Source organism: Pseudomonas sp. MF7453 (assembly GCF_016405455.1).
Classification (GTDB): domain Bacteria; phylum Pseudomonadota; class Gammaproteobacteria; order Pseudomonadales; family Pseudomonadaceae; genus Aquipseudomonas; species Aquipseudomonas paralactis.
This window is the reverse complement of sequence record NZ_JAEKCN010000005.1, coordinates 169,430-284,772: the sequence shown is the minus strand read 5'-3', so window position 1 is coordinate 284,772 and position 115,343 is coordinate 169,430. Positions and strand designations below refer to the sequence as shown.

Below are 115,343 nucleotides of genomic sequence, written 5' to 3'. Positions count from 1 at the left end.
AAAGTGTTGATCGAGCAAATGCGCGAACAAGTACAGAATATTGAGTAAGGCAACCTTCATGACCCACAGCACCGGCACCCTTTACATCATTTCCGCCCCTTCGGGCGCGGGCAAGAGCAGCCTGGTCAAGGCCTTGACCGACGCTGACGAACAGATCCGCATTTCGGTGTCCCACACCACCCGCGCCATGCGCCCGGGCGAAGTCAACGGCGTGCACTATCACTTTGTCGAGCGTACCGAATTCGTCAAGATGATCGAACACGGCGACTTCCTGGAGCGCGCCGAAGTCTTCGGCAACCTCTACGGCACCTCCCAAAGCCATCTGCAGCAGACCCTGGACGAAGGCCACGACCTGATCCTGGAAATCGATTGGCAGGGCGCCGAGCAAGTGCGCCAATTGATGCCCAAGGCACGCTCGATCTTTATCCTGCCGCCGTCGCTTGAAGCGTTGCACCAGCGCCTGACCAACCGTGGCCAGGACAGCGACGAGATCATCGAAGGTCGTATGCGTGAAGCCGTCAGCGAAATGAGCCACTACGTCGACTACGACTACCTGATCATCAATGACGATTTCGCCCACGCGCTGGATGATTTGAAGGCGATTTTCCGCGCCAACCAGCTCCAGCAAAAGCGTCAACAGCAGCGTTTCGGCAAATTACTCGCTGAACTGCTCGGTTGATTAGCTCTTCCCAAAACCGCTGCAAGGGCCTTACATTGGCACTTGTAGCGGTTTTGCGAGGGCCTGCGAAAAATCAGCGCTTCCCTAAACGCTGGTGATTTTTTAAACTGCTCAGTCCGCTCGCCCAACCGGGCAGCGCGCATCTTGCATTCGCTCCGAGGAATACCATGGCCCGCGTAACCGTTGAAGACTGCCTAGAACACGTGGATAACCGCTTTGAGCTGGTCATGCTCTCTACCAAGCGTGCCCGTCAACTGGCCACTGGCGGCAAAGAGCCCCTGGTCCAGTGGGAAAACGACAAGCCTACCGTTGTAGCCCTGCGTGAAATCGCTGAAGGCCTGATGAGCTACGAGTTCATCGCCAACGCCGAAATCGTTGAAGACGAACCGCTGTTTGCAGCGTTCGAAAGCGAGTCCAACGAGGACGTCTAAGCCTATGCCTGGTCGACGTAGCACGGCGCGGGGTCACAGCCATCGGCAGGAGTTCACGCTTTGCCGAGCATAGACGCCCTCGCCGATCGCTTATCGGCCTACCTCGGCCCCGACCAGGTCAACCTGGTCCGCCGAGCGTATTTCTACGCCGAACAAGCCCACGACGGCCAGCGCCGGCGTAGCGGTGAGGCGTATGTCACCCATCCCCTTGCGGTGGCAAATATTCTGGCCGACATGCACATGGACCATCAGAGCCTGATGGCCGCGATGCTGCATGACGTGATCGAAGACACCGGCATTGCCAAGGAAGCGCTCAGCGCGCAATTTGGCGAAACCGTGGCCGAACTGGTCGACGGGGTCAGCAAACTGACCCAGATGAACTTCGAGACCAAGGCCGAAGCCCAGGCGGAAAACTTCCAGAAGATGGCCATGGCCATGGCCCGAGACATTCGGGTGATCCTGGTCAAGCTGGCCGACCGGCTGCACAACATGCGCACGCTGGAAGTGCTCTCCGGCGAAAAGCGCCGGCGCATCGCCAAGGAAACCCTGGAAATCTACGCGCCCATCGCCAACCGGCTGGGCATGCACGCCATTCGTATCGAATTCGAAGACCTTGGCTTCAAAGCCATGCACCCGATGCGTTCGGCGCGCATCTACCAGGCGGTCAAACGCGCCCGGGGCAATCGCAAGGAAATCGTCAACAAGATTGAAGAATCCCTGAGCCATTGCCTGGCGATAGACGAGATCGAAGGCGAAGTCAGTGGCCGCCAGAAGCACATCTACGGCATCTACAAGAAGATGCGCGGCAAGCGCCGGGCCTTTAACGAGATCATGGACGTGTACGCGTTCCGGATCATCGTCGACAAGGTCGACACCTGTTACCGCGTGCTGGGCGCTGTACATAATTTGTACAAACCCCTGCCGGGCCGTTTCAAGGACTACATCGCGATCCCCAAGGCCAACGGCTATCAGTCGCTGCATACCACGCTGTTCGGTATGCATGGCGTGCCAATCGAGATCCAGATCCGTACCCGCGAAATGGAAGAGATGGCCAACAACGGCATCGCTGCCCACTGGCTGTACAAATCCAGCGGCGACGAACAGCCCAAAGGCACCCATGCCCGTGCCCGCCAATGGGTCAAGGGCGTGCTGGAAATGCAGCAACGAGCCGGCAACTCCCTGGAATTCATCGAAAGCGTGAAGATTGACCTGTTTCCGGACGAGGTCTATGTGTTCACGCCCAAGGGCCGGATCATGGAGCTGCCCAAGGGCTCCACGGCGGTCGACTTTGCCTACGCAGTGCACACCGACGTCGGCAACAGCTGCATTGCCTGTCGGATCAATCGTCGCCTCGCACCGCTGTCCGAGCCGCTGCAAAGTGGCTCCACGGTCGAGATCGTCAGTGCTCCAGGCGCGCGCCCTAACCCGGCCTGGCTCAACTTTGTCGTCACCGGCAAGGCCCGAACGCATATTCGCCACGCGCTGAAACTGCAGCGCCGCTCCGAGTCCATCAGCCTGGGCGAGCGCCTGCTGAACAAGGTGCTCAACGGCTTCGACAGCGCCCTGGACAAGATTGCGCAAGAACGCGTGCAGGCGATGCTTCATGAGTATCGCCAGGAAACCATCGAAGACCTGCTCGAAGATATCGGCCTGGGCAACCGCATGGCTTATGTGGTCGCCCGTCGCCTGCTGGGCGAAGGCGAACAGCTGCCGAGCCCGGAAGGCCCGCTGGCGATTCGCGGCACCGAGGGCCTGGTGCTCAGCTATGCAAAATGCTGCACGCCGATCCCGGGCGACCCGATCGTCGGCCACCTGTCTGCGGGCAAGGGCATGGTGGTGCACCTGGACAACTGCCGCAACATCACCGAAATCCGCCACAACCCGGAAAAATGCATCCAGCTCTCGTGGGCCAAGGATGTCACCGGCGAATTCAACGTCGAGCTGCGAGTGGAACTGGAACATCAGCGCGGCCTGATCGCCCTGCTGGCCAGCAGCGTCAATGCGGCCGACGGCAATATCGAGAAAATCAGCATGGACGAACGTGATGGTCGCATCAGCGTGGTCCAACTGGTGGTCAGTGTGCACGACCGTGTGCACCTGGCCCGCGTGATCAAGAAACTGCGCGCCTTGACCGGTGTGATCCGCATCACCCGTATGCGTGCATAACCGATCCATTACAAGGAGTCATTCATGACCAAGACAGTTATCACCAGCGATAAAGCCCCAGCCGCCATCGGCACCTACTCCCAGGCGATCAAGGCGGGCAACACCGTCTACATGTCCGGCCAGATTCCGCTGGACCCAAAGACCATGGAACTGGTTGAAGGCTTCGAAGCCCAGACCGTACAAGTCTTCGAAAACCTTAAATCCGTGGCTGAGGCTGCCGGTGGTTCGTTCAAGGACATCGTCAAGCTGAACATCTTCCTCACCGACCTGAGCCATTTCGCCAAGGTCAACGAGATCATGGGCAAGTACTTCGAACAACCCTACCCAGCCCGCGCCGCCATTGGCGTTGCCGCCCTGCCAAAGGGTGCACAGGTTGAGATGGACGCCATTCTGGTCATCGAGTAAAACACCCGGCGCAGCCCCAACAGGCTGCGCCGGCTTCGTTTCATAAGGATTTCGTAATGCGCAAAGCGCTTGTAGCCTCTTCGTTGCTCGCACTGTTGCTGAGCGGCTGTGCCAGCAACCCCGCCGACCTCGACGTAAGCGGTACCTGGATCAACCAGGCCGCCATCGACGCGGCGGCCAAGGGCGGCCCTTTGCGTGAAGCCCTGCAATCCTATGGCCCCAACCTTGAGTGGGAGGTCAACACCAAGGCGCTGCAGGCGCGCTACTACAACGGTTTTGAAGTAGCGGAAGGCAAGTTGTCGGGTGAAAAACCCGGCGCATGGAACGTGGATTTCTATGGCAGCTCTGCCACCGAACTCAAGCGCAAAGGCAAACAATTGCTGCAAGTGGCCAACGACAATGAGCCAGAACAACTGTTCGCCCGCGCCAAAGACCCTGCGCCGGAAGGCGCGCCACTGGGTGCCAACTTCGAGCGGGCACTGTATGCGGCCTACATGGGTGGCGACTGGAAGATCACCGACGGTACCGGCAACGGCGCTACGGTGCAGTTCCAGGCTGACGGCAAGGTCGCCGGCCTGCCAGGGGTTGATCGCTATTCACTCTGCCTGGCAGGCGATTGCGCCTCCATGAGCGGCGGCTATGACAGCATCTGGCTGCAACTGAACGGCCAGGGCAACCCTTGGATCTTCGCGCGCAAGGGTGAGCAACTGGAGATCTTCCAGGCGATCAACACCGCACAGGCCGATGAAGTGCCTTCGTTTACGCCAGGCCCTCGCCAATGGTTGCTTGAAAAGTAATAAAAGCCTCACCCAAATCCAAATGTGGGAGCTGGCTTGCCTGCGAGAATCGTAGTCTCCACACAACTCGATCAACGGTAACCACGATGCGAAGCGAGCCGCTCTTGCTCTTGCTCTTGATCTGCTTTTGATCTTGATCTTAGGCGCCCCGTCAAACCACGCTGGCCGGAATTCGACAGGGATTTGGGGGGTAAACCGGCAGGGATGCCGGTTTAGCCGCCCCGCGCCATGGATGGCGCGTGGCGGCGGCCCCCCAAATCCCTGGCGGATTACGGGCACACCGAGCCCAAGCGAGGTGCCGAGTGGTGGGGCGAGGACCTTTTGGTTACTTTTGGCTGGGCCGGCATTCCGGTCCTTCCAAAAGTGACCCGCTGTAAGAGCGGAACCATAAGTAGCCGTTACCGCAGGAATGGATATGTACTCGGTCCAACTATAATGACTGTTAGGCCGCCTTCGCAGGCAAGCCAGCTCCCACATTTTTGCCCGCGCTTCAGCCTTTCAGAATTGCCGCATAGCCTTCCCGGTAAGTCGGGTATGTCGGCATCCAGCCAAGCGCCTTGATACGCGCATTACTGCATTGCTTGCTCCCCGCCCGCCGTACACTGGCATCCTCGGCCCACTCGGTCACACCCAGGTATTCACGCAACCAGGCCACCACCTCGGCCAGTGGTGCCGGCGCATCGTCAACGCCGATGTAGACCTTGTCCAGCGAACCACCCTTTTCCACATGCCGCAGCAAAAAGGCGAGCAGGCCCGCGGCGTCATCGGCGTGGATACGGTTGCCATACAACGGCGGGTCAATCGCTACACGATAGCCTTGGCGAACCTGAGTCAGCAGCCATTCACGACCCGGGCCGTAAATCCCGGTCAGCCGCACAACGGTGGCCGGGATACCGCTATTGAGCGCCACTTGCTCAGCCTCCAGCATCACCTGCCCGGAATAACCCTTCGCTTGCGTTTCTGACGTTTCGTCGACCCACTCGCCGTTCTGCTGCCCGTAAACACTGCTGCTGGAGACGAACACCAGATGTTTCGGCTCCTGGCCGTAATCGCCCAGCCACTCCAACACATGCTGCAACCCTTGCACGTAAGCGGCGCGATAGCCGGCCTCGTCATGCTCGGTGGCAGCGGCGCAATACACCAGATAATCCACCCCGCCGATGGGCCAGGTGTCAGGGCAGTCCTTTTTGAACAGGTCGCCGGCGATGCCGATCACCCCGTCGGGCAGGCGCGAAATATCGCGGCGCAGGCCGTGAACCTCCCATTCCGAGGCCAGCAATTGGCTAGCCAGCCGACTACCCACATCGCCGCAACCGGCAATCACAACAGAAGGCGCAGACATCATAAAACTCCATTCTCAAAGGCGCAGATTAGCCGCGCGAGTGGATCAACGGCCAGTAAAAAGCGAAATAAAGTAACAGTGCCACTTTAGTTAACAAGAATTACTTGCAATAATAACCGCCCATTTGTCCTCGACCCCACGGGTCTGGAAGGACGATCACCCATTTTTTCTCTCAGGTCCGGCCAGCATGACACGTAATACAACCCCCGCTTCGCCAACCAAGCCTCACAGCCCATCCCGCGCCTGGCGTGCGATTGCTGCGATGCTGTTCAGCGTTCTGCTGGCACCGACCGCCGCATTCGCTGATGCCACCGCCCCTGCCACTCCAGCGGCCGCCGAGCAAAATGCTGCGACCCCGGCGGCGCCTGCCGTAGCACCAGTGGCTACCGACCCGGCCCAGGCCGCTGGTGACGCCGCACCTGCCGACGAAACCGGCGTCGTGCTGGAAGAAGACAACACCCTGGGCATGGCCCATGACCTGTCACCCTGGGGCATGTACCAGAATGCCGACGTGGTGGTGAAGGCTGTGATGATCGGCCTGGCCATCGCCTCGATCATCACCTGGACTATCTGGATTGCCAAAGGCTTCGAGCTGCTGGGCGCCAAGCGTCGTCTGCGCGCTGAAATCGTCCACCTGAAAAAAGCCACAACCCTTAAGGAAGCGAGCGAAACCGCGACCAAAAAGGGCACCCTGGCCAACCTGCTGGTGCACGACGCGCTGGAAGAAATGCGCCTTTCGGCCAACACCCGCGAAAAAGAAGGCATCAAGGAACGCGTCAGCTTCCGCCTGGAGCGTCTGGTCGCCGCCTGCGGCCGCAACATGAGCAGCGGCACCGGCGTACTCGCCACCATCGGCTCCACAGCCCCGTTCGTCGGCCTGTTCGGCACCGTGTGGGGCATCATGAACAGCTTCATCGGCATCGCCAAAACCCAGACCACCAACCTCGCCGTCGTTGCCCCCGGCATCGCCGAAGCCCTGCTGGCTACAGCCCTGGGCCTGGTTGCCGCGATTCCAGCGGTGGTGATCTACAACGTCTTCGCCCGTTCGATCGCCGGTTACAAGGCTCAGGTATCGGATGCGTCGGCAGAAGTCCTGCTGCTGGTCAGCCGTGACCTCGATCACCTGCCTACCGAGCGCAGCTCGCAACCGCACATGGTGAAAGTGGGGTAATCGGCCATGGGCCTGCATTTGAATCAAGGCGACGATGAACTCGTCGAGAACCACGAAATCAACGTCACGCCGTTTATCGACGTGATGCTGGTGCTGCTGATCATCTTCATGGTGGCGGCACCGTTGGCCACCGTGGACATCAAGGTAGACCTGCCCGCCTCCAGCGCCAAGCCGGCGCCGCGGCCGGAGAAGCCGATTTTCCTCAGCGTCAAGGCGGACCAACGCCTGTTCCTGGGCGAAGAAGAAGTCAAGGCTGAAACCCTGGGGCCGGTGCTCGACGCCAAGACCCAGGGCAAGAAAGACACGACGATCTTCTTCCAGGCCGACAAGGGCGTGGACTATGGCGACCTGATGAGCGTGATGGATGCCCTGCGGGCAGCCGGTTACCTCAAGGTAGGCCTGGTCGGACTTGAGACGGCAGCCAAGAAATGATCACGACGCGCCACAAACTGACGCGTTACGGCACCAGCCTCGCCGTCGTGCTGGGCGTGCATGCCGTCGCGATCATCATCGCGCTCCAATGGTCCGCGCCGCAGGCGATCCAGCTGCCGCCGGCCGCGATGGTCATCGACCTGGCGCCGCTGCCAGCGCCACCGCCGCCGCCGGCACCGCCCAAGGTCGTGGCCCCACCGCCGCCGCCGGTTGAAGAGCTGCCCTTGCCGAAATTGGCCGAGGCGCCCAAGCCGACGATCCAGGTGCCCAAGCCGGTCAAGCCCAAACCCAAGCCGCAACCGCCCAAGCCCGTGGAGAAGAAGCCCGATCCGCCCAAGGAGAAACCTTCCGAGGAGCCACCGAGCGAAACGCCACCGAGCAACGCACCTGCGCAAAAATCTGCCCAGCCTGCGCCCGGCCCATCGGCACAACAGCTTGCTGCCCAGGCATCCTGGCAAAGCACCCTGCTGGCGCACCTGCAGAAGTACAAGAAGTACCCGCCGGGCGCCCAGCAACGTGGCAAGGAAGGCATGAACCGCCTGCGTTTCGTGGTCGATGGCGAAGGCAATGTACTGTCCTACGAACTGGAAGGCCGCTCCGGCAATGCCGACCTGGACCGTGCAACCCTGGAGATGATCCGCAAGGCTCAGCCCTTGCCGAAGCCTCCAGCCGACCTGTTGAAAAACGGCAGTGTCGAACTGGTTGCGCCCTTCGTTTACAACATCGATAAACGTCGCCGCTAGCAGAGCAGTGTGGGAGGGGCTTGCCACCTCCCGCACTGGCTTTCATCGCGACAACAATTTCCGACATTCCCCACTCAATCCCCAGCAAAGTTCTGATAACGTGCGTCTATCGATTGCAGCCGGTATGCTTGGCCCGCAACTTCATGGACGCCCGCTATGACTCTTACAGAATTACGCTACATCGTGACCCTCGCCCAAGAACAGCACTTCGGCCATGCTGCCGAGCGTTGCCACGTCAGCCAGCCGACGCTGTCGGTGGGCGTGAAAAAGCTTGAAGACGAACTCGGTGTGCTGATTTTCGAGCGCAGCAAGAGCGCCGTGCGCCTCACCCCAGTGGGCGAAGGTATCGTTGCCCAGGCCCAGAAGGTCCTGGAACAAGCGCAAAGCATTCGCGAGCTGGCCCAGGCCGGCAAGAACCAGCTGACCGCACCGCTCAAAGTCGGCGCGATCTACACCGTCGGCCCTTACCTGTTCCCGCACCTGATCCCGCAACTGCACCGCGTCGCGCCGCAGATGCCGCTGTATATCGAAGAAAACTTTACCCACGTGCTGCGCGACAAACTGCGCAACGGCGAGCTGGACGCGATCATCATCGCCCTGCCGTTCAACGAGGCAGACGTGCTGACCCTGCCGCTCTACGACGAGCCGTTCTACGTGCTGATGCCGGCCTCGCACCCGTGGACCAAAAAGGACACCATCGACGCCGGCCTGCTCAACGACAAGAGCCTGCTGCTGCTCGGTGAAGGCCACTGCTTCCGCGATCAGGTGCTGGAAGCCTGCCCGACCCTGACCAAGGGCAACGACGGCGCCAAGCACACTACGGTGGAATCCAGCTCCCTGGAAACCATCCGCCATATGGTCGCGTCCGGCCTGGGTATCTCGATCCTGCCGCTGTCAGCGGTGGACAGCCATCACTATGCCCAGGGCGTGATCGAAGTGCGCCCACTCACACCGCCGGTGCCGTTCCGTACCGTGGCCATTGCCTGGCGCGCCAGCTTCCCACGCCCAAAGGCGATTGAGATCCTCGCCGATTCGATCCGCCTGTGCTCGGTGGCCAAGCCGCCCGCTGCGAGCTAAGCAAGCGTATGACTGAGCTGTCGCAGGTGTCGGTGACGGCACTCAAGGGTGTCGGTGAAGCCATGGCCGAGAAGTTGGCCAAGGTCGGCCTGGAAAACCTCCAGGACGTGCTGTTCCACTTGCCCCTGCGTTATCAGGACCGTACCCGTGTCGTGCCCATCGGCCATTTGCGCCCAGGCCAGGACGCGGTGGTCGAAGGCACTGTCAGCGGCGCTGACGTGGTGATGGGCAAGCGCCGCAGCCTGGTGGTGCGCCTGCAGGATGGCACCGGCGGCTTGAGCCTGCGCTTCTACCATTTCAGCAATGCACAGAAGGAGGGCCTCAAACGAGGCACCCGCGTGCGCTGCTACGGTGAGGCACGTCCCGGCGCATCGGGCCTGGAGATCTACCACCCGGAATACCGCGCCATCACCGGCGACGAACCGCCACCGGTGGACACCACCCTCACACCGATCTACCCGCTGACCGAGGGCCTGACCCAGCAACGCCTGCGCCAACTGTGCATGCAGACCCTGACCCTGCTCGGCCCGCAAAGCCTGCCCGACTGGCTACCGCTGGAGCTGGCGCGGGATTATCAACTGGCGCCCCTGGCCGATGCGATACGCTATTTGCATAACCCGCCAGCGGATGCCGATGTGGACGAACTCGCCCTCGGCCATCATTGGGCACAACATCGCCTGGCCTTCGAAGAACTGCTGACCCACCAACTGTCCCAGCAACGCCTGCGTGAAAGCATGCGTTCCCTGCGTGCGCCGGCAATGCCCAAGGCCACGCGACTGCCCTCGCAATACCTGGCCAACCTGGGTTTTGCGCCGACGGGTGCCCAGCAGCGCGTGGGCAATGAAATTGCCTACGACCTCAGCCAGCAAGAGCCGATGCTGCGCCTGATCCAGGGCGACGTGGGCGCAGGCAAGACCGTGGTCGCCGCCCTCGCTGCCCTGCAAGCACTGGAAGCCGGTTACCAGGTTGCGCTGATGGCGCCGACAGAAATTCTCGCTGAACAACACTTCATCACCTTCAAACGCTGGCTCGAACCCCTGGGCCTGGAAGTGGCGTGGCTGGCGGGCAAACTCAAGGGCAAAAACCGCGCGAGCGCCCTGGAACAAATCGCTGCCGGCGCGCCGATGGTGGTGGGTACTCATGCGCTGTTCCAGGACGAAGTGCAGTTCAAGAACCTTGCCCTGGTGATCATCGACGAACAGCACCGCTTCGGCGTGCAACAGCGCCTGGCCCTGCGCCAGAAAGGCGTGGGTGGGCGCATGAATCCGCACCAGTTGATCATGACCGCCACACCGATCCCGCGCACCCTGGCCATGAGCGCCTACGCCGACCTCGACACCTCGATTCTCGACGAACTGCCGCCAGGGCGCACGCCGGTCAACACCGTGCTGGTCACCGACACCCGGCGCGTCGAAGTGATCGAGCGCGTGCGCGGCGCCTGCGCCGAAGGCCGCCAGGCATACTGGGTCTGTACCTTGATTGAAGAGTCTGAAGAGCTGACCTGCCAGGCCGCCGAAACCACTTACGAAGACCTCACCAGCGCTTTGGGCGAACTCAAGGTCGGGCTGATCCATGGCCGCATGAAACCTGCCGAAAAAGCCGCGGTAATGGCCGAGTTCAAGGCCGGTAATCTGCAACTGCTGGTGGCCACCACCGTAATCGAGGTGGGCGTGGATGTGCCCAACGCCAGCCTGATGATCATCGAAAACCCCGAACGCCTGGGCCTGGCGCAACTGCACCAGCTGCGCGGGCGGGTTGGCCGGGGCAGTGCAGCCAGCCACTGCGTGCTGCTCTATCACCCGCCACTGTCGCAGATCGGTCGACAGCGCTTGGGCATCATGCGCGAAACCAACGACGGTTTTGTCATCGCTGAAAAAGACCTCGAACTGCGCGGCCCCGGTGAAATGCTCGGCACGCGCCAGACCGGCCTGCTGCAATTCAAGGTCGCCGACCTGATGCGCGATGCCGACCTGCTGCCCGCCGTGCGCGATGCTGCGCAAGCATTGCTTGAGCGTTGGCCCGATCACGTCAGCCCCTTGCTCAACCGCTGGCTGCGCCACGGCCAGCAATACGGCCAAGTCTGACCCCACCCTGTAGGAGCGAGCTTGCTCGCGAAGAACGCCAACGATAACGCGGACATTCTGGGTGATCGCGCCGTCAGGAAGGTCTTCGCGAGCAAGCTCGCTCCTACAGGGTAATCAGCACACCGCCAACCTCATCACAAACGCCACTTATCCGACCAACACCCGTATCAAGCTGGTTATACTCCAATGACTGTAAGAAATTGGATCAGGCCATGTCAGAAGTTGCCCTCGCTACAGCCCCACTGACCGCCCCGCCGGTCATTCGGGCGCTGCTCGCAAAGCTCGCCATCCCCTACACGGAAGTCGCCGAACACGCGGGCCTGAACCCTGCGCGAAAGGTCCAGGCGGTGCTGCTTGAGGACGCGGTCGGCGCACTCATGGTGCTGTTCCCTCAAAGCCAGTTGCTTGACCTCAACCGCCTCACCGAACTCACCGGTCGCCGCCTCACGGCCGTAGCTCCGGAGCGCGTCGAGCGTATGCTCGGCAAGCATGATCTGAGCCTGCTGCCGGGCCTGCCGCCCCTCACCAGCTCACCGTGTCTGTATGAAGGCAGCTTGCTCAACGAGCCGAGCCTGCTGGTGCATTCGGGCGAAGCCGGGCTGTTGCTGGAGATCCCCAGCGACGCCTTCAAGATCATGCTTACCAAGGCCAGCGCCGCCCAGTTCGGCGAGCCGCTGAGCAACATTCGCCCGAACCTGGACCGCCCCAATGATGACCGCGAGGAAATCACCCAGGCGATGCAGGCGTTCACCGCCCGCCGCATCCAGCAACGCCTGGAAGCGACCATCGAGATTCCACCATTGGCCGACACGGCGCAGAAGATCATCAAGCTGCGCGTCGATCCCAACGCCACCATTGATGACATCACCGGAGTGGTCGAAACCGACCCGGCGCTGGCCGCCCAAGTGGTGAGCTGGGCCGCGTCGCCCTACTACGCCTCGCCGGGCAAGATCCGTTCGGTCGAAGACGCCATCGTGCGCGTGCTCGGCTTCGACCTGGTGATCAACCTGGCGCTGGGCCTGGCATTGGGCAAAACCCTCAGCCTGCCCAAGGACCGCCCGCACCTGTCGACGCCGTACTGGCACCAGTCGATCTACACCGCCGCCGTGATCGAGGGCCTGACCCGCGCCATGCCCCGTGCCCAGCGCCCTGAAGCCGGCCTGACCTACCTGGCCGGGCTGTTGCACAACTTCGGCTACCTGCTGCTGGCCCATGTGTTCCCACCGCATTTCTCGCTGATCTGCCGACACCTGGAGGTTAACCCGCACCTGTGCCACAGCTATGTCGAGCAGCACTTGCTGGGCATCAGCCGCGAGCAGATCGGTGCCTGGCTGATGCGCTATTGGGACATGCCGGATGAGTTGTCAACGGCCCTGCGCTTCCAGCACGACCCGACCTATGACGGGCAATATGCCGAGTATCCGAACCTGGTGTGCCTGGCGGTGCGCCTGTTGCGTAGCCGCGGAATTGGCTCCGGGCCGGATGAATCCATTCCGGATGCGTTGCTCGAGCGTCTGGGTCTGAGCCGCGAGAAGGCTGAGGATGTGGTCGGTAAAGTGCTGGATGCCGAAGTGCTATTGCGCGAATTGGCTTCGCAGTTCAGCCAGGGGTAAGCCCACCGCCTGTTAAACCGCTATCGCAGGCAAGCCAGCTCCCACAGTTGACCGTATTTCCAAGTTGGAACGCGGTCACTGTGGGAGCTGGCTTGCCTGCGATGAATTCAACGCGGTGTACCTGAACGCTCTACGTCGTTGACGCTCGTTCCCACGCGGGGCGAACCAGTTGGGAACAGAACGCAGATCAGTCGTGGTTCTTATCAATCAATGTAAACACCAACGCTTTTACCTGAAAAGTGGAGGTGTACTTGCAAACCAGCTTGGTATTCGGATATGTGCTTGGATCAAGAGGATAGGCATCCCACCCTCCAGTCATACCCCCGGGCTGTGGCATTTTTACAGGAGCACCTGATTCTACAGGGACGCCGAAATGCGACCGAATGTCGGACTTCGTCATCGTAGATGCGAGCGGTTTGGGCAGCTCGCCCCTATATTCCAACGTCGAGGGAGTGCTTTTAATCAGAGTGATGAACAGCGCTTCCAATCGCTTGGTTTCTGCCCAAAAACTCAGGGAAAGTCCCCATGCAGGTTCTAAGTGCAGGCGATCCCGCCCGTCATAGAGCTCTTGTAATGGCTGGTTCGGTATCAGCCCTTCAGTAATCAAATCTTCGTAGCGTTTGCCCAGATTTCTGATCCAGCCGTTAATAGTTTGCGCACTCATCAATACCACCCCTGTTCTTTACTGAGCCTATGCAGTTGCTCTCGAGCCACTTCAACGTCCGCTTCGGTGCAGCCTTCCTCCAGAAGTCCACGTTTAATCGCATTGAAGTTGCTGTCCACTGCGGCGCTCAGGTCGGAGGCATCCTTGATGCTGCGACTGCTTAAGTCGTCATACGGCCCAACTTCCAGTGGGCGGACCATTGGCTTGGCAAGCACCAAATACAGCGGCGGCACACCCGAATGAGCCGGAAACGAAATGATCGTATCCTGCCAGGTAACTTCCTCAGCCTCCCCGGCCAGGGTATGAGAGAGAGGTTAACTGCGGCGATTGACGCCTGGATTTACGTGTCAGTGTTCTGCATGTTTTGTCCTTTTTTAGCGCGCAGGGGTGCTCAAACGCGGTCATGGCGTTGATGTGTGCAAGGGAATAGCGCCGAACTGGCACTAGAAAGATGTTGCAGGCTCGCGCAAAGCCAAACAACTGTCCGTTCGGCTAGGTATTGGGAAAAACAGAAACGTCTTACAAGGCTTTGAGGTTGCCCCTAGGACACTCGATCTCTAGTCTCCGTACACCGCTGCACACGTAGCGTGTCGGGCGTCGCGGCCCGGTTTAATCAGACGCAAAGTGCCATTTCCGCTTTCAGGTGACGCCTTTTTATCGTCTACTGTGCGGCGTTATGGTGGCTGTGCGCGGGATACCTTTGGGTATGCCGGTTTCCTGATTCCGGTCCGCGAACCTGCGTACAGCTACCACCCGATCGCGTCGCGGCGATCTGTGGCAGCTCCACTTAATCAGGAAGTTCACAATGATCAAACCTACCCCCAATCCCCCCATTCGCTTGTTCACTGTAGCCGCAGGCATGAACACCGAAGACCTGTTGGTCAACCTCAGCGAAACACTGGCCTCGGCCAACGCGCTGAGTTGCGATCTGGCCTTTGACCTTGAAGGGCCAAAACGAGAGGAACTGCTGGGCGTTGCGCAGTTAATCGAACTGGCACAGTTACTAGCTGATCGAGTACTCACTGTCTCGGGGCAAGTAACCCGGTGAGATGACGGGTAATACGCCGAATATCCAAACCTGGTCTGAGCCGCGAGAAGGCTGAGGAAGTGGTCGGCAAGGTGCTGGATGCCGAAGTGCTGTTGCGCGAATTGGCTTCGTAGTTCAGCCAGAGGTAAGCCCACCGCCTGTTAAACCGCTATCGCAGGCAAGCCAGCTCCCACAGTTGACCGTATTTCCAAGTTGGAACGCGGTCACTGTGGGAGCTGGCTTGCCTGCGATGAAGTCAACTCGGTCTACCTGACCACCTACTTCTTTTTCTTCGGCTTCAAATACTTGGTCAAGCCCTGAAACCAGATCACCAGCGCCGGGTTGCCCTTGATCTGAATCGACTTGTCCTGAATCCCCGTCATAAACGCCAGTTGCTTGTTCTTCGCCTGCATCGTGGCGAAGCCATAGGCGGCATCTTTGAAAGCAATCGCAAAGGCAGGCGCAGGATGAACGCCTGAACGACTGGTGATGCGCTGGTCTTTGACGATGAAGTGACGGGCAACCTTGCCGTCGAGGGTCTGCAGCTGGAAGGCCAGGTCTTTGTCACCCAACTGCTGCTGGAACGCGGGGTTCGTGCGGCTGGCTTTGCCCATCATCAGGCCCAGCACCCACAAAAGAAGACGAAATTTCATGCACACGGCCTCGGTGTAATTATTGAGTGGCCGCAGCAGTTTAACGATTTGTCAAAAGAACGCCACCGATCTTGCGCATTAGCAGAAGATCGGCTGGCGTTTGCCGCTTATAGCAGCACGTTACTTAAACGTTTGGGCAAGGTACCGGTGCCCAGTCGGCCAGGTTCGGATCGCGGCAGGTGCCTTCGATCTGAGATTTGCCGGCGCTGGCGACTTGCTTGCTTTCAGCCTGCTTGGCCTGAACGGCCTGGATGCTCTTCTCGGTGGTCACGGCCTCTTTCGGCACAACCGGCAGTGGCGGACGCTTGGTCACGACTTTGCCAGTGGATTTGCCTTTCTTGGCCGGGACTACGGCTGGAGCAGCATCGGCAGTTGCAACCGTGACCACGTCGTTACGCTGCACGCCCACCTGTTGCAGGTCTTTCTCGTAAGCCTGGGTGTAGTTGTTCAGGTCTTCGCTGGCCTTGCCGTTGACCGCAACGATCAGGTCATTGGACTCTTTCAAGCCCGCAACGATTTCCGCCAGGCGCTTACGGCCTTCGGTGTCGTTGACGGTCTTGGCTTTACGGTCAGCCACCAGCTTGGTGAAGGCGCTCTGGTAGCACTGTTGCGATGCCTTGGCGTAGGCGGTGCTGCGATCAATGTCGGAAGCGCTTTTGTTGAAGTCGGTGGAGTAGGACGCGATGCGCTGGTTGTCGTCGCTGATCTGCTTCTGACGCTCGGTGTAGTAACCCGCTGCGCCGCCGGCCAGGGCACCGCCCGCAGCACCAATGGCCGCGTTACGGCCACGCTTTTCGGAGTCGCCGGTCAGGGCGCCCAGCAGAGCACCGCCGGCCGCGCCGATTGCGGCGCCGGTCACTACCGACTTGGTCATGTTCGAATCGGTGGCACGCAGGTGCTGGACCGGCTCGTAGCAGTTGGGGTAGTACTCGACCTTGGTGCTCGACGCGACCTTGGACGCAGGCGACGTAGCGCAACCGGTCAACACGGTGCTGAAACCGGCCGCGATCAGCAGCAGGTGACGCTTGGAAACCGACTTACGGGAAAAAAGCATAGATGTGATCTCTGTTAAGTTTGACTTGCCCAGCACGGCCCACCGCCGCCTGAGTCCCTTCCAAGCTCGCTAGACAGCCAACGATCAAGACCGCTGACCGCTCGCTGCGAGCAATTCCTTCAAGATCGTTGCCGGGTCGGCCCGCTGTTGCTTGCGGTAGTTGCCGACATGGCGAACGAACAGTGTCGCGCGCGTCACCAGGCTCTTGCCGAGCACTGGCTTGCGATCCAACTCTTCCTTGATCCGTTGAAACTGCGCCTGGATCACCGCATCGGTGTAGCGCGTGCCGGTGGCCAGGTTGTCGATATAAATCGCCACCGCGCCGTCCAGAGCGCTGCGCCCATTGGCAATGGCGGTGGCGAACAGCTGCGCGCTGGCCTCGTCCTTGTTGTCCACAGCCTGCTGACGGCTCTTCTGCAGGTTGGTCAAACGGATGTTGTAGTTGCTGATGGTCTCGGCCACCAACGCCGCCGACTGGATCAGGTTGCCCGCGGCCTCTTCACGCTGCTGGGCGATCAGCGACACGTTGCGCTTGAGCTCTTCGTTGACCAGGCCCAACTCTGCCTGCAGCTTGGGATCGACACTGGCGGCGATGATGCTGTCCAGGCGTTTGGTCGGGTCCTGGGCGTCGTCGATGGCGTCGGTCAGCGCAGCGAGGCGGCCCTCCTTCTGCCATTGGGCAAACAATTCCTTGTAGCGCGAGCGCGGCGCCGACAACGCGCCGATCGCCACGCGAAAGCCGGTGGTCTCGTTGCTCTGCTCGGTGCCATCAGCCCCAAACAACGGGTATTCGCGGCGCATACCGGTGAACAATGTGCCCTCGCCTTCCAGGTAATTGCCGCCCTTGACCACAAAGCCGCCATAGGTGCCCTGGCGTCGGCCGGCGTGCACCAGTTGGAACGACTCCTGAACCATTTCCGCCGCGTTGCCGATCACGTCGAACATGCCGATGGGGTTGGGCAATTTGGTGCCGATGGGCATCAGCCGCGCCGCCTGGCCAGTGCCGCCGGCTACCTGGTTGAAGACCGCCCAATCCGCTAAAGGCCCGTCGCTTTCGCTGCCCTCAAGACGGCGCGGGAACAGGCGCCCTTCCAGGTCCTGACGGCTCACCGCCTGGCCGCCGCGTGCGGCGTATTCCCACTCCACCTCGGTGGGCAGGCGCACAAAGCCCAGGCCGCCGTCTTCGGCCGACGCGCCGCGCCCGCTCACCGGCAGCAACTCGCGGTGATATTTCATCAGCCAGGCGCTGTACACCGCCGAAAACCGCTCGGCTTCAAAGCGCGACAGCTTCACCTTGGGCAACCGCCCGGCCATGCCGGTGGGCGCGTCACACGCCGGTGCCGGTTCACCACTGGCCAGGGACTGCGCCTGGGCCATCACCTGGGCGTATTGGCGGGCGGTCACTTCGTATTTGCCGATGAAGTACAGCATGGGCTTGAGTGGGGTCTTGGCGTCGGTCTTGGGCATCAGCGGCGCGATCACACTATTCCAGGCCTTGGGCAAGTCCTTGAGGGTGAACTGGCCGTTGATGAAGTCGCGCCGGTAACCGGAAATAAACGACTGCTGGTAACCGGCCTCACCTTCGGCAAAGGGGTAGCCAAGGCTGACTTCGCGGTCATCCAGGGTGCCCTGGGCCAGCACGTAGGCGTAGCGGAACACCATGTTGCCCTCGCATGGCAACGGCAGGCTGACGTCGTCCGGCAACGGTTTGGGATTGTCCAGCTTGTCGCTTGCATCGTCTGCCCAAGCCAGCGAGGCCAGGCTCAGCGCCACGCAGGCGCCCAGTAACTTATACATCTCTGATTCCTTCAGAAGCCTGGATACGCGCTACCCGCCAACCCCCACAGGCCGCCGCCACGGCGCTGACGCCGAGCACGGCAGCCAGGGCCAGGCCGTAGTGACGCGCCAAAAGGTGGCTGGCGTAATCGCCCGGCACCTGCACGAAGAGTTGATTCAAACCTGCTTCTGCCAGGCCATAGAGCCCGACACTGAGCAGGCCCGCAAAGCTGGCGCTGTATAACGCCTGCAACAGCACAAACAGCAACAGCGCGCCGGTGGAAAACCCCAGCAGGCGCAACACTGACAATTCCCGCCGCTTGCGCGCCACGGCCGCCAACGCGCCGGCAAAGATCGCCGCAAAGGCCCCCGCCAGAGCCAGCCCGGCGATGATCCAGAACACAATCGACAGGTTGCGGCTCAACGACTGCACTTGTGCGATGGTGTGCGCCTGGGTCGACACCAGCAGGTTCTGCGCAGCGAAATACACCCGCAAAGGTTCCACATCACCGAGACTGCGCGCATACAGGCGAAACGCCGGATAGATGCGCTGCTCGCACACGCCCGCCACCTCACCGTCCCAATGCAACGCCGGCACCGCACGGCCATCGCGATAATCTTCCGCCGCTTCCAGCAACGCCAAATCAGTAAACAGTCCATCGCGAGCAAAGGCGTCCAACGGCAACACCGCCAGCACTTGCAACCGCGTGCGCTGGGCCTCGACACGCCCTGCCACCTGCCGCGCAAAGCTGGTTTCCAGCCAGTCACCAGGCCTTGCCGCCAGCTTTTCAGCAGCGGTATGGCTCAGCACGATCTGCTCCAAACCGTGGGGCATCGGCAAGCCTGCCAACAACGGGTCCCCGGCGGCGGTTGGCAACATTTCCAGGGTCAGCGCGCCCACCTGGGCCGTTGCCGCAATCTGGCGTGTGCGCGGCACAGCAAACGCCACATCGCTGCGCTGCCCCAACTGCTCGATAAACGCTGCGCTGAACCGGCCACCGCCCAACGGGATAATTTCACGGGTGGCCGGATCGGTCTCCAAGCGTTCGGTCAAACTGCTGACCAGTCCAAATTTCAGGCCGAATAACACCAGTAACGGCGCGATAACCGCCACCAGCGCCAGCACCGAACAGGCCGACAGCCACCCGTCGTTGCGATAGTCCTGCCAGGCGAGTGAGGCAAGCAGACCGATGCGCATCAGCACGCCTCCCCGAGGGTTGCGGTGATGCCGCCGTCTGCATCGCGACGGCAACCGATACGCCGCACCTGCAAGCCACTGGCGCGGGCCAGGGGTTCGTCATGGGTGGCGATCACACAGGCCGCACGCTGTTCACGGGCCTGGGCCAGCAGCGCTTGCATCACTCGCTCGGCGTTGAGCGGGTCGAGGGAAGCGGTCGGCTCGTCGGCCAGCACCAGTTGCGGGGCATGGGCCAAGGCTCGCGCGCAACTCACGCGCTGGCGCTGGCCCACCGACAACGCCGCCGGGCGCTTGGCCAACTGATCGCTGACCTGCAACTGCTCGGCCAGACGCGCCACGCTGCCGTCGTCCTTCAAGCCCAGCAATTGCCGGGACAAAGCGATATTGCCGCGCACATCCAAAAACCCCAGCAGCCCACCGGTTTGCGGCACATAGCCCAGGTGCCGGCTGCGCAACGTGGCCAGGGCGGATTGCCGGTCGGCACGCCACAGCGCGCCAATGTCCTGCTGGTTGAACGCAAACTGGCCGATCTGATCCGGCGCCAATACCAGCGCCAGCAGATCCAGCAAGGTGCTTTTGCCGCAACCACTGGGGCCGACAATCGCCAGTTGTTCACCCGCTTGCAGGTGCAACGCCGGGATCACCAGGCTGTAGCGCTGGCTACCGACGCCCCGGCTCTTGTGCACCGCGCTCAGGCTCAACATTACGGCAGCGTCGACAGCGGCACGCGGTACAACGCATCGCCCGGTTCGGCATCGCCGAAACGGACCCAGTTGGCCACGTCGTTATGGAAGGTTTCATACAGACGGATTTTCGAATCCAGCTCGTCGATAAAGTCTTCCTGCTCGGCCACGCTTAACGACAACCACAAATCCTGGGTCATGTTCAGCGACTTGCTGCGGTACGGCAGGCCCTCCAGGTATTCGCCAAGCAAACCGCCGTCGGCCAGGTTGCCGCCCTTGCGCAGAGCTTGCGGGTCTCGGCTCATGTAGGCCGAGGCGCTGGCGATTTCCTGGAAGAAATCCCTGGGCGAGCTTTGGGTCTTGCGCGCCGCATCCACGATCAGCTTCAGCGACTGTTGCAGGTCATTGAGTTGCAGCTTGGTCAGCATCACGCACACCTGAAACGCTGGCAGCGCCGGGTTGGTCAGGTCGCGGTCGGCGGTCCAGGCGCTGACCAGTTGCGGCGCCTGGCTCGCGGTTTTGCGCCCCAGGAAATCCATGTGCATGGCATAGCCGACTGCGGCGGATTTGTCCGCCAGGCTTGGCGCCGAACCGAGCAACGGCACCGGTTGCGGCGTGTTGCTGCGCACCTGATGCACCAGGTTGGCGAATACCGTACCGATCTCATCCACGCGCTCACCCAGTTTGCGCACATCGCCTTCCGGCACTGGCGTATACAGATCGCCGATCTGCGGGTTGGCGTCGGCGGTGAGGATGCGGTACTGGCTCTCGGCCCCGGCGTGGGTTTTCTTGCCGGCGTCGGTGCGCAGGTGCAGCGCGTAGATCTTGATCTGCTTGCCGAGTGCGGCCTGGCGCACTTCGGCTTCGTTCATCTGAGTAGCGGCGAACGGGTCGTTCTTGCGCAGCGCACCCGCGTCGGTGACCAGCAGGATAATGCGCCCGCCATATCCCGACCAGTCCATACCATCCACCGCCTGCATTACCCCGGCAAACGCGTCTTCGTTGAAAGAGTGGCTGGAGACGGTTGAGGCTTTGACCTGGCGCGCCATGTCGAGGAAGCGCTGCGGGTCGCGCCCCTGATCGAGGCTGATCAGGGTCTTGGCGACATACTCAAGGCCCGGGGTTTTCTTGATGCTGCTACGAAAACCGACCAGGCCGAAGCTGACGCTGTCCAATTCGCCGCGCTCGGCGATGCGGGTTTGCAGTTCATGCACGACATCGCGAATCTGGTCGATGTACGGCTGCATCGACACCGTGGTATCCACCACCAGCACCACGGCGGTGCGGAATGCATCGGCATTGGCACTGAGCATCGGGGTTGCCGGTTTGGCAGCCGCGCTGCGGCCTGGGTCGATGGAGGCCACGTTGAGCAACTGCACCGGCTGGCCGTTTTCGTCGAAACTCTCTTTGGAGTCGAAGATCGGCAGCAGGTAGAACTGGTTTTGCGGCACCGCGCTGGCGGTCGGCTCAAGGGCCAGGACTTGCTGGTTGTCCTCGCGATTGCTCTGCGCCTTGGCCAACGCGCTTTTCGCAGCAGCAGGATCGGCCAACAGTTTTTCTACCTCGCCGAACTGGCGCAGGAACATCACGGGCGCACGCCCCGAGCGTTCGGTGAACTTGAGCACCAGGCTTTGTTTCCAGTCGCTGACCTGGGAGGCCGGCAACCAACCGTCGCTGCGCCCATCGGTGGCAGCGCCGACGCGTACCCAGGGGCTGCCATCAACCTCCTTGCGCTGGTACACGTAAAGCACGGAGAACGCCGGCAACGCTTTGCCTGGCGCACTGCCCGCGTCGGTTGAAAGCTTGGCGCCGGGCTTGCTGAGTACGCGCTGGAACAGGGTCTTCTTGCCTGCCATCAGCAAGGGGCGTTGACCGTCACCCACGTCCGCGACAGCCAACGGTGGCGTCACCTTGGGCACCACGGCGGCTGGCGGCTGGTCCGGTTCATCGCTGCTGCTCAACCACCAGTAGCTGGCGCCACCAATGGCCAACGCAACCGCGACCGCCACGGCGGCCAAGGCCAATACCGGCCCACGGCGCTGCTCGGACGGGGCGCTGTGCTGCGTCGGCGTGACCACCGGTTGGCGCACTATTGGCTGCGGCTGCGGTTTATCCGTCGGAATGTCGAGGGTGACGGGAGTCATGCCCGCCAGATCAAAGCTCAGTGGAATCGGCAAAGGCCGTACCAGCGTGGCGTCCGATTCATCCGCCGGCAGTTGATCCAGCGCCAACAACAGCGCTGCCGCATCCGGATAACGCTGCGCCGGGTCCTTGGCCAACAACTTGCGCAGCACGCCCTGGTAGCGCCCGTGATGCACAGGCAATTCCGGCAAGGGTTCAGTCAAGTGCGCCAGCGCGGTGGAGAGCGCATCGGTGCCGCTGTACGGCAGCTTGCCGACGAGTATTTCGTACAGCACCACGCCGAGTGCGTAGAGGTCGGCGCGACCATCGATCTCCTGGCCCCGGGCCTGCTCCGGGCTCATGTAGCTCGGCGTACCCACGGCGAACCCGGCCTGGGTGAACTGGGTGCGGTCGTCCAGAGACTTGGCGATACCAAAGTCCGACAGTACTGCGGTGCCATCGGCGCGGAACAGAATGTTCGCCGGCTTGACGTCGCGGTGCACCAACCCCTGGGCATGGGCATAACCCAGCGCCGAGGCGATCTGGCGGATCAACGTCACGCCCTGCTCCGGCGTCAGGCCAGCGGCAATGCGCTCCTTGAGCGTGCCGTTGGGCAGGTATTCCATGGCCATGTAATACAGCTCACCGACGTTGCCGATGTCATGGATGGTCACCGTGTGCGGGTGCGACAGGCGCGCCAGGGTCTTGCCCTCGCGCAGGAAGCGCTCGCAGAAACTCGGATCGGCTGCCAACGCCGCCGCCATCACCTTCAACGCTACCTTGCGCTCCAGCGACCGTTGGGTCGCCAGGTACACGCTGGCCATGGCGCCTTCGCCGATCTCGCCTTCGATGTCATAACCTGGAATGACAATGTTCATGACGAGACCTTCACGACGAGGGTGGTGATATTGTCCGGTGCGCCGCGATTGAGCCCCAGGTGCACCAGGCTGCGCACGATTTCATCCGGTGCGTCATGGCTGAGCACGTCACGGATCTCATGGTCTTCGACGGTCTTGTTCAGGCCGTCGCTGCACAACAGGTAGCTGTCGCCGGGGGCGATCAACAGTTCGACCGACGCCACATCCAGTTGCGCTTCCACGCCAACAGCACGGGTGACGATATTGGAGCGCGGATGGGTGCGGGCGTCGGCTTCGCTGAGCAGGCCGCTGTCTTGCAGGTCCTGCACGTAGCTGTGGTCGCGAGAGATGCTTTCGAGCACGCCGTCACGCAGGCGATACAGGCGACTGTCGCCGGCCCACAGGCACACACCGCGCAAGCCGCGCGCGGCGAATACCACCACGGTGCTGCCCATCATGGTCACGCCACGGTTGGCGGTTTCTTCGCGCACAGCCGTATTAATGCGCAGCAGGTCGTTGCGCAGCGCCGCGGTGTATTCGTCGAGGGAGCGGCCCAGCGGCACATGGCGCAGGCTGTCGACGATCAAACTGCTGACATAGTCCCCCGCCGCGTGCCCGCCCATGCCGTCGGCCACTACCCACAAGCGGTTTTCCGGCAGGTCCAGAAAGGCATCTTCGTTGACTTGGCGAACCATGCCCACATGGCTTTTGCTCGCGGATTTGTACGTCGCGCCCATCTACACCACACCTTCTTGTCCGAGCAAAAACTGCGCAAAATCGTCGGCGGCAGGCAAGCCCTGGCACCGTAATAAACCAGGGGAAATACGTTGCGAACCGCGGCCCCACCACAGGCTTGCGCCCTCGCACGCCAGTTCGGCCAGCGCGGTCATGCGCTGATGGGGCACGGTGGCCGCCACGCGCTGCAGGCCGGCGAAACGACTATCGACTGCGCGCGGTTCACTCACCGCAAAGCCCAGGCCGTCGAGGCCCGCGTTGAAGCTTTCGAAGGTAGCGCCGCTGTCCAGGGTGCTGAGCAACAGCTCTTCGGCCTGCTCGAACCAAGTGTCTGGCCCACCCACCAGGGAGGCAGGATTTGTGTCGTGATCCAGCAAGGTGACCACGGCCAGCGGAAAATACCGCCCGACCCGATCAATGCTCGGCATCACCACGCCCGCCGCCGCATCTGGCCCGCATACACCCGGCGCCAGTACAAAGCGCCACAACGGGCTGACCAGGTACACGTTGAGCCAATCACCGCCCAGGCTGTTCTGGCTGGCGAGCAAACCCGCCGCCAGCCAGCTGTCCCACGGCCCGATAAAACTCTGGGGCAAGGCGCGGCTGACAAAGTCCCCGCGGCTGGCCAACTTGCCGTAAAAACCCAGGGTGGTCATAGCCGCTCCGGCAGGCTGAAGCCGCTGAGCACGCGGCTCCTGAACGGGTTGAAGGCACTGTTGGCGCGCAACTCGTAAGCGATGCTCGCACCATCGACCCGCAGGCGCAGGTTGAAACGGTCCGGCGAGTTGCCCGCAGTGAGGTCCGATTGCTCCAGCAGACGGAACCAGGCCCACGGACCGTCCAGGGTGATACCGGAGCGACCACTGGCCGACGGCGGCATGATCGAAATACGCACCACGCCAATGCTGCCGGGGTTCGGCCATTGCATTGCCACCGGGCGGCTGGGGCCGTGGTCGTAGCTCAACTGCTGGCCGTCCAGGTCGAGCAGGAACTGAGTGATGGTCGGGTCCATCGACACCGGCTTGAGTTCGAAACGCACGATGGGCTGGGTGCCACCGGAGCGGAAGAACGCATCACGAATCGTCGCCGCTCGCTGGAAGGTTTGCAGCACACCCGGCGCGATCCCCAGCTTCTGCGCCGCACCCGGCTGCCAGCGCCAGGTCTGCGCCGACGTATCAACATACGGCTGCAAGTATTTGCGGAAGTAGTTATCCATCACCCCGCCCACGCCGAAGAACTGGCCGAAGTCATCCAGGGTGGCGTCCCGCGCACTGCCCGGCGACATCGGGTAGCGACCGGCCAACGACTGGCGATACACGTTGACCACTTCACTGACCCAGGCTGCGTTCAGCTGGTTGCGCACTCCGCCCATCATGCTGTTGGTGGTGGAGTTGACTACCGACTTGACCATGCCCTGCACCAGCGGCGGCTGACGCTCGGCATTCAGGCTGACCCGCGTGGCCGCCGCCGCGGCCTGGTTCTTGGCCTCTCCGAGCAATGCATCGCCACTGGCACCGACCATCGCACTGACTTGCACATACAGCGCATTCATGTCCGACAGCAGGCCGTCGATGACCGCCGGTTCGCCTTCGTTTTTGCTGACGATGCTGTTGAGTTCGGCAAAGTGCGCGGTCACCGGATCATCCGTCGCCGCCGGGGCGCTGGCCGTCGGTTGCTCTTGACCAAGCAAGCTGCCAAGACGCTCCTTGAGCTTGTCGACGCCGCCTTCCACCGGCACGCCCTTGGCGACCAACTGGCGCTCTTCGGCTTGCAGATCGGTTTCCCTGGCGACCGCCACCAGCAGTTTTTTCAGCGGCGAGGTCGGGCCGGACATCACTCGCAGCACGTCGGCAGCCTGGGCCACGCTGGTGATCGGCACGAAGTCGATGTCGGCGAGCAGCGCATCCCATTGGCGCTGGTAGTCCTGGAAATACAGGCGGCGCACATCTGCGGCCAAGCTCACCACGTTCTGCTGATCGGCCTGTTCATGGCCCAGCACCCATTGTTCCTCGGCCAGGGTGCCGGTCTGGTTCAGGCTGCTCAGCAGGAACGCCTGACGATAGCCCTTGGCAGTGAAGAAACCACTCAACGGCTCACCCAACGGTTTGCCGCTCTTGCGGCTGAACACCAGCGCCGCGTCGCGGCCGGCGGCTTCGTTGAGGCGAAAGTCGGGGATGCCATCGGGCAGTTTCTGGCGTTTGACCCGGTCGTACACACGCTGGGCCACCGGCAGTTGCTGCAACTGGCGCCGCAGGTCATCGATCAAGCGTGGGTCCAGGCGGGCGCTTGGCGGGTGGCGCTCAAACAACGCCTGCAAGTGCCCGGCCAGGGCCTGGCGCTGATCGGCCGGCAGGTCGCGGGGCAGGTTGCGGTCCCAGTCCAGGGCGATCCAGGCCTTGATAAAGTCCGGGTCGTAATGCTCGCTGTCGGCGAGCATCAGGTAGGCCTTGAGACCCTCGTAGAGGAAATCGGAGTTACCGCCGCCGTGCAGTTGCTCTTCAATGCGCGTCACCAGGCGTGGCGCGAACACGGCGATCAACAGCTTGCGGTAGACGCTGGCGGATTCGGCTTCAAGCATATCGCCCTGATACAGCCCCAGCCCTTCGGACCAGCTCGGCGAATCCCCCGCAAGGTTCTTCACCGCGTTGAGCAGTGGTAGCACCGCGAGCACTTCCCGTTGTGCCGGGCTCAGGTTCTGCACGGTCTGGCCCAGGGGCGCGACTTTCTGATCGACCTGGGCGATATACGCCTGGTTGGCGCGATAACTCACCCACCACAGGCTGCTGACCACCACGACCAGCGCAACGGTGGCCGCCAGCACACCACGTGCAATCCACTTGCGGCGCCGTTCGACCTTCGGGTTCACACCCACCAAACCACGCTCGGCAAAGGCCACAGCGGTGAAGAGCTTTTCAATGAAGTAACTGCGCCCGGTGCCGCTCTGGCGCGCCAGGTGCTGGCGGTCCAGGTTCATGCTCTGGGCCATGGCGCCGATCAGGCGGTCAATCGGGCTGCCTTCCTGGGTGCCGCTGGTAAAGTACACGCCGCGCAGCAACACGCGCTCTTCAAAGGCGTTGGGTTTGAACACACCTTCAAGGAAGCTTTGCAGACAGTCCTTCAACGCGCCGAACTGCTGCGGGAAACCGTAGATCAGATCGCGGCGCGCCGGGTCGCGCTCCTGTTGCAGGCGCTCGACCAGGCGTTCGTTGAGGCGCTGCTCCAGCCCGGCGAATTCGCTTTGCAGGTGCGCCAACGGGCTGTCGCTGTGCTTGCCGTCGTCCAGGGCGAAGGTCATGCCCCACACCTGGGCGCGCTCTTCCTTGCTCAAGTTGTCGAAGAACTCCATGAAGCCCGGCACCAGGTCGAGCTTGGTGAGCATCAGGTAGATGGGGAAACGCACGCCCAACTGGGTGTACAGCTCCTGGATACGCAGACGAATCGCGGCGGCATGGGCGGCGCGCTCGGCGTCTGTGCCCAGCAGCAAATCCGACAGGCTGATGGCGATAAACGCACCATCGATGGGTCGGCGCGAACGTTGCTTTTTCAGCAGGTCAAGAAAGCCCAGCCACGCGGCTTTATCCACCGTCGAGTTGCTGTCCTGGGTGGTGTAGCGGCCCGCGGTGTCGAGCAAAACGGCCTGATCGGTAAACCACCAGTCGCAGTTACGCGTACCACCGACGCCGCGCACGGCACCGGCGCCCAACTGCGCCGCCAGCGGAAAATGCAGCCCGGAATTGACCAGCGCGGTGGTCTTGCCCGAGCCCGGCGGGCCGATAATCACGTACCACGGCAGCTCGTAAAGGTTGCGGCGTTCGTCACCGCCGAGCTTGGCTTTTTTCAGCAGCGTCAGGGCTTCGTCCATGCGCTGGCGCAAGGTCGACAACTCTTCGGCAGTGGCAACACTGTTGGGATCAGCCGGGGTTTCGGCGGCCAGGCTGCGCATCACTTCGGCGGCCTGACGGCGCGCCTGGATGATGCGCAACACCCGGTAGGCAAGCCACAGCGCAAATACCAGGATGATCAGCGCCCAACGTCGCCCCTCGGGCATCAACACGTCGAGCAACGGCCCGACAAACCAGATGATCAGGCTCAGGGCAATCAGGCCCAGTACGGGGATCACCCAGCGAATCATGAAACTGAAAAACGCCTTCACTCGACGCCCTCCGCCAATACGGTGATTTCAACCCGACGATTGCGGGCACGGCCTTCGGCAGTGCCATTGCTCGCCAGCGGCTCGGTGTCGCTACGGCCTTCGGCGCTGAAGCGATCAGCCTGGCCAGTCTTGGCCGCGAGGATCTCCAGCACCGACCTGGCCCGGGCTTCGGACAGCGCCCAGTTCGACGGGAAACGCAGCGTGGCAATCGGGCGGTTGTCGCTATGGCCGGTGACCCGCACCTGGCCCTTGACCTTGCGAATGGCGTCAGCGATGCGCAGCATCAGCGGCTGGTAGGCATCGACAATGCTGGAGCTGGCCGAGGCAAACAGTTCATCACCACGAATGGTCACCACCGAGCGGTCGACCTTGTCTTCCACCGCCACGCGCCCGGCCTTGATGTCTTCAGCCAGGAACCCGGCCAGACGCGGCCGCTCGATCACTTTGGGCTGCGCCACCGGACGGTCGATGGCCTGCACCGGGATCTCGCCCAGGGCATGGATATTCTTGAACACTGGCTCGGCGTCCGAGGCCAGCTTCATGCGCAGGCCGAACAGCAACGCCAACAGCAGCGCCAAGCCAATCGCCACGGCAATCCATGGCGGCATGAATTGCGCCAGTCGATCACGGGCCACGGTCACGCCACGCCAGTGCGGCGACAGTTCCCGCTCATGCTCGCCACGGGCGCTGCGAATGGCTGCGGCGGTGCGCTCGCGCAGGGCTTCCAATTGGCTGCGCCCATCGGTCATTACGCGGTAGCGACCTTCGAAACCCAGGCACATGCACAAGTACAGCAACTCCAGCAGGTACAGGCGTTCCCGCGGGCTTTGCAGGCAGTGGTCAAGCAACTGAAAGACCTTCTCGCCGCCCCAGGCTTCGTTGTGCACGGTGATCAACAGGCTTTGCTTGCCCCAGTCACTGGTGCTGCCCCACGGCGTACTCAGTACCGCTTCGTCCAATGCAGTGCACAGCGCGTAACGGGCCAGCAGCACTTCATTGCGGGCCACACCGGCAGCTTCGGCGCGCTCTTCGAACTGGCGCAAATAGGCCAGTAACTGCGCACGCAGGCTGGCCGGCGCCGGGTGGGCGATGGTGTTGCGCAGCCGCGTCAGCAACGCCAGCAACGGGCCGGCGGCGCTTTCCAGCGGGTTGAGGCCCTGGCTTTTGCCGGTGAGGATCGGCGCGGCCGGCATCGACAAAGGCGCCGGTTCTACACGCGCAGGTGCAGGTTCTCGGCCGCCCGGGCGCGGCATGAATTGGGTGCGGTCATCATCATTGGGGTGCATCGCCAATTATCCTCGGATCGCCCAGAAAGCCAGGTTCAAGCCTGGGAACTGCCCGGCGATATGGAAGGCAAAGCCGCCGGAATTGCTCAACTGCTGCCAGTGCTCGCTGCCTCGGTCCAGCTCGTAGTAGGTGCTACCGGCGTGGTACGGCAATTGACGCGGCGCCACCGGCAGCGGCAGCAAGCCAATGCCCGGCAGTTGCAGGTTGACCATGTCGCGGATGTGCTCCACCGAGCCGACTTTGCTCTGCTGGCCGAAGCGTGCGCGCAGGGTTTCGCCGGGCACATCGGCACGCACCACAAGGATGAAACTGGCGTTGTCCAGCAAGGTCTTGTCGGCCAGCATCGCTACGTGGATGCCATAGGCCTTCTCCACAATCGGGATCGGCGTGGCCTTGCTGTCGATCAGCATCGACAGCGCTTCACGCAGGGCCGCCATCACCGGCGTGAAGCTCAACGCCAAGTCGTCGTGTTGGTATTGCGGGTATTCCTGAGGGCGGCGACCTGAGGTAGAGAAGGTCGAAAACTCACCGGCCAGGCTCACCAATTCGCTGAAGAAGCGCTCCGGGTGCAGCGGGCTCAACTGGCTCAAATGCTGGATCAGCGGCTGGGCGCGATTGACCAGTTGCAGCAGCATGAAATCGGCAATCTCCGAAGCGCCACCAGCGCCGGAAGCCACCACGCGCCCCGCCAGGGCCTCGCCACGCTGGTGCAGCAGGCCAAGCAGTTCGCTGCGAAACGCGGTCAGCGGTTTGCTTGCGGCCACATTCAGCACCGGCGGAATGTAGGTGTCGTCGAGCACCAGCGCACGGTCGGCGCGCTTTTCCTTGATGCGTACCAGGCCAATGGCGGCGTAGTCGCTGATGCCATCCTGCGCCGTCAGCAGGCGCAACGCCCGCGACCCCACAGCCACTGGCGCACGGTTTTCGAACGGCGCGTTGTCGTCACGCACTTCACGCACCTGGCTGATATAACGCGCGGCTTCCAGGGCTTCGCCTTCTTCAACCGTGTCACGCGCACCGGCGCGCTTGAGCGGCAGGGCCAGGTACACCAAGCCGTCGCGCAGGTTGTCGTCGATATTCAACGGGCTTGGCGCCAGGTCGTCCTGGGGGATGTTGAAGGGCGTGCCATCGGGCAACAGGCCGCAGGCCGACACGATCGCCAGCTTGCCCTGGGCCAGCAGGCCCTGGTCGATCAACAACTCGGAAAAACCCCAGGCCCCTGCCGACAACGGGCGGCTGCGCGCGTCGATCAGGTTTTCCAGGTAACGGTCATGCTGCTGGAAGTGCTGCGTTGCGATGAACATGCCTTCCGACCAGACCACGCGATTGTTCCAGGACATGGGGGCTCCGATTGCTTGTTATTGGGCTGGGCTGGAGGGGGAAACCACGACGTCGGCGCGCACCGCACGCACATCGAGGCTGATCTGGTATTCGCTGGTTTGGCGCGGCACCACGTTGATCACGGTGCGCCATTGCGCGCGGTCCAGCTCGCGGTAGCCCACCAGCACGCCGATCTGGCGCGTGGCCGGGTTAAGGTCGCGCTGGATGCTCAGTTGCTGGCCGGGTTGCACCACCACTTCATCCTGGTCCAGCAGGTCGAGGCCGAGGGTAGATTGCGCACGGTCAGCCAGGGCGAAGTAATCGGAGCGGGAAAAGGTCGCGGCGTTTTTCAGTTCGAAAATACGCACCCGCACTGGCGCGGCCTGGCCATTGGCGCCGGGGTTGAGCCCGGCAATCGCGTGGAAATGCAACTCGACGGCGGCGTTATTGGCTTGCGCGTCGGCCGCCGCTTCGGGTTTGGCCGCGTCGTTTGCGCACGCGGTCAGCAGCAGCGCGGTAGCGGCTGCGAGTAAAAACCTGGGAATCATCCTGCGTCCTCAATGACGTATTTAGCTATCCGTTTTATCCATTGGTGCGATGTGTTTTTAACGTCGCTGTCGTGCGCTGTGCTCTTCGTAGGCGCGGCTGAATTCGCGACCGAACAGGTCCTGAAAATCTTCCTGGGCCTCGCGAGAAATGTTGCTGTAGAGCTCGGTGAACTGCTGCCAGTACTGGGCCTGGCGCGAGCCGTTGAAAATGCTCGAAAGGCCACCGGGTTTACCCATGCGCTCCTCCAGCTGCGCCGGTTCAAAGCGTGTGAGCAGGTGCTTGATTGCCGCTTCTACGCCGGCCATCACCGCCAGTTGGTGGGCGCGCAGGTCGTCGAAACTGTCGCGCACGGCGACGTCCGGGGCCATAAACGCCTGGTTGCCGTGACGAAGCAGCAGCAGTAAGGCCTCGTCGGCATTCGGGGCGAATTTCAGCGGGTTGTTTTCGGCGGGGCGAATCATCGTCTGCTGCATCCGGAACTCGCCCTTGAGGCTGGCCCGGGCGCGCAGTACGTCGATCAGGCCCTCGACCATCAGCCGGTAGCTGCGGCCGATGCTTTCCATCTGGGCGCTGGCATCGGCTTGGTCCAGGCGTAGCTGGTCGAGGCCGGCGCCACGCAGGAAGGTTTGCAACAGATCGGGGTGTTGCGCAGCCTCGGCCACGGGGAGCGCAACCGGCTCGACCACAGGCGGCGGGACGATCGGCGCCGGGGCAGGCGCGGCCGTGACGACGGGGGCTGGCGTGTCGCCAAACAGGTCCCAGTCTTCGGGAATGACAGCGCCTTGCACCACAGGTTTCTCGGCTGCCGGTACAGCAACCGGAGCCGGCGGGCGGAAGTCGTGTTGTTCGGATGGCACATGGTCCGCCACGGTGGGCGGCGGCACGGCGGTGGGGCTGAGGAAGTCGAACAGATCCGGCAGGGTCTCCATCGACGAGGCGCCGTGGAACTGCGGCGCGATCATTGGCGCCGGCGCAGGCGGGCTGGCCACGGCCCCCATCAGCGCTTCGAAACTGTTTGGCGACTCACCGGCAAACGGCTGGCTGTCGACGGCTTGCACGTTGAAGTCGATGCGCGCCTGGATTTCGTAATCGCCGATGCGGATCAACTCGCCGTCTTGCAGTGGCTCGCTGTTACCCCGGCGCATACGAATACCGGCCTTGACCAACTCCACACCATTGGTGCTGTTATCGGTTAAGTAGTAACGGCCATCTTTGTATTGAACAACGCAATGTTGGGAGGAGACCAGACGTTCAGGATCAGGCAATACCCAGTCATTATCGGAACTTCGGCCAATAGCTATCCTGCCCTGATCCATGGACTTTTCGGCGCATTGCCCAGGGGTAATCTTGTGATAACTAGTGATAGTCAAACACAGCGACATCTTGCCTCCTTGCTGATACATCGCGCCCTGTCTACCCAAAGGGACACGCTTCCCTGAAGTTTTGCCCACGGTCGCGCAAACCACCGCTAAAATCTGCTTTTACCAGCATGATCGCTGATCTTAACTGGCTTACATGACAAAAATCCTCTATGGGCACGCCTTTCGACCCGCCAGTCGCGCAGGTTGTTAAACACCGCACATCTGTCACAGAGGGCGAATAGCTTACCTTGACAAGGCATAAGTACTACACCAAAAATGCACAACTTCTTGAACATCAGTGATGGCGCAGTAGTGGCACTCTGATTGTATGACCAGGAAAACATGCACAGTTCATCGCGCAACTAATGCATGCGTTGCTCGCCTTCCAGCGGGCTGATAAGGAGATCGAATTCAGTGGATGTGCCGTTGCTGCTCACCGCCGTTTCTGCAACTTCGCCCTGTGGCGAAGATATGGAATACGACGCGCAATTTCTGCAATTGGAACGTGATGCCAAAGGCCAGCCCGAACGCAGCATGGGTGACTCCATCCTGCCCGCCGAGCCGCCGGACTGGCGCAGCATCCAGCAGCAGAGCCTCGACTTGCTGCAGCGCAGCAAAGACCTGCGCATCACCCATTTCCTGCTGCAAAGTTCTCTCGCCTTGCAAGGCGTGGCCGGGCTGGCTGAAGCCCTTGCCCTGATCAACGCCTTGCTGCGCGAATACTGGGCCGATGTGCATCCGCGCCTGGATGCCGACGACGACAACGACCCCACCGTGCGCATCAACGCCCTGACCGGCCTGACCTGCGACACCAATATCCGCCTGCTGCGCGAAAGCATCCTGACCCGCTCGCGCACCTTCGGGCCCGTGAGCCTGCGCGCTGCGCTCAATGCCAGCGGCTTGCAGAGCTTTGCCGATGAGCAACTGGGCAACCAGCAACTCAACGCGGCATTTCTCGACAGCGACCCGCAGCTGCTGCAAGCCACCCGCGAGGCCTTGAGCGCAGCGCGTACGGCCTGCGAAGCCATCGAGCAACAGGTCAATGACCAGGTCGGTTCCGCCCAGGGCGTGGACCTCAGCGCCTTGAAGCAACCGCTCAAACAGGCCCTGCAAATCCTCAATCAAGCGGTGCCCGGCACCGACAGCAGCAGCGAACCCGAGGCCGTCAGTGAAGACAATGCCCCCTCGGTCGACTTCGCCGCTGCACCCGCAGCCCCTCGCCCAACGGGCGACATTGCCACTCGCGATGAGGTGCTGCGCAGCCTCGACAAAATCCTTGCGTACTACACCCGGCACGAGCCTTCGAGCCCCCTGCCGGTGTTGTTGAACCGAGCGAAAAATCTGGTGCACGCCGACTTCGCGGCCATCGTGCGCAATCTGATTCCCGACGGCATGTCCCAATTTGAAAACCTGCGCGGCCCCGACAGCGAATAAGCCGCCGGATCGTGCAGTAACAACACCGTCGCTCAAGCGACCAGGAGCAGCAACGTGGCGAAGCAAAGTTCTCAGAAATTCATCGCGCGCAACCGTGCGCCTCGAGTGCAGATCGAGTACGACGTCGAGCTCTACGGCGCCGAGAAGAAGGTCCAGCTGCCCTTCGTAATGGGCGTGATGGCCGACCTCGCCGGCAAGCCTGCCGAGCCGCTGGCACCCGTGGCCGACCGCAAGTTCCTTGAGGTGGACGTCGACAACTTCGACTCACGCCTCAAGGCCATGCAGCCACGCGTGGCGTTCCACGTACCCAATGAGCTGACAGGCGAAGGCAACCTGAGCCTGGACATCACCTTCGAAAGCATGGACGACTTCAGCCCGGCCGCCGTGGCGCGCAAGGTTGACTCGCTGAACCAGTTGCTCGAAGCCCGCACTCAGTTGGCCAACCTGCTGACCTACATGGACGGCAAGACCGGCGCTGAAGAAATCATCATGAAGGCGATCAAGGACCCGGCACTGCTTCAGGCACTTGCCAGCGCGCCCAAGCCTGCAGGGGAGCAGTAATCATGACTGACAATACCGCCCGCGAAGGCAGCCAGATCCTGGGTGCCACCGAAGAAGCCAGCGAGTTCGCCAACCTGCTGCTGCAAGAATTCAAACCCAAGACCGAGCGTGCCCGCGAAGCCGTGGAAACCGCGGTGCGCACCCTGGCCGAACAGGCCCTGGCGCAAACCGATCTGGTGTCCAACGATGCGATCAAGTCGATCGAATCGATCATCGCCGCCATCGACGCCAAGCTCACCGCCCAGGTCAACCAGATCATTCACCACCCGGATTTCCAGCAACTGGAAAGCGCCTGGCGTGGCCTGCATTACCTGGTCAACAACACCGAAAGCGATGAGCAACTGAAGATTCGCGTGCTCAACATCGCCAAGCCGGAACTGCACAAGACCCTGAAGAAATTCAAGGGCACCGCATGGGACCAGAGCCCGATCTTCAAGAAGATGTACGAAGAAGAATACGGCCAGTTCGGCGGCGAACCTTACGGTTGCCTGGTGGGCGATTACTACTTCGACCAGTCGCCACCCGACGTGGAACTGCTGGGCGAGCTGTCGAAAGTCTGCGCCGCCATGCACTCGCCGTTCATTTCTGCCGCATCGCCCACCGTGATGGGCATGGGCTCCTGGCAGGAACTGTCGAACCCACGCGACCTGACCAAGATTTTCACCACCCCGGAATACGCCGGCTGGCGTTCGCTGCGTGAATCGGAAGACTCGCGCTACATCGGCCTGACCATGCCGCGCTTCCTGGCACGCCTGCCGTACGGCGCCAAGACCGATCCAGTGGAAGCCTTCGCCTTCGAAGAAAACACCGACGGCGCCGACAGCTCCAAGTACACCTGGGCCAACGCTGCCTACGCGATGGCGGTGAACATCAACCGCTCGTTCAAACACTACGGCTGGTGCTCGCGCATCCGTGGCATCGAGTCTGGCGGTGAGGTGGAAAACCTGCCGGCCCACACCTTCCCTACCGATGACGGTGGCGTGGACATGAAGTGCCCAACCGAGATCGCCATCAGCGACCGCCGTGAAGCGGAACTGGCGAAGAACGGTTTCATGCCGCTGCTGCACAAGAAAAACACCGACTTCGCTGCGTTTATCGGCGCCCAGTCGTTGCAGAAACCTGCCGAATACGACGATCCGGACGCCACCGCCAACGCCAACCTGGCCGCACGCCTGCCGTACCTGTTCGCCACCTGCCGTTTTGCCCACTACTTGAAGTGCATCGTGCGCGACAAGGTCGGCTCCTTCAAAGAGAAGGACGAAATGCAACGCTGGTTGCAGGACTGGATCCTCAACTACGTCGACGGCGACCCTGCGCACTCCACCGAAACCACCAAGGCCCAGCACCCTTTGGCGGCTGCCGAAGTGATCGTGGAAGAAGTGGAAGGCAACCCGGGGTATTACAACTCCAAGTTCTACCTGCGCCCGCACTACCAGCTTGAAGGGCTGACGGTGTCGTTGCGTTTGGTATCGAAGCTGCCTTCTGCCAAGAGTGCATAAGTAACTGTTGAACCGGTTCTTCTGTGGGAGCCGAGCTTGCCCGCGATGCAGGCGACGCGGTCTGCCAGCCAGAGCGCGGTGATGCTATCGCAGGCAAGCCAGCTCCCACAGAAAAGCACTGCCCCATTGGCGGTAACCCAATATCGTGGCTGAGACCACACAGGGAGAAAACATGGCTGTTGATATTTTCATCAAGATCGGCGACATCAAGGGCGAGTCCATGGACAAGGCCCACAAGGACGAAATCGACGTATTGAACTGGAGCTGGGGCATGGCCCAGTCCGGCAACATGCACGTTGGCGGCGGCGGCGGCGCGGGCAAGGTGAATATCCAGGACCTGTCGCTGACCAAGTACGTCGACAAGGCTTCGCCCAACCTGATGATGCACTGCGCCAGCGGCAAGCACATCGACAAGGTCAAGCTGACCGTGCGCAAGGCCGGTGGTGAAAGCCAGGTCGAGTACATGGTGATCAACCTGGAAGAAGTGCTGGTCACCTCCCTGAGCACCGGCGGCTCGGGCACCGATGACCGCCTGACCGAGAACGTGACCCTGAACTTCGCCCAAGTGATGGTCGACTACCAGCCGCAGAAAGCCGACGGCACCAAAGACGGCGGCGCGATCAAGTTTGGCTGGAACATCCGTTCCAACACCAAGCGTTGATAGCCCCTGTGGCCGTGAGCCCGCGCCACGGCCACAGGCCTCTTGTCCCTCTCGCAACCCGTCCGTGGAGCTGCTTTGGTGGTAACTGAAATCGCTTCCCGCGACCGTCTGCAACCGTCCCTGCTGGACCGGTTGACCGACGACGACCCGACCAATCCCAAGGAAAGCGCCGACAAACGCGTGCTGTCCCTGACCCAATTGAAAGCCTCGGTGCTGCGTGACCTGGCGTGGCTGCTCAACACCACCTCGTTACTCGATGCCGATGCGACGCTGCACACCCCGGCCGGCACTTCAGTGGTCAATTACGGCCTGCCGGCGCTGGCGGGCAACAGCGTTTCCAGTGTCGATATCAAGGCCCTCGAAGCGCTGATCTATCAGGCCATTGCCACCTTCGAGCCACGTATTTTGCGCCACACCCTGCGGGTCAAAGCCCGGGTCGGCCATGGCGAGATGAACCACAACGCCCTGAGCTTCGAAATCGAAGGCGACCTGTGGGCGCAGCCGGTGCCGTTGCGCCTGTTGCTGCAAACCGATCTGGACCTGGAGTCCGGCCATGTGCGCGTGGTCAATGCTGACCAACGGAGGCGCCCATGAACCCGCGCCTGCTGGAGCTGTACAACCAGGAACTGCACCACGTGCGCGAAAGCGCCGCCGAGTTCGCCAAGGAATACCCGAAGATCGCCAGTCGGCTGACCCTGTCCGGTATGGACTGCGCCGACCCCTATGTTGAGCGCTTGCTCGAAGGCTTTGCCTACCTCACAGCTCGCGTGCAGCTGAAACTCGACGCCGAGTACCCGACCTTCACCCACAACCTGCTGGAAATCGCCTACCCGCACTACCTGGCGCCCACCCCGTCGATGACCGTGGTGCAATTGCAGACCGATCCGGATGAAGGCTCCCTGGCCAGCGGTTTCCCCCTGCCCCGCGACACGGTCTTGCGCGCCGCCCTGGGCCGCGAAACCCAGACCTGCTGCGAGTACCGCACCGCACACCCGGTGACGCTGTGGCCCTTGCAAGTCAGTCACGCCGAATATTTCGGCAACCCCGCCGCCGTGCTCGGGCGCCTGGCCGCCAGTGAGCCGAAAGCCAAGGCCGGTCTGCGCCTGACCCTGCGCACCGGCGCCGAATTGCCGTTCAACAGCCTTGAGCTGGATAACCTGCCGCTGTACCTCAGCGGTGCCGATGAGCAGCCGTTTCGCCTCTACGAACAACTGTTGGGCAATGCCTGCGCAGTGTTTGCACGCAAACCCGGCGGCGATTGGGTTGAGCGTTTGCCCCAGGACGCGTTGCGCTCCCGCGGGTTTGACGATGCCGACGCGGCGATGCCGGTGGTGGCGCGGGCGTTCCAGGGCTATCGGTTGTTGCAGGAGTACTTCGCCCTGCCCCATCGCTTCCTGTTCGTCGAATTCGCCGAGCTCGGCCGGGCGGTCAAGCGTTGCGACGGCCAGGAGCTGGAGCTGATCGTGCTGTTCGACCGTCACGAACCGAGCCTGGAAGGCAGCGTTGGCGCAGCGCAGTTTTTGCCGTTCTGCACCCCCGCGATCAACCTGTTCCCAAAACGCGTGGACCGCATCCACTTGTCTGACCGGGTCAACGAACACCATGTGATCGCCGACCGCACGCGGCCGATGGATTTCGAGATTCACTCGCTGAGCGGTATCACCGGCCACGGCACCGGCCCGGAACAGCCGTTTTTACCGTTCTATGCGGTGCGCGACCCGTCGCGTTATGGCCGTGACCAGGCTTACTACACGGTACGCCGCGAGCCGCGCGTGCTGTCCAGCGATCAGCGCCGTAACGGGCCGCGCTCCACCTACGTGGGCAGCGAAACCTTCGTCAGCCTGGTGGACAGCCGCCAGGCGCCCTATGGCCATGACTTGCGCCAGTTAGGCGTCACGGCGCTGTGCACCAACCGCGACCTGCCGCTGTTTATGAGTGTGGGCAATGGCAAGACCGATTTCACCCTGGCCGACAGCGCGCCGGTGCTTTCTGTACGTTGCGTCGCCGGCCCCAGCCGCCCACGCGCCAGCCATGCCCACGATGCCAAGGCCTGGCGCCTGATCAGCCAGTTGTCGCTCAATTACCTGTCCTTGAGCGAACAAGGCCAGGGTGCCGGCGCCTTGCGTGAATTGTTGCGCCTGTACGGCGACAGCAACGACGCCGCTCTGCAGTTGCAAATTGAAGGCTTGCGCGAAGTCAGCAGCAAGGCGGTGACCCGACGCCTGCCGATGCCCGGCCCGATCGTGTTTGGCCGGGGCCTGGAAATTACCCTGCAATTCGATGAAAACGCGTTTCGCGGCACCGGCGTGTTCCTGCTCGGTGCGGTGCTGGAGCGCTTCCTGGCACGCTACGTGTCGATCAACAGTTTTACCGAGACGGTGATCCGTACCACCGAACGCGGCGAGATCATGCGATGGAAAGCCAAGCCCGGACGGCGTCCGACCCTGTGAGTACCCTGGATGCGATGCATCAGGAGCCCTGGGAATATGACTTCTTCCAGGCGCTGCGGCGTATCGAGTGCGAATCGCCGGACCTGCCGCGCCTGGGCCATTCACTGCGCCTGGCGGATGATCCCTTGCGCCTTGGCCAACAGGCCGATTGCACCTTCGCGCCGGCAACACTGGCCTCGGTCGACCCCGGCGGCGACGGCAAGCCGGCGCGGCTTGAGCAGTTCTTCTTCGGCCTGGGCGGCCCCAACGGCCCGCTACCGCTGCATATCACCGAGTACGTGCGCGAGCGTCAGCGCAATAACGCCGACAGCACCAGCAAGCAGTTCCTGGATGTGTTCCACCATCGCTTGCTGACGCTGTTCTACCGCGCCTGGGCCGAGGCGCGGCCGACGGTCAGCCACGACCGTCCGGACGATGACTACTGGTCCGCACGCCTCGCCGCCCTGAGTGGCCGGGGTATGCCGAGCCTGCTCAACCAGGGGCTTATTCCAGATACCGCCAAGCTGCACTACAGCGGCCACCTGTCGGCGCAAACCCGCTACCCGGACGGTTTGAAGGCGATCCTCGGCGAGTATTTCGGCCTGCCGGTGGCGATCGAAGAATACGTCGGCCAATGGCTGGAATTGCCCGAACGCAGCCGCGTCGGTGTGAGCGCCAACCAGTTGGGCATGGACTTCTGTCTGGGCCGTTTTGTATGGGACCGCCAGCATAAATTCCGCATTCGCCTGGGCCCGCTCAAGCTGGACGACTACATGGGCATGCTGCCTGGTCATCAACCGTTCAACGAACTGGTGGCCTGGGTGGCCGAGTACCTGGGCCATGAACTGGACTGGGACCTGAACCTGGTTTTGCAACAACCCGAAGTTCCGGCGCTGCAACTCAACGGCCAGTTCCGCCTGGGTTTCAACACCTGGCTCGGCCAACCTGCGCATGACGCCAACGACCTAATCCTGGCTCGGCATTACGCCGACCACGCCACCACCTCAAGGAATCCAGAGCATGGGTGAAATCAGTCGCGCCGCACTGTTCGGCAAACTCAACAGCGTGGCCTACAAGGCCATCGAAGCCGCCACCGTGTTCTGCAAATTGCGGGGCAATCCGTATGTGGAACTGGCCCACTGGTTTCACCAGTTGCTGCAACTGCAGGACTCGGACCTGCACCGCATCATCCGCCAGTTCAACGTAGAACCGGCGCGCCTGGCCCGCGACCTCACCGAAGCCCTGGACCGCCTGCCACGCGGCTCGACTTCGATCACCGACCTGTCCTTCCATGTGGAAGAAGCGGTGGAACGTGGCTGGGTGTACGGCAGCTTGATGTTTGGCGAAAGCCAGGTACGCACCGGTTACCTGGTGCTGGGCATTCTGAAAACGCCAAGCCTGCGCCATGCGCTGCTGGGCTTGTCCGCCGAGTTCGACAAGATCAAGGCCGAAGCCTTGAGCGAGCGCTTTGACGAGTATGTCAGTGACTCACCGGAAAATGCCTTGAGCGCCAGCGATGGCTTCAATGCCGGGGCGGTGCCGGGTGAGGCCAGCGGTGCGATGGCGCCGAGCGCGATGGGCAAGCAGGAAGCGCTCAAGCGCTTCACCGTCGACCTGACTGAACAGGCACGCAGCGGCAAGCTCGACCCTATCGTCGGCCGTGACGAAGAAATCCGCCAACTGGTGGACATCCTCATGCGCAGGCGTCAGAACAACCCGATCCTCACCGGTGAGGCCGGGGTGGGCAAGACCGCCGTGGTCGAAGGTTTCGCCCTGCGCATCGTCGCCGGTGACGTGCCGCCTGCCTTGAAAGACGTGGAACTGCGCAGCCTCGACGTGGGCCTGCTGCAAGCCGGCGCCAGCATGAAAGGCGAGTTCGAACAACGCCTGCGCCAGGTCATCGAAGACGTGCAGGCTTCGCCCAAGCCGATCATCCTGTTTATCGACGAAGCCCATACGCTGGTGGGCGCCGGTGGTGCCGCCGGCACGGGTGATGCGGCCAACCTGCTCAAGCCCGCGCTCGCCCGTGGCACCTTGCGCACCGTGGCGGCGACGACCTGGGCCGAATACAAGAAACACATCGAGAAAGACCCGGCCCTGACCCGTCGCTTCCAGGTGGTGCAAGTTGCCGAGCCGTCGGAAGACAAGGCGCTGCTGATGATGCGCGGCGTGGCCTCGACCATGGAAAAACACCACCAGGTGCAGATCCTCGATGAAGCCCTGGAAGCCTCGGTGAAGCTCTCACACCGCTACATTCCGGCGCGCCAATTACCGGACAAATCCGTCAGCCTGCTCGACACTGCCTGCGCCCGTGTCGCCATCAGCCTGCACGCGGTGCCCGCCGAAGTGGACGACAGCCGCCGGCGCATCGAAGCGCTGGAAACCGAGCTGCAAATTATCGCCCGCGAACAGGCCATCGGCATTGCCATTGGTACGCGCCAAAGCAACAGCGAAGCCTTGTTGAGCAGCGAGCGCGAGCGCCTGGCGACCCTGGAAAACCGTTGGACCGAAGAAAAAGCCCTGGTGGATGAGCTGCTCGCCACCCGTGCCACCTTGCGCGAAAAGGCCCGTGTGGTAGACAGCGGCAGCGATGAGTTGCGCCTGCAACTGATCGACCTGCAACAGCGCCTCACCGCCCTGCAAGGCGAAAACCCACTGATTCTGCCAACCGTGGATTACCAGGCCGTGGCCTCGGTGGTCGCCGACTGGACCGGTATCCCGGTGGGCCGCATGGCGCGCAATGAACTGGAGACGGTGCTCAACCTCGACCAACACTTGAAGAAACGCATCATTGGCCAGGACCATGCCTTGCAGATGATCGCCAAGCGCATCCAGACTTCCCGCGCCGGTCTCGACAACCCGAGCAAGCCGATTGGCGTGTTCATGCTGGCCGGCACCTCCGGTGTGGGCAAGACCGAAACCGCCCTGGCCCTGGCCGAAGCCATGTATGGCGGCGAGCAGAACGTCATCACCATCAACATGAGCGAGTTCCAGGAAGCCCACACGGTGTCCACCCTCAAGGGCGCACCACCGGGCTACATCGGCTACGGCGAAGGCGGTGTGCTGACCGAAGCGGTGCGGCGCAAACCCTACAGCGTGGTGCTGCTCGATGAGGTGGAAAAAGCTCACCCGGACGTGCATGAGATTTTCTTCCAGGTGTTCGACAAGGGCGTGATGGAAGACGGCGAAGGCCGGGTGATCGACTTCAAGAACACCCTGATCCTGCTGACCACCAACGCCGGTACCGAACTGATCTCTCAGGTGTGCAAAGACCCGGCGAACATTCCCGAGCCCGAGGAAATCGCCAAGGCCCTGCGCCAGCCGCTGCTGGAAATCTTCCCGCCAGCGCTGCTGGGGCGTCTGGTGACCATCCCCTACTACCCGCTGAGCGACGAGATGCTCAAGGCGATCACACGCCTGCAACTGAACCGCATCAAGAAACGCGTGGAGAACACCCATAAAGTCGCCTTTGACTACGACGATGCAGTGGTCGACCTGATTGTCTCGCGCTGCACCGAGACCGAAAGCGGCGGGCGCATGATCGACACCATCCTCACCAACAGCCTGCTACCGGACATGAGCCGGGAATTTCTGACGCGCATGTTGGAAGGCAAGGCCTTGGCGGGAGTGCGGATCAGCAGCCGGGATAATGAATTGCACTACGACTTCAGCGACGCAGATTGACCTGACGGGACACGGTCAACATGTGGGAGCTGGCTTGCCTGCGATAGCGGTGTATCAGTCAACATCAATGTTGAATGTTCAATTGCTATCGCAGGCAAGCCAGCTCCCACATTGGATTCGGTTCCTTCAGTAATCAAGACCTTTACAGGACGCCCAATGCTATTCAACCAAGCCTCACGCCTGGCCAAAATCACCAGCCCCCTCGGGCCGGATGTGCTGTTGCTCAATGAAATGGGCGGCGGTGAAGAGCTGGGTCGGCTGTTCAACTATGAGCTGCAACTGACGTCCCTGGACGCCAACATCGACCTTAACCAGTTGCTGGGTAAACCGATGAGCGTCGGCCTGCAACTGGCGGACGGCGGCGAGCGGCATTTCCACGGGATCGTTGCGCGGTGCAGCCAGAACATCGACAAAGGCCAGTTCGCCAGTTACCAGGTCACTCTGCGCCCCTGGCTGTGGCTGCTCAGCCGCACCTCCGATTGCCGGATTTTCCAGAACCTGAGCATTCCGCAGATCATCAAGCAGGTGTTCCGTGACCTGGGTTTTTCTGACTTCGAAGATGCCCTGAGCCGGCCGTATCGCGAGTGGGAATACTGCGTGCAGTACCGCGAAACCAGCTTCGATTTCGTCAGCCGGCTGATGGAACAGGAAGGCATCTATTATTTCTTTCGCCATGAACAGGACCGCCACGTGCTGGTGCTGGCCGACGCTTATGGCGCCCACACCAGCGTGCCCGGCTACGCGTCGATCCCTTACTACCCCAAGGACGAGCAACAGCGCGAACGCGATCATATGCACAACTGGCACCTGGCGCAGGAGGTGCAGCCGGGTTCGCTTGAGCTCAACGACTACGACTTCCAGCGTCCCAGCGCGAGCATCGACGTGCGCTCGGCCATGCCGCGCCCGCACACCGGCGGCGACTACCCGCTGTACGACTACCCCGGCACCTACGTGCAAAGCGCCGACGGCGAACACTACGCACGCACCCGCATCGAAGCCCTGCAAACCCTGCACGAGCAGATCGAGTTCGCCGGCAATGCGCGGGGCCTGGGGTCGGGCCACCTGTTCAGCCTCACCGGTTTCAGTCGCCAGGACCAGAACCGCGAATACCTGATCGTCGGTTGCCGTTACTACATCGTGCAAGAAAGCCTGGAAAGCGGTGGCGGTTCAGGCTCGGCGCAGTTTGAAAGCAGCCTGACCTGCATCGACGCCCAGCAAAGTTTTCGCCCACTGGCCAACACCCATCGCCCTATCGTCAAAGGCCCGCAGACCGCACTGGTGGTGGGCCCCAAAGGCGAGGAAATCTGGACCGACCAGTACGGGCGCGTGAAGGTGCATTTCTACTGGGATCGCCACGATCAATCCAACGAGAACAGCTCGTGCTGGATTCGTGTGTCGCAATCCTGGGCCGGCAAGAACTGGGGCTCGATGCAGATTCCACGGATCGGCCAGGAGGTGATCGTCAGCTTTCTTGAAGGCGACCCCGACCGGCCGATCATCACCGGACGGGTGTACAACGCTGAGCAGACCGTGCCCTACGACTTGCCGGAAAACGCCACCCAGAGCGGGATGAAAAGCCGCTCCAGCAAAGGCGGCACGCCGGCCAACTTCAATGAAATCCGTATGGAGGACAAAAAGGGCCTGGAGCAGCTGTATATCCATGCCGAGCGCAATCAGGACATCGTGGTGGAGGTGGATGAAAGCCACTCGGTGGGGCATGACCGCAACAAGAGCATTGGCCATAACGAGACGGTGACCATCGGCAGCAACCGTCTGCGGGTTGTGCGCAATAACGACACGGTGATCGTGGGCGCGGCCAAGTCCGACAGCGCCGCCACGAGTTACACCATCGAGGCCGGAGAGAGTATTCGCCTGGTGTGCGGAGCCAGCGTGATCGAGCTCAAGGCTGGCGGCGACATCAACCTGACCTGTGGCTCGTTCAACCTGTTTTCCACCGGCAGCAGCAAGATCCAGACGAAGGGCAAACTGGACATTAACCTGGGCAGCGACAAGGGCACCTCGCCCGGCGCCCAGGGCGTGCAGAGCACGATCAAGTCCGCCGTCGAATCAAAATTTCCCGGTAAGCCCGGCGCTGGTCAATAACGAGATTTCTTCACCATGAACTATCTGATCAACGAAGCCCAGTTCACCCTGCCTGATGCCGAGGTACAGGACACTTCGATCAATATCCTCAAGTTCGCCAAGCTGGGCACCACCCTGGTGGTGAGCCGCAGCCCGTTGGCGGACGGCGAAAGCCTGCAAAGCAATTTCGAGGGCCAGCTGAAAAAACTCGAACAGCAGGTCAAGGATCTGCGCTACTCCCCTGCACAAGCGGTCAAGGTCGGCCCAGCGCAGGATGTCGATGCGTTTGAAGTGCAGAACCACTTCAACAAAGGCAGCGACAACATTTACCAGTATCAGCTGGCGATGCAGATACCTGGCACCCGCAACCTGATTGCCCTGAGCTACGTCAAGACCCAGCCCCTGGGCCCTGCCGAGGCGGCACACTGGGCAACGCTGAAAAACACACTCAACTTCCTCGCCACGCCCTGAGTCGAGTCTGAGCAATGAGTGAGGATCTTTGGGCGGCCCGCGAAGGTGACGCGCTGCTGCACACCTCGGTGATGGCCGATATTCTCGGCGGCGTGCTGGAAGTGGCCGCCTATGCGGCGCTCACTACCGTGGGTTGCCTGGCCGTTGCCGGGGCGGTTTTCATCGCGACCGGTGCAACCATTGCCACTGGCGGCGTCGCGTTGGTGTTGGTGGTGGGCGCGGTCGTGGGCATTACCGCTGGCCTCACGGGGGCGGACTTGAAGATATCCAGTTGGTGCGAGTCCGCCGCCAACTGGGTGTTCCCGCCGGTGATCGATGCCTTCATCACCAGCGGTTCGCACAACGTGTTCATCAATGGCAAAAAGGCCGCCCGCGCAGCCGGCAAGATGACCGCTGTACCGGTCGCACCCAGCGAGCCGCCGGCACCCAGCTTCCTGGATATGGCGGGGGAGTTTTTCTCGCAGATGTGGCGCCCGACCGTCGCCTCGCCCGCCCCTGGCACCGAGCCTTGCCCGCTGGACACCGTGGCGTGCAACAAGCACCCGCCCATGCCCCTGCAATTTATTGCCGAGGGTTCCAGTTCGGTGTTCATCAACGGGCAGCCTGCGGCGCGCAGCGGGGATCGCAGTACCTGCGATGCGAAAATTGGGACGGCTGAGGGCCTGATTTCGCCGGATGTGCGCATTGGTGGCGAGACCATTGTGGTGCAGGAGATTCGTAGCGGGAAAACGCCGGGGGTGGGGTTGGCGATTGCCGTGGTGATGGCGTTGCGGGGTAACCTGAAATGTTTCTGGACCAAGCTGCCGTGCATGATCGGGGGTGCGTTGGTGGGTGGCGCGATCGCTTACGGAACCGCCAAGGTCACCTCGGCACTCAAGAGCGCCATGAATGGTTCGCCCAATCCGGTGCACAGCGCGACGGGGGCCAAGGTCCTGGGCGGGGAAGAGGAGCTGGATTTCATCCTGCCTGGCTTGCTCAACATCGTATGGCAGCGTTTTTACAGCAGCCTCGACACACGCCAGGGCAGCCTTTTCGGTGCGGGATGGAGTGTCGGCTATGAGGTAGCCGTAGAGATTGATGCCGATGAAAACCTGACCTATATCGATGAGCAAGGGCGCCGCCTGGAAATTGGCTATATCCCGTTGTCTGGCGGCGCTTTCAGCCCTGGCGAGGGCTTGGCCGTCAGGCGCAGCGCAGAGGGGGCGGTACTTATCGAGAGTACCGAAGGCTTGTACCGGCTCTTCGAAACCGACCCGTTGAACAGCGCGCGGATGCGCTTGCACCTTCTGGGTGATCGTAATGAAGGGCGGATCTTCCTCGATTACGACGCTCAGGGCCGATTGTGCCGATTGCGCGACACCCATGACTTGATGCACGTCGACCTGATCTACACCGTAGAGCACCCTGGGCGAGTGAGCCATATCGAACGACGTTACCTGCGCCAGGACCATTTCAATGCGCGCAGCGACGTGCTCGTCAGTTATCGCTATGACAGCAACGGCGATCTTGCCGAGGTCTTGGACGCGCAAAGTACAACCCAACGACGCTTCGCTTACGATGCCAGCCGGCGCTTGGTCGAACACCAACTGCCGAGTGGCCTGCGCTGTTTCTACCAATGGGCTGAAGTGGAGGGGCCAGGCGGCCCGGAATGGCGCGTGAGTCGGCACTGGACAGACGCTGGAGACGAATACACCTTCGAATACGATCTCGATGCTGGCATTACTCGCGTGACCGATGGCCTGATGCGCGTCAGCACCCGGCATTGGAACCCGCAGTTCCAGATCACACGCTACGTCAACAACCTAGGCTATATCTGGCAGTTCGAGTGGAGCGACGACCGCCAACTGCTGGCCGCAATTGACCCGCAAGGCGGCCAGTGGAGCTTCAACTACGACGAGTCAGGTAACTTGAGCGCGGTGATCGACCCGCTGGGCAGGACCAGTGGTACGCGGTGGCTGGCACACTGGGCATTGCCCGAAGTAGAAACCGACACTGCGGGCCACAGTTGGCATTACCGCTACGATCAGCGTGGCAACTGCATCGAGGAAGTCGACCCTCTTGGTAACCGTACGCGCTATGTCTACGACGGTTTCGGCCAGCCGGTGCGCATCTTCGATGCGACGGAAAAAGCCAGAACATTGCATTGGAACGAATGGAGCCAACTGGTCGAAGAAGTGGACTGTTCGGGTTATCCCACTCGCTATCAGTACGACGCCTTCGGCAATTTGGTGGTGCAGACCAATGCCGAGGGTGAATCGGTGCGCTACCGGTATAGCCCGCAGGGCCTGCTCTTGGAATGCCAGCTTCCGGATGGCCGCGTGGAACAACTTCAACGTAGCACCAGCGGCTATTTGACGGCCTATATCGACCCGGCCGGCAGCACCACGCGCTATGCCTATGACGTACGCGGCCTGGTCAAACAACGCTGGGATGCACACAACCGAACGATCATGTTCGATCACGACGCCTATGGGCGACTGTGCAGACTGACGAATGAAAATGGTGAAAGCTATCGCTTCGAGTGGGATGCAGCAGACCGTCTGGTGCAGCAGCAAGACCTAGACCAAAGCCGGCGCTGCTACACCTACGATCAATTGGACGACGTTATCGCCGTAGACTACCTGCCGGGAATCGAAGGCGAGCCAGTTGCCCCACTGTCCCACCAGTTTCAGCGGGATCCTCTAGGACGCCTGATCAGCAAAGTCACTTCAGACGGTACCACCGTTTATGAACATGATCTGAACGACCAATTGGTAGGTGTCAGCTTCACCGCTCTGGACGGTCGCCAGCAGGCACTCGGCTTTAGCTATGACGCGTTGGGTCAGTTACTTGAAGAGCAAAGCGCGGCAGGGTCTGTGCGGCATCGTTACGACGAACTGGGAAATCTAATCCAAACCGGTTTGCCCGACGGTCGATGGTTGAACAGGCTGTACTACGGGAGCGGCCACCTGCATCAGTTGAACATCGATGGAAAAGTCATCAGCGACTTCGAGCGTGATCGCGTGCATCGCGAAGTGCAGCGTACCCAGGGCCAATTCAAGACGAGTACCGCATATGACCGAAGCGGTAGAGTTCGCTCACGCCAACGCCGCAGTATTGATCAGCCGTGGCAACTGCCGCCGGTAGTCGAGACGGACTACACCTACGATCCCAGCGATAACCTGATCGGGCGACGTCGGATAAGCCGCCAATACGACCGTCAAGAGCTAATGGGCTATGACAGTACCGGGCGTGTCCTAGTCAGCCATTCGATGGGACGGAGCGAAACATACGCCTACGATGCAGCCGCAAACCTGCTGGACGCACCGCAACAGAGCGGGCTGGTGCGGTATAACCGGCTGCTGACTCATCAGGACAAACGTTACAAGTACGACACTCTTGGCCGAATGGTTGAAAAACGTAGCGCTGCGCGTGGCTTACAGCGGTTTGCGTATGATGCAGAAAGCCGACTGGTAGAAGTACGAAATGAAAACGGCAGTATAGTCAGGATGACCTACGACCCGCTGGGGCGACGCATTGAAAAGAGCGAGCATGGTGCCAATGACTATCCGCTGGGACGCAGCTCTTTTACATGGGACGGCCTGCAGCTCCTGCAAGAGCAACGAAACAATCAATCAAGCGTGTACGTCTACGAAGAAGGCGATTATGCACCGCTGGCCCGAATCGACGGTTTGGGCGTACTACAAAGTATCCGTTACTACCATAACGATATCATTGGCCTCCCAGAGCAGCTTACCGAAACCGACGGTCATATCGTCTGGCAAGCTAAATATCGCGTATGGGGCAATACTGTCGAGGAAATAAGTGAGCCTTATTTTCTTGAGCAACAGAATCTGAGATTCCAGGGGCAATACCTGGATCGAGAGATTGGACTGCATTACAACATATTCAGATTTTATGACCCCGATGTGGGACGCTTCACGACGACAGACCCTATTGGGCTGGCCGGAGGCTTCAACCTCTACCAGTACGCAGCAAACCCGATAGGTTGGCTTGATCCTTGGGGGCTCTCCGCTTGCGCGCCGACACACCATATCGCCACGAATAAACATGCAAAATGGACACCTAAATACCGTGTTCTGTTTGAAAAAAATGGATTGGGGAAATTTAAAAACGGAAAATCTCGCAGGGACGTACTCAATGACCCGTTAAACAAAGTGGACGTGCCCGGACATAAAGGTCCGCACCCCGATGGAATGCATGCAGAGATTTATAAACGACTGCAAAATGCAAGCCGAAAAGGCCCGGATCAATTCAAGGCCGAGCTCGCAGAGCTTAGGAAGGAGGCACTGGACCCAACCTCCACGCTTAATAAGATTTTGAGGAAAGTAGACTTATGAATTACTTCAAACTTAATCCAAACGTCACCAGCAAAAAGTGGGAAGGTTATGTAAACCTGGGAGGGCTCGTTTATAAAGGAGAGGAAGTAGACGATGTTGAGTTATCTAATAGTAGAACGCCTTGTACCCTCGAACCTCTGCACTATGAGATTCTCGTAGATGGGAAAACAGCACCGGTCAACACCATCGAGGCTGACTTTTTTGTGTTCGACGAAGCTCTCCAAGGATTGGATAACTTGCTGACGGAGCATGTCCAATTTTTGCCCATCAGCCACGAAAAACAAAACGTGCGTTATCGTCTTCTTCACGCTTACAAACATGTCGATTGCGTCGATTGGGCGCTGTCAGAATACGAGGCGTGGCCCGAATCACATGTGGTCAAAGAGTGGCAAAATCCAAGAGGTCGTTTCTTTTTCAACCCAACGTTAAGCAGAGAAAAAATTCCAAAAAATACAGAGGTTTTTCGCTTAGAGGGCTGGGGCGGAGCTTTCAACATCGTCATTTGCGAAGCGTATAAAGATAAGTTACTGAGCCTTGACTTTGATCATTCTTTTTTGGAATTTCACTCTATTACTCTTGTGTAAGGCAGTCTTATTCATGAGGCAGTTTATTTAAATGAACGCCCCTCAAATGAATAATGTCCGTCCCCTTTGCCCTGATGATCGGGACCCAAGTTTATTAAAGACTGCAAAAGGTGGGCAGATTATTTAGATCAAATCAACCTGCCCCCTTTAACCCTGCACGTACAAAAACCAGCCAACTTCTTATGCGTTCTGCTTAAGTACCACCAACGTTTTAATCATCTTTTTCATTGACGTGTAGCGTTTTTCAACATTTTCCATACGCGACTGATCAGTCGGTGCCTCCGATGATTCAGGCGCCACATAGGGGGTGTAGATAAGTCCGTAGCGCTTAGCGAGCTCAGGCATTTGGCTTTCTATCCCGTCCATCCGCTTTTCCAGGTTGGTCAAACGCCCGTGTGTATCTGTTGGCGCGTCGGGGCTGGCTATAACAGCCCTCGCGTCGGGGCCTTCGTTGATGAAAATAACTTCGTTGGCCAGAAGCTCTGTGTTTATTTCTGCACCCGTAAGGCGCGCCTGGATTTTTTGCTCTTCTGTCGCGTCAGAATCTACAGTGTCCGTCGTGCCGTCGGGTTTATTTACTTCTGCTCCAGGCATCTTTGCCTGTGCATCAATCCTTTCTTCCAGAGCTTTGGACACGAAATGCTGCCCCACGGTAAAACCGCTGTTGACCAAATTACTGGTACCTGAAGTTAGCAGCGCATTACGTACCATAACCGCAACCGACGGCGAAACCGGCGGGAAAGCATTGTTCTGTTGCAGGCGGGCAATATCATTTGCAGTGTTACGTGCCGCCCCTGGACTGTTCGATCCGCCTGCTGGCTTTAAACCAGGCACCATAGGCTTGGCCGGTTTAGGTGCTAAAGGGTTCGGTTTGGGAGTAATCGGTTTTGGAGTAATAGGTTTTGGAATCGGGGGCTTCGGTCTGGGCGTGGGCGGCTTGGGCCTGGGCTTGACGCCGATCCTTGGAAAGCCGAATCTTTTAGCCGCAATTTCGCTTCGACTAAAGAGTTCCTCAGGGCTTGCTTGAGGGTATTGGGCGCGCCCCTTGTCCTGACTGTAATACAGTTTATCGTTTGAACTATTTGCCTCGGTACCCGCACTATCCGACGTCGATGGAGATTTGACCTCCGTCGTTTTTTGTTGGGTTGATGGTGTGAGCAATGGCACTGGAGGTTGATTGAAGATTTGCATATATACACCTCTAAAAATTAGTTTAGAGCGCGCTCCCTGCTGTCTCATGCCGTATGTGCTAATCCGTACCGATATAGTTCCATATCTAGTTATTTAAAAATAATTACTCACTAAAAATGGCTACAACTCAGGCGTCACCTCAACCATTAATAATTTTGGAAGAGACAACTACTATATTCCCCACTACCCTTTTTCACCCCCAATAAAAATGGGCACCCGACCCCGTCGGCGTGCCCATTTTCTTTACCGCCCCGCCTCCCTTCGAGACGGTACCGCTTACTTACGGGTTGACGCTGTCTTTGAGCGACTTGCCCGGCTTGAACGCTACGGTGTTGCTCGCCTTGATTTTCACAGGCTCACCGGTTTGCGGGTTCTTGCCAGTACGGGCGCCGCGGTGGCGTTGCAGGAAAGTGCCGAAGCCGACCAGGGTGACGCTGTCCTTGCGGTGCAGGGCGCCGGTGATTTCTTCGAGTACGGCGTTGAGAACGCGGTTGGCCTGTTCTTTGGTGAGGTCTGCTTTTTCAGCGATGGCGGCTGCGAGATCTGGTTTACGCATAAATGAAGCCTCTTTGACGGTTTTTTGTTGTTATGTCCGTGCTGCTCTCTGGTGGAGCAGCGCCCAAGGCGCCGCAGGCTCTACTCTGCGGCAGACGGGAGTGAGGATGGCACGCCCTCGGGCGCCGCGCCAGTCTCGCGGCGACCTTTCTACAGGCCAAAAGGTGCTGATTCCGACAGAACGACTGGCATTTACGCCAGCAACGGTGGGAGTTCTTTGTTCAGCGCCAGTTTTTCCATGACGACACTGCCGGTCAACGCGTAACCCAGCAATCGGCCGCTGGCATCGCGACACAGCGCCTTGATGTCGGCGCCCTGCCCTTCGACGCTCCACACACCTTCAGTGCCCCGTGGCGCAGGTGACACCACCAGCGGGCAGACTGGGGTTTTGACGGTGATCGGCATTGGCCCATAGCTCACCGCCGTGGCATTGCCGGCCAAGGTTTGCGCCAGGGCACGGGCGCAACTCATCAGCGGCATCACGTACAGCAAGTTCAAGCCGTCGACCTCGGCGCAATCGCCCAGGGCGTAGATGTTGGCGTGGGAGGTCTTGAGGTGACGGTCCACCATGATCCCGCGGTTGATTTGCAGGCCGGCGGCGGCGGCCAGGTCTACACGTGGGCGCAGGCCGATGGCGGACACCACCAGGTCACAGTGGATCACATCACCATCCGACAGGTGCGCTTCAAGGCCATCAGCCGTGCGTTGCAGGCGATTGAGCACCGGGCCCAGGTGGAAACGCGCACCGATACCTTCCAGCCCGGCTTGCACCGCTGCGGCAGCTGCCGGGTGCAGCAGGGTCGGCATGACCTGCTCGCACGGCGCAACCAGATCGACTTCATAGCCGCCGAGGATCAGGTCATTGGCAAATTCGCAGCCGATCAGGCCGGCGCCCAGCAGCAGCACGCGCCGTTTGCCGGCAGCCGCAGCACGAAAGCGCGCGTAGTCTTCCAGGTCGTTGATCGGGAAAATCAGTTCAGCCCCATCGCCTTCGACCGGTACGCGCACGGTTTCTGCGCCCCAGGCCAGGACCAGGTCGCGGTAGGCCACCGCTTCCTCGCCGATCCAGAGGCGCTTGTGGCCCGGGTCGATGCCGCTGATGCGCGTATGGGTGCGCACTTGGGCCTTGAGTTGCTCAGCCATGGCGCCAGGTTCGGCCATGCTCAGACCATCGGCTTCCTTGTTCTTGCCAAAACCGGTGGAGAGCATGGGCTTGGAGTAGGAGCGCCCGTCATCCGCGGTGATCAGCAGCAATGGGGTCTCGCTGTCGAGCTTGCGAAACTCCCGGGCTACGTTGTAACCGGCCAATCCTGTGCCGATGATCACGACAGGTGCGTTCATTCCTTTCTCCTTGTAGTACGTGTCTTAAACTAAGAATTAGCCGATTTCGATCATTTCGAAATCCATTTTGCCCACGCCGCAGTCCGGGCACAGCCAATCTTCCGGGACGTCTTGCCACAGCGTGCCCGGAGCGATTCCGTCATCCGGCCAGCCGTCCGCTTCGTTGTAGATCAAGCCACAGACGATACATTGCCACTTCTTCATTACGTGCTTCCTCAAGTCCAGGCATGTTGGCCGGCGGTCGATGGATCCAGCGTTGCCGCACGGCTCAGGGCGTTTTGTACTGATCGGGGCCGGCAGATGCAAGCACGATCGGCGCAAACGGCCGGTTTGGCGCGGCAAAAGTTCAGGGTGCCATGGTAAGCTCGCCGCCTCTTTTGCTGCCAATACTGACTCACCGTGCCGCACTCAATCGCCCCTTCCGATGCTTGCCGATGGCTGACCCAGAGCCTTCTCAGCCCCCTGCCCACGCCCTTGACCCTCAACTGGCTGTTTGACGAAGGCTCGCTGACCCGGCGGCTGACCGGGCTGTCCAACGAGGGTTTCAGCGTGACGCCGCTGTTCGAAGGCTGGCAACCGTTGCGCGACGACGAATGCGCCGCTCTGGACCTGCCGCCGGCCAGTATCGGTTGGGTGCGCGAGGTCTATTTGCGCGGACATGGCCAGCCGTGGGTGTTTGCCCGCAGCGTGGCGGCGCGCAGTGCCTTGCAGGGCGATGGGCTGCACATGGACGAGTTGGGCAGCCGTTCGCTGGGGGAGCTGTTGTTCTGCGACCGCGCCTTTACCCGCCAGGCCATTGAAGTGTGTCACTACCCTCGTGCCTGGCTGCCGACAGCGGACCAGGCCGATAATCTGTGGGCACGTCGCTCGCGCTTCGATCGCGGCGCGCTGAGCGTGCTGGTGGCAGAAGTCTTTTTGCCGAGTTTCTGGCACGCGTTGCACGATCATCCGGAGAACTGCTGATGTACCAACGTCTGCTCAAGTCCTTGAACCGCCTGAACCCCAGGGCCTGGGATTTCATTCAGTTGACACGCATGGACAAGCCCATCGGCATCTACCTGCTGCTGTGGCCGACACTGTGGGCGCTGTGGATCGCCGGCAAGGGTTCGCCGTCGTTGATCAATATCGTGATTTTCGTGCTGGGCGTTGTACTCACCCGCGCCGGCGGCTGCGTGATCAATGACTGGGCCGACCGCAAGGTCGATGGCCATGTGAAGCGCACCGAGCAACGCCCGCTGGTGAGCGGCAAGATCAGCTCTAAAGAAGCATTGGTATTTTTTGCCGTATTGATGGGCATCAGCTTTCTGCTGGTGCTGCTGACCAACGCCAGCACGATCCTGCTCTCCCTGGGCGGCCTGGCGCTGGCGGCCAGCTACCCGTTCATGAAGCGCTACACCTACTACCCGCAGGTAGTGCTGGGCGCGGCGTTTTCCTGGGGCATGCCGATGGCGTTTACCGCCGAGACCGGTCACCTGCCCGCCACCGCGTGGTTGCTGTATATCGCCAACCTGTTGTGGACCGTGGGCTACGACACCTATTACGCCATGACCGACCGTGATGACGACTTGAAGATCGGAGTGAAATCCACCGCCATCCTGTTCGGCGATGCTGATCGCGTGATCATTCTGACTTTGCAAGGGCTGTCGCTGGTGTGCCTGTTGCTGGCCGGCGCGCGGTTTGAGCTGGGGGGTTGGTTCCAGCTGGGGCTGCTGGCGGCGGCGGGCTGTTTTGCCTGGGAGTTCTGGTACACGCGAGACAGGGACCGCATGAAGTGCTTCAAGGCGTTTTTGCACAACCATTGGGCGGGGTTGGCGATTTTTGTCGGGATTGTGGTGGATTACGCGGTTCGGTAGTGCAGGACTGACGCCATCGGGGGCAAGCCCCCTCCCACATTTTGATGTGTGAATACATTCAAGTGTGGGAGGGGGCTTGCCCCCGATGGATTCAGCAGCCCCGCAGGCTTACGGCTTGATGATGTGCCAGACGCTACCCTTGCCATCACCGGTCTTGTCACCGGCTTTCGTGTCTTCCTTGTAGGTGTAGACAGGCTTGCCTTTGTAGGCCCACTGGCTGGTCTGGTCGTCGCGGGTGATCACCGTCCAATCGCCGCTCTTGGTGTCGGTGGATTCTGCTTTGAGCGGCGGCCAGTTGGTCGCGCACTGGTCCTTGCACACGGACTTGCCATCGGCGTCCTTGTCGAAGGTATAGAGCGTCATTTTGTTGTGATCCACCAACATCCCATCTTTAGTCATCGCCGGGTCGGCCGCAAACGCCAGGCCCGGCAGCGTCAACGCTGCTGAAACCAGCAGGGCTTTCCAGGAAATCGTGCTGTAAGTCATCGGAACCTTCCTTTTGTGGTTGTCAGGATTCGGACCCAAAGGGTAGTTCAGAGTGCCCTGAATTGCCCAAGCGACTAAATTACTGTCACACGACTGCAATAATTCCGTTATCTAATGCGGCGCAAGACAGTTAAATGACAAGAGGATTTTGAGCATGGTTGGCAGGAGCATTCTGATTGTTGACGACGAAGCGCCCATTCGCGAGATGATCGCCGTTGCGTTGGAAATGGCCGGCTATGACTGCCTGGAGGCGGAAAACTCCCAGCAGGCCCACGCCATTATCGTCGACCGCAAGCCGGACCTGATCCTGCTCGACTGGATGCTGCCCGGCACATCCGGTATCGAGTTGGCTCGGCGCCTCAAGCGTGACGAGCTGACCGGGGATATCCCGATCATCATGCTCACCGCCAAAGGTGAAGAGGACAATAAGATCCAGGGCCTGGAAGTCGGCGCCGATGATTACATCACCAAGCCATTCTCCCCTCGGGAGCTGGTGGCACGCCTCAAAGCCGTATTGCGCCGTGCCGGGCCGACCGATGGCGAAGCGCCGATCGAAGTCGACGGCCTGATCCTGGACCCGATCAGCCACCGCGTGACCATCGACGGCAAACCCGCCGAGATGGGCCCGACCGAATACCGATTGCTGCAATTTTTCATGACCCACCAGGAACGCGCCTACACCCGCGGCCAGTTGCTGGACCAGGTCTGGGGCGGCAATGTGTATGTGGAAGAGCGCACCGTGGACGTGCATATCCGCCGTCTGCGCAAAGCCTTGGGCGATGCGTACGAGAATCTGGTACAAACCGTGCGCGGCACCGGCTATCGGTTTTCCACCAAAAGCTGAGCCAGCCCCTTCCACCCTTAACAGCTGACAAGGACGCATGTTTAAGTGAACCAGAACTGGCATGGCACCCTGATCCGTCACATGCTTCTGTTGATCACTGCTTGCCTGCTCGTCGGGCTGATCAGTGGCTATTACGGCTGGAGCCTGGCCGCCGGCATCGCGTTGTACCTGGGCTGGACCCTCAAACAATTGCTGCGCCTGCATGAATGGCTGCGCCAGCACAAACCCGACGAGGCCCCGCCCGATGGCTATGGCCTGTGGGGCGAGGTGTTCGACAGCATCTATCATCTGCAACGCCGCGACCAACGGGTACGCGGGCGCCTGCAAGCGGTGATCGACCGGGTGCAGGAGTCCACCGCAGCGCTCAAGGACGCGGTGATCATGCTCGACAGCGACGGCAACCTGGAATGGTGGAACCGCGCCGCCGAAACCCTGCTGGGTCTCAAGACGCCCCAGGACAGTGGCCAGCCGGTGACCAACCTGGTGCGTCACCCGCGCTTCAAGGAATACTTCGAGCAAGACAACTACGAAGAAGCCCTGGAAATTCCCTCGCCTACCAACGACCGCGTTCGCATCCAGTTGTACCTGACGCGCTACGGCAACAACGAACACTTGATGCTGGTGCGTGATGTGACCCGTATCCATCAGTTGGAACAGATGCGTAAAGACTTCGTCGCCAACGTCTCCCACGAGCTTCGCACACCGCTGACGGTGATCTGCGGCTACCTTGAGACGCTGCTGGACAATGTCGACGAGATCAACCCACGCTGGAGCCGTGCCCTGCAGCAGATGCAGCAGCAAGGCTCGCGTATGCAGACCCTGCTCAACGACTTGCTGCTCCTGGCCAAGCTTGAGGCCACCGATTACCCCTCGGATAACCACCCGGTGGCGGTGCAAAGCCTGCTGCAAACCATCAAGAACGACGCCCAGGCGCTCTCCGGCGAGCGCGGCCAGCAGATCACTCTGGAAGCCGACCCGACGGTGCTGCTCAAGGGCAGCGAGGGCGAGTTACGCAGCGCGTTCTCCAATTTGGTGTTCAACGCGGTGAAGTACACCCAGGACAAGGGCAATATTCGTATTCGTTGGTGGGCCGACGAACAGGGCGCGCACCTGAGCGTGCAGGACTCGGGTATCGGCATTGACGCCAAGCACCTGCCGCGCCTCACCGAACGTTTCTACCGCGTTGACTCCAGCCGCAACTCCAACACCGGCGGCACCGGACTGGGCCTGGCTATCGTCAAGCATGTGTTGTTGCGCCACCGGGCGCGTCTGGAAATCAGCAGCGTGCTGGGGCATGGCAGTACGTTTACCTGCCATTTTCCGCCGGCGCAGGTAACGCGTTCGCGGGCACTCGAAGAAGATAAATAATCTCGAAACACATCAGGGCTAAATGTGGGGCTTGCTCGCGAATGCGGTGTATCAGTGGATGAATAAACTGACTGACCCGCCGCATTCGCGAGCAAGCCCGCTCCCACACTGGATTTGTGTTGTTTCAAAGCAAGCATTGCAGCCCCGCCCGGCAGCGGGCACTAGGCAAGCGCCCCGCCAGCCGCTACATTGGCCGACTTGCGCCTGCCTTTCAGGCTCACCTGTCATCCCTTATCGAACACACGGAACCTGCAAAACCCCATCATGGACCCTTCCCCTGGTATCACCCTCGCTACTCTCTTTGCCGATTTCGGCATGATTCTTTTTGCACTGATCCTGGTACTGCTCAACGGTTTCTTCGTTGCGGCCGAATTTGCCATGGTCAAATTGCGCGCCACGCGGGTCGAGGCCATCGCCCATAAAAACGGCTGGCGCGGGCAGATACTGCGCACCGTACACAGTCAGCTCGACGCCTACCTGTCGGCCTGCCAGTTGGGTATTACCCTGGCATCCCTGGGCCTGGGCTGGGTCGGTGAGCCGGCCTTTGCGCATATCCTGGAACCGCTGCTCGGCGCCATCGGCGTGCAATCGCCGGAAGTGATCAAGGGCGTGTCGTTCTTTGCCGCGTTCTTCGTGATTTCCTACCTGCACATCGTGGTCGGTGAGCTGGCGCCCAAATCCTGGGCGATTCGCAAGCCGGAGCTGCTGTCGCTGTGGACCGCGGTACCGCTGTACCTGTTCTACTGGGCGATGTACCCGGCTATCTACCTGCTCAACGCCAGTGCCAACGCCATCCTGCGCATCGCCGGCCAAGGCGAGCCTGGCCCGCACCATGAGCATCATTACAGCCGCGAAGAGCTCAAACTGATCCTGCACTCCAGCCGTGGCCAGGACCCGAGCGACCAAGGTATGCGCGTACTGGCCTCTGCGGTGGAAATGGGCGAGCTGGAAGTGGTGGACTGGGCCAACTCCCGGGAAGACCTGGTAACCCTGGACTTCAACGCCCCACTCAAGGAAATTCTCGCGCTGTTCCGTCGCCACAAATTCAGCCGTTACCCGGTGTATGACGCGGTGCGCAATGAGTTCGTGGGCCTGTTGCACATCAAGGATCTGCTGCTGGAACTGGCCGCACTGGACCATATTCCCGAATCCTTCAACCTGGCCGAACTGACCCGCCCACTGGAGCGCGTCTCGCGGCACATGCCGTTGTCGCAACTGCTGGAGCAGTTCCGCAAAGGCGGTGCGCACTTCGCCCTGGTGGAGGAAGCCGACGGCAAGATCATCGGCTACCTGACCATGGAAGACGTGCTGGAAGTACTGGTGGGCGATATCCAGGATGAACACCGCAAGGCCGAACGCGGCATCCTCGCCTACCAGCCCGGCAAGTTGCTGGTACGTGGCGACACGCCGCTGTTCAAAGTCGAACGCCTGCTGGGCGTCGACCTGGACCACATCGAAGCCGAAACCCTGGCCGGCCTGATCTACGACACGCTCAAGCGCGTGCCGGAAGAAGAGGAAGTGCTGGAAGTGGAAGGCTTGCGGATCATCATCAAGAAGATGAAAGGGCCGAAGATTGTGTTGGCCAAGGTGCTGCTGCTGGACTGACTGCAGGCGCAGTGCTGTGTGTGGGAGCGGGCTTGCCCGCGATAGCGGTGGGTCAGCCAGCGCATCGTTGACTGATAGATTGCTATCGCGGGCAAGCCCGCTCCCACATGGACTAAGCGTCGCCTTGAAGGGTCACGCACCCGGCACGAAATGCTTCTGCGCGGTGCCACGGGCGATCAGGCGGGAGATGTAGTCCAGCTTCTGCGCATCCTGATCAATAAAACGGAAAGTCAGTTGCAGCCAGTCGCTGTCGGGCTTGGGCTCGTAGGCGACGATCGCGTGCAGGTAGCCGTTGAGCCGTGCGACTTCGGCATTGTCGCCCTGCTCAAGGTCGAGTACGGCGCTTTCCAGTACCTGAGGCAGGACGTCGCCACGCTTTACCACCAGCAACGCTTCCTTGATGCTCAGGGCCTTGATCACGCATTGCTGGGTGCCGCTTGCGAGGCGCAACTGGCCCTGACCACGACTGCCGGCCGGCGCCGCTGCTGTTGGGGCCTTCACGGGCGGGGTGTTGAGCAGGCCTTTGCTGGGCGCCGCCGCCGGGGCCGGGGCTGGCTTGACGGCTTCGGGTCTGCCGCCGGTCAGGGCGCTCAGGGAGTCGTTACCGAAGGCCGAGTTCATCTTGGTCGGCGCGCTGGCGATCAGTGCGTCAAGGCGGCCGATCTTGTGCAGGGCCTGCTTGACCTTGTTCAGCAGCTGCTCGTTGGTGAACGGCTTGCTGACATAGCCGGAAACGCCTGCCTGGATCGCCTGCACCACGTTTTCCTTATCGCCGCGGCTGGTCACCATCACGAACGGCATGGCCTTCAGATGCGCTTGCTCGCGGCACCAGGTCAAGAGCTCAAGACCCGACATCTCCGGCATTTCCCAGTCACACAGCACCAGGTCGAAGGTTTCGCGCATCAGGATGGATTGCGCCTTTTTGCCGTTCACCGCATCTTCGATTTTGATTCCGGGGAAGTAATTGCGCAGGCACTTCTTCACCAGGTCGCGAATAAACGAGGCGTCATCCACCACCAATACACTGACTTTGCTCATCGACCCTTCATCCTATAAAAACCTCGGCTGGCAGTACGCCTGACTGATGGCATTTTGCCAAAACCTCGCAGTCACGTTCGGACTTTATTCGCCGCCCGCGCAAAAAATTCAGCTGCCGCAAACGAAAACGCCCGGCCAATGGCCGGGCGTTAATTTCACGGGCAACCTTACTTATCGTCAGGTTCGCCCGGAACATTAGGTGTTTGATCGGCTGAACCTTCAACTTCGGCCTTCATGCGCTTGAGGCCCATGTGCCGCACGTCGGTACCGCGTACCAGGTAGATCACCAGTTCCGAGATATTGCGCGCGTGGTCGCCGATCCGCTCCAGGGAGCGCAGCACCCAGATAATGCTCAAGACCCGCGAGATAGAGCGCGGATCTTCCATCATGTAGGTGGCCAGCTCACGCAGGGCGGTTTTGTATTCGCGGTCGATGACCTTGTCGTACTGGGCCACCGACAAGGCCAGGTCGGCATCGAAACGGGCAAACGCATCGAGGGCATCGCGCACCATGTTGCGCACCTGGTCGCCGATATGGCGCACTTCCACGTAACCGCGTGGCGCTTCACCTTCTTCGCACAGTTGAATGGCACGGCGGGCGATCTTGGTGGCTTCGTCGCCAATGCGCTCCAGGTCGATCACCGACTTGGAGATGCTGATGATCAAACGCAGGTCCGAGGCTGCCGGCTGGCGACGGGCAAGAATGCGCAGGCACTCTTCGTCGATATTGCGTTCCATCTGATTGATCTGGTCATCGATTTCGCGCACCTGCTGGGCCAGGCCCGAGTCGGCCTCGATCAGCGCAGTGACTGCATCATTGACTTGCTTCTCCACCAGCCCGCCCATCGCCAGGAGGTGGCTGCGCACTTCCTCAAGCTCGGCGTTGAACTGCGCGGAGATGTGATGGGTAAGGCCTTCTTTGCTAATCATGTTGGCGTCCTTGGAGCGTCCGGTAAGGTGCGGAGAACCGCAGCGTCAGTGCAATCAGAACCACAGCTTCCTAGCCGTAGCGACCGGTGATGTAGTCTTCGGTCTGCTTCTTCGCCGGATTGGTGAACAGGGTATCGGTATCGCCGAACTCCACCAGCTTGCCCATGTACATAAACGCGGTGTAGTCGGAAACCCGCGCCGCCTGTTGCATGTTGTGGGTCACGATCACGATGGTGAACTTGGACTTGAGCTCGTAGATCAGCTCTTCGACTTTCAGGGTCGAAATCGGGTCGAGCGCAGAGCAAGGTTCGTCGAGCAGCAGCACTTCCGGCTCTACGGCGATGGTACGGGCGATCACCAGACGCTGCTGCTGGCCGCCGGACAAACCGAGGGCCGATTCGTGCAGGCGGTCCTTGACCTCGTCCCACAATGCCGCGCCCTTGAGCGCCCACTCAACGGCTTCATCGAGGACACGCTTCTTGTTGATGCCCTGGATGCGCAGGCCATAGACCACGTTTTCATAGATAGTCTTGGGAAACGGATTGGGCTTCTGGAACACCATGCCCACCCGGCGACGCAACTCAGCCACATCTTCGCCCTTGCGGTAGATATTGGTGCCATAGAGGTTGATCGCGCCTTCCACACGGCAACCGTCCACCAGGTCGTTCATGCGGTTGAACGTGCGCAGCAACGTCGACTTGCCGCAGCCGGACGGGCCGATGAAGGCGGTCACGCGTTGCTTGGGGATGTTCATGCTGACGTCGAACAGCGCTTGTTTGTCGCCGTAGTAGAGGCTCAGGCCCGGTACTTCGATGGCCACGGTTTCCTGGGCCAGGCTCAGGCTCTGCTTGTCGCGACCCAGGGCAGACATGTTGATGCCGTGGGAATGGTTTTCATGTTGCATGGGATGCTCCCTGTGCTACCAATTCGTTTCGTTGAACCGCCGGGGCGGCTTACTCAAATTCTGTGTCTGTGGGAGCTGGCTTGCCTGCGATGGCATCACTGCGGTCTTACTGATACACCGCGTCGTCTGCATCGCAGGCAAGCCAGCTCCCACATTGGACCGTGTCAGCTGTCCAGCGCTTTGTATTTTTCGCGCAGGTGGTTTCGAATCCACACTGCCGACAGGTTGAGCGTGGCAATCACCAGCACCAGCAGCAAGGCGGTGGCGTACACCAGAGGCCGTGCCGCTTCGACGTTGGGGCTCTGGAAGCCGACGTCATAAATATGGAAGCCCAGGTGCATGATCTTCTGGTCCAGGTGCAGGTACGGGTAGTTGCCGTCCAGCGGCAGCGATGGCGCCAGTTTCACCACACCCACCAGCATCAGCGGCGCCACTTCACCGGCGGCGCGGGCCACGGCGAGGATCATGCCGGTCATCATGGCCGGGCTGGCCATCGGCAGCACGATCTTCCACAGCGTTTCCGCCTTGGTCGCGCCCAGTGCCAGGGAGCCTTCACGCACGGTGCGAGGGATCCGCGCCAGACCCTCTTCGGTGGCCACGATCACCACCGGCACCGCCAGCAACGCCAGGGTCAGCGAGGCCCAGAGCAGGCCTGGGGTACCGAAGGTCGGCGCCGGCAGGGCCTCGGCGAAGAACAGGCGGTCAACCGAACCACCCAGCACATACACGAAGAACCCCAGGCCGAACACGCCGTAGACGATGGCCGGAACACCGGCCAGGTTGTTCACGGCGATGCGAATCACCCGGGTCAGGGTGTTCTGCTTGGCGTATTCACGCAGGTACACCGCCGCCAATACGCCGAACGGGGTGACGATCATCGCCATGATCAGGGTCATCATCACGGTGCCGAAGATGGCCGGGAAGATCCCGCCTTCTGTGTTGGCTTCCCGTGGGTCGTCGCTGAGAAATTCCCAGACCTTGCTGAAGTAGAAGCCGATTTTGGTCATCGTGCCCATGGCATTCGGCTGGTAGGCGTGCACCACTTTGCCGATGCCGATTTCCACTTCCTTGCCGTTGCCGTCGCGGGCGGTCAGGGCGTCGCGGTTGAACTGGGCGTGCAGGTCGGCCAGGCGCGCTTCGATGTCCTGATAGCGGGCGTTGAGTTCGGCGCGATCAGCGTCCATATCGGCTTGGGCGGCGGCGTCGAGCTTGCCCTCCAGTTCCAGTTTGCGACCGTGCAGGCGAATGCGTTCCAGACCGGCGTTGATCGCACCGATATCGGTTTTTTCCAGGGTCTTTAGCTGGGCGGCGAGCTTGTTGACACGGTCCACGCGAGCTTGCAGCTCCGGCCACGCGGCCTCGCCTTCGGCAATCACCTTGCCGTCCTGCTTGACGTTGACCAGGGTGCCGTAGAAATTGCCCCATTCACGGCGCTCAATGGCCATCAGGTGGGTCGGTTTGGTCTGGTCCTTCAACCATTCGCCGACGATCCAGGTGAAGTCGTTGCCGTTCAGGTCGCGGTTGCCGACCTTGATCAGCTCACGGGTCATGAATTCCGGGCCTTGGTCCGGCACCGGCAGGCCCGCGCTTTTCAGACGCTCACGCGGCACTTCTTCTTTCTGCACCACTTCGCCGATGACGATATGGTTGGCCTGGCCTGGCACGTTGTAGTTGGCCTGGATCAGGTCGGCCGGCCAGAAATGGCCCAGGCCCCGCACCGCGATCACAGCCAGCAAACCAATGGTCATGATGACCGCGATGGACACCGCGCCACCGCTGATCCAGACGCCTGGGGCGCCGCTCTTGAACCATCCATTCAGGGAGTTCTGTTTCACAGACTTCTACCTTTCTTAAAGCGACGAGTATTTCTTGCGCAGACGCTGACGAATCAGCTCAGCGAGGGTGTTCATGATGAAGGTGAACAACAGCAGCACCAGCGCCGAGAGGAACAGTACGCGGTAGTGACTGCCGCCGACTTCCGACTCGGGCATTTCCACCGCGACGTTGGCCGCCAGGGTGCGCAGGCCCTCGAACAGGTTCATCTCCATCACCGGGGTGTTACCGGTGGCCATCAGTACGATCATGGTTTCACCCACTGCGCGGCCCATGCCGATCATCAGTGCCGAGAAGATGCCCGGGCTGGCGGTCAGGATCACCACACGGGTCATGGTCTGCCACGGCGTGGCGCCCAGCGCCAGGGAGCCCAGCGTCAAACCGCGCGGTACGCTGAACACGGCGTCTTCGGCGATGGAATAGATGTTCGGGATTACCGCGAAACCCATGGCCAGGCCAACCACCAGGGCATTGCGCTGGTCGTAGGTGATCCCCAGGTCGTGGGAGATCCACATGCGCATGTCGCCGCCAAAGAACCAGGTCTCCAGGTACGGGCTCATGTACAGCGAGAGCCAGCCCACGAACAGGATCACCGGAATCAGAATCGCGCTTTCCCAGCCATCCGGCACTCGCAGGCGAATCGACTCGGGCAAGCGGCTGAAGACAAAACCGGCGACCAGGATGCCAATCGGCAACAGCATCAGCAGGCTGAAAATGCCCGGCAGATGCCCTTCTACGTACGGCGCCAGGAACAGGCCGGCGAAGAAACCGAGGATCACGGTCGGCATGGCTTCCATCAATTCGATCACCGGCTTGACCTTGCGGCGCAAGCTCGGGGCCATGAAGTAAGCGGTGTAGATCGCCGCCGCAACCGCCAGTGGCGCGGCCAGCAACATGGCGTAGAACGCAGCCTTCAAGGTGCCGAAGGTCAGCGGGGCCAGGCTCATCTTGGGTTCGAAATCGGTATTGGCGGCGGTGGACTGCCAGACGTATTTAGGCTCGTCGTAGTTCTCGTACCAGACCTTGCTCCACAACGCGCTCCACGACACTTCCGGGTGCGGGTTGTCGAGCGCCAACGGTTGCAGCTTGCCGCCGGCTTCGACGATCACCCGGTTGGCCCGGGGCGACATGCCGTACAGACCCTGGCCGTCGACCACCGGGTCCACCAGCAGGGTGCGATGGGCGGTGCTGTGGAACACGCCGAACTGGCCAGTAGCATCCAGGGCGGTGAAGCCTTTGCGGCGCTCTTCAGCGCTGATTTCGACGATGGGCGCAGTGCCCATCTGGAAGGTGCGGATCTGCTTCAGACGCTGTTCGCCATCCGCGTCACGGGCCATGAACCACTGGGCCAGGCCGCCTTTGGAGTTACCCAGGATCAGCGAGATGCCGCCGACCAACTGGGTGCTGGCGGTGATTTCCGTATCAGCGTCTTCCAGCAGCTTGTAGCGCCCGTTGAGGCTCTTGTCGCGCAGGCTGAACACGTCGGCCAGTGCACGGCCGTTGATCACGTACAGCCACTGCTGGCGTGGGTCGATGAAGATCGCCTTCACCGGCTCAGTCATCTGCGGCAGCTCGATGCGCTTCTGCTCGCTGGTGACTTCACCGGTCATCATGTTTTCTTCACGGCTCAACGACAACACGTTCAAATGCGAACCGGCCGAGCCGGCCACTACCAGGGTGGAGTCGGTGGCGTTGAGAGCGACGTGCTCCAGTGGGCGACCAGCGTCATCCAGCACAATCGGCGTTTCGCCGTAGGGGTATTCGATTGCCGGGGTGATGGTCTTCTTGCCGTCCGGGTACGACACCTTATAGGTGTGACGGAACACCAGGGACTGACCATTGGACAAACCGAGGATCACCAACGGGCTGCCCGGCTGGTCTTCCCCAATAGACGCAACGCTGGTACCGGCCGGAATCGGCAGGTCGACACGCTTGAGCTCGGCGCCGCTATCCACGGCAAAGAACAGCGCCTGGCCCTTGTCGGAAACCCGCATGGCGACCTGGTTCTGTTCTTCGAGGGAGATCATCAACGGCTTGCCGGCGTCCTGCATCCAGGCGGGCGTCAGCGCATCTTCCCTGGTCAACGAAGCGCCCTGGAACAGCGGCGCGACTACGTAGGCGAGAAAGAAGAAGATCAGGGTGATGGCGCCGAGGACGGCGAGGCCGCCGACCAGCACGTACCAGCGGGTCAGGCGGTCCTTGAGCGCGCGAATGCGGCGCTTGCGTTGCAGCTCAGGCGTATTGAAATCAATGCGCTTGGGGGGAGAAGTTGTCGTCATGGTGGAATTGGCCAGATCATTCATGCGCACACCCTAGCGATCCTGTATGACAGAAAGATGACAGTGCAGTGACGCAGCAAATCCGCCGCGAAGCAGGGCTGGCAGCGGATTAAAAATTAGGGATGCAGACTGCTTATGTGGGAGCGGGCTTGCCCGCGATGGCATCAACACGATTTCAACGCTAAACCGCGTCGCCAGCATCGCGGGCAAGCCCGCTCCCACAGAAAAGCATGCGTCTACATCAGGTATCGCAGGCTTAGTTGCCTTCTTTCAGACCCAGCTCAGCCAGGGCCTTGGCGGCCACTTTGGCAGGCAGTGGGATGTAGCCGTCTTTCACCACCACTTCCTGGCCCTGCTTGGACAGCACCAGTTTCACGAACTCGGCTTCCAGCGGAGCCAGAGGCTTGTTCGGGGCTTTGTTGACGTAAACGTAGAGGAAACGCGACAGCGGGTATTTGCCGTTCAGGGCGTTTTCTTCGCTGTCTTCGATGAAGTCAGTGCTGCCTTTCTTGGCCAGGGCCACGGTCTTCACACTGGCGGTCTTGTAGCCGATGCCCGAGTAACCGATACCGTTGAGCGAGGAGCTGATCGACTGCACGACCGAAGCCGAGCCCGGTTGTTCGTTCACGTTAGGCTTGTAGTCGCCTTTGCACAGGGCTTCTTCCTTGAAGTAGCCGTAGGTGCCGGATACCGAGTTACGCCCGAACAATTGCACTGGCTTGTTGGCCAGGTCGCCGGTCACACCCAGGTCGCCCCAGGTTTTCACATCGGCTTTGGCGCCGCACAGACGCGTCGAGGAGAAGATCGCATCGACCTGTTCCATGGTCAGGTGCTGGATCGGGTTGTCCTTGTGCACAAATACCGCCAGGGCATCCACCGCAACCGGGATAGCGGTTGGCTTGTAGCCGTACTTCTGCTCGAAGGCAGCCAGTTCGGTGTCCTTCATCTTGCGGCTCATCGGGCCCAGGTTGGAGGTGCCTTCAGTCAACGCAGGTGGCGCAGTGGCAGAGCCGGCAGCTTGAATCTGGATGTTGACGTTCGGGTATTCCTTTTTGTAACCCTCGGCCCACAGGGTCATCAGGTTAGCCAGGGTATCGGAACCGACGCTGGACAGGTTGCCCGACACACCAGTGGTCTTGACGTAAGCCGGAATTGCCGGATCAACACCAGCGGCCACCGCGTTGGCGGTCGCAACGCCAGCAGCGACAAAAGTCATTGCCGCCATCAAACGTTTCAGTTTCATGCCTTGCTCCTAGCAGATAGGGATAGTTGGATCGGGGCCAAGTATCAGGAGGCCGTGTGAACACTCTATGTCTGGAATGTGACAGTTAGATGAAAGGCCACTATCTGAATGTGCAGGCTTCAACGACCGCGTTTCCACAGATACCCGCCCACCAGCATCCCCATCACGCACAGCACGGCGACGTAATAAGCCGGGCCCATCGGGCTCTCTTTCATCAGCAGCGACACCGCCAAGGGCGTCAAACCGCCGAACACGGCATAAGCAACGTTGTAGGAGAACGACAGGCCGCTGAAGCGCACCACCGGCGGGAAAGCCTTGACCATCACGTAGGGCACTACGCCGATGGTGCCGACAAACAGGCCGGTCAGGGCATACAACGGGAACAGCCAGTCGGGATGCGCCATCAGGCTGTGATACAGCGTCCAGGAAGTCGCCAGCAACAGTGCGCAACCGGTGACCAGCACGCGACCGGCGCCAAAACGGTCGGCCAGCGCACCTGCGGCGATGCAACCCAGGCTCAGGGTCACGATGGCCAGGCTGTTGGCCTGCAGCGCCACCGTTGGGCTGAAGTGATAGAGGGTTTGCAGCACGGTCGGCGTCATGAGGATGACCACAACAACACCGGCCGACAGCAGCCAGGTCAGCAGCATCGACAACACAATCGCCCCACGGTGATCGCGCAACACCGCGCGCAACGGCAGCTCAGCAGCCAGGCTCTTGCGTTGCTGCATCTCAGCGAAGATCGGTGTTTCATGCAGCCAGCGGCGCAAGTACACCGACAGCAGCCCGAATACGCCGCCGAGCAGGAACGGGATCCGCCAGGCGTAATCGGAGACCTGCTCGGGGGTGTAGACCGTATTGATGCCCGTGGCCACCAGCGAGCCCAGCAGAATACCGGCGGTGAGGCCGCTGGTCAGGGTGCCGCAGGCGTAGCCGATGTGGCGCGGCGGGACGTGCTCGGAGACGAACACCCAGGCGCCCGGTACTTCGCCGCCAATCGCCGCGCCCTGGATGATGCGCATCAGCAGCAACAGGACCGGCGCCCACAAGCCGATCTGCGCGTAGGTGGGCAGCAGGCCCATGATCAAGGTGGGTACGGCCATCATGAAGATGCTCAGGGTGAACATCTTCTTGCGCCCCAGCAGGTCACCAAAGTGCGCCATGATGATGCCGCCCAAGGGGCGGGCCAGGTAGCCAGCGGCGAAGATGCCGAAGGTCTGCATCATGCGCAGCCATTCGGGCATGTCGACGGGGAAGAACAGTTTCCCGACCACGGTGGCGAAAAATACAAAGATGATGAAGTCGTAGAACTCCAGCGCCCCGCCCAAGGCAGACAGCGACAGGGTTTTGTAGTCGTTGCGGGTCAGCGGGCGCGAGGGTTGCGCACTGCTTGCAGGCACGGAGGACATGGCAAGGCTTCTCTTATAGTAATCATCGTAAAGGACTGCACGCCCGTGACTTGCGGCGGGTTTGGCAAGATAGCAAATCGCTTGAAAAAGCACAGCGCCAGGAACACAGTTGCGCGCAAAAGCCGCGATACAGCGTCTATTTACCGACCAAATGAGCGTCGGGAGGTCGTCGTGGCGCCAGGGTCTCGATATACTCGCCGGTGCAAGCGCCAGACCCGCTGTTTTGAGGGGCTGCTGTGCCAAAACGCTGTTGGGTACCACCCAGCCGATTTGGCAGAGTTTCCCTTTAGTTCGCCTTACGAGAAACGCATCGAGCGGTGTATGTTGGTGCTGAAACGTTTTTCTGAGAAGACGGCTATCCACTTGAAATACCCATGAAGCGTCACGGGTCAGAGGCACCCTCGGCATGATCGAACTCGAACAAGAAGATCCTATCCCGCAAGGCGATCTCGCCCTGCAAATCACCGCACTGCCGCGTGAAACCAACGGTTTTGGCGATATCTTCGGCGGCTGGCTGGTCGCGCAGATGGACCTGGCTGGCACGGCAATGGCCAGCAAAGTCGCCGGCGGGCGCGTCGCCACCGTCGCCATTGACCGCATGGCCTTCCTGGTACCGGTAGCAGTGGGCGCGCAGCTTTCCTTCTATACCCAGGCCCTGGAAATCGGCCGCAGCTCGATCCAGATGATGGTCGAGGTGTGGAGCGATGACCCGCTTTCGAGCGAATGGCGCAAGGTCACCGAAGCGGTATTTGTGTTCGTCGCCATCGACGGCAGCGGCCGCACCCGTTCGGTACCGTCACGGGCGCGTTAAACCTCGCCGGGTTTTGACGGTCAATTGCCCCATTGCCTGCCACTTAAGAGAGCCTTGTTATGCCTACGCCTCACGTTGAGACAGTGAAAATCGACGAGTTGGACTGCTGGCGCATCCGCCACAACGGCGCCGAGCTGATGGTGGCCCAACAGGGTGCGCATATCTTCAGTTACCAGCGTGAGGGCGAACAGCCGCTGATCTGGCCGAACCCTGAGGCAGTGTTCAAGCAGGGCAAAGGCATCCGTACCGGCGTACCGGTGTGCTGGCCATGGTTTGGTGTGTTCGAGCGTAACCCTCAGAGCGTAAAGGCCATGCGCCAGAGCGATCAGCCTGCCGGTGCCCACGGCTTTGCACGCACCGCGCTCTGGGCGTTGGCCGAGACGGCAGTCGAAGGTGAAACCCTGCGTATCGAACTGGTGCTGCCGGTTCCTGCGGGCGGCTTTCCCGGCTGGCCCCATCAGGTTGAGTTGAAGTTGAGCCTGCTGCTGGACGACCAACTTCACATCCACCTGACCAGCCACAACCGCGGCACCGACGCTGTGACCTTCAGCCAGGCATTGCACACCTACTTCGCAGTGAGCGACGTGCGCAACGTGCAGGTCGAAGGCCTGGATGGCTTGGCCTATATCGATACCGCCGACGGCTGGACCGAGAAGCAGCAAGCCGGCTTGCTGCACTTCACCGCCGAGACGGATCGCATCTACCTGGATACACCGGCGCAGTTGAGCATTGTCGATAAAGACTGGCAGCGCCGTGTCCAACTCACCAGCGAAGGCTCGAAGTCCACCGTGATCTGGAACCCCTGGACCGAACGGGCCAAGGCTTTGGACGATATGGCCGATGACGGCTGGCAGGGTATGTTGTGCATCGAGACGGCCAACGTGCTGGACGATGTGGTGAGCCTCGCGCCCGGTGAAGGCCACACTTTGGGAGTACGCATCACGGCCCTGGCCTTGTAAATCCAATCCAATGTGGGAGCTGGCTTGCCTGCGATGCAGACAACTCGGTATGTCAGGAACACCGAGGCGCTGCTATCGCAGGCAAGCCAGCTCCCACAGGGGTTATGCTTTGGGCTTTAGAGATCAGACTCCTGCACCACCCGCACCTTCCCTGCCTCCAGCGCATACGCTGCATCGGCCAAGTCATTATTGACCTTCTCCACCTTCAACGTGCCCGTGACCCACAGCGGCGTGTAGATATCATCCAGCTTCAACCCCTTGGGATACCGCACCAGCACCAGTTGGTTAGGAGGCGGTGGCGGTACGTGAATGCAAGCGCCCGGATACGGGACCAGGAAGAACAACGTGCTGCGACCTTTGGCATCCGTTTCCAACGGCACCGGATACCCACCAATGCGGATATTCTTGCCGTTCATGGCCGCCACGGTCTTGGTGGAGTACATCACCGCCGGCAAGCCTTTGCTCTGCTTCAAGCCACCCTTGTCGGTGAACGTACCTTGGGCTTCGGGGGAGTTATGGTCGATCTCGGGCATGGCTTCGAGGGCTTTCTGGTCCGAAAGCGGCATCAGGTCCAGCCAGTCGGTTTCCGGCAGTTCACCGGCGTGCGCCAGGCCAGAGCCCAGCAGGAGGAGAGTCAAGAGTAGACGGCGCATGGAGAGGCTCGGCAAATACAAGTGCCGAGCATTCTAGCCCTCTGCGCCTGCGCAGCGCAGAGGACTTTGTCGGCTGATTACTTCTTTTTGATCAGGCCGTAGATCACCAGCAACACGATGGCACCTACCAGCGCGCCGATGAAGCCCGCGCCCTGGCCAGCCTGGTAGATCCCCAGGGCCTGACCGCCGTAGGTGGCCGCCAGCGAACCTGCGATACCCAGCAGGATGGTCATGATCCAGCCCATGCTGTCGTCGCCAGGCTTGAGGAAGCGCGCCAGCAGGCCGACGATCAAGCCGATAAAAATGGTTCCGATGATACCCATGGCATTTCCCTCTGATTGGTATGAGTCATGCCAAAGCCTAGTCAGGCTTTGGCATCCTGCAATCAGAGAGACGGCGAGCCCCAATGGTTCCCGCCATGGCCAGGCTTATTGTTCGGCGATTAACGCCTCAACCTTGAGAATCTGCGCCTGCAACGTCGCACGATCCTTGCAACGCAGGTTGGCGTGGCCGACTTTGCGTCCGGCCTTGAACGCCTTGCCGTAGTGATGCACGTGGCAATCGTCGATCGCCATCACGCGCTCTACCGGCGGAACGACACCGATAAAGTTGAGCATGGCGCTCTCGCCGACCTTGGCCGTGGAGCCCAACGGCAAGCCCGCCACCGCCCGCAGGTGGTTTTCGAACTGGCTGCACTCGGCGCCTTCGGTGGTCCAGTGCCCGGAGTTGTGCACACGCGGGGCGATTTCGTTGGCCTTGAGGCCGCCGTCGACTTCAAAGAACTCGAACGCCATTACACCAACGTAATCCAGCTGCTTGAGCACACGGCTGGAATAGTCTTCGGCCAGGGCCTGCAACGGGTGGTCGGTGCTGGCTACCGACACTTTCAGGATGCCGTTGACGTGGGTGTTGTGCACCAACGGGTAAAAGCGGGTTTCGCCATCACGGGCACGTACGGCAATCAGCGAGACTTCGCCGGTGAACGGCACGAAGCCTTCCAGCAGGCAGGCAACGCTGCCCAGCTCGGCAAAAGTGCCGACCACATCGGCGGCGGTGCGCAGGACTTTCTGGCCCTTGCCGTCGTAACCCAATGTGCGGGTTTTCAACACCGCCGGCAGGCCGATGCTGGCGACGGCCGCGTCCAGGTCCGCCTGGGACTGGATGTCAGCGAAGGCCGGCGTCGGGATGCCCAGGTCCTTGAACATGCTTTTTTCGAACCAGCGGTCGCGGGCGATGCGCAGGGCTTCGGCGCTTGGGTACACCGGCACGAACTGCGACAGGAAAGCCACGGTTTCAGCCGGGACGCTTTCGAACTCGAAGGTCACCAGGTCAACTTCATCAGCCAGTTGGCGCAGGTGGTCCGGGTCGCTGTAGTCAGCACGCAGGTGTTCGCCCAGAGCTGCAGCGCAGGCATCCGGCGCTGGGTCGAGGAAGGCGAAGTTCATGCCCAGCGGCGTACCCGCCAGGGCCAGCATACGGCCCAATTGGCCGCCACCGATTACACCGATTTTCATCAATAAGAACCTCAGGCGATACGTGGGTCTGGATTGTCCAGCACGCTGTCTGTCTGCTCAGCCCGGAATTTTTTCAGCACCGCATGAAACTGCGGGTGCTTGGCGCCCAGGATGCTGGCCGACAGCAAGGCTGCGTTGATCGCACCGGCCTTGCCGATCGCCAGGGTTGCCACCGGAATGCCGGCTGGCATCTGCACGATGGACAACAGCGAATCCACGCCCGAGAGCATTGAAGACTGCACCGGCACGCCAAGCACGGGCAGGTGAGTCTTGGCCGCACACATGCCAGGCAAGTGCGCCGCGCCGCCGGCACCGGCGATGATCACCTCGATGCCACGGGATTCTGCTTCATCGGCATACTGGAACAGCAAGTCCGGGGTGCGGTGGGCGGAGACCACCTTCACTTCGTACGGAATGCCGAGTTTTTCCAGCATATCGGCGGTGTGGCTAAGGGTGGACCAATCGGACTTGGAGCCCATGATCACGCCAACCAATGCACTCATCGTCGTGCCTCTTCTCTCTGGGCGCCCGCAGGCGCGTCAAAAAACAACAAGCCACGCGGGAGACCGGCGTGGCTTGGTGTGCGAATTAAGGCCGGTTGGACCGGCCGAAGGCCGCGCAGTATACCGTAATAATCCAGATAAACAGCCCCTGGGATGACCATCTGTCTAGCGGCGCAAAGTGGCGGTTTTATTGACTCAAGAGTCAGCGAAAACACCACGAAATCCTGTGGGAGCTGGGCTGGGCTCAAGCGCTTTGCGCGGCCCCACCTTCCAGCTTGCGCCACAACAACCGCACATTCGCCTTGCGCACCAACGCGCAGCGATACAAGCGAATCTCCAGTGGCACATGCCATTGCGGTCCGCCGCACACCACCAGTTCGCCGCGTGCCAACTCTGCACGTACGCTCAACTGCGGCACCCAGGCGATACCCAAGCCTTCGAGCGCCATGCTCTTGAGGCTGTCGGCCATGGCGGTTTCATAGATGGTGGTAAAGCGCAGCGCCCGCTGGCGCAGCAGCAAATTCACCGAGCGGCCCAGGAACGCGCCGGCGCTGTAGGCCAGCAGCGGTACGCTGCCCTCGCCTTCCAGGTCGAACAGCGGCTTGCCATCAGCATCGGCGGCGCACACCGGGAGCATTTCGGTGTTACCCAGGTGCAGCGACGGGAAAATTTCGGCGTCCATTTGCATCGCCGCGTCCGGGTCGTAGAACGCCAGCATCAGGTCGCAACCGCCTTCGCGCAGGGCGTGCACGGCGTCGCCGACGTTGGTGGCGACCAGCCGCGTGGCGATATTCAAGCCCTCGTTGCGCAACTGCGCGATCCACCGCGGGAAGAACCCCAAGGCCAGGGAGTGCGCGGCCGCCACTTGCATGACTTCGCCCTGCCCGCCTTCCAGGTGATGCAAATGGCGCAGGACTTCACCGAGCTGTTCGACCACGGTGCGCGCCGTCACGAGGAACAACTGCCCCGCCGCCGTCAACTCCACCGGCGTACGCGAACGGTTGACCAGCGTCAGGCCCAACGCGGCCTCAAGGCTACGGATACGGCGGCTGAACGCCGGCTGGGTCACAAAGCGCCGTTCCGCAGCCTGGGAAAAGCTGCGCGTCGCCGCCAGGGCGCTGAAGTCTTCCAGCCATTTGCTTTCAAGGTTCATCTCTGCCTCCCACGCCGAATGCACCATTTTGGCACACACGCCCGCCATCATAGCTGGGTCACATCAACATTATGCCGTTTGTGCATAGGCCAGTGTTTAACAGCATTGGCCCAAAAACTTCTACAAGCCTAGCATTCGCAGCGTTCCGGCCAGTTCCGGGTCCATATCGAGATGATTTCCGTCATGTCCTCTGCTGCATCTTTCCGTACCGAAAAAGACCTGCTTGGCGTACTCGAAGTACCGGCTCAAGCGTATTACGGCATCCAGACCCTGCGAGCGGTGAACAACTTCCGCCTCTCGGGCGTTCCGATTTCGCATTACCCGAAATTGGTGGTCGGTCTGGCAATGGTCAAGCAAGCAGCGGCTGACGCCAACCGCGAGTTGGGCCAGCTCAGCGAAGCCAAGCACGCTGCCATCAGCGAAGCCTGTGCCCGCCTGATCCGCGGCGATTTCCACGAAGAGTTCGTGGTGGACATGATTCAAGGCGGCGCCGGCACTTCAACCAACATGAATGCCAACGAAGTCATCGCCAACATCGCGCTTGAGGCCATGGGTCACCAGAAGGGCGAATACCAGTACCTGCACCCCAACAACGACGTGAACATGGCGCAGTCGACCAACGACGCCTACCCGACCGCAATCCGCCTGGGTCTGCTGTTGGGCCATGACGCGCTGCTGGCCAGCCTCGACAGCCTGATCCAGGCGTTCGCCGCCAAAGGCGCCGAGTTCAGCCATGTGCTGAAAATGGGCCGCACCCAATTGCAAGACGCCGTACCAATGACCCTCGGCCAGGAATTCCGCGCTTTCGCCACTACCCTGGGCGAAGACCTGGCGCGCCTGAAGACCCTGGCGCCGGAGCTGCTCACCGAAGTGAACCTGGGCGGCACCGCCATCGGCACCGGCATCAACGCCGACCCGCGTTACCAGGCCCTGGCCGTACAACGCCTGGCCACCATCAGCGGCCAGCCGCTGGTACCGGCGGCCGACTTGATCGAAGCCACCTCAGACATGGGCGCCTTCGTGCTGTTCTCCGGCATGCTCAAGCGTACCGCCGTGAAGCTGTCCAAGATCTGCAACGATTTGCGCCTGCTGTCCAGCGGCCCACGCACCGGCATCAACGAGATCAACCTGCCGGCGCGCCAGCCAGGCAGCTCGATCATGCCCGGCAAGGTCAACCCGGTGATTCCGGAAGCGGTTAACCAGGTGGCATTCCAGGTGATCGGTAACGACCTGGCCCTGACCATGGCAGCCGAAGGCGGCCAATTGCAGTTGAACGTGATGGAGCCGCTGATCGCCTTCAAGATCTTCGACTCGATCCGCCTGCTGCAACGCGCCATGGACATGCTGCGCGAGCACTGCATCGTCGGCATCACCGCCAACGAAGCACGCTGCCGCGAACTGGTGGAGCACTCCATCGGCCTGGTCACCGCGCTGAACCCGTACATCGGCTATGAAAACGCCACCCGCATTGCGCGTATCGCTCTTGAAAGCGGGCGCGGCGTGCTGGAACTGGTGCGTGAAGAAGGCTTGCTCGACGACGCCATGCTCGACGACATCCTGCGCCCGGAAAACATGATTGCCCCACGCTTGGTCCCGCTGAAGGCCTAAGCGTTTGTTGCACCGCTCACCAGGCTGAGGGACTAGACACCTCTCACCTTTTGAGGGCCTGAAGGCTCGTTCTTCAGGCCCTTTTTTTTGCCTTGAGGTTGCTCCATGACGCCCAAAAAAAATCTAATATCGCACCGCAAACCTTCCTCCCCTTCCGCGACCGCGCTGAAACCTTTAATCGCCCCGTGCAGACGGATCACGCTCGCCTAGGTATAGTGCCGCCCCTCTTCGCGTCTGCGGCTGTCGGTAACGAGGCCCGGGAACCACGCGAAAGCGCATGAATAACAACACCCGCAAAAGGATGGGGATCGAGCGTCGTGCACTGCCTGGTGCCGAGCGATGCGTCGGACCGTCCTGCGTTTGCCATCAGAAAAATCAGCGAGGAACACTCCATGCTCGAAGTCATCAACGACTTCCTCTCAGGGAAAGTACTGATCGTGCTCATAGTCGGGCTCGGCGGTTATTTCACGATCCGCTCGCGTTTCGTTCAATTGCGTCACTTTTTCCACATGTTCTCGGTGTTTAAAGACAGCCTCAAGAGCAGCGCCGGTCAACTCAGCTCGTTCCAGGCGCTGATGCTCAGCCTGGCGGGCCGCGTGGGTGCCGGTAACATCGCCGGTGTCGGCATTGCCGTGACTCTGGGTGGCCCGGGTGCCGTATTCTGGATGTGGGTCACCGCGCTGGTGGGCATGTCTTCGAGCTTTATCGAGTGCTCCCTCGGCCAGTTGTACAAGCGCACCGACGCTGAAGGCACCTACCGTGGCGGCCCGGCGTATTACATCCAGCACGGCCTGCACAAGCGCTGGCTGGGGATGGTCATGGCGTTCCTGCTGCTGGTGACCTTCGGCTTTGCCTTCAATGGCCTGCAAGCCCACGCTGTAACGCACTCGCTGAACAACGCCTTCGGCCTCGACACCACCTACACCGGCCTGGCGCTGGCGGTGTTGCTGGGCCTGGTGTTCATCGGCGGGATCAAGCGTATCGCCTCGATTGCCGACCTGCTGGTGCCGGTCAAGACCCTGGTGTACATCGCCGTGACCCTGTACGTGATCGTGCTGCAATTCGACCACGTACCGGCCATGCTCGCGACCATCGTCAAGAGCGCGTTCGGCCTCGACCAGGCCTTCGGTGGCCTGGTGGGCAGCGCGATCATCATGGGTGTCAAACGTGGCGTATTCGCCAACGAAGCAGGCCTGGGCAGTGCGCCCAACGTAGCGGCGGTGGCTTCGGTAGAGCACCCGATCGCCCAGGGCGTGGTGCAAGCGTTCAGCGTGTTCCTCGACACCTTCGTGATCTGCACCTGCACCGCATTGCTCATCCTGCTCTCCGGCTTCTACACCCCGGGCTTTGAAGGCGACGGCATTGCCCTGACCCAGAACTCCCTGGCGGCGGTAGTGGGTGACTGGGGCCGCATGTTCATCTCGGTGGCCCTGGCGTTGTTCGTGTTCACCTCGATCATGTACAACTACTACCTGGGCGAGAGCAACCTGCGCTTTCTGGTCGGCAACAACCGCAAGGTGCTGATGGGCTATCGCGCATTGGTGCTGGTGCTGATTTTCTGGGGTTCCATCGAGAACCTGAGCACCGTGTTTGCCTTCGCCGACATCACCATGACCATGCTCGCGTTCGTCAACCTGTTTGCCCTGGCGTTCCTGTTCAAGATCGCCATGCGCATTCTCAACGACTACGACAACCAGCGCGCAGCGGGCATCAAGACCCCAGTGTTCGACTCCAGCCAGTTCCCTGACCTGGACCTGGACCGCAAGGCCTGGCCGGCCAATCCGGCAAAGCCTCAAGCAGCACCGTCGGCTGAACTGAGCGCTCAAGCGCAACGTTAATCACCGCTAGATGACACGCCGCCCGGCCTTGGGCATGCTCTGGGCCCGGCGGCGTTTTTCGTTCAGGAGATTTCTCATGCAACCAGCTAACAACGTGATGGTGCTCTACACCGGCGGCACCATCGGTATGCAGGCCAGCGCCAATGGTCTGGCCCCCGCTTCAGGTTTTGAAGCGCGTATGCGCGCACAGCTTGCCGACGCGCCCGTGCCCGCGTGGCGCTTCCAGGAAATGTCGCCACTGATCGACAGTGCCAATATGAACCCCGCCTACTGGCAGCGCCTGCGTACCGCCGTGGTTGAAGCGGTGGACGACGGCTGCGATGCGGTGCTGATCCTGCACGGCACTGACACCCTGGCCTACAGCGCGGCGGCGATGACCTTTCAATTGCTGGGCTTGCCGGCACCCGTGGTGTTCACCGGCTCCATGCTGCCGGCCGGCGTGCCGGACAGCGATGCCTGGGAAAACGTCAGCGGCGCGTTGTCCGCACTCGGTAATGGCTTGGCGCCAGGTGTGCATCTGTACTTCCACGGTGCATTGATGGCACCGACGCGTTGCGCAAAGATCCGCAGTTTTGGACGCAATCCGTTTGCGGCCTTGCAGCGCCAGAATGACTTCGCCCGTGCCGAGTCCCTGCCCGCCGCGCTGGATTACCGTCAGCCCAAAGCCTTGGCAAACGTCGGCGTGCTGCCGCTGGTCCCAGGTATCGGCGCGGCGCAGTTGGACGCAATGATCGACAGCGGCCTCCAGGCCCTGGTGCTGGAGTGTTTCGGCAGCGGCACCGGGCCTAGCGACAACCCGCAATTCCTCGCAAGCTTGCAGCGCGCGCAGGGTCAGGGTGTGGTCGTAGTCGCCATTACTCAATGCCATGAGGGCGGTGTGGAACTGGACGTCTATGAAGCCGGCAGCCGCTTGCGCAGCGTCGGCGTATTGTCCGGCGGCGGCATGACGCGCGAAGCGGCGTTCGGCAAGTTGCACGCCTTGCTCGGTGCAGGTCTTGCCAATGACGAAGTACGGCGTCTGGTGGAACTGGACTTAGGCACCGAACCAAGCTGAACCCGCACAGCCACGCTACATAACCACCGCCAGCCCTGTCCTGCCCCTTTCTAGCATGGAACCCCCGAGCACACGCGCGGGTTACTTCCATCCATGGACAAGACAGGGCTGCATCATGACCACTCCAGGCTCCACTTCTCAGGAAGACATTCAGCAAGATAAATTGATCGCTCTGCTGCTTAACGTCGCGCCATCTTTCACCGAGACGGCCCGCGAGCTGCTGCGCCATTCCTTACAAGAGCAGTATCCCGATCTGCATCTGGACCCCGACAACACGTTAATGGGAACCCCGACCTGGGAACTCATCGATGATCAGGTGGTTGCCGGGCAGACTCATTACCAATCCCTCAGCAACCTCCTCGCCAGGCAGTCCGTGACCTGGGTTCCAACCCAGTGCATAGAGGGCGAGCATTTTCTGACCCAAACGCCAGTGGTAGAACCTGCGGTTCACCTGCCGGTGCGTATTGTAGAAATCGCCAACACAATCAACATCCTGGCCAAGGTCATCCCACGCGCCTACGAGGAGCAGTTAGTCGCGTTCTGGAATCAAAGCAACGGCAACGGCCCTCGTTGGCATACGCTTTCCAGCACACTGCGCGATATCTGGAATGTCCAGCACATCGACGGCTGGACCGACGAAGATTGCGCCCTGGCCCGCAGCTTGTTCCATGCCCCGGACCGAGCGCTTCGCCAGGTCAACGACCGATTCCAGAGCCGCGCCTATCTGATTGATGTCGACCTGGTCAGAGGCGAGACAACTGAGCACACAGACCTGGTATTCAACGCCGTGCTCGTGGGGAAGTCGCAAGGGCAGACCCGAATCCTGAGCTATTCAATGGACAGCGGTTACGAGAAGTTCGAGTCCATGGAGCAGCTGGGGGCGTCCTTGTCGATTCAATTGAAGGGCAGCGAAGCTTTTGATCGCCTGCAATGGCGTCTCTATGAACCGGATGACAATTATTTCGATCGCTTGGCTTTGCGACTGATCGCCCTGCAGCTTCAAGGCAACCGTGACACAACCACGGCCCGCACACCTGCTACAGCGGTAAGCGTACTCCCCGAGACGATGACGCAGCCTGATCGCAACGGCCCCGGACTGGATTGGTACCAGACGACATTGCCGGACTGGCTGACCAGCGCCTCCGTCACCGACCGGACCCTCTACTCGCGGCACCTCAAGGACCTGGCCGCCGTGCACAGCCTCAATGCCGGCAAGACCTATCAGGACGACATACCTGCCATCGAGCAATACGCGCTGGACCGCCTGAAAGCAGAGATTGAAAACGACCATCCAGAGTTTCAGCACCTGGCGCTGGAAAAATTGAGCATTCAGGTCGAAAGCCAGGTGGTGTGGGGATTGTTCACCGTACCTGGCCAAATCGAAACCACCACCTTCAGCCTTGCCGAACTTGCCCTGCAAAACTTGATTGCGCTGCCTGTCGGCAACAAATCCCTGCTGGCCGACACACGGCAATCGATCCCGACATGGCTGACCGTGGACTACATTGAAACCCTCATCAAGCGCATCAATATCGGCACCACCTACCCGGCCTTGATTCGCAGCAAACTGGTCGATGACTCAATGGAGTCGAGCAAACGCAAGGCTCTGTACAGCCAGCACCTGCGTGTGCAGTTGCCGATGCTGGCCCTGCAACACAAGATTCGCCACGAGGCCGGTATTGATGAGCGCGGCTACCGCTATGTCGCTGCAGTGCTGCAGGCAGAGACCAGCGACCGTAACGTCGATGGGCAAGCCATTGTCATACGACGCCTGAGTTTCAACCCGCAACGCCGAACCACCAATGCCCACGATGTAGTGAGCAATATGTATGTGATCGGTCCGCAGCGTGTCGAGGCCGGCCCATGCCTGTTGTATCGTCCACTGTTCGAGCCGGTGCTGATGCAGTTCCCATCGCCAGCTAACCTGCTGTATACAATCACCCAGTCAGCCACGCTGCGCGATTCGGTGGTCGCCTGGCTGCCGGACTCGATACGCGATGACTACAGCCAATATGTATTCCCCGGCGCTCTGCCCTCACCGTGGGCCATCGCCGATGCTCTGGTGGAGCCTGACAAACTCTGGACCTACAGCGGCCCGATGAGCCTTGGCGAAGACGTGCTCAATGGCGACCTCTTCAACACATTATTCGATAACAATGCCAACGCACTGATAGAGCTGGCAGACCGCCAATCCGTGTCGAACGCGGAAAGCCGTTGGGCCACCTTCAAGAAGGCCGGTTGGCTGATCTTCAATGCGGCTCTGCCCTTCATGGGCCGTATAGCCAACACCGGGGCATGGATCTGGCAGATCGTCGATGACCTGCAAACCTTCGTCGATGCCCAAGCGCATGATGACCAGCCGGCAAAATGGTCGGCTCTGACCGATGTGTTACTCAACTTGGGCATGGCGCTTGCCTTGCACGCGGCCCATCGCGCACACGCTCCTGCCGAAGCGGGCAAGCTCGAGACACAGACACCCGCCCCACCACCGGGTCCCGCCGAGACTACCTTGCAGTTTACCGTGCAACAGTTGCCGGATCTGGAGTCACACGCGCCGCCTCCCAGCCACGCGGAACCATTGAACACCACCGGCGCGATCAAGCGCACCGCTGTCAGCCTGGCCGCGACGCTGGACAGTTACAAAATCGAAAAGCCCACAGGCCTGCAAAATCCCATCACCGAATCCGGTGCTTACCAACACCTGTATCTTCACAAGGAGCATTACTACGCCCAGGTTGGGGAACGCTGGTTTGAGGTGACGCTGCAGGATGACAACACGGTTGTCATCATTGACCCCAAGCACACCGATCCCACGGGTTTGTCACTGATTCACAATGCCAAGGGCGAGTGGTTCGTTGACTCCCGGATAAGCCTGAACAGTGGCGGGATCGAACGGGAGGAGCGACAGGCCAGGGATAAAGCGAAGACCAGCGCAAGCGAGCTGCGTGAAAAACTGGAAGCGTTCGAAAAAACCAAAAAAGACGCGCAGCGCGAACTGCAACAAGCCCTGGTAGACATGAACGAAGCGCCAAGCACATCCGCTCAGGCCAAGCGCCAGGCGTACCTGGAAAAACTCAGCAGCCAGAGTTCAAGTTATGAAGAGGCACGCCAGCATCTGCTGACCCTGAATGTTTTCACGCAGGTCACTGACTTTCAGCAAAAAGCCCTCGGCTATGTGAAAGCCCAATTGGAGCTCAACGAAGCAAGCATCACCGAAGAACAAACCACCTTCGCGCCAACACTCAAAAAAGTTCTGGATCAACTCGAAGCCCATGCTTCTTCGCCCCAGGCGAGCCATATCGACGACTTCAAGCAACTGGCTGACATGAACCGGCAGATGATTAAACGTCTTGACTACAAACAGTCACGCTTTACCGAGGCTAAGCGCTTGGGCAAAGCCGGCATCGAATTGATCCGCAGCACCAACAGTAAGAACAAGCCACTGGGTTACACCAGCGACGACCTCAAGGCGTTGCAAGTGACGCTGGCGCGTAACCTGTGCCTGGAACCGCAATCCCTCACCACCGAGCCGAGCGCTTGGAAGATGATGGTCGACACGATCGACTACGCCGACATCGCGGTGCAGACCCTGCGCGATACGCTGGAGCAGCGTGGCGAATCGCGCCTGGACGAACGTGTTCAAACGATGAGCAGCCTCGTTGAGCAATTCAAGTTCATCGATGAGCGACTGGAGGACGTGGCCCAGGAGTTCCCCGAGCAGATCATTGCCCCGCCGCTGGCCCAACTGCGTCAATCGCTGCGTGATTTCTCCCGACGCGCCAGCGCGCAATTAGCTCCCCTGCACGTGGCGCTGGAAAAACTCCGGGGCCGACCACTGGGGCCGCCTATGCCGCCCAGGCCAGTGAAGAAGTTTATCCGCACGCGCTTCAACGGCGTCCTGATTGGCGAACCTCGCCTCACTAGCGTGGGGCTTGAAGCCGACCTGGTGGATATCCGCTCACCGCTGACAGGCAAAGTCATTGCTACGTTCCACGAGAAGTCAAAGGGCATTTGGGTCCAGCACGTGAGCCCGGATAGATCGCAGGTCTCACGACCCGCAGTCACTATCGATACCAGTCTGCGTCAGGCACAGACACTGTTGGACGCCTTACCGGCCTTTAAAACCCGTGTAACCGAGCACTCGGACGATACTTCGCGCACCCCCATCGGCGTCGAATATGTACTGCATCAGCATGCGCAATTAATGGAGCAGGCCGTCGATGACATTGACGAGGCCTTGACCAAAATCAATGAGACTGAAAGCACTGAGCACCCTGCTGTCGCCCTGCGACAAAAACTTGAGGAGGCCGCGACAGCCCTTTATGAACAGGCCAATCAGCATCTGCAGAAAATGATCAAGCGACAGCCGCCAACCATGGAAGGTGTTGAATGGCTCAAAAATCATGACCTGATCAAAATCAAAAGAACCGTAAAACGGCGCCGACTCAAAAGCAGTATCAAGGATTACCTGGATGAGTACACCCTCACCGACAAGTCCACCAAGGCGGTGCTCTGGTATGCCCACTTCCACTACCAGGCTCCAGAATCCTCGCTGGAGCGATTTATTTCAGCGCGCCTGAAAACCTCACAAGAACGCGAGCAGGGCAGCGTGTCGGACGATGTAAGCGGGCACACCACCGAACAACAAATAGCCTTCTATCGCAGTAGCATCAGCCTGACGCAGGCGCAGCAGATGTTTTTCTCCACAGGGCGCGATTGATCGCCTTCTCGCGCAACGGCACATAACTTGCTCCAGCCTGGCAACCCCAGGCTGGAATCGATCATGCTGCATTCACACCTGACGACCCTCAACGCTGTCTCGCTGATACTCGACACCTTCAAGCCTGACGGCATACCCAGCGAAACCCTGCTGGCCGGCAGTGGTATCGGCAGTGCCGACCTGAGCCGCGCCGACACGCGTATTACCACTCAGCAGGAATTGCGTGTGTGCGCCAACGCGGTGGCGTTGCGCCAGGACATCGGGCTGGAGCTGGGCCGGCGCATGCATGTGTCGTCCTACGGTATGCTCGGTTATGCCTTGCTCACCAGTGCCACCTTCGGTGACGCTTTGCGCTTGGCCTTACGCTACCCGGCGCTGTTGGGAACACTTTTTGAGCTGAGCCTTGAAGAAGACGGGGAACGCGTGTGGTTCACGGCCAGCGATTACCGTGAGGACCTGGCCCTGACCGCATTCAATGTCGAGTTTTGCCTGGTCTCGCTGAACGTCATTTGCAACGACCTGCTCGGCCGGCGCCTGCCCTTGCTCGGTGCGCGTCTGGCCTATAGCGCGCCGCAATACCGCGCGCGCTACGCCGAGTATTTCGACTGCGCGCTGCAATTTGACGCCGGCAGCCACGCCTTTGCCTTCGACCGACGCTGGCTCGATCAACCACTGCCCCTGGCCGATACGGTCACTCACTGCGCCATGATCGAGCGTTGCCGCAAACAGAACGCCGAATTCACCGGGCGTCAGGTTTGGCTGGACCGGGTACGGCAATTACTCGCGGCACAGTTGGCTGCCGCCCCTGGCCTGGAGGGGCTCGCCGAGCAGATGAACTGTTCGGCACGCACCCTGCGCCGACATCTGCATGACCTGGGCTGCAGCTACCAGGAGTTGCTCGATGAACTGCGCTTTGAACGCGCCAAGCAGCTGCTGGGCAACGATGAGCTGCCGATCTACCGCATTGCCGAGCAACTGGGTTTCAGCGAGACCGCGAGCTTCCGACATGCTTTCGTGCGCTGGAGCGGTGTGGCGCCGAGCCAATTCAGGCCGTGAGCAAGGGCGAATAACGGACAAACACTTTGGCCATATCGATCCCCTTTTGGCCGTTTCTGCCGTTCTCCAAACCCAGGACTGCCGCAACACTGCAAGGCATCCCACCCTGCGCTCGGAGAACAACAACATGCTGACGATCTATTCGGACGATCATCATCTGCATCACGGCCGTTGTGAACTGATGGACGGGCAATTGATGCCCTGTTTTGAGATGCCTTCGCGCGCCGATCACGTGCTGCAACGGGTCAGGGAACGCGAGCTGGGCCCGGTGCAGGCGCCCGAGGACTTTGGCCTTGCGCCGGTGCAACGCATCCACAGCGCTGACTACCTGGCCTTCTTCAAAGGTGCGTGGGAGCGCTGGACCGAATTCGGCCAGGACGGCGACTTGCTGCCTTATACCTGGCCTGCACGAACCCTGCGTCGTGTGTTGCCAACCAGCCTGCACGGTCAGTTGGGCTATTACAGCTTCGACGGTGGCGCGCCGATCACCGCCGGCACCTGGCAAGCCGCCTACAGCGCAGCGCAAGTGGCACTCACAGCGCAACAAGCGATCCAGCGCGGCGCACGCAGTGCCTTTGCCCTGTGTCGCCCGCCTGGGCATCACGCCGCCAGCGACTTGATGGGCGGGTATTGCTACCTCAATAACGCGGCCATCGCGGCGCAGGCATTTCTCGATCAGGGCCAGAAGAAAGTCGCGATCCTTGACGTGGACTATCACCATGGCAACGGTACGCAATCAATTTTCTACGCCCGCAGCGATGTGCTGTTCACCTCCATCCATGGGCATCCCGAGGCGGAGTTTCCGTTCTTCCTCGGCTATGCCGATGAACGGGGCGAAGGCGCCGGTGAAGGCTTCAACTATAACTATCCACTGGCGGCGGGCTCCGGCTGGGAGCACTGGAGCGCAGCGTTGGAACAAGCCTGCGATGAGATCGAGCGCTACGCTGCCGACATCGTCGTAGTGTCTCTGGGCGTCGACACCTTCAAGGATGACCCTATCTCGCAGTTCAAACTCGACAGCCCGGACTACCTGGCCATGGGTCGACGCATTGCCAGGCTGGGCAAGCCCACCTTGTTCGTGATGGAAGGCGGCTACGCCGTGGAAGAAATCGGCACCAACGCCGTTAACGTTCTTGAAGGTTTTGAGGAAGCAGTCCAATGAACATGCTCAAGTCGCTCGCCCTGTGTGCAGCCGTCGCCAGTGGCGCGGTGCAGGCCGAAGAGAAACCGCTCAAGGTTTACAACTGGTTCGACTACATCACCCCCAAAGCACTTGAGGACTTCAAGACCCAGAACCCGAAGATCAAGTTGGTCTACGACATCTTCGACACCAACGAAGCCCTCGAAGCCAAACTGCTCACCGGCAACTCCGGCTATGACGTGGTGGTGCCGTCCAACGTGTTCCTGGCCAAGCAGATCGAAGCCGGTGTGTTCCAGCCTCTGGACCGCAGCCAGTTGCCGAACTGGAACCATCTTGACCCCAAACTGATGAAGCTGATCGAAGCCAACGACCCCGGCAACAAGTTCGCCGTGCCTTACATGTACGGCACCATTCTCATCGGCTACAACCCGGCCAAGGTCAAGGCCGCCCTTGGCGACAACGCGCCGGTGGACAGCTGGGACCTGATCTTCAAGGAAGAGAACATCAGCAAGCTCAAGCAATGCGGGGTTGCGCTGCTGGATTCACCCTCGGAAATCCTGCCCCTGGCCTTGCAGCACCTGGGCCTGGACCCCAACAGCAGCAACCCTGCGGACTACGTCAAGGCCGAAGCGCTGCTGATGACGATCCGCCCGTACATCACTTACTTTCACTCGTCCAAGTACATGGCCGACATCGCCAATGGCGACATCTGCGTCGCGGTGGGTTATTCCGGCAGTTTCTCCCAGGCCGCCAACCGTGCCAAAGAGGCAAAAAACGGCGTCACCGTGGACATGCGCCTGCCCAAAGAGGGCGCGCCGATCTGGTTCGACATGCTCGCCATCCCCAAGGGCGCGCAAAACCCACAGGACGCCTATACCTTTATCAACTACTTGCTACAGCCCGAGGTCATTGCGCCCATCAGCGATTTTGTCGGTTATCCCAACCCTAACAAGGACGCGACCGAACGAGTCGATCCGACCATTCGCAACAACCCCAACCTCTACCCGACCGAAGCGGCGATGGCGACGCTGTATACGTTAAAACCTCTGGGGCGTGATGCGGAGCGCGCGAGGACGCGGGCCTGGACCAAGATCAAGTCGGGCACCTGATCACACTCGCCAGGCCTGGCGCAACCGCGCCAGCGCCTGTGCAATACCCGCTTCAGGCACCGCAGCAAACCCCAGCACCAGACCGGCGCGTTGATCCGGCGGTGTGCTGGAGTCTGGCAGCCAGTAACTGCTCAAGCCGTTGATCTCGACGTCCACTTCACGGGCTTGCTCAAGCAATTGCTGCTCGCGGGCCAGGCTGTGGACACGCACCGTCAGGTGCAACCCCGCTGCAACGCTGGGTAATGGGCTGACACCGGGCAACGCATCTGGCCATCCCGCCAACAAGGCATTGCGACGGCTCAAGGCGGCACGCCGCATACGCCGCACATGACGCTGGAAATGCCCCGCCGCCATGAACTCAGCCATTACCGCCTGGGTGCTGACTTCGGAATGACGCATGTCCACGGCGCGGCGTCGAGTGAAGGCCTCTACCAGACCCGGCGGCAACACCAGGTAACCCAGGCGCAACGCCGGGAATGCCACCTTGCCGAAAGTGCCGACGTACAGCACGCGGCCATTGCGATCCAGCGCCGCCAAGGGCGACAAGGGCGCGCCGGTGTATCGGTACTCACCGTCATAGTCGTCCTCGACGATCCAGCTGCCGGTACGTTCGGCCCACGCCAGCAATTCCAGGCGCCGTGCCAGGCTCATCACCACACCCAACGGGTATTGATGGGACGGCGTGACATAGGCCACCCGGCAATCATCCAGAGCATTCAATACCTGGCAGTCAATTCCTTCGCCATCCACCGGCACGCCTTGCAATCGGCCCCCCGCCAACGCAAAGGCATGGCCTGCCGCGCGATAACCCGGATTTTCCACCGCCACGCCATCCCCAGGTTCCACCAGCAACTGTGCACAAAGGCTGATCGCCTGTTGCGCGCCACTGGTGATCACTATTTGCTCAGTGGTGCACTGCATACCCCGCGCAGTGCGCAGGTAAGCGGCAATCAGGCCACGTAGACGCTCGTCACCAGCCGGGTCGCCATAACACAGCTGCGCCAGGTCCGGTTTGCGCCAGAACGCCCCGTGGAGCTTGGCCCACACTTCAAAAGGGAACAGATCGAAGGCCGGTACGCCAACGCGAAAAGCCCGCGGCGCACCGCAAGGAGGCTGGGCAAGATGGTTGTGTTTAACCCTGTCCAGGCCGCGACTGTGGATAACTTCGTCGGGCGGATTTTGCGCAGAACTCAGCCATATTGTGGATAAGGTTGTGGGTAAGCCTGTTGGTAACCCTGTGGATACTTTTGTGGATAGTTTTTTTGCTGTGGGCAATTGCGAGACATAGGTGCCGTCTCCTACCCGGCTTTCAATAAAGCCCTCGGCATACAACTGATCGTAAGCGCGCACGACGCTGTTGCGCGAGATCGACAACGCAGCCGCCATATCACGAGTGGCAGGCAAGCGGGTGCCACTGACCAGCCGCCCATCCAGCACGCGCTGGCGCAGGGCGTCGTACAACTGGCGTGTGAGGCCCTGGCGGCGATCCAACTCGATACCGGCAGGGTCGAACGACATCGAGGGGATCACGGGCGGCATATTGGACCTATGAAATGAGGGCTAGATGGCTCTTACAACGAGCCATTAGCCTGCCTAGGATGCAGGTATTCGCCAAGGAAAATTTCCATGTACACACCTCGCGCCTTCGCCCTCGATGATTTGCCCCAAATCCAGCAACTGATTCAGCACACGCGTCTGGCGCAATTGGTAACCGTGGGTGAAAACGGCCTGCAGGCCAGCCATCTGCCATTGCTGCTCAACCCCGACGAAGGGCCGCACGGTACGCTGTATGGGCATTTGGCCAAAGCCAATCCACAGTGGCGCGACCTGCAAAACGGCAGTGAAGCGCTGGTCATCTTTGCTGGCGCCGAAGCCTATGTCAGCCCGGCGTTTTACCCCTCCAAGGCCGAGCACGGCAAAGTGGTGCCCACCTGGAATTACCTCGCCGTGCACGCCTACGGCAAGGCCGACGTGTTCAGCGACGCCGAGCGATTACTCAAGGTGGTCAGCGCCCTCACCGATCACCATGAAGGCGGCCGCGCCCAACCCTGGGCCGTCGGCGACGCGCCGGCCGATTACATCGACACCATGCTCAAGGCCATCGTCGGCTTCGCCCTGCCCATCGATCGCCTGGTCGGCAAGCGCAAGCTCAGCCAGAACCGCAGCGCAGCCGATATGGCCGGCGTACGTGAGGGCCTGGCCGCCAGCGCTGATCTGCGCGACCAGAACCTCGCCCGTTTTATTCCCCAAGGAGTTGCAGAATGACCCAGATCGACATCCGCCAAGTCACCGCCGACGACCACGCCGCCTGGCTGCCGTTGTGGCTGGCGTACTTGAGGTTCTACAACACCGAACTGCCGGACACCGTCAGCCAAAGCACCTGGCAACGCCTCATAGACCCCCGCGAGCCAACCCATTCGGCGCTGGCCTGGCAGGACGGCAAAGCGGTGGGCATGGTCAACTTCATCTATCACCGTTCCAACTGGAGCATCGAGAACTCGTGCTACCTGCAGGATCTTTTAGTGGACCCCTCCCAACGCGGCACCGGCGTAGGCCGTAAGCTGATCGAGTTCGTCTACGCTACCGCCAGGGCCGATGGCTGCTGCAAAGTGCACTGGTTGACCCACGAGACCAACGCCACCGCGATCCAACTCTACGAGCGCATCGCCGAACGCCCTGGTTTCATCCAATTTCGCCAAGGTCTTTAAGGAACCCAGCATGTCCACTTCCCTCGCCGACTGGAAAGGCGCACCGGCGCCTACCGCACAACTGCTCGAAGGACGCTTTGTCCGCCTGGAAAAACTCGACCCGGCGCGCCACGCCGATCAACTGTGGCAAGCCCTCGAAGGGCCCGGTGCTGACCCGAAGCTGTGGGACTATTTGCCCTACGGCCCGTTTCCCGAGCGCAGCGCCTTTGATACCTGGCTGAACAACCATGCGGCCCACAGCGACCCGTATTTTTTCAGCGTGATTGACCGCGCGACCGGTCAAGTTCAGGGCATTCTCAGCCTGATGTCCATCGTCCCTGCCCAGGGCCGCATTGAGATCGGCCACGTGACCTTCGGCGCGCCGATGCAGCGCTCGCCCAAAAGCACCGAAGCGGTGTACCTGCTGGCCAAGTACGCGTTCGATCAGGGCTACCGCCGCCTGGAGTGGAAGTGCAACAACGGCAATGCACGCTCCAGATACGCAGCCGAGCGATTGGGGTTCAGTTTTGAGGGAGTGTTCCGCCAGCATATGGTGGTCAAGGGGCAGAACCGGGACACGGCGTGGTATTCGATCCTGGATTCGGAATGGCCCAAGGTGGGTGCGGGGTTTGAGGCGTGGTTGTCGGAAGCGAACCAGAGTGGTTCGGGTCAGCTGAAAACGCTGGCGGACTGCCGGACCTAGGCCTCACAACCAATACAAACCAAATGTGGGAGGGGGCTTGCCCTAATGACAGTCAGTTAAGGCTTTGCAGGAGCGAGTGGGACGCCTGGTGCTTGCTCGCGAAAAACTCACAGGCGCCGCGTTCATTCAGCAAGCACGCGTTATCGTTGACGTTTTTCGCGAGCAAGCTCGCTCCTGCAGAGGGCAATGTACGCGCTTGAAGTGCGGTGAATCAGTCGGTCAGGCGCTCAGCCAGCACCGCAATATGCTCCGGCCCGATGCCGCAGCAGCCGCCCAAATGGCTGGCGCCACGCGCTTTCCAATCAGCCGCCCAATGCAGGTAACCCGGCGGGTCGAGATCTTCGCGCAACGGGTCCAGACCATCGTTGGCCGTGGCTTCCTTGGGTTGCGGCGGGAAAGCGTTGGCGTAGGCGCCGATCTGGATCGCTACGCCCAATCGCTCGAAGGTTTCACGCGCTGCATCGATCGCCGTGCCGATCACCTCCGGCTGGCTGCAGTTGAACAACAACACCTGCACACCCAACTGCGCCGCCGCCTCGGCCGCTTGCGCCACCGGCTCGCCGGAGCGCAGACGCGGCACGTCGTCGGTGTCTTCGTCTTTCAAGGTAAACGACAGCCAGAACGGTTTGCCGTCCTGCGGCAGGCCGGCATGAATGGCTCGCGCTTCCGCGATTGAGCTCTGGGTTTCCGCCAGCCACAGGTCGACATGAGGTGCCAGGCCCTGCACCAGCGGTGTCAGCAACTCGCTGACCCGCTCCGGCAGGAACAAGTCGGGCCGATACGAGCCAAACAACGGCGGCAATGAGCCGGCTACGCGCACCGCTTTGCCCGACGCCTGCACCGCCCGTCGCGCCAACTCACCGGCCAAGGCGGCCAGCGCCTGGCCTTCGGCGGCGAAGCGCGCTTCGCCAATATGAAATGGCACCACCGCGTAGCTATTGCTGGTGATCACGTCGGCACCGCTGTCGATATAGGCCGCGTGCACTGCCTCCACCGCTTGTGGCGCTTCGCTCAAGGCCAGTGCCGACCACTCCGGCTGGCGGAACGGCGCCCCACGGCGTTGCAGTTCACGGCCCATGCCACCATCGAGAATTACTGTGCTTGCTGCGCCCATATGCTTTTTACTCATATGCTTATGAAAATAACTCACTATGAGAGTCGTTCTTATAACTATTTAATGCGTACCGTTCGGTTAATAACAACCTCTTTTTTATTCAGGTGTTCGATTTTGAAATTCAGACCGCTGTTGGCCCTGGGCCTGACGATGTTGGCTGCTTCCACCCAAGCCTTTGGCGGTGCCACGCTGGATCGTATCGAGCAGAAAAAGGAACTGGTCGGCGTGCTGATGGAAAGCTACCCGCCGTTTTCATTCCTCAACGAGCAGAACCAACTCGACGGTTTCGATGTGGATGTAGCCAAGGCCGTGGCGCAAAAGCTTGGCGTGAAGCTGCGCCTGGAAACGCCCTCCTGGGACGTTATTGCCGCTGGCCGCTGGAGCGGGCGCTATGACATATGCATCTGCTCAATGACCCCGAGCAAGGCGCGCGCCGAGGTGTTCGACTTCCCGGTGCAGTACTACGCCTCGCCCGCGGTGATCGTGGTCAACGCCAAGGATGATCGCATCCATGAGGCCAAGGACCTTAGCGGCAAGAAAGTCGGGCTCACCAGCGCTTCCAGCTACGAGAGTTACCTGAACAAGAACCTGGTGATCGAAGGCGCCGAAGACACGCAGTTGCAGTACCCGTTCGAGGATGTGCAGATCGCCCCGTACGACACCGACAACGTGGCCTTCCAGGACCTGGGCCTGGGCGCCGGCGTGCGTCTGGATGCGATCCTCACCAACCTGGTCACCGCGCAGCCACGCCTGACCCAGGACAAGCGCTTCAAGCTGGCCGGCGCACCCCTGTATTCAGAGCCCAACTCGGTGGCCATCGAGAAAGGCGACGCGCAGTGGGACAGCAAAGTGCGTGAGGTCTTCGCCCAGCTCAAACAGGACGGCACCTTGAGCAAGCTGTCGCAAAAATGGATCGGCGCCGACATCAGCCAATGAGTTTTCGCATACGGCTTTACCTGACCTGGGCGGCGCTGTTTGCCCTGTTTGCCAGTTTCTTCCTGAGCTTTGACCTGAAGTTCTCGATCATCCTCGACAAGCTGCCCAACCTGGTCGGCCTGCACCTGGCGCCTAACGGCTTCCTCCAAGGTGCGGCGCTGACGTTGTTCCTGTGCCTGTGCGCGATGCTCGCGTCATCGGTGCTGGGCTTTATTACCGCCTTGGGGCGCCTGTCTAAAAGCGCGGTGGCGTTTGGCATTGCCAGTTTCTACGCCTCGTTCTTTCGTGGCACGCCGCTGCTGATCCAGATCCTGCTGATTTACCTGGGCCTGCCGCAACTGGGCCTGGTGCCGGGCGCCATCGTCGCCGGGATCATCGCGTTGTCACTGAACTATGGCGCCTACCTGAGCGAGATTTTTCGCGCCGGTATCCTTGGCGTGCCCCATGGTCAACGCGAGGCCGCGCTGGCCTTGGGCATGCGTGACAGGGAAATCTTCTGGCACGTCACCCTGCCCCAGGCCATGCGCACCATCATCCCGCCGGCCACCAACCAATTCATCTCGATGCTCAAGGACTCCTCACTGGTCTCGGTAATGGGCGTGTGGGAAGTGATGTTCCTGGCACAGTCCTATGGCCGCTCCAGCTACCGCTATATCGAGATGCTCACCACGGCGGCGATCATTTACTGGGTACTGTCACTGGGACTGGAGCTGATCCAGGCGCGCATGGAGCGGCATTTCGGCAAGGGGTATGCACGGCGCAGCTAAAGCGCAGATGGGCTTTTTATCGCGCCGGACTAAAGACAACTCCCGCAAACCAGCGGTCAATGGCCTGACAGTTATCCTCCTGCGCCCTCGCTACATTCCCGGCCTCATTCATCAGAGGTCGGGAATTCATGCCCTTTACACCGCAAAGAATCGCAGCATTGATCAGCCTTGCAATTGCCGTCAGTGTGCAACCGGCACACGCACGCGGCGATATTGAATACAGGCCTTACCAACCCTATGACTTGATCGACGCGCAGTGGGCCTTCGAAGATGAATTCGATACGCCGCCAACCCCTGGGCCCTACGCCGGCTACCTTATTGGCCAAGCCTCCACCTACAACGGCGTGCAAGTGGCCAAGGTGCTGGAGCCCGCGCTGCTTGAACTGCTGAGTTCCGGCGAATTGACCTCGGAGGAGCTCAAGGAGCTGCAAAAAGTAAATGACGCACTCGCCGCACAACCCGGCGGGATCGGCGCAGCCCTGGAACAATTGGCCGGCAGCCAAAACGCCAACCTGCTCAGCGCCACTCACGCTGTCACCAGCCACACCAGCAGCCAGTTGCTCTCGTCCCTGCGTAACCTGCCCGACGACGACAAGGGTCGCTTCTGGGTGCAAGGCTTGAGTCACGGCGGCCAGCTGGACCAACGAAGCGGCAGCGCCGGCCTGAAGCACGCAACCCTGGGCCTGATGCTGGGCGCCGACTGGGCAGTGGATAACGCCTGGCGCGTGGGTGTGATGGGGGCAAAATCCACCAGTGACCTGAAGGCGCCACGCTTCTGCGCCGAACTGGACAGCTTGCATTTGGGCGCATACGCAGTGCGCCAGGACGGCCCGCTGGCCGTGCGTCTGGGGGCGATCTACGGCACCCATGCCGGGACCAACCGGCGCAACGTCAACCTGCTCAATTACAAGGACTCGCTCAAGTCCAGTTACGATGCCCAAAGCCAAACGCTGTTCTCCGAGCTGGGCTATCAGTTGGGCAGCCAGGACCTCTACCTCGAGCCTTTCGCCGGCCTCGGCTACCAGCGTCACCACCGCGACAGTTTCAAGGAAAGTGGTGGCCTGACCGCACTGAACGTCGGGGCGCAAACCCAGCAGAACCTTAACAGCACCGTTGGCCTGCGCCTGGCGACGGTGTACAGGTTCGATGATCAGGTCAGCCTCAGGCCTCACCTCAGCGCCGGCTGGAAACACCTCTACGGCGAGGTTGATAGCCAGGTGCGCCAAACCTATCGCAATACGCCCGTAGCGCTTGATGGCTTCACCATTACCGGCACGTCCCTGGACCGCAATAGCCTGGACGTGAAAGCCGGTCTGGACCTGGCATTGTCCAACCAGCACACACTGGGCCTGGCCTACAGCGGTCGAGCCGGTACCCATAGCCGCGATCACGGCATGACAGGGCAATGGACGATGAGTTTCTAATCTGACCTGCGATCCAAAGCCTCAATTGCAGGCAAAAAAAAGGAGGGCACCTGCCCCCCCGAGGATTAAGCGGTAGTGTCGAAGGCTGTCGCTCAGCCTTCGATCTCAATGAGGATTTCACCCGGGTTGACCCGGTCGCCCTTGACCACATGAACAGCGGTCACCTTGCCGGCAATGGCTGCCTGCACTTCGGTTTCCATCTTCATGGCTTCGGTAATCAATACAGCCTGGCCGGCCTTGACCACATCGCCTTCCTTGACCAGCACGTCGACGATATTGCCCGGCATTGCCGTGCTGACATGGCCGGGTTCGGTGGCGTGCTTGCGCTTGCTGCCGCCGCTGCTGACGAACTCGTTGAGCGGCTCGAACACCACTTCTTCCGGCATACCGTCAATGGACAGGTAGAAGTGGCGCTTGCCTTCAGCTTTCACGCCGACACCGGTGATGTCCACGCGGTAGCTTTCGCCGTGTACGTCGATGACGAACTCGGTCGGCACACCTTCGCCACCGGCACGAGCCACGCCGCCCGCTTCCGGGATCGGCAATAGCACTTCAGGAGCCAAGGTGCCGGCGTCGCGCTCTTCGAGAAACTTGCGCCCGATATCCGGGAACATGGCGTAGGTCAGCACGTCCTCTTCGGACTTGGCCAATGCGCCGATTTCACCGCGCAGTTTGGTCATTTCCGGCTTGAGCAAATCCGCCGGGCGCACGTCGATGACGTCTTCGCTGCCGATGGCCTGACGGCGCAGCTTTTCGTTCACCGTACCCGGCGCCTTGCCGTAGCCGCCTTGCAGGTAGAGCTTCACTTCGTTGGTGATGGTCTTGTAGCGTTCACCGGCCAGGACGTTGAAGAACGCCTGGGTGCCGACGATCTGCGACGTCGGGGTCACCAGCGGCGGGAAGCCGAGGTCTTCACGGACTCGCGGGATCTCGGCGAGCACTTCGTTCATGCGGTTGAGCGCACCCTGCTCTTTCAACTGGTTGGCCAGGTTGGAGATCATCCCGCCCGGTACCTGGTTGACTTGCACACGGGTGTCGACGGCGGTGAATTCGCTTTCAAACTGGTGGTACTTCTTGCGTACGGCGTAGAAGTACAGGCCAATTTCCTGCAACAGTTCCAGGTCCAGACCGGTGTCGAACTCGCTGCCTTTGAGGGCGGCGACCATCGACTCGGTGCCTGGGTGGCTGGTGCCCCAGGCGAAGCTGGAGATGGCGGTGTCGATATGGTCGGCACCATTTTCGATGGCCTTGAGTTGGCACATCGCGGCCAGGCCAGCGGTGTCGTGGGAGTGGATGAAGATCGGCAGGTTCTGCTCCGCCTTGAGCGCCTTGACCAGTTCGCCAGTGGCGTAGGGGGTCAGCAGGCCGGCCATGTCCTTGATCGCGATAGAGTCGCAACCCATGGACTCCAATTGCTTGGCCTGGGCCACGAATGCATCGACGGTGTGCACCGGGCTGGTGGTGTAGGCAATGGTGCCCTGGGCATGTTTGCCGGCGGCTTTGACCGCTTCGATGGCTACGCGCAGGTTACGCACGTCGTTCATGGCGTCGAAGATGCGGAACACATCGATACCGTTGACGGCGGCCTTGGCCACGAACGCTTTGACCACATCGTCGCTGTAATGGCGGTAACCCAGCAGGTTCTGGCCGCGCAGCAGCATTTGCAGGCGCGTGTTGGGCAACGCCGCGCGCAGTTTGCGCAGGCGCTCCCACGGGTCTTCTTTCAGGAAGCGCACGCAGGCGTCGAACGTCGCGCCGCCCCAGACTTCCAGGGACCAGTAGCCGACTTTGTCGAGCTTGTCGCAGATCGGCAGCATGTCATCGGTGCGCATCCGGGTGGCCAGCAACGATTGGTGGGCGTCGCGCAGGATGGTGTCGGTTACGAAGATCTTCTTGCTCATTGTTATATTCCTCACAGGCCTGCGTGGGCGGCGATGGCGGCGGCGATGGCCAGGGCCAGCTCTTCGGGTTTGCGCTTGATCGAGTAGTTGGTCAGCTCAGGATGGCTTTCCACAAAGCTTGTATTGAACTGGCCGCTACGGAATTCCGGGTTGCGCAGGATTTCCTGGTAGTAGGCGGCGGTGGTCTTCACGCCTTGCAGGCGCATGTCGTCCAGGGCACGCAGGCCGCGGTCCATGGCTTCTTCCCAGGTCAACGCCCACACCACCAGTTTCAGGCACATGGAGTCGTAGAACGGTGGGATGGTGTAGCCGGTGTAGATCGCCGTATCGGTACGCACGCCGGGGCCGCCAGGGGCGTAGTAACGGGTAATCTTGCCGAAGCTTGGGAGGAAGTTGTTCTTCGGGTCTTCGGCGTTGATGCGAAACTGCAACGCGAATCCACGGTGCTGGATGTCTTCCTGCTTCACCGACAGCGGCAGGCCGGAGGCGATGCGGATCTGTTCGCGGACGATGTCGATCCCGGTGATTTCTTCGGTGATGGTGTGTTCCACCTGCACCCGGGTGTTCATCTCCATGAAATACACCTCGCCTTCGGCGAGCAGAAACTCCACGGTACCGGCGTTCTCGTAGCCCACGGCCTTGGCGGCACGCACTGACAGGTCGCCAATGTAGGCACGCTGCTCAGGAGTCAGCTGGGGGCTGGGGGCAATTTCGATCAGCTTCTGGTTGCGACGCTGGATCGAGCAGTCGCGCTCGAACAGGTGCACCACGTTGCCGAAGCTGTCACCGAGGATCTGCGCTTCGATGTGCTTGGGATTGACGATGCATTTTTCCAGGAACACTTCCGCCGAGCCGAACGCCTTGGTGGCCTCGGAAATGACACGGGGGAAGGCTTGCTCAAGTTCTTCGCGACTGTTGCAACGACGGATACCGCGCCCGCCACCACCAGAAGTGGCCTTGAGCATCACCGGGTAACCAATGCGGTCGCCTTCGGTCAGCGCCTCGTGGATATCCGCGACGTTGCCTTCGGTGCCGGGGGTGACCGGCACGCCGGCCTTGATCATGCTGCGGCGCGCTTCGGTCTTGTCGCCCATGCGGCGGATCACTTCGGCCGAAGGGCCAATGAATTTGATGCCGCGTTCGGCGCAGATGTCCGCCAGTTCAGCATTTTCCGACAAGAAACCGTAGCCGGGATGCAGCGCGTCGCAACCGGTTTCCACCGCCAGGTTCACCAGCTTGCGCGGGTTGAGGTAGCCGGCCAGGGGCTCGGCACCAATGCTGTGGGCTTCGTCGGCACGTTTGACGTGCAACGCGTGGCGGTCGGCGTCCGAGTAAACCGCGACCGAGCGAATGCCCATCTCGGCGCAGGCACGCACGATTCGTACGGCAATTTCACCACGGTTGGCGATCAGGATCTTTTTTATCACTTGGAAATTCCCTTGAGCCGATTGCTGCGTTCTTCGACCCGTTTGAGGCGGGTCGGCGCGTGACCAAATGTTTCATGACAGTCGCGAGACACACACTAAGCCCGCCAAGGGATTAACAAAAATCAATAATTATTGGGTCACGCATAAGTAAAGACTTATAGTTGACGCCTGCGCCGGGCCGAGAGGGGATAAAGAATGCGTAAGTCATTGATGCGGCTGACATTGCGGCAATTGCAGATCTTTCATGAGGTGTGCGATTTGCGCTCCTACAGCCGTGCCGCCGAGGAAATGTCCCTGACACAGCCGGCCGTCAGCCTGCAAATCCGCCAGCTGGAAGAACTGATCGGCCAGCCGCTGTTCGATTACGTCGGCAAGAAGCTCTACATGACCGAGGCCGCTGAAGCGCTGCAACGGGCCAGTCGCGATATTTTCGGGCGCCTGGAAAACCTCGATATGCAGCTATCGGATATGCAGGGCTCACTTCAGGGCCAACTGAAACTGGCAGTGGAATCGAGCGCCAAGTACTTCGTGCCGCACCTGTTTGCGGCCTTCAAGCGCCAGCATCCAGAAGTGCAACTGCACTTGACCGTGGTCAATCGTGCCCAGGTCATTCGCAGGCTTTCAGACAACCGCGATGACTTGGTGATCATGTCCATGGTGCCCCAGGACATGGGCCTGGAATTCCTGCCATTTCTCAACAACCCGATTGTCGCCGCGGCGCTGCCGGATCATCCGTTGAGCCTGCAAGGGCCGCTGCGCCTGCAAGACCTGGAGCCTTACACGCTGCTTATCCGCGAACCGGGTTCCGGCACGCGGCTGGCGTGCGAAGAGTACTTCAAGGAAAAACGTGTGCACTTCACCCAGACCGTGGAAGTAGCCTCGGCCGAGGCGCAACGAGAGTGCGTGGTCGCAGGTTTGGGCGTGGCGCTGCTGACGCGTCACGCCTTGAACCTGGAACTGGCCACCGGCGGGCTCAAGGAGCTGCCGGTAGAAGAACTGCCGCTGTACCGCAGTTGGTGCCTGGTGCAGGCCAAGGCTAAACGCCTGTCACCGGTGGCCCATGCGTTCCTGGGTTTTATCCGCAGCGAACGGGTACAGATCAGCGCGCTGGCTGAGCGTTTCGCTGGGCAGCCACGGGCGCCTGCCAATGCAGTTCCGGGTAGTCACTGATGCTCTGGAGCAACTGGCGCTCTTGGCAACGGTCTTCGATGGCGCGACGGAACGCCATGCGGCGCTGGTCTTCCTGCTGACGACGGGTCTTGACGGTGCTGTTGCTGTCTTCGTAGTGCCGAGTCATGTGGAGTCTCCCAATGCGAGTACGGGGGAGTACAGGATGGGCGCGACGGATGACGGGGGGATGACAGCCTCATGAAGATTCTGGATGCATGGAGAATCTAATGTGGGAGGGGGCTTGCTCCCGATAGCGGAGTTTCCGTCACAGATTCATTGACTGACCTACTGCTATCGGGAGCAAGCCCCCTCCCACATTGAGTTCTGTGTGCAGGTATTTAGTCGTCGAGGGCTTTGACGGACTTGGGCGACAACCGCAGGCTACGCAAGCTGCGCTTCACACTCTTGAGGTGGTTGACCAGGCTCGGGCCGCGAGCCATGGCCACGCCCATTGCCAGCACATCGATTACCACCAGATGGGCAATACGCGAGGTCAGCGGCGTGTAGATTTCGGTGTCTTCATGCACGTCGATCGCCAGGTTCACCGTGGACAGCTCCGCCAATGGCGTCTGGCTCGGGCACAGGGTGATCAGCGAAGCGCCGCTTTCACGCACCAGGTTGGCGGTGATCAGCAGGTCCTTGGAACGACCTGACTGAGAGATACAGATGGCCACGTCAGTGGGCTTTAAGGTCACCGCCGACATCGCCTGCATGTGCGGGTCGCTGTAGGCCGCAGCCGTCAGCAGCAGACGGAAGAATTTATGCTGGGCATCGGCAGCCACCGCGCCGGAAGCGCCAAAGCCATAGAACTCGACACGCTGGGCCTGGGACATCGCGGTCACGGCCTTTTGCAGCTCCACCGGGTCGAGCTTCTCGCGCACTTCCATCAGGGTGTGCAAGGTGGTGTCGAAAATTTTCAGGCTGTAGTCGGCGACGGAGTCGTCTTCATGGATCGCAAACTGGCCGAAGCTGGCGCCCGCAGCCAGGCTTTGCGCCAGCTTGAGTTTCAAATCCTGAAACCCGGAGCAACCAATGGCGCGGCAGAAGCGCACGATGGTCGGCTCGCTGATACCCACGCTGTGAGCCAGATCGGCCATGGAACTGTGCATCACGGCCGCAGGGTCAAGCAGCACATGATCGGCAACCTTGAGTTCCGATTTGCGTAACAGGTGGCGCGACTGGGCGATATGTTGCAACAGGTTCAAAGGGCAGGACTCTTGTTATTGGCAGACGCCAGGGATGTAGCAAGCTTGTAGTTATACTACAAGAATTGTCGTTTTGCCCGTTCGATGCATCACTAAATCGCCCCGCTCCCCTCTGGTTTCAGTGGGCAGGCGCCATGTAGCCACAAAGGCGGCCGCAGCGGCGTTAAGAAAAATCTGTATTTTTGCGTAACAAATCCGCCAGCCCTTCGGCCTGCATTGGCGGGCTGATCAGATAACCCTGCACTTCATCGCACTGCTCGCCGCGCAGGAAATCCAGCTGCTGCTGATCTTCCACGCCCTCGGCCACCACTTTGAGCGCCAGCCCATGGGCCATGGCAATGATCGCCCGCGTGATGGCGGCATCTTCACGCCCCTGACCGAGGCCACGAATAAAGGCCTGGTCGATCTTCACGTAATCCACCGGAATACGCTTGAGGTAACTGAGGGACGAATAACCAGTGCCGAAGTCGTCGATGGCCAGCTTCACCCCCAGGTCACGCAACTGCTGGAAGGTGGCGATGATGTGCTCGACGCTGTCGAGCAGCTGGCTTTCGGTGAGCTCAAGCTCAAGGTACTGCGGGTCCAGCCCGGTCTCTTCCAGGACCTGGCGTACCAGGCTGACCAGCTTGCCCTGACGCAGTTGATGCACCGACAGGTTCACCGACACACGAATCGGCGCCAGCCCCTGGCGCTGCCACTCGCAGGCTTGCCAGCACGCCTGGCGCAGCACGAACTCACCCAACGGCACGATCAAGCCGGTTTCTTCGGCCAGGCCGATAAAGTCCCCCGGCGGCACCATGCCCCACTGCGGATGCTCCCAGCGAATCAGCGCTTCGGCAGCGTTCAACTTGCCGGTCGCCAGGCACAGTTTCGGTTGGTAGAACACGCTCAGCTGGTGCTCCTCAATCGCTTTGCGCAGATGATTTTCCAGCTGCAAACGCTCCAGGGTGCTGGCTTGCAGACTGTCGGTGTAAAACTGGAAATTGTTGCCGCCCAGATGCTTGGCGTGCTGCATGGCCATATTCGATTGGCTGACCAGGGCAGAGATTTCCCGCGCATTATCCGGCAGCAAGCTGACGCCCATGGAGGCACTGACCACCAGTTCATGCCCTTCCACCGTTACCGGTACCCGCAGCTTTGCCAACAACCGCGTCGCCACGCGCGCCAGGCTCGACAAATTGCCGTAGGCATCGAACAGCACCGCGAACTCGTCGCCGGACAAGCGCGCAATGGTGTCGGCTTCGGGCAGCGCGTTAATCAAACGCCGGGCCATTTTCTCTAACAGCTGGTCGGCCACTTCATGGCCCAGGCTGTCATTGAGCAATTTGAAACGGTCCAGGTTGATATGCAGCAGCGCCAGGCTGCGGCCGCCCTGGCGCACGCGTTGATGGGCTTCGCGCAGCCGTTCGCGAAACAGTGAACGGTTGGCCAGGCCGGTCAATTCGTCGTAGTGAGTGAGGTAGCGCATACGCTCTTCGGATTCGCGGCGTGCGGAGAGATCGGCGAAAAAGCCCACGATGTGACTAACATTTCCCCGAACATCTCGCACCACACTCAATTGCAGCCACTGCGGGTACAGCTCGCCGTTCTTGCGCGTTTCCACCAGTTCGCCCTGCCAGGTGCCATGGCTTTGCAGGGCCTGGCGGATCATTGGGAAGTGGCGCCGCGCATCGCGACTGCTGGGCAGTTCCACGACATTTCGACCGAGCATGTCGTCAATGTCGAAACCGGTCACGCGGCTGAACGCCTGGTTCACGGCGATCAGCGCGTAGTTCGGATCGAGGATCACAATGCCTTCGCTGGCCGCCTCAAACACCGTCGAGGCGAGCCGTTGCTGCTCTTCCAACGCCTTGCTGGCACTGATGTCGCGGCGCGTGCCGAGCATCCGGACCACGCGGCCATTGGGCGCACGCTCCACCGCGCGCCCACGGTCCTGGATCCACACCCAATGCCCATCGCCATGACGTATCCGGTATTCCACCTGATAATCCTCACTGCGACCTTTCAAGTGCTCCACCAGCGCGTGCTTGAGCAGTGGCAGGTCGTCGGGGTGCAGGCGCGGCTTGAGATGGCTGAGCATCGCCTTGACGTATTCAGGCTCCAGGCCGAATAGCTCCTTGAGCTGAGTGTGATGGACTTCGTCGGTTTGCAGGTTCCAGTCCCATAGGCCCAGTTCACTGGCTTGCAGTGCCATGGCCAGGCGCGCTTCGCTTGTATTGAGGGCGAGGCTGGCGGCATCCAGTTCCTGGCTGCGCTGCGCCACGCGGTCTTGCAGGCCGATTTGGGCTTCGCGCAGGTCCTGCTCGACCTGGCGGCGCTGCTCGACTTCACGCACCAGTTCCTGGTTCAACAACTCGCTGCGTTGCTGGGCCTGCTGCAGGTGCTCGATCAGGGCCTGGTTCTGGAAGCGACGCAACAGCCCGCGCTGGATCAAGCGGTTGACCTGCCACGCCACCAGGCTCAGGGACGCCAGCAGGATCAGGCCAAGCACGCCCCAACCCTGCTGCTGTGGGCTGCCATTGCAGAACAGATAGATGATGGCCGGTAACAGGCAGGGCAAGGCAAATGACAGAAAGGCCCACAGGCTCACGGCATAGGCCACACTGGCCGACAAGGTAGCGGCGCCGATCAGGCCGAACACCCAGGCCTGATGCATGAAACTGTCGGCGGGACCAGGGCGATGGCAGCGACGGACAACGTCAGACCGCTGATCGCCGAGCCGAGCATGAACATACGCCGCCACATCGGTAGGGCCTGACGGCTGGGCATGGCCGAATCAAAAGCCGCCACCTGAATCACGCGCATCGCCACCAGGGCAAGCAGCCAGAGCAGCCACAGACTGTCAAGCAGGTAGTGCTCGGGATTCCACAGCAACCAGGCGCAGACCAGGCCATTGACCAGCATCAGCAGGGTCGGCAGCAACGAGCCTTGGTACAGCAGGCGTGTGCGCTCGACCGCCATTTCGGTTGCATAGTGTTTACGGATGACCTGCGCCGGCGCCACCGAGGGGCCAAACAGGTCAGTGCTAAGGGTCATAGGCGATGTTCTTATAATGGTGAGCCCGAAACGTCGACGGAGCATACACAAGCAAGCGCCTGGGCCAAACTGCCCCACGTCATAAAAAACCGCCTCCAATGGGCCGCAAACCTTTGGCCCAGACAGCTTGAGCAAGACGCGACGCGGGCTGCGGAGCATGACCAACCGGTCATCCCTCACGGCATAAACTTTGCCCGTTTGGTGGTACGCCGAGTGTTTTGCGTCGACCACCCGGCATTGGGATTTGCCCGAGCCCCTTTAGGCCCATAGAATGCGTCGATGCGCGATGATCTCTCTCTTTTGCTGAACTCCCTCAACGATGCCCAACGCCAGGCCGTAGCGGCTCCCGTTGGCCGTCAGTTGGTCCTGGCCGGTGCTGGCTCCGGTAAAACCCGAGTGCTGGTGCACCGTATCGCCTGGTTGATCCAGGTCGAAAACGCGTCCCCGCATTCCATCCTGTCGGTGACTTTCACCAACAAGGCCGCTGCCGAGATGCGTCATCGCATTGAGCAGTTGATGGGCATCAGCCCGGCCGGCATGTGGGTCGGCACCTTCCACGGCCTGGCGCACCGCCTGTTGCGGGCGCACTGGCAGGAAGCGGGGCTGAGCCAGACCTTCCAGATCCTCGACAGCGATGACCAGCAGCGCCTGGTCAAGCGCGTGATCCGCGAACTGGGCCTGGACGAACAACGCTGGCCGGCGCGTCAGGCCCAGTGGTTTATCAACGGCCAGAAAGACGAGGGCCTGCGCCCGCAACATATCCAGGCCAGCGGCGACCTGTTCCTGGCCACCATGCGCAGCATTTATGAAGCTTACGAGGCAGCCTGCGTACGCGCCGGCGTGATCGACTTCTCCGAACTCTTGCTGCGCGCCCTTGACCTGTGGCGCGACAATCCCGGCTTGCTGGCCCATTATCAGAAGCGCTTCCGTCACATTCTGGTGGACGAGTTCCAGGACACCAACGCCGTGCAGTACGCCTGGCTGCGCCTGCTGGCCAAAGGCGGCGACAGCCTGATGGTGGTGGGCGATGACGACCAGTCGATCTACGGCTGGCGCGGCGCGAAAATCGAGAACATCTACCAGTATTCCGAAGACTTCCCGGACGCGGTGACCATCCGCCTGGAGCAGAACTACCGCTCCACCGCCGGGATCCTCAAGGCCGCCAACGCCTTGATCGCCAACAACACCGGGCGCCTGGGCAAAGAGTTGTGGACCGATGGCGGCGAAGGCGAAGCGATCAACCTGTATGCCGCGTTCAACGAACACGATGAAGCCCGCTACGTGGTGGAAACCATCGAAAGCGCGCTGAAAACCGGCCTGGCCCGCAGCGATATCGCGATTCTGTACCGTTCCAACGCCCAATCGCGGGTGCTGGAAGAAGCCTTGCTGCGCGAGCGCATCCCATACCGCATCTACGGCGGCCAGCGCTTCTTCGAACGTGCCGAAATCAAGAACGCCATGGCCTACCTGCGCTTGCTTGAAGGCCGCGGTAACGATGCGGCGCTGGAGCGGGTGATCAATATCCCGGCGCGTGGCATTGGCGAGAAAACCGTTGAAGCGATCCGCGACCATGCGCGCCATGCCGATGTGTCGATGTGGGAAGCCATGCGCTTGCTGATCGCCAACAAAGGCCTGACCGGCCGGGCTGCCGGGGCGTTGGGGGTGTTTGTCGAGCTGATCGAGAACCTGGCCGCCAAGTGCGCAGAAATGCCGCTGCACCTGATGACCCAGACCGTGATCGAACAATCCGGGCTGATTGCCTACCACGAGGCGGAAAAGGGCGAGAAGGGCCAGGCCCGGGTGGAAAACCTTGAAGAACTGGTCAGCGCCGCCCGCGCCTTTGAAAACACCGAGGAAGACGAAGAGCTGACGCCGCTTGCCGCCTTCCTGGGTCATGCGTCACTGGAAGCCGGCGATACCCAGGCCGACGAGCATGAAGACAGCATCCAGCTGATGACCCTGCACAGCGCCAAGGGCCTGGAATTCCCTTACGTGTTCCTGGTGGGCATGGAAGAAGGCCTGTTCCCCCACAAGATGAGCCTGGAAGAACCCGGCCGTCTTGAGGAAGAACGCCGCCTGGCCTACGTGGGCATTACCCGGGCGATGCAGAACCTGGTGATGACCTACGCCGAGACCCGACGCCTGTACGGCAGCGAGACCTACAACAAGGTGTCGCGTTTCGTACGTGAAGTGCCGAAGGGGTTGATTCAGGAAGTGCGCCTGTCCAACAGTGTCAGTCGCCCGTTCGGCGGCGGCCAGCAGCAGAACTCCAGCACGATGTTTGCCGGTTCCGAGATTCCTGAAACCCCGTTCAGCCTTGGCCAGCAGGTCAAACATGCGATCTTCGGCGAAGGCGTGATCCTCAACTTTGAAGGCGCCGGTGCCCAGGCTCGGGTGCAGGTGAACTTCGCCGAGGGCAGCAAGTGGCTGATGATGGGTTACGCCAAGCTCGAAGCGGTCTGAACTCCATTCCCGTAGGAGCGAGCTTGCTCGCGAAGAACGCCCAGACAATGCGTTCATCCAGAATGCCCGCATAATCGTTGACGATTTTCGCGAGCAAGCTCGCTCCTACAGGAAGATACGGCTGCGCCCTTGTATTTCACGAGTGCGGGCCAATATCTGTAATTAGTCCTACAGACCCTTCGGATTTGGTCTTACGCAAAAGCCCGAAACATTATGCCGCTAGCCACTGCTCCGACACCTGTGCAACATGGCGCGCGTGCAATCCACAAATGGGAATTCCCTTTATGAAACGTTTTCTTAGCATCGCCATGGCGTTGTGCATCGGCTTGACGATGAGCCTGGACGCCAACGCCAAACGCTTCGGTGGCGGCAAAAGCTCTGGCGCAGCGCCGACTCACCAAACCAGTCAAATGGCTCCATCCGCCGGTGCCGGCGGTGCTGCCGCCACTGCGGGTGCTGCCGGTGCGGCTGGCGCTGCTGCCAAGGCCGGCGGTGCTTCGCGCTGGTTGGGCCCTCTGGCCGGCATCGCCGCCGGTGGCCTGCTCGCGTCCATGTTCATGGGCGGCGGCTTCCAGGGCATGCAGATCTTCGACATCCTGATCCTGGCCGTCATCGCGTTCGTGATCTTCCGCTTTATCGCCGCCCGTCGCCGCAAGCAGCAGGAGCACCTGGCTCCAGCCGGCGCGCCGATGCAGCGTGAAGTGTTCGAGCAGAAGCCAGCCATGGGTTCGATCTTCGGTGGCTCGGCAGCACCTGCTGCCGCCCGTCCGGTGATCAACGCTCCGGCCTGGTTCAATGAAGAACGTTTCGTCGAAGCGGCCCGCAGCCACTTCCAGTCCCTGCAACAGCACTGGGACGCCAACGAAATGGACAAGATTGCCGAGTTCGTGACCCCGCAACTGCTGGAGTTCCTCAAGCGCGAACGCGCCGAGATCGGTGATGCGTTCCAGTCGACCTACATCGACGACCTGCGCGTACAGCTTGAAGGCGTGGATGATCGTGCCGACAAGACTATCGCCACCCTGACCTTCAGCGGTGTGTCGAAGTCGTCACGTTTCGACCAGGGCGAGGTGTTCAGCGAAAGCTGGAACATGGAACGTGCCCAAGGCGAGAACCAGCCATGGCTGGTCGCCGGTATCCGCCAGAACAGCTGATACTCACGCGTTTGAGCAAGCGGTAACAAAAACCCCGGACATGTCCGGGGTTTTCTATTTCACGGTTGCACTTATAGCGAGCTACTGTATAAAACGCCCCTATAAACCGCGCCATCTAGCAAGAGGATCCCGGCCGTGGAAGAAATCATCGAACAATTGCGTGAAGCCAACGAACCGGTCCCGGTTCCTTTGGAGCTGCCTGACGAAGACCTGCTGGTGGAGATTGAGGAACAATTGTTCATCGACATCCCCTTTGTCTTCCGCGAATTCCTGCTGACCGTCAGCGACGTTGTGTACGGCAGCCTGGAGCCGGTGACCGTCACCGATCCGCAATCCCACACCTACCTGCCGGACGTTGCCGCCAATGCCTGGGATGCCGGTGTGGATCGCAGCCTGATCCCGATCTGCCAGGACGGCGATGACTACTACTGCGTCGAAGAGGACGGCACCGTGGTGCTGTGGTCCGGTGAAGAAGAGCTCGTTACCGAAGAAACCTGGGAATCGGTATGGCACTGGGCGCGGGACGTCTGGCTGGAAAGCTGAGCCTCTTGTAGGAGCCGAGCTTGCTCGCGAGAAACCTGAGGGCGCCGCTGGGTGTCAGGTTTCCCGCGTTATCGTTAACGATCTTCGCGAGCAAGCTCGCTCCTACTGCGTATCCTTGTGGTTATCCAACGTTTCCAGCAAGGCAACCTGCATCCGTGTATGCACACGAATAAACCAGCGCCAAAGCACCGCAGCCACCGCCGCCGTGACCACGGCAATCAGCACCAGCAACTTGTTGGTCGGCAGAATGCTCGCCGACAAGGCTGCCAATAGCAGGAAGATCACCAGCAGCGAGAGCAGCGGAATCAGCTCCGCAATCACCCGCCGCACACGCTGGGTATGCCGCCCGGCCATCTCCGGCTTCACACTCATCTCTGCCAGCAACATCGACAGCGCCTTGAGCTTGCGATACGCCGCAATCAGAAACGGTAGCGACAACAGCAGCGCCCCGCCCCAGATCAACGCCTTCTGCCAGCTCTGATCACTGATCCAGCCTTCCAGATACCCGCCGATGCGCGCCGCGAAAAAACTGCCGGCAAAGAAGATCGCGATCACCAGTGCCAGATTCACCCCGACTTGCAGGATGATCTTGCGGATCATCGACGCCAGCATCGCACCCTCGCCCTGAGGCTGAATGCTGCGCAGCCATTCGCCATACATCCCGAATACCCGGCTCATGCGCTTGGGCATTACCGCCGCGATTTTCAACGACAGTGGGTCCGCGCCGCGAATCAGATAGGGAGTGAGTAAGGTCGTAATTGCCGAAACAGCCACGGCTACCGGGTACAGGAAGTCGCTGGTCACCTGCAGGGTCATGCCCAGCGCTGCAATGATGAAAGAAAATTCGCCAATCTGTGACAGTCCCATCCCCACTCGCAGCGAGGTGCGACCGTCATTGCCGGCAATAAACGCGCCCAAACCACAGGAAAGCATTTTGCCCAACACCACGGCCACGGTGATCACTGCGATCGGCCAGGCGTATTGCAGCAAGATCTGCGGGTCGATCATCAAGCCAATGGCGACAAAAAAGATTGCGCTGAACATATCGCGAACGGGCTCGATCAGGCGCTCGATTTTAATCAACTGACGAGATTCAGCCATGATCGCGCCAATCAGGAAGGCGCCGAGCACCATGCTGTATTCCAGTTTCACCACCAGCAGGCAGAAGCCGAAACACAAGCCCAACACGGTGATCAGCAGCATCTCGTTGCTTTCGAACCTGGCCACGTAAGCCAGCAGGCGCGGCACCAGCAATATGCCGATTACCAGCGCGACGATCATGAACAGCGAGAGTTTGCCCACAGTGGAGAACACTTCCCCGGAGCTGACGGTGCCACTGACGGCGATGCTCGACAGCAGGGCAATGATGCCGATGCCCAGGATGTCCTCGACGATCAACACCCCGAAAATCAGCTGGGCGAAACGCTGGTCTTTCATCTTCAGGTCATTGAGGGCCTTGACGATGATGGTGGTCGAGGAGATCGCCAGGATCGCGCCGAGGAACAGCGAGTCCATGGTGCTCCAGTCGAACCAGCGGCCAATCTCATAGCCGATCCAGATCATCAGGACAATTTCCAGGAAGGCGGCGATAAACGCCGTGGCCCCCACCTTGAACAGCTTGCGCAGGCTGAACTCCAGGCCCAGGCAGAACATCAGGAAAATTACCCCAAGCTCAGCCAGGGTCTTGATCGTGTCTTCATCGTGGATCAGGCCAAACGGCGGGGTATGAGGGCCGATAATGAAGCCAGCGACGATGTAGCCCAGCACCACCGGCTGCTTGAGGCGGTGAAACAGGATGGTCACGACCCCTGCCACCAGCATGATCACGGCCAAGTCCTGGATAAAGCTGATGGCGTGCATGGCGAGGGGCTCCTTGAGGTACCGGCGCTTTTCCCACTTCCAGCCGCCTTTGTACGGTCGCAAAGAGCGGAAGGAAAAGTCTGCCTTGATCGTAAGAAAAGCCCTGAGATGGGCTTTTGAAGGTTAACACCGCGACTTCTGCTGAAAAGCCGGTGCAATATATGGAAACAGATCGATGCACGCGTGACGGCAAGCTGCCCACCGGCGTCCCGTTAGGGATGGCGCTGCAAAGACACCAGCACCCGCAGAGGTGCCCTCCCCCAACCAATGCCTACAACCCGTGAGTGTGCTATGGAACCCGGAAACGCCCAGCTGTCGATGACGGTACTGATGACCCCTGACATGGCCAACTTCTCAGGCAATGTCCACGGCGGCACGCTGCTCAAGTACCTCGACGAAGTGGCCTACGCCTGCGCCAGCCGTTATGCCGGTCGTTATGTGGTCACGCTGTCGGTGGACCAGGTGATTTTTCGCGAACCGATCCATGTCGGTGAGCTGGTGACTTTCCTGGCGTCGGTTAACTACACCGGCAACACGTCGATGGAAGTGGGCATCAAGGTGGTGACCGAGAATATCCGTGAACGCTCGGTGCGCCATACCAACAGCTGTTTCTTCACCATGGTGGCCGTGGACGACCAGCGCAAACCCGCCGCCGTGCCGCCGTTGCAGCCGCAGAACAGCGAGGATAAGCGCCGCTTTGTGCAGGCCCAGCAGCGTCGGCAGATTCGCCAGGAATTGGAAAAACGCTACCGGGAAATCAAAGCCGACGCGCCGTAAACTCCAAGCGGTGAATCAACTCAAAAAAGTGTGGGAGCGGGCTTGCCCGCGATAGCAGTGGTTCAGTCGACATCTCTTTGACTGAGACTCCGTCATCGCGGGCAAGCCCGCTCCCACATTGGGATCTGTGTCATTACAGGCTGATCGGTGTGGCTTCAAAGCGCACACGAGGATGAGCGATGCGATCCTGAGCCCGCACCAGTTCCAGTTCATAACTGGCGCAGGCCTGAGTTTCCAGCAGCACTTCATGCACAGCCGCGGCGGTGAACTCAAAGGCTGCCACCAGGCTATCGCCCAACAGCACCCGCGCCAGGAACAGACCCGACGTCAGGTCGCCCACGCCCACCGGCTGACGCGGGAACGCCAGCAGCGGCCGACGCAAGTGCCAACTGCCATCGGCCGTCACCAACAGCATTTCAAACCCTTCAGGCAGTTTGCCTGGGTAATCCAGGTGCTTGACCAGCACTGCTTTGGGCCCGCGCGCCAACAACGCCTTGGCCATGGCCAGGCAATCGAACAGCGATTGCGGCTTGCGCCCGGCAAAACTGTCCAGCTCCAGTTGGTTGGGGCACAGGAAATCCGCCATGGCAGCAGCTTCATCAAGCAGGAAATCGCTGACCTCCTGCGGCACGATGCAGCCCTTTTCCGGGTGGCCCATCACCGGGTCGCACAGGTACAGCGCCTTGGGGTTGATCGCTTTGATACGCGCCACACCGCTGAGGATGGCGCGGCCCTGGTCTGCACTGCCCAGGTATCCGGACAGCACTGCATCACAGTTGCCCAGCTCACCAATCGCGGCAATACCCTCTACCAGCGCCGGAATTTGCTGCGGCGCCAACACTTCGCCCGTCCACTGTCCATACTGAGTGTGGTTGGAGAACTGCACCGTATTGAGCGGCCACACGTTCACTCCCACACGCTGCATGGGGAACACGGCGGCGCTGTTTCCGGCGTGGCCAAAGACCACATGAGACTGGATCGCAAGCAGATGAGGTGTGCGTTTCATGCGGGAGATTTCCGTAAAGCCGTTGAAATTCTGGCCGCGCAGTATGCGACTAAACGCAGCCTGTACGACAGACCGGCGACGCAGTTAAGCTGCTCTCACTTTGTTGGAGTTCATGGAATGCTGACCCTGGGAAACATGTTCGTGTTGATGCTGCTGGCGACTGGCGCCGCCTGGGTTTGGCACAACCACGGCCTGCGTGAGCGGGCGCTGGAGCGGGTCAAGCAGCATTGCGCCAAGCTTGATATCGAGTTGCTCGATGGTGCGGTTGCGTTGAAACGCATCGGTTTCGTGAAGGATGCCAATGGCCAGCGGCGCCTGGCACGCATCTACAATTTCGAGTTCACCGTGACCGGGGAAGCCCGCCATGCCGGGACGATCACCCAATTCGGCGCCCACAGTGCACTGATCGAACTGGCGCCCTACCCGTTCGAAGCCAAGGAGCCACTGCCCAGCGCCGAAGTGATCGAGTTGAGCCAATGGCGCCAGGATCACGCCACCAAGAACCGTCAGTAGCGGCAGGCGGCCAGCGCAGTCTGTAATGTGGCCACGTCCTGTGGTTCGCTGAAGATCAATTCGATACGTGAATCCCGTCGCCATTCGCTGGGTTGCCAGGTTAGAGCGCTGTTATCCACAGCGTTGGCCGAAACCCAGTTGTCACCGCTGTGGATAACCAGTTTGGCACGGCACCAGTCGAGGCCTGACAGCCAGTGATGCAGGCGGTTGAGATCAAAATGCTGGCTGGAGTGCCAGCGCCAGCCGATACTCCAGCCCCCCTCCTGGCCCTGACTCAAACAGATGGGCACCGCAGGATCGCTCCAGATCGCAGGCATTTGCGCGAGGCCTTCAGGCACCTCGAAGTTATCCACAGCCGCTTGGGCCTGCGCATTCAAGCCCGGCAACTGGTCGATGGGTAGCTGTGCCTGGCGTGTCCAGTAAAGCGTGGAATCGGGTAACTGCCGTTCAATCGCCTGACGTTGCTCGGCATCCAGGTCTTCTTCCTTGTTCAACACCAGAAGGCCAGCACTGGCTAACGCCGCCTGCTGTGCCTGCGGCAAGGGCTTGCCCGCTGCCAGCGCCTGGGCATCCAATACCAGCACGCAGGGCTGCACGGCCAGTACGTCTTGCCATGGCGCTTGCCGCAGTTGTTTGAGCAACTGCGCGGGATGACCCAACCCTGAAGGTTCGATAAACAGCCGATCCGGTTTGGCCTTACGCAGCAAACGGCCCAGGCCTACCTGAAACGGCGCACCATTCACACAGCACAGGCAGCCACCCGCCACCTCGCCCAAAGCGACGCCGTCAGCGTCTTGAGTCAACAAGGCAGCGTCCAGGCCAATCTGGCCGAATTCGTTGATCAGCACGGCCCAGCGCTCGTTGGCCGGGCGCTGAGCGAGCAGGTGCCTGATCAGGCTGGTCTTGCCGGCACCCAATGGCCCGGCAATCACATGGGTGGGAATGTTCTGCAGCATTGGTAGCATCATTCTGGCCGTGTAGTGCGTCTGATCCTACGCGGTTATGCCAGCCAATCCAGCGTCAGGATCAACCGACGCTCATCGGGCTTGAGCGCCGGCGAACGATGGATCAGGCCATGCCCCTCGTTGCCATGCCATTTGGTGCCCTTGAGCAGCGCCACCTCACCGCAGTGGATCTGCTCGATACGCTCGCTAGGCTCGGCGTCCGCCTGGCTCAGTTTGCGGCGGTCCATCACACCTTCGCGCAACCATTGGCTGCCGATACCGGCATAGGTGGTGATCAGCCGAACCGGCACATGATCCACATGAAATCGCGGGCACATGGCCTTGTCCAACAGCCGCAAACGTACGCCAATACGCCTGGCGCCGAGCAGGCAGGCAAATGCACTGACCAGCCATGACACATCGGCGATAAAACCCTCGTAGCCCTCAAGATCGCGACAACTGGATGCCAGACCCTGCAAGTTCGGCACGGCATCTTCGCCGTCGAGTTCAATCACCAGGGATTCGGCGAGCGGCTCATTGAGCGCCACCAGCAAGGCGCCGAACTCGGCGATATGCAGGGGCAGTTGGCGCTGCCATATCGCCAGGTTAATGCCATCTTCGAGGATATCGGACAGCGCCAGCGGGGTTTGCCCACTGGTCTGGCGGATCACGGGGCGCAAGGGGATAACCGGGGCCAGCATCAGGCGACCTGCTCATACCAAGGGCCAAAAGGATCAGGCAGCTGGCGCCAACCTTCCACACCCAGGGCCATCTCTTCATCATTGAGCAAACAGGCATCCAGTTCGGCACGCATCAGGTTGAAGTCGATGTTTTGCCCGATAAACACCAGCTCCTGGCGGCAGTCCCCGGTGCTCAATTGCCAGTTGCCCATGATCGCCGCCACGCTTTCCTCGTCTTGAGGCCACTGGCTTTTCGGCACAAAGCGCCACCAGCGTCCGGCAAAGCCATGGCGCATCAGGCCCCCGGCCTGGGACCAACTGCCGGCGTCCTGATGTTTGCTGGCTAACCAGAAGAAGCCCTTGGAGCGCAATAGCTTGCCGTTCACCCAGGGGCGATCGATAAAGTCGAAAAAGCGCTGTGGATGAAAAGGCCGGCGTGCACGGTAAGCGGTGGAGGCGATGCCATATTCTTCAGTTTCCGGCACATGCTCACCGCGCAACTCCTGCAGCCAACCTGGCGCCTGGGCGGCCCGTTCAAAGTCGAAACGCCCAGTGTTGAGGATTTTGTGCAGCGGCACCTCGCCCATGACCATCGGGATGATTTCGGCCTGGGCATTGAGGCGCTCAAGGATGGCCATCAATTCTTCACGCTCGCGACTGCTGATCAGGTCGATTTTGCTGATGAGGATGACGTCGGCGAATTCGATCTGTTCGATCAACAGGTCAGTGATGGAGCGCTCGTCCTCTTCACCCAGGGTTTCGCCGCGGGACGCCAGGCTTTCGGCGGCCTGGTAGTCGAGCAGAAAGTTCATACCATCGACCACCGTGACCATGGTGTCCAGGCGAGCAATGTCTGCCAGGCTTTGCTCGTTTTCATCGCGAAAAGTGAAGGTCTCGGCCACTGGCAGCGGCTCGGAGATACCGGTGGATTCGATCAGCAGGTAATCGAAGCGCCCCTCTTTGGCGAGCTTGGCGACTTCTTCCAGCAAGTCTTCACGCAAGGTGCAGCAGATGCAGCCGTTGCTCATTTCCACCAGTTTTTCTTCGGCACGATTGAGCGTGACGTCGCGCTGCACCTCGCTGCCGTCGATGTTGATTTCACTCATGTCGTTGACGATCACCGCTACCCGCAGGCTGTCGCGGTTGCGCAGAACATAGTTGAGCAGCGTGCTTTTACCGGCGCCGAGAAAGCCGGACAACACGGTCACGGGGAGACGATTGGGCATCAGGTATTCCTCATCAGGGTTGGCCGGTCAAACTGCCCGTTTATGGCGTTCGCGCAGCTCTTCACGTTCTTTGGCTTCGATACACAGGGTTGCGGTAGGACGCAGCAGCAGGCGTTGCAGGCCGATGGGCTCGCCGGTTTCACGGCACCAGCCGTATTCACCGCGGGCCAGCAGCTCCATGGCGTCGTCGATCTTGTCCAATAGCTTTTTTTCCCGCTCCAGCAGGCGCAGCTGCCATTGGCGCTGCTCTTCAGCGCTGCCGATATCCGCCAGGTCGCTGTTGGTTTCCTGTTCGCGCAGCAGCTGGAACTGCGTGTCGATGCGGGCTTGCAGTTCATCGCGTTGAGCCAGCAGCAGCTCGCGGAAGAATTGCTGCTGGGCTTCATTCATGTAATCAGCAGGCGGTTGAGCCAGGAGATCTTGTTCGGTCATGGGAAACGGTTCACGGGTGGGGCTGTGTTTTTATGTTATAGTATAACAATACAAATAAGCCAATCCCTCTTGCTCGTCGCGACGAAGGGCGCAATGCTTGATCACCTCTGAACCCCCGAGAAACACGATGAGATACGTGTTATGCGCCTTGCTATTGGCAGCTGCAGGCTCTGCCTGCGCACAAGCCCCAAGCCTGTTGGCCAACTGCACCCGCAGCGCCACCTTGTTGGCTTGCGTGGACCCGCTGGGGAATGC

Annotated in this window: 97 protein-coding genes and 1 pseudogene (2 of these 98 running past the window's edge); 52 read left to right on the top strand and 46 right to left on the bottom strand. The window is 60.7% G+C overall.

The window, feature by feature from the left end:
• The 6 genes from JFT63_RS10685 to JFT63_RS10660 form a co-directional block, all read left to right on the top strand.
• A protein-coding gene (locus tag JFT63_RS10685; protein ID WP_057701968.1) for a YicC/YloC family endoribonuclease crosses the window boundary here: on the top strand, positions 1-48 show its 3' end. It extends 816 nt beyond the left edge of the window; 48 of the gene's 864 nt are visible here — the last part of the coding sequence; the start codon falls outside the window, past its left edge; the stop codon is at positions 46-48.
• A 10-nt stretch (positions 49-58) separates the two neighbouring features.
• Positions 59-679 carry a guanylate kinase gene (gmk, locus tag JFT63_RS10680; protein WP_003213284.1) on the top strand — a complete coding sequence of 207 codons (621 nt, stop codon included), beginning with the start codon at positions 59-61 and terminating at the stop codon, positions 677-679.
• Positions 680-846: 167 nt separating this feature from the next.
• Entirely contained in the window at positions 847-1,110 is a 264-nt protein-coding gene (gene rpoZ / locus JFT63_RS10675; protein WP_057701967.1) for a DNA-directed RNA polymerase subunit omega, read from the top strand.
• 60 nt (positions 1,111-1,170) lie between these two features.
• Entirely contained in the window at positions 1,171-3,276 is a 2,106-nt protein-coding gene (spoT, locus tag JFT63_RS10670; protein ID WP_005792489.1) for a bifunctional GTP diphosphokinase/guanosine-3',5'-bis pyrophosphate 3'-pyrophosphohydrolase, read from the top strand.
• Positions 3,277-3,300: 24 nt separating this feature from the next.
• Entirely contained in the window at positions 3,301-3,681 is a 381-nt protein-coding gene (locus JFT63_RS10665) for a RidA family protein (RefSeq protein WP_003176922.1), read from the top strand.
• A gap of 56 nt (positions 3,682-3,737) precedes the next feature.
• On the top strand, positions 3,738-4,478 hold the full coding sequence (locus JFT63_RS10660) for a hypothetical protein (protein WP_186561012.1): 741 nt from the start codon (positions 3,738-3,740) through the stop codon (positions 4,476-4,478).
• A gap of 490 nt (positions 4,479-4,968) precedes the next feature.
• On the opposite strand, the gene JFT63_RS10655 is transcribed toward JFT63_RS10660, so the two are convergent.
• Positions 4,969-5,820, bottom strand: coding sequence for an SDR family oxidoreductase (locus JFT63_RS10655; protein WP_198843906.1), 852 nt, complete (start codon positions 5,818-5,820; stop codon positions 4,969-4,971).
• A 187-nt stretch (positions 5,821-6,007) separates the two neighbouring features.
• Here JFT63_RS10655 and exbB point away from each other — a divergent pair, with 187 nt between their 5' ends.
• From exbB to JFT63_RS10625, 6 genes are all read left to right on the top strand, one after another.
• On the top strand, positions 6,008-6,991 hold the full coding sequence (exbB, locus tag JFT63_RS10650) for a tonB-system energizer ExbB (protein WP_057701964.1): 984 nt from the start codon (positions 6,008-6,010) through the stop codon (positions 6,989-6,991).
• Positions 6,992-6,997: 6 nt separating this feature from the next.
• Complete coding sequence (gene exbD / locus JFT63_RS10645) at positions 6,998-7,423, top strand: TonB system transport protein ExbD (RefSeq protein WP_003195519.1); 426 nt, start codon at positions 6,998-7,000, stop codon at positions 7,421-7,423.
• On the top strand, positions 7,420-8,166 hold the full coding sequence (locus JFT63_RS10640) for an energy transducer TonB family protein (RefSeq protein WP_186559189.1): 747 nt from the start codon (positions 7,420-7,422) through the stop codon (positions 8,164-8,166). The genes exbD and JFT63_RS10640 overlap by 4 nt, the downstream gene beginning before the upstream one ends.
• A gap of 156 nt (positions 8,167-8,322) precedes the next feature.
• Positions 8,323-9,243, top strand: coding sequence for a hydrogen peroxide-inducible genes activator (locus tag JFT63_RS10635; protein WP_032878710.1), 921 nt, complete (start codon positions 8,323-8,325; stop codon positions 9,241-9,243).
• Between the two features lie 8 nt (positions 9,244-9,251).
• Positions 9,252-11,327, top strand: coding sequence for an ATP-dependent DNA helicase RecG (gene recG / locus JFT63_RS10630; RefSeq protein ID WP_186559188.1), 2,076 nt, complete (start codon positions 9,252-9,254; stop codon positions 11,325-11,327).
• 212 nt (positions 11,328-11,539) lie between these two features.
• Entirely contained in the window at positions 11,540-12,940 is a 1,401-nt protein-coding gene (locus tag JFT63_RS10625) for an aminoacyl-tRNA deacylase and HDOD domain-containing protein (RefSeq protein WP_198843905.1), read from the top strand.
• 187 nt (positions 12,941-13,127) lie between these two features.
• Here the strand turns inward: JFT63_RS10625 and JFT63_RS10620 are convergent, their stop codons facing one another.
• Together JFT63_RS10620 and JFT63_RS10615 are read right to left on the bottom strand one after the other, a co-directional pair.
• A complete protein-coding gene (locus tag JFT63_RS10620; RefSeq protein WP_186559186.1) occupies positions 13,128-13,604 on the bottom strand; it encodes a DUF6392 family protein in 477 nt (158 codons plus the stop codon).
• Positions 13,604-13,903: an S-type pyocin domain-containing protein gene (locus tag JFT63_RS10615; protein WP_157243912.1), complete on the bottom strand. Its 300-nt coding sequence runs from the start codon at positions 13,901-13,903 to the stop codon at positions 13,604-13,606. The genes JFT63_RS10620 and JFT63_RS10615 overlap by 1 nt, the downstream gene beginning before the upstream one ends.
• Positions 13,904-14,409: 506 nt before the next feature.
• Between JFT63_RS10615 and JFT63_RS10610 the strand changes: the two genes are divergently transcribed.
• On the top strand, positions 14,410-14,652 hold the full coding sequence (locus tag JFT63_RS10610) for a DUF6124 family protein (protein WP_057701959.1): 243 nt from the start codon (positions 14,410-14,412) through the stop codon (positions 14,650-14,652).
• 257 nt (positions 14,653-14,909) lie between these two features.
• Here the strand turns inward: JFT63_RS10610 and JFT63_RS10605 are convergent, their stop codons facing one another.
• From JFT63_RS10605 to tagH, 13 genes are all read right to left on the bottom strand, one after another.
• Positions 14,910-15,284 carry a hypothetical protein gene (locus JFT63_RS10605; RefSeq protein WP_003195530.1) on the bottom strand — a complete coding sequence of 125 codons (375 nt, stop codon included), beginning with the start codon at positions 15,282-15,284 and terminating at the stop codon, positions 14,910-14,912.
• 124 nt (positions 15,285-15,408) lie between these two features.
• Entirely contained in the window at positions 15,409-16,338 is a 930-nt protein-coding gene (tagQ, locus tag JFT63_RS10600; protein ID WP_057701958.1) for a type VI secretion system-associated lipoprotein TagQ, read from the bottom strand.
• An 84-nt stretch (positions 16,339-16,422) separates the two neighbouring features.
• Positions 16,423-18,135, bottom strand: coding sequence for a formylglycine-generating enzyme family protein (locus tag JFT63_RS10595; protein ID WP_057701957.1), 1,713 nt, complete (start codon positions 18,133-18,135; stop codon positions 16,423-16,425).
• Positions 18,128-19,312 (bottom strand): ABC transporter permease, encoded by a 1,185-nt coding sequence (locus JFT63_RS10590; protein WP_198843904.1) that lies wholly within the window; start codon positions 19,310-19,312, stop codon positions 18,128-18,130. The genes JFT63_RS10595 and JFT63_RS10590 overlap by 8 nt, the downstream gene beginning before the upstream one ends.
• Positions 19,312-20,016, bottom strand: a complete 705-nt coding sequence (locus JFT63_RS10585) for an ABC transporter ATP-binding protein (protein ID WP_186559176.1) — start codon at positions 20,014-20,016, stop codon at positions 19,312-19,314. The genes JFT63_RS10590 and JFT63_RS10585 overlap by 1 nt, the downstream gene beginning before the upstream one ends.
• Positions 20,016-22,994 (bottom strand): serine/threonine-protein kinase, encoded by a 2,979-nt coding sequence (locus JFT63_RS10580; protein WP_198843903.1) that lies wholly within the window; start codon positions 22,992-22,994, stop codon positions 20,016-20,018. The genes JFT63_RS10585 and JFT63_RS10580 overlap by 1 nt, the downstream gene beginning before the upstream one ends.
• On the bottom strand, positions 22,991-23,710 hold the full coding sequence (locus tag JFT63_RS10575; RefSeq protein WP_186559172.1) for a PP2C family protein-serine/threonine phosphatase: 720 nt from the start codon (positions 23,708-23,710) through the stop codon (positions 22,991-22,993). Before JFT63_RS10575 ends, JFT63_RS10580 begins: the two co-directional genes overlap by 4 nt.
• Positions 23,711-24,364 carry a type VI secretion system-associated protein TagF gene (gene tagF / locus JFT63_RS10570; RefSeq protein WP_198707178.1) on the bottom strand — a complete coding sequence of 218 codons (654 nt, stop codon included), beginning with the start codon at positions 24,362-24,364 and terminating at the stop codon, positions 23,711-23,713.
• Complete coding sequence (gene tssM / locus JFT63_RS10565; RefSeq protein WP_198843902.1) at positions 24,361-27,861, bottom strand: type VI secretion system membrane subunit TssM; 3,501 nt, start codon at positions 27,859-27,861, stop codon at positions 24,361-24,363. Before tssM ends, tagF begins: the two co-directional genes overlap by 4 nt.
• A complete protein-coding gene (locus JFT63_RS10560; RefSeq protein ID WP_057701950.1) occupies positions 27,858-29,147 on the bottom strand; it encodes a DotU family type VI secretion system protein in 1,290 nt (429 codons plus the stop codon). The genes tssM and JFT63_RS10560 overlap by 4 nt, the downstream gene beginning before the upstream one ends.
• A gap of 6 nt (positions 29,148-29,153) precedes the next feature.
• Positions 29,154-30,488, bottom strand: a complete 1,335-nt coding sequence (gene tssK / locus JFT63_RS10555; RefSeq protein ID WP_057701949.1) for a type VI secretion system baseplate subunit TssK — start codon at positions 30,486-30,488, stop codon at positions 29,154-29,156.
• An 18-nt stretch (positions 30,489-30,506) separates the two neighbouring features.
• Positions 30,507-31,016 carry a type VI secretion system lipoprotein TssJ gene (gene tssJ / locus JFT63_RS10550; protein ID WP_057701948.1) on the bottom strand — a complete coding sequence of 170 codons (510 nt, stop codon included), beginning with the start codon at positions 31,014-31,016 and terminating at the stop codon, positions 30,507-30,509.
• A 57-nt stretch (positions 31,017-31,073) separates the two neighbouring features.
• Positions 31,074-32,399 (bottom strand): type VI secretion system-associated FHA domain protein TagH, encoded by a 1,326-nt coding sequence (tagH, locus tag JFT63_RS10545; protein ID WP_198843901.1) that lies wholly within the window; start codon positions 32,397-32,399, stop codon positions 31,074-31,076.
• A 393-nt stretch (positions 32,400-32,792) separates the two neighbouring features.
• On the opposite strand from tagH, the gene tssA reads away from it, so the two are divergent.
• The 12 genes from tssA (at position 32,793) to JFT63_RS10485 (ending at position 50,123) form a co-directional block, all read left to right on the top strand.
• Positions 32,793-33,812, top strand: a complete 1,020-nt coding sequence (gene tssA, locus JFT63_RS10540) for a type VI secretion system protein TssA (RefSeq protein WP_057701946.1) — start codon at positions 32,793-32,795, stop codon at positions 33,810-33,812.
• A 54-nt stretch (positions 33,813-33,866) separates the two neighbouring features.
• Positions 33,867-34,373 carry a type VI secretion system contractile sheath small subunit gene (tssB, locus tag JFT63_RS10535; RefSeq protein ID WP_003195557.1) on the top strand — a complete coding sequence of 169 codons (507 nt, stop codon included), beginning with the start codon at positions 33,867-33,869 and terminating at the stop codon, positions 34,371-34,373.
• A 2-nt stretch (positions 34,374-34,375) separates the two neighbouring features.
• Positions 34,376-35,872, top strand: coding sequence for a type VI secretion system contractile sheath large subunit (tssC, locus tag JFT63_RS10530; protein ID WP_198843900.1), 1,497 nt, complete (start codon positions 34,376-34,378; stop codon positions 35,870-35,872).
• A 172-nt stretch (positions 35,873-36,044) separates the two neighbouring features.
• Positions 36,045-36,533 carry an Hcp family type VI secretion system effector gene (locus JFT63_RS10525; RefSeq protein WP_005792512.1) on the top strand — a complete coding sequence of 163 codons (489 nt, stop codon included), beginning with the start codon at positions 36,045-36,047 and terminating at the stop codon, positions 36,531-36,533.
• Between the two features lie 78 nt (positions 36,534-36,611).
• Positions 36,612-37,127, top strand: coding sequence for a type VI secretion system baseplate subunit TssE (gene tssE / locus JFT63_RS10520; protein WP_005792513.1), 516 nt, complete (start codon positions 36,612-36,614; stop codon positions 37,125-37,127).
• Positions 37,124-38,983, top strand: coding sequence for a type VI secretion system baseplate subunit TssF (gene tssF, locus JFT63_RS10515; RefSeq protein ID WP_198843899.1), 1,860 nt, complete (start codon positions 37,124-37,126; stop codon positions 38,981-38,983). The genes tssE and tssF overlap by 4 nt, the downstream gene beginning before the upstream one ends.
• A complete protein-coding gene (tssG, locus tag JFT63_RS10510; protein ID WP_198843898.1) occupies positions 38,947-39,990 on the top strand; it encodes a type VI secretion system baseplate subunit TssG in 1,044 nt (347 codons plus the stop codon). Before tssF ends, tssG begins: the two co-directional genes overlap by 37 nt.
• On the top strand, positions 39,983-42,646 hold the full coding sequence (gene tssH, locus JFT63_RS10505; RefSeq protein WP_198843897.1) for a type VI secretion system ATPase TssH: 2,664 nt from the start codon (positions 39,983-39,985) through the stop codon (positions 42,644-42,646). Before tssG ends, tssH begins: the two co-directional genes overlap by 8 nt.
• Positions 42,647-42,802: 156 nt before the next feature.
• On the top strand, positions 42,803-44,749 hold the full coding sequence (locus JFT63_RS10500) for a type VI secretion system Vgr family protein (RefSeq protein ID WP_186559162.1): 1,947 nt from the start codon (positions 42,803-42,805) through the stop codon (positions 44,747-44,749).
• 15 nt (positions 44,750-44,764) lie between these two features.
• Entirely contained in the window at positions 44,765-45,199 is a 435-nt protein-coding gene (locus JFT63_RS10495; RefSeq protein ID WP_198843896.1) for a DcrB-related protein, read from the top strand.
• A 14-nt stretch (positions 45,200-45,213) separates the two neighbouring features.
• Complete coding sequence (locus JFT63_RS10490; protein WP_198707170.1) at positions 45,214-49,539, top strand: RHS repeat-associated core domain-containing protein; 4,326 nt, start codon at positions 45,214-45,216, stop codon at positions 49,537-49,539.
• Positions 49,536-50,123: a hypothetical protein gene (locus JFT63_RS10485; protein WP_186559158.1), complete on the top strand. Its 588-nt coding sequence runs from the start codon at positions 49,536-49,538 to the stop codon at positions 50,121-50,123. The genes JFT63_RS10490 and JFT63_RS10485 overlap by 4 nt, the downstream gene beginning before the upstream one ends.
• A 180-nt stretch (positions 50,124-50,303) precedes the next feature.
• Here JFT63_RS10485 and JFT63_RS29575 read toward each other — a convergent pair whose 3' ends face one another.
• The 4 genes from JFT63_RS29575 to JFT63_RS10465 all read right to left on the bottom strand — a co-directional run bounded on the left by JFT63_RS29575 (position 50,304) and on the right by JFT63_RS10465 (position 53,414).
• On the bottom strand, positions 50,304-51,314 hold the full coding sequence (locus JFT63_RS29575) for a type III secretion effector protein (protein ID WP_233102273.1): 1,011 nt from the start codon (positions 51,312-51,314) through the stop codon (positions 50,304-50,306).
• A 280-nt stretch (positions 51,315-51,594) separates the two neighbouring features.
• Complete coding sequence (locus JFT63_RS10475) at positions 51,595-51,870, bottom strand: HU family DNA-binding protein (RefSeq protein WP_003195589.1); 276 nt, start codon at positions 51,868-51,870, stop codon at positions 51,595-51,597.
• Positions 51,871-52,061: 191 nt separating this feature from the next.
• Complete coding sequence (locus JFT63_RS10470) at positions 52,062-53,210, bottom strand: NAD(P)/FAD-dependent oxidoreductase (RefSeq protein WP_057701937.1); 1,149 nt, start codon at positions 53,208-53,210, stop codon at positions 52,062-52,064.
• Positions 53,211-53,246: 36 nt separating this feature from the next.
• A complete protein-coding gene (locus JFT63_RS10465) occupies positions 53,247-53,414 on the bottom strand; it encodes a rubredoxin (RefSeq protein WP_002555879.1) in 168 nt (55 codons plus the stop codon).
• A gap of 195 nt (positions 53,415-53,609) precedes the next feature.
• Between JFT63_RS10465 and JFT63_RS10460 the strand changes: the two genes are divergently transcribed.
• Together JFT63_RS10460 and ubiA are read left to right on the top strand one after the other, a co-directional pair.
• On the top strand, positions 53,610-54,173 hold the full coding sequence (locus JFT63_RS10460; RefSeq protein ID WP_198843895.1) for a chorismate--pyruvate lyase family protein: 564 nt from the start codon (positions 53,610-53,612) through the stop codon (positions 54,171-54,173).
• A complete protein-coding gene (ubiA, locus tag JFT63_RS10455) occupies positions 54,173-55,063 on the top strand; it encodes a 4-hydroxybenzoate octaprenyltransferase (protein WP_057701935.1) in 891 nt (296 codons plus the stop codon). The genes JFT63_RS10460 and ubiA overlap by 1 nt, the downstream gene beginning before the upstream one ends.
• Before the next feature lie 108 nt (positions 55,064-55,171).
• Here ubiA and JFT63_RS10450 read toward each other — a convergent pair whose 3' ends face one another.
• Positions 55,172-55,549: a COG4315 family predicted lipoprotein gene (locus tag JFT63_RS10450; protein ID WP_198843894.1), complete on the bottom strand. Its 378-nt coding sequence runs from the start codon at positions 55,547-55,549 to the stop codon at positions 55,172-55,174.
• A 154-nt stretch (positions 55,550-55,703) separates the two neighbouring features.
• Here JFT63_RS10450 and phoB point away from each other — a divergent pair, with 154 nt between their 5' ends.
• From phoB to JFT63_RS10435, 3 genes are all read left to right on the top strand, one after another.
• Complete coding sequence (phoB, locus tag JFT63_RS10445) at positions 55,704-56,393, top strand: phosphate regulon transcriptional regulator PhoB (protein WP_005792526.1); 690 nt, start codon at positions 55,704-55,706, stop codon at positions 56,391-56,393.
• Between the two features lie 81 nt (positions 56,394-56,474).
• Complete coding sequence (phoR, locus tag JFT63_RS10440) at positions 56,475-57,761, top strand: phosphate regulon sensor histidine kinase PhoR (RefSeq protein ID WP_233102278.1); 1,287 nt, start codon at positions 56,475-56,477, stop codon at positions 57,759-57,761.
• A gap of 264 nt (positions 57,762-58,025) precedes the next feature.
• Positions 58,026-59,366: a hemolysin family protein gene (locus tag JFT63_RS10435; RefSeq protein WP_057701932.1), complete on the top strand. Its 1,341-nt coding sequence runs from the start codon at positions 58,026-58,028 to the stop codon at positions 59,364-59,366.
• A gap of 132 nt (positions 59,367-59,498) precedes the next feature.
• Here JFT63_RS10435 and JFT63_RS10430 read toward each other — a convergent pair whose 3' ends face one another.
• From JFT63_RS10430 to JFT63_RS10400, 7 genes are all read right to left on the bottom strand, one after another.
• Positions 59,499-60,404 (bottom strand): response regulator, encoded by a 906-nt coding sequence (locus JFT63_RS10430; protein WP_057701931.1) that lies wholly within the window; start codon positions 60,402-60,404, stop codon positions 59,499-59,501.
• Between the two features lie 167 nt (positions 60,405-60,571).
• Entirely contained in the window at positions 60,572-61,333 is a 762-nt protein-coding gene (phoU, locus tag JFT63_RS10425) for a phosphate signaling complex protein PhoU (RefSeq protein WP_017528598.1), read from the bottom strand.
• A 70-nt stretch (positions 61,334-61,403) separates the two neighbouring features.
• Positions 61,404-62,237 (bottom strand): phosphate ABC transporter ATP-binding protein PstB, encoded by an 834-nt coding sequence (gene pstB / locus JFT63_RS10420; protein ID WP_057701930.1) that lies wholly within the window; start codon positions 62,235-62,237, stop codon positions 61,404-61,406.
• Positions 62,238-62,401: 164 nt separating this feature from the next.
• The gene (gene pstA / locus JFT63_RS10415; RefSeq protein WP_057701929.1) at positions 62,402-64,072 is read right to left on the bottom strand and encodes a phosphate ABC transporter permease PstA; all 1,671 of its coding nucleotides are present in this window, start codon (positions 64,070-64,072) and stop codon (positions 62,402-62,404) included.
• Positions 64,073-64,087: 15 nt separating this feature from the next.
• Positions 64,088-66,121 carry an ABC transporter permease subunit gene (locus tag JFT63_RS10410; RefSeq protein WP_198843925.1) on the bottom strand — a complete coding sequence of 678 codons (2,034 nt, stop codon included), beginning with the start codon at positions 66,119-66,121 and terminating at the stop codon, positions 64,088-64,090.
• 484 nt (positions 66,122-66,605) lie between these two features.
• The gene (locus JFT63_RS10405; protein ID WP_005792536.1) at positions 66,606-67,592 is read right to left on the bottom strand and encodes a phosphate ABC transporter substrate-binding protein PstS; all 987 of its coding nucleotides are present in this window, start codon (positions 67,590-67,592) and stop codon (positions 66,606-66,608) included.
• A gap of 119 nt (positions 67,593-67,711) precedes the next feature.
• The gene (locus tag JFT63_RS10400; RefSeq protein ID WP_057701927.1) at positions 67,712-69,001 is read right to left on the bottom strand and encodes an MFS transporter; all 1,290 of its coding nucleotides are present in this window, start codon (positions 68,999-69,001) and stop codon (positions 67,712-67,714) included.
• 406 nt (positions 69,002-69,407) lie between these two features.
• Between JFT63_RS10400 and JFT63_RS10395 the strand changes: the two genes are divergently transcribed.
• Together JFT63_RS10395 and JFT63_RS10390 are read left to right on the top strand one after the other, a co-directional pair.
• Complete coding sequence (locus tag JFT63_RS10395) at positions 69,408-69,812, top strand: acyl-CoA thioesterase (protein WP_003176975.1); 405 nt, start codon at positions 69,408-69,410, stop codon at positions 69,810-69,812.
• A 59-nt stretch (positions 69,813-69,871) separates the two neighbouring features.
• Positions 69,872-70,771, top strand: coding sequence for a D-hexose-6-phosphate mutarotase (locus JFT63_RS10390; RefSeq protein WP_057701926.1), 900 nt, complete (start codon positions 69,872-69,874; stop codon positions 70,769-70,771).
• Between the two features lie 116 nt (positions 70,772-70,887).
• Here the strand turns inward: JFT63_RS10390 and JFT63_RS10385 are convergent, their stop codons facing one another.
• From JFT63_RS10385 to JFT63_RS10365, 5 genes are all read right to left on the bottom strand, one after another.
• On the bottom strand, positions 70,888-71,424 hold the full coding sequence (locus tag JFT63_RS10385) for a DUF3299 domain-containing protein (RefSeq protein WP_057701925.1): 537 nt from the start codon (positions 71,422-71,424) through the stop codon (positions 70,888-70,890).
• Positions 71,425-71,501: 77 nt separating this feature from the next.
• Entirely contained in the window at positions 71,502-71,747 is a 246-nt protein-coding gene (locus JFT63_RS10380; RefSeq protein ID WP_005792540.1) for a GlsB/YeaQ/YmgE family stress response membrane protein, read from the bottom strand.
• A gap of 105 nt (positions 71,748-71,852) precedes the next feature.
• A complete protein-coding gene (locus tag JFT63_RS10375) occupies positions 71,853-72,938 on the bottom strand; it encodes a 5-(carboxyamino)imidazole ribonucleotide synthase (RefSeq protein ID WP_054916926.1) in 1,086 nt (361 codons plus the stop codon).
• An 11-nt stretch (positions 72,939-72,949) separates the two neighbouring features.
• On the bottom strand, positions 72,950-73,441 hold the full coding sequence (gene purE / locus JFT63_RS10370) for a 5-(carboxyamino)imidazole ribonucleotide mutase (RefSeq protein WP_003195648.1): 492 nt from the start codon (positions 73,439-73,441) through the stop codon (positions 72,950-72,952).
• Positions 73,442-73,685: 244 nt separating this feature from the next.
• The gene (locus JFT63_RS10365; RefSeq protein WP_014720521.1) at positions 73,686-74,594 is read right to left on the bottom strand and encodes a LysR substrate-binding domain-containing protein; all 909 of its coding nucleotides are present in this window, start codon (positions 74,592-74,594) and stop codon (positions 73,686-73,688) included.
• Positions 74,595-74,777: 183 nt separating this feature from the next.
• On the opposite strand from JFT63_RS10365, the gene aspA reads away from it, so the two are divergent.
• From aspA to JFT63_RS10330, 7 genes are all read left to right on the top strand, one after another.
• On the top strand, positions 74,778-76,202 hold the full coding sequence (aspA, locus tag JFT63_RS10360) for an aspartate ammonia-lyase (protein WP_003195657.1): 1,425 nt from the start codon (positions 74,778-74,780) through the stop codon (positions 76,200-76,202).
• Positions 76,203-76,594: 392 nt separating this feature from the next.
• Positions 76,595-78,040, top strand: a complete 1,446-nt coding sequence (locus JFT63_RS10355) for an alanine/glycine:cation symporter family protein (protein ID WP_198843893.1) — start codon at positions 76,595-76,597, stop codon at positions 78,038-78,040.
• Positions 78,041-78,116: 76 nt separating this feature from the next.
• Positions 78,117-79,094, top strand: coding sequence for an asparaginase (locus JFT63_RS10350; protein ID WP_198843892.1), 978 nt, complete (start codon positions 78,117-78,119; stop codon positions 79,092-79,094).
• Between the two features lie 115 nt (positions 79,095-79,209).
• Positions 79,210-83,814: a hypothetical protein gene (locus JFT63_RS10345; protein ID WP_198843891.1), complete on the top strand. Its 4,605-nt coding sequence runs from the start codon at positions 79,210-79,212 to the stop codon at positions 83,812-83,814.
• 63 nt (positions 83,815-83,877) lie between these two features.
• The gene (locus tag JFT63_RS10340) at positions 83,878-84,870 is read left to right on the top strand and encodes an AraC family transcriptional regulator (RefSeq protein WP_186559115.1); all 993 of its coding nucleotides are present in this window, start codon (positions 83,878-83,880) and stop codon (positions 84,868-84,870) included.
• 127 nt (positions 84,871-84,997) lie between these two features.
• Positions 84,998-86,032, top strand: coding sequence for a histone deacetylase family protein (locus JFT63_RS10335; protein WP_198843890.1), 1,035 nt, complete (start codon positions 84,998-85,000; stop codon positions 86,030-86,032).
• The gene (locus JFT63_RS10330; RefSeq protein WP_198843889.1) at positions 86,029-87,120 is read left to right on the top strand and encodes a polyamine ABC transporter substrate-binding protein; all 1,092 of its coding nucleotides are present in this window, start codon (positions 86,029-86,031) and stop codon (positions 87,118-87,120) included. The genes JFT63_RS10335 and JFT63_RS10330 overlap by 4 nt, the downstream gene beginning before the upstream one ends.
• Here the strand turns inward: JFT63_RS10330 and pdxR are convergent, their stop codons facing one another.
• Positions 87,121-88,659 (bottom strand): MocR-like pyridoxine biosynthesis transcription factor PdxR, encoded by a 1,539-nt coding sequence (gene pdxR / locus JFT63_RS10325; protein WP_198843888.1) that lies wholly within the window; start codon positions 88,657-88,659, stop codon positions 87,121-87,123.
• A gap of 87 nt (positions 88,660-88,746) precedes the next feature.
• Between pdxR and JFT63_RS10320 the strand changes: the two genes are divergently transcribed.
• The 3 genes from JFT63_RS10320 to JFT63_RS10310 are packed head-to-tail and all read left to right on the top strand — an operon-like array spanning position 88,747 to position 90,510.
• Positions 88,747-89,385: an FMN-binding negative transcriptional regulator gene (locus tag JFT63_RS10320; protein ID WP_186559106.1), complete on the top strand. Its 639-nt coding sequence runs from the start codon at positions 88,747-88,749 to the stop codon at positions 89,383-89,385.
• A complete protein-coding gene (locus JFT63_RS10315; RefSeq protein ID WP_057701902.1) occupies positions 89,382-89,828 on the top strand; it encodes a GNAT family N-acetyltransferase in 447 nt (148 codons plus the stop codon). Before JFT63_RS10320 ends, JFT63_RS10315 begins: the two co-directional genes overlap by 4 nt.
• Before the next feature lie 10 nt (positions 89,829-89,838).
• Positions 89,839-90,510 carry a GNAT family N-acetyltransferase gene (locus JFT63_RS10310; RefSeq protein ID WP_198843887.1) on the top strand — a complete coding sequence of 224 codons (672 nt, stop codon included), beginning with the start codon at positions 89,839-89,841 and terminating at the stop codon, positions 90,508-90,510.
• Positions 90,511-90,721: 211 nt separating this feature from the next.
• Here the strand turns inward: JFT63_RS10310 and JFT63_RS10305 are convergent, their stop codons facing one another.
• The gene (locus JFT63_RS10305) at positions 90,722-91,624 is read right to left on the bottom strand and encodes a homocysteine S-methyltransferase family protein (protein WP_198843886.1); all 903 of its coding nucleotides are present in this window, start codon (positions 91,622-91,624) and stop codon (positions 90,722-90,724) included.
• Between the two features lie 114 nt (positions 91,625-91,738).
• Here JFT63_RS10305 and JFT63_RS10300 point away from each other — a divergent pair, with 114 nt between their 5' ends.
• The 3 genes from JFT63_RS10300 (at position 91,739) to JFT63_RS10290 (ending at position 94,751) form a co-directional block, all read left to right on the top strand.
• Positions 91,739-92,560 (top strand): ABC transporter substrate-binding protein, encoded by an 822-nt coding sequence (locus JFT63_RS10300; protein ID WP_186559102.1) that lies wholly within the window; start codon positions 91,739-91,741, stop codon positions 92,558-92,560.
• The gene (locus JFT63_RS10295) at positions 92,557-93,327 is read left to right on the top strand and encodes an amino acid ABC transporter permease (RefSeq protein ID WP_057701898.1); all 771 of its coding nucleotides are present in this window, start codon (positions 92,557-92,559) and stop codon (positions 93,325-93,327) included. The genes JFT63_RS10300 and JFT63_RS10295 overlap by 4 nt, the downstream gene beginning before the upstream one ends.
• Positions 93,328-93,455: 128 nt before the next feature.
• Positions 93,456-94,751 carry an autotransporter outer membrane beta-barrel domain-containing protein gene (locus tag JFT63_RS10290; protein WP_186559100.1) on the top strand — a complete coding sequence of 432 codons (1,296 nt, stop codon included), beginning with the start codon at positions 93,456-93,458 and terminating at the stop codon, positions 94,749-94,751.
• Between the two features lie 92 nt (positions 94,752-94,843).
• On the opposite strand, the gene oadA is transcribed toward JFT63_RS10290, so the two are convergent.
• The gene (oadA, locus tag JFT63_RS10285) at positions 94,844-96,652 is read right to left on the bottom strand and encodes a sodium-extruding oxaloacetate decarboxylase subunit alpha (RefSeq protein ID WP_057701896.1); all 1,809 of its coding nucleotides are present in this window, start codon (positions 96,650-96,652) and stop codon (positions 94,844-94,846) included.
• Positions 96,653-96,663: 11 nt separating this feature from the next.
• The gene (locus JFT63_RS10280; RefSeq protein WP_003195732.1) at positions 96,664-98,079 is read right to left on the bottom strand and encodes an acetyl-CoA carboxylase biotin carboxylase subunit; all 1,416 of its coding nucleotides are present in this window, start codon (positions 98,077-98,079) and stop codon (positions 96,664-96,666) included.
• A gap of 195 nt (positions 98,080-98,274) precedes the next feature.
• On the opposite strand from JFT63_RS10280, the gene JFT63_RS10275 reads away from it, so the two are divergent.
• Positions 98,275-99,249 (top strand): LysR family transcriptional regulator, encoded by a 975-nt coding sequence (locus JFT63_RS10275; RefSeq protein ID WP_186559098.1) that lies wholly within the window; start codon positions 98,275-98,277, stop codon positions 99,247-99,249.
• Here JFT63_RS10275 and JFT63_RS10270 read toward each other — a convergent pair.
• From JFT63_RS10270 to JFT63_RS10260, 3 genes and pseudogenes are all read right to left on the bottom strand, one after another.
• On the bottom strand, positions 99,179-99,376 hold the full coding sequence (locus JFT63_RS10270; protein ID WP_082629592.1) for a PA3496 family putative envelope integrity protein: 198 nt from the start codon (positions 99,374-99,376) through the stop codon (positions 99,179-99,181). The two genes, JFT63_RS10275 and JFT63_RS10270, sit on opposite strands and share 71 nt — an antisense overlap.
• A 211-nt stretch (positions 99,377-99,587) precedes the next feature.
• Complete coding sequence (hexR, locus tag JFT63_RS10265; RefSeq protein WP_003177007.1) at positions 99,588-100,454, bottom strand: transcriptional regulator HexR; 867 nt, start codon at positions 100,452-100,454, stop codon at positions 99,588-99,590.
• Positions 100,455-100,617: 163 nt separating this feature from the next.
• Positions 100,618-103,490, bottom strand: a pseudogene (locus JFT63_RS10260) (EAL domain-containing protein).
• A gap of 279 nt (positions 103,491-103,769) precedes the next feature.
• Between JFT63_RS10260 and uvrD the strand changes: the two are divergent.
• The 3 genes from uvrD (at position 103,770) to JFT63_RS10245 (ending at position 107,650) form a co-directional block, all read left to right on the top strand.
• Complete coding sequence (gene uvrD, locus JFT63_RS10255; RefSeq protein WP_032878654.1) at positions 103,770-105,953, top strand: DNA helicase II; 2,184 nt, start codon at positions 103,770-103,772, stop codon at positions 105,951-105,953.
• A 284-nt stretch (positions 105,954-106,237) separates the two neighbouring features.
• Entirely contained in the window at positions 106,238-107,107 is an 870-nt protein-coding gene (locus JFT63_RS10250) for a Tim44 domain-containing protein (RefSeq protein ID WP_032878653.1), read from the top strand.
• Positions 107,108-107,242: 135 nt separating this feature from the next.
• On the top strand, positions 107,243-107,650 hold the full coding sequence (locus JFT63_RS10245) for an SMI1/KNR4 family protein (RefSeq protein WP_034129154.1): 408 nt from the start codon (positions 107,243-107,245) through the stop codon (positions 107,648-107,650).
• Positions 107,651-107,752: 102 nt separating this feature from the next.
• On the opposite strand, the gene JFT63_RS10240 is transcribed toward JFT63_RS10245, so the two are convergent.
• Positions 107,753-109,510 (bottom strand): cation:proton antiporter, encoded by a 1,758-nt coding sequence (locus JFT63_RS10240; RefSeq protein ID WP_057701892.1) that lies wholly within the window; start codon positions 109,508-109,510, stop codon positions 107,753-107,755.
• A gap of 291 nt (positions 109,511-109,801) precedes the next feature.
• On the opposite strand from JFT63_RS10240, the gene JFT63_RS10235 reads away from it, so the two are divergent.
• Positions 109,802-110,287 carry an acyl-CoA thioesterase gene (locus JFT63_RS10235; RefSeq protein WP_003195747.1) on the top strand — a complete coding sequence of 162 codons (486 nt, stop codon included), beginning with the start codon at positions 109,802-109,804 and terminating at the stop codon, positions 110,285-110,287.
• A 133-nt stretch (positions 110,288-110,420) separates the two neighbouring features.
• Here the strand turns inward: JFT63_RS10235 and pdxY are convergent, their stop codons facing one another.
• Complete coding sequence (gene pdxY, locus JFT63_RS10230; RefSeq protein WP_057701891.1) at positions 110,421-111,293, bottom strand: pyridoxal kinase PdxY; 873 nt, start codon at positions 111,291-111,293, stop codon at positions 110,421-110,423.
• A gap of 117 nt (positions 111,294-111,410) precedes the next feature.
• Between pdxY and JFT63_RS10225 the strand changes: the two genes are divergently transcribed.
• Positions 111,411-111,806: a DUF3301 domain-containing protein gene (locus JFT63_RS10225; RefSeq protein WP_198843885.1), complete on the top strand. Its 396-nt coding sequence runs from the start codon at positions 111,411-111,413 to the stop codon at positions 111,804-111,806.
• Here JFT63_RS10225 and JFT63_RS10220 read toward each other — a convergent pair.
• The 4 genes from JFT63_RS10220 to dksA are packed head-to-tail and all read right to left on the bottom strand — an operon-like array spanning position 111,800 to position 115,088.
• Positions 111,800-112,762 carry a CobW family GTP-binding protein gene (locus tag JFT63_RS10220; RefSeq protein WP_057701889.1) on the bottom strand — a complete coding sequence of 321 codons (963 nt, stop codon included), beginning with the start codon at positions 112,760-112,762 and terminating at the stop codon, positions 111,800-111,802. The two genes, JFT63_RS10225 and JFT63_RS10220, sit on opposite strands and share 7 nt — an antisense overlap.
• Before the next feature lie 44 nt (positions 112,763-112,806).
• A complete protein-coding gene (locus JFT63_RS10215) occupies positions 112,807-113,451 on the bottom strand; it encodes a DUF1826 domain-containing protein (protein WP_057701888.1) in 645 nt (214 codons plus the stop codon).
• Positions 113,451-114,656, bottom strand: coding sequence for a zinc metallochaperone GTPase ZigA (gene zigA, locus JFT63_RS10210; protein ID WP_186559092.1), 1,206 nt, complete (start codon positions 114,654-114,656; stop codon positions 113,451-113,453). The genes JFT63_RS10215 and zigA overlap by 1 nt, the downstream gene beginning before the upstream one ends.
• A gap of 27 nt (positions 114,657-114,683) precedes the next feature.
• A complete protein-coding gene (gene dksA, locus JFT63_RS10205) occupies positions 114,684-115,088 on the bottom strand; it encodes an RNA polymerase-binding protein DksA (RefSeq protein ID WP_198843884.1) in 405 nt (134 codons plus the stop codon).
• A 127-nt stretch (positions 115,089-115,215) separates the two neighbouring features.
• Here dksA and JFT63_RS10200 point away from each other — a divergent pair, with 127 nt between their 5' ends.
• A protein-coding gene (locus tag JFT63_RS10200; protein WP_198843883.1) for a glutamine synthetase crosses the window boundary here: on the top strand, positions 115,216-115,343 show its beginning. Its footprint extends 241 nt past the window's final position; the window shows 128 of its 369 coding nt (coding positions 1-128); it begins with the start codon at positions 115,216-115,218; its stop codon lies beyond the right edge, outside the window.

Coding starts and splice junctions, on each gene's coding strand:
- exbD (WP_003195519.1), top strand. CDS start 6,998: ATGGGCCTGCATTTGAATCAAGGCGACGATGAACTCGTCGAGAACCAC.
- JFT63_RS10590 (WP_198843904.1), bottom strand. CDS start 19,312: ATGCGCATCGGTCTGCTTGCCTCACTCGCCTGGCAGGACTATCGCAAC.
- phoB (WP_005792526.1), top strand. CDS start 55,704: ATGGTTGGCAGGAGCATTCTGATTGTTGACGACGAAGCGCCCATTCGC.
- exbB (WP_057701964.1), top strand. CDS start 6,008: ATGACACGTAATACAACCCCCGCTTCGCCAACCAAGCCTCACAGCCCA.
- JFT63_RS10355 (WP_198843893.1), top strand. CDS start 76,595: ATGCTCGAAGTCATCAACGACTTCCTCTCAGGGAAAGTACTGATCGTG.
- phoR (WP_233102278.1), top strand. CDS start 56,475: ATGCTTCTGTTGATCACTGCTTGCCTGCTCGTCGGGCTGATCAGTGGC.
- JFT63_RS10295 (WP_057701898.1), top strand. CDS start 92,557: ATGAGTTTTCGCATACGGCTTTACCTGACCTGGGCGGCGCTGTTTGCC.
- tagQ (WP_057701958.1), bottom strand. CDS start 16,338: ATGCTTTTTTCCCGTAAGTCGGTTTCCAAGCGTCACCTGCTGCTGATC.
- JFT63_RS10240 (WP_057701892.1), bottom strand. CDS start 109,510: ATGCACGCCATCAGCTTTATCCAGGACTTGGCCGTGATCATGCTGGTG.
- JFT63_RS10270 (WP_082629592.1), bottom strand. CDS start 99,376: ATGACTCGGCACTACGAAGACAGCAACAGCACCGTCAAGACCCGTCGT.
- JFT63_RS10495 (WP_198843896.1), top strand. CDS start 44,765: ATGAACTATCTGATCAACGAAGCCCAGTTCACCCTGCCTGATGCCGAG.
- tssH (WP_198843897.1), top strand. CDS start 39,983: ATGGGTGAAATCAGTCGCGCCGCACTGTTCGGCAAACTCAACAGCGTG.
- rpoZ (WP_057701967.1), top strand. CDS start 847: ATGGCCCGCGTAACCGTTGAAGACTGCCTAGAACACGTGGATAACCGC.
- JFT63_RS10345 (WP_198843891.1), top strand. CDS start 79,210: ATGACCACTCCAGGCTCCACTTCTCAGGAAGACATTCAGCAAGATAAA.
- JFT63_RS10625 (WP_198843905.1), top strand. CDS start 11,540: ATGTCAGAAGTTGCCCTCGCTACAGCCCCACTGACCGCCCCGCCGGTC.
- JFT63_RS10215 (WP_057701888.1), bottom strand. CDS start 113,451: ATGCTGGCCCCGGTTATCCCCTTGCGCCCCGTGATCCGCCAGACCAGT.
- pdxY (WP_057701891.1), bottom strand. CDS start 111,293: ATGAAACGCACACCTCATCTGCTTGCGATCCAGTCTCATGTGGTCTTT.
- JFT63_RS10585 (WP_186559176.1), bottom strand. CDS start 20,016: ATGTTGAGCCTGAGCGCGGTGCACAAGAGCCGGGGCGTCGGTAGCCAG.
- JFT63_RS10330 (WP_198843889.1), top strand. CDS start 86,029: ATGAACATGCTCAAGTCGCTCGCCCTGTGTGCAGCCGTCGCCAGTGGC.
- tssG (WP_198843898.1), top strand. CDS start 38,947: ATGGAAAGCCAAGCCCGGACGGCGTCCGACCCTGTGAGTACCCTGGAT.
- JFT63_RS10450 (WP_198843894.1), bottom strand. CDS start 55,549: ATGACTTACAGCACGATTTCCTGGAAAGCCCTGCTGGTTTCAGCAGCG.
- JFT63_RS10500 (WP_186559162.1), top strand. CDS start 42,803: ATGCTATTCAACCAAGCCTCACGCCTGGCCAAAATCACCAGCCCCCTC.
- aspA (WP_003195657.1), top strand. CDS start 74,778: ATGTCCTCTGCTGCATCTTTCCGTACCGAAAAAGACCTGCTTGGCGTA.
- JFT63_RS10575 (WP_186559172.1), bottom strand. CDS start 23,710: ATGGGCGCGACGTACAAATCCGCGAGCAAAAGCCATGTGGGCATGGTT.
- dksA (WP_198843884.1), bottom strand. CDS start 115,088: ATGACCGAACAAGATCTCCTGGCTCAACCGCCTGCTGATTACATGAAT.
- pstB (WP_057701930.1), bottom strand. CDS start 62,237: ATGCAACATGAAAACCATTCCCACGGCATCAACATGTCTGCCCTGGGT.
- gmk (WP_003213284.1), top strand. CDS start 59: ATGACCCACAGCACCGGCACCCTTTACATCATTTCCGCCCCTTCGGGC.
- JFT63_RS10275 (WP_186559098.1), top strand. CDS start 98,275: ATGCGTAAGTCATTGATGCGGCTGACATTGCGGCAATTGCAGATCTTT.
- JFT63_RS10400 (WP_057701927.1), bottom strand. CDS start 69,001: ATGTCCTCCGTGCCTGCAAGCAGTGCGCAACCCTCGCGCCCGCTGACC.
- JFT63_RS10380 (WP_005792540.1), bottom strand. CDS start 71,747: ATGGGTATCATCGGAACCATTTTTATCGGCTTGATCGTCGGCCTGCTG.
- JFT63_RS10225 (WP_198843885.1), top strand. CDS start 111,411: ATGCTGACCCTGGGAAACATGTTCGTGTTGATGCTGCTGGCGACTGGC.
- JFT63_RS10315 (WP_057701902.1), top strand. CDS start 89,382: ATGACCCAGATCGACATCCGCCAAGTCACCGCCGACGACCACGCCGCC.
- JFT63_RS10340 (WP_186559115.1), top strand. CDS start 83,878: ATGCTGCATTCACACCTGACGACCCTCAACGCTGTCTCGCTGATACTC.
- JFT63_RS10660 (WP_186561012.1), top strand. CDS start 3,738: ATGCGCAAAGCGCTTGTAGCCTCTTCGTTGCTCGCACTGTTGCTGAGC.
- JFT63_RS10310 (WP_198843887.1), top strand. CDS start 89,839: ATGTCCACTTCCCTCGCCGACTGGAAAGGCGCACCGGCGCCTACCGCA.
- JFT63_RS10595 (WP_057701957.1), bottom strand. CDS start 18,135: ATGTATAAGTTACTGGGCGCCTGCGTGGCGCTGAGCCTGGCCTCGCTG.
- JFT63_RS10605 (WP_003195530.1), bottom strand. CDS start 15,284: ATGAAATTTCGTCTTCTTTTGTGGGTGCTGGGCCTGATGATGGGCAAA.
- oadA (WP_057701896.1), bottom strand. CDS start 96,652: ATGAGCAAGAAGATCTTCGTAACCGACACCATCCTGCGCGACGCCCAC.
- JFT63_RS10395 (WP_003176975.1), top strand. CDS start 69,408: ATGATCGAACTCGAACAAGAAGATCCTATCCCGCAAGGCGATCTCGCC.
- ubiA (WP_057701935.1), top strand. CDS start 54,173: ATGTACCAACGTCTGCTCAAGTCCTTGAACCGCCTGAACCCCAGGGCC.
- JFT63_RS10665 (WP_003176922.1), top strand. CDS start 3,301: ATGACCAAGACAGTTATCACCAGCGATAAAGCCCCAGCCGCCATCGGC.
- JFT63_RS10335 (WP_198843890.1), top strand. CDS start 84,998: ATGCTGACGATCTATTCGGACGATCATCATCTGCATCACGGCCGTTGT.
- JFT63_RS10490 (WP_198707170.1), top strand. CDS start 45,214: ATGAGTGAGGATCTTTGGGCGGCCCGCGAAGGTGACGCGCTGCTGCAC.
- JFT63_RS10655 (WP_198843906.1), bottom strand. CDS start 5,820: ATGTCTGCGCCTTCTGTTGTGATTGCCGGTTGCGGCGATGTGGGTAGT.
- JFT63_RS10250 (WP_032878653.1), top strand. CDS start 106,238: ATGAAACGTTTTCTTAGCATCGCCATGGCGTTGTGCATCGGCTTGACG.
- JFT63_RS10385 (WP_057701925.1), bottom strand. CDS start 71,424: ATGCGCCGTCTACTCTTGACTCTCCTCCTGCTGGGCTCTGGCCTGGCG.
- JFT63_RS10580 (WP_198843903.1), bottom strand. CDS start 22,994: ATGAACATTGTCATTCCAGGTTATGACATCGAAGGCGAGATCGGCGAA.
- tagF (WP_198707178.1), bottom strand. CDS start 24,364: ATGACCACCCTGGGTTTTTACGGCAAGTTGGCCAGCCGCGGGGACTTT.
- uvrD (WP_032878654.1), top strand. CDS start 103,770: ATGCGCGATGATCTCTCTCTTTTGCTGAACTCCCTCAACGATGCCCAA.
- phoU (WP_017528598.1), bottom strand. CDS start 61,333: ATGATTAGCAAAGAAGGCCTTACCCATCACATCTCCGCGCAGTTCAAC.
- JFT63_RS10390 (WP_057701926.1), top strand. CDS start 69,872: ATGCCTACGCCTCACGTTGAGACAGTGAAAATCGACGAGTTGGACTGC.
- JFT63_RS10635 (WP_032878710.1), top strand. CDS start 8,323: ATGACTCTTACAGAATTACGCTACATCGTGACCCTCGCCCAAGAACAG.
- JFT63_RS10410 (WP_198843925.1), bottom strand. CDS start 66,121: ATGCAGGACGCCGGCAAGCCGTTGATGATCTCCCTCGAAGAACAGAAC.
- JFT63_RS10610 (WP_057701959.1), top strand. CDS start 14,410: ATGATCAAACCTACCCCCAATCCCCCCATTCGCTTGTTCACTGTAGCC.
- tssF (WP_198843899.1), top strand. CDS start 37,124: ATGAACCCGCGCCTGCTGGAGCTGTACAACCAGGAACTGCACCACGTG.
- JFT63_RS10430 (WP_057701931.1), bottom strand. CDS start 60,404: ATGAGCAAAGTCAGTGTATTGGTGGTGGATGACGCCTCGTTTATTCGC.
- JFT63_RS10290 (WP_186559100.1), top strand. CDS start 93,456: ATGCCCTTTACACCGCAAAGAATCGCAGCATTGATCAGCCTTGCAATT.
- pdxR (WP_198843888.1), bottom strand. CDS start 88,659: ATGCCGCCCGTGATCCCCTCGATGTCGTTCGACCCTGCCGGTATCGAG.
- JFT63_RS10640 (WP_186559189.1), top strand. CDS start 7,420: ATGATCACGACGCGCCACAAACTGACGCGTTACGGCACCAGCCTCGCC.
- JFT63_RS10485 (WP_186559158.1), top strand. CDS start 49,536: ATGAATTACTTCAAACTTAATCCAAACGTCACCAGCAAAAAGTGGGAA.
- JFT63_RS10365 (WP_014720521.1), bottom strand. CDS start 74,594: ATGAACCTTGAAAGCAAATGGCTGGAAGACTTCAGCGCCCTGGCGGCG.
- recG (WP_186559188.1), top strand. CDS start 9,252: ATGACTGAGCTGTCGCAGGTGTCGGTGACGGCACTCAAGGGTGTCGGT.
- JFT63_RS10320 (WP_186559106.1), top strand. CDS start 88,747: ATGTACACACCTCGCGCCTTCGCCCTCGATGATTTGCCCCAAATCCAG.
- zigA (WP_186559092.1), bottom strand. CDS start 114,656: ATGCCCAATCGTCTCCCCGTGACCGTGTTGTCCGGCTTTCTCGGCGCC.
- JFT63_RS10435 (WP_057701932.1), top strand. CDS start 58,026: ATGGACCCTTCCCCTGGTATCACCCTCGCTACTCTCTTTGCCGATTTC.
- JFT63_RS10470 (WP_057701937.1), bottom strand. CDS start 53,210: ATGAACGCACCTGTCGTGATCATCGGCACAGGATTGGCCGGTTACAAC.
- JFT63_RS10525 (WP_005792512.1), top strand. CDS start 36,045: ATGGCTGTTGATATTTTCATCAAGATCGGCGACATCAAGGGCGAGTCC.
- JFT63_RS10220 (WP_057701889.1), bottom strand. CDS start 112,762: ATGCTGCAGAACATTCCCACCCATGTGATTGCCGGGCCATTGGGTGCC.
- JFT63_RS10350 (WP_198843892.1), top strand. CDS start 78,117: ATGCAACCAGCTAACAACGTGATGGTGCTCTACACCGGCGGCACCATC.
- tssJ (WP_057701948.1), bottom strand. CDS start 31,016: ATGATTCCCAGGTTTTTACTCGCAGCCGCTACCGCGCTGCTGCTGACC.
- JFT63_RS10465 (WP_002555879.1), bottom strand. CDS start 53,414: ATGAAGAAGTGGCAATGTATCGTCTGTGGCTTGATCTACAACGAAGCG.
- tssK (WP_057701949.1), bottom strand. CDS start 30,488: ATGTCCTGGAACAATCGCGTGGTCTGGTCGGAAGGCATGTTCATCGCA.
- JFT63_RS10305 (WP_198843886.1), bottom strand. CDS start 91,624: ATGGGCGCAGCAAGCACAGTAATTCTCGATGGTGGCATGGGCCGTGAA.
- JFT63_RS10560 (WP_057701950.1), bottom strand. CDS start 29,147: ATGCACCCCAATGATGATGACCGCACCCAATTCATGCCGCGCCCGGGC.
- JFT63_RS10375 (WP_054916926.1), bottom strand. CDS start 72,938: ATGAAAATCGGTGTAATCGGTGGCGGCCAATTGGGCCGTATGCTGGCC.
- JFT63_RS10235 (WP_003195747.1), top strand. CDS start 109,802: ATGGAACCCGGAAACGCCCAGCTGTCGATGACGGTACTGATGACCCCT.
- JFT63_RS10475 (WP_003195589.1), bottom strand. CDS start 51,870: ATGCGTAAACCAGATCTCGCAGCCGCCATCGCTGAAAAAGCAGACCTC.
- JFT63_RS10620 (WP_186559186.1), bottom strand. CDS start 13,604: ATGAGTGCGCAAACTATTAACGGCTGGATCAGAAATCTGGGCAAACGC.
- tssC (WP_198843900.1), top strand. CDS start 34,376: ATGACTGACAATACCGCCCGCGAAGGCAGCCAGATCCTGGGTGCCACC.
- JFT63_RS29575 (WP_233102273.1), bottom strand. CDS start 51,314: ATGCAAATCTTCAATCAACCTCCAGTGCCATTGCTCACACCATCAACC.
- purE (WP_003195648.1), bottom strand. CDS start 73,441: ATGAGTGCATTGGTTGGCGTGATCATGGGCTCCAAGTCCGATTGGTCC.
- JFT63_RS10405 (WP_005792536.1), bottom strand. CDS start 67,592: ATGAAACTGAAACGTTTGATGGCGGCAATGACTTTTGTCGCTGCTGGC.
- tagH (WP_198843901.1), bottom strand. CDS start 32,399: ATGTCGCTGTGTTTGACTATCACTAGTTATCACAAGATTACCCCTGGG.